103 protein-coding genes, 8 tRNA genes and 2 pseudogenes (2 of these 113 running past the window's edge) are annotated in these 115,343 nt (G+C 55.7%); 54 read left to right on the forward strand and 59 right to left on the reverse strand.

Going from position 1 to position 115,343, the window contains the following annotated elements; translation table 11 throughout:
- Positions 1-554, reverse strand: partial view of a DNA-3-methyladenine glycosylase gene (locus JQR90_RS12925; protein ID WP_230382093.1) — the 5' portion only. Its footprint begins 4 nt before the window's first position; 554 of the gene's 558 nt are visible here — the first part of the coding sequence; it begins with the start codon at positions 552-554; its stop codon lies off the left edge, out of view.
- 216 nt (positions 555-770) lie between these two features.
- Here JQR90_RS12925 and JQR90_RS12930 point away from each other — a divergent pair, with 216 nt between their 5' ends.
- From JQR90_RS12930 to sstT, 3 genes are all read left to right on the forward strand, one after another.
- Positions 771-2,555 carry a putative bifunctional diguanylate cyclase/phosphodiesterase gene (locus tag JQR90_RS12930; RefSeq protein ID WP_010795047.1) on the forward strand — a complete coding sequence of 595 codons (1,785 nt, stop codon included), beginning with the start codon at positions 771-773 and terminating at the stop codon, positions 2,553-2,555.
- A 132-nt stretch (positions 2,556-2,687) separates the two neighbouring features.
- Positions 2,688-5,750 (forward strand): PAS domain S-box protein, encoded by a 3,063-nt coding sequence (locus JQR90_RS12935; RefSeq protein ID WP_010795048.1) that lies wholly within the window; start codon positions 2,688-2,690, stop codon positions 5,748-5,750.
- Positions 5,751-6,107: 357 nt separating this feature from the next.
- On the forward strand, positions 6,108-7,322 hold the full coding sequence (gene sstT / locus JQR90_RS12940; RefSeq protein WP_010795049.1) for a serine/threonine transporter SstT: 1,215 nt from the start codon (positions 6,108-6,110) through the stop codon (positions 7,320-7,322).
- 51 nt (positions 7,323-7,373) lie between these two features.
- On the opposite strand, the gene JQR90_RS12945 is transcribed toward sstT, so the two are convergent.
- Together JQR90_RS12945 and JQR90_RS12950 are read right to left on the reverse strand one after the other, a co-directional pair.
- Entirely contained in the window at positions 7,374-7,700 is a 327-nt protein-coding gene (locus JQR90_RS12945) for a hypothetical protein (RefSeq protein ID WP_434140046.1), read from the reverse strand.
- A 222-nt stretch (positions 7,701-7,922) separates the two neighbouring features.
- Positions 7,923-8,156: a hypothetical protein gene (locus JQR90_RS12950; protein WP_010795051.1), complete on the reverse strand. Its 234-nt coding sequence runs from the start codon at positions 8,154-8,156 to the stop codon at positions 7,923-7,925.
- A gap of 158 nt (positions 8,157-8,314) precedes the next feature.
- On the opposite strand from JQR90_RS12950, the gene JQR90_RS12955 reads away from it, so the two are divergent.
- Together JQR90_RS12955 and JQR90_RS12960 are read left to right on the forward strand one after the other, a co-directional pair.
- A complete protein-coding gene (locus tag JQR90_RS12955; RefSeq protein WP_010795052.1) occupies positions 8,315-8,863 on the forward strand; it encodes a hypothetical protein in 549 nt (182 codons plus the stop codon).
- A 263-nt stretch (positions 8,864-9,126) separates the two neighbouring features.
- Entirely contained in the window at positions 9,127-12,366 is a 3,240-nt protein-coding gene (locus JQR90_RS12960) for an ATP-binding protein (protein WP_434140047.1), read from the forward strand.
- Between the two features lie 231 nt (positions 12,367-12,597).
- Here the strand turns inward: JQR90_RS12960 and JQR90_RS12965 are convergent, their stop codons facing one another.
- The 3 genes from JQR90_RS12965 to JQR90_RS12975 all read right to left on the reverse strand — a co-directional run bounded on the left by JQR90_RS12965 (position 12,598) and on the right by JQR90_RS12975 (position 16,385).
- Positions 12,598-12,804: a hypothetical protein gene (locus tag JQR90_RS12965; protein WP_010795055.1), complete on the reverse strand. Its 207-nt coding sequence runs from the start codon at positions 12,802-12,804 to the stop codon at positions 12,598-12,600.
- A 217-nt stretch (positions 12,805-13,021) separates the two neighbouring features.
- Complete coding sequence (locus JQR90_RS12970) at positions 13,022-15,433, reverse strand: glycoside hydrolase family 65 protein (protein ID WP_073449354.1); 2,412 nt, start codon at positions 15,431-15,433, stop codon at positions 13,022-13,024.
- Positions 15,426-16,385, reverse strand: a complete 960-nt coding sequence (locus JQR90_RS12975) for a PfkB family carbohydrate kinase (protein ID WP_010795057.1) — start codon at positions 16,383-16,385, stop codon at positions 15,426-15,428. The genes JQR90_RS12970 and JQR90_RS12975 overlap by 8 nt, the downstream gene beginning before the upstream one ends.
- Before the next feature lie 144 nt (positions 16,386-16,529).
- Here JQR90_RS12975 and JQR90_RS12980 point away from each other — a divergent pair, with 144 nt between their 5' ends.
- The 3 genes from JQR90_RS12980 to JQR90_RS12990 all read left to right on the forward strand — a co-directional run bounded on the left by JQR90_RS12980 (position 16,530) and on the right by JQR90_RS12990 (position 18,183).
- Positions 16,530-17,201, forward strand: coding sequence for a haloacid dehalogenase type II (locus JQR90_RS12980; RefSeq protein ID WP_010795058.1), 672 nt, complete (start codon positions 16,530-16,532; stop codon positions 17,199-17,201).
- 193 nt (positions 17,202-17,394) lie between these two features.
- The gene (locus tag JQR90_RS12985) at positions 17,395-17,673 is read left to right on the forward strand and encodes a DUF3509 domain-containing protein (protein WP_010795059.1); all 279 of its coding nucleotides are present in this window, start codon (positions 17,395-17,397) and stop codon (positions 17,671-17,673) included.
- A 15-nt stretch (positions 17,674-17,688) separates the two neighbouring features.
- Entirely contained in the window at positions 17,689-18,183 is a 495-nt protein-coding gene (locus JQR90_RS12990; protein ID WP_010795060.1) for a hypothetical protein, read from the forward strand.
- A 157-nt stretch (positions 18,184-18,340) separates the two neighbouring features.
- Here the strand turns inward: JQR90_RS12990 and JQR90_RS12995 are convergent, their stop codons facing one another.
- Positions 18,341-18,601 carry a DUF3509 domain-containing protein gene (locus JQR90_RS12995; RefSeq protein ID WP_169715110.1) on the reverse strand — a complete coding sequence of 87 codons (261 nt, stop codon included), beginning with the start codon at positions 18,599-18,601 and terminating at the stop codon, positions 18,341-18,343.
- Positions 18,602-18,852: 251 nt separating this feature from the next.
- The gene (locus tag JQR90_RS13000) at positions 18,853-19,095 is read right to left on the reverse strand and encodes a glutaredoxin family protein (RefSeq protein WP_010795062.1); all 243 of its coding nucleotides are present in this window, start codon (positions 19,093-19,095) and stop codon (positions 18,853-18,855) included.
- 193 nt (positions 19,096-19,288) lie between these two features.
- Here JQR90_RS13000 and JQR90_RS13005 point away from each other — a divergent pair, with 193 nt between their 5' ends.
- The 6 genes from JQR90_RS13005 to JQR90_RS13030 all read left to right on the forward strand — a co-directional run bounded on the left by JQR90_RS13005 (position 19,289) and on the right by JQR90_RS13030 (position 25,238).
- Positions 19,289-21,244: a monovalent cation:proton antiporter-2 (CPA2) family protein gene (locus JQR90_RS13005; RefSeq protein ID WP_434140048.1), complete on the forward strand. Its 1,956-nt coding sequence runs from the start codon at positions 19,289-19,291 to the stop codon at positions 21,242-21,244.
- A gap of 96 nt (positions 21,245-21,340) precedes the next feature.
- Positions 21,341-21,721, forward strand: coding sequence for a DUF883 family protein (locus tag JQR90_RS13010; protein ID WP_010795064.1), 381 nt, complete (start codon positions 21,341-21,343; stop codon positions 21,719-21,721).
- A gap of 16 nt (positions 21,722-21,737) precedes the next feature.
- On the forward strand, positions 21,738-22,133 hold the full coding sequence (locus tag JQR90_RS13015; protein WP_010795065.1) for a phage holin family protein: 396 nt from the start codon (positions 21,738-21,740) through the stop codon (positions 22,131-22,133).
- On the forward strand, positions 22,130-22,483 hold the full coding sequence (locus JQR90_RS13020; RefSeq protein WP_010795066.1) for a hypothetical protein: 354 nt from the start codon (positions 22,130-22,132) through the stop codon (positions 22,481-22,483). The genes JQR90_RS13015 and JQR90_RS13020 overlap by 4 nt, the downstream gene beginning before the upstream one ends.
- 134 nt (positions 22,484-22,617) lie before the next feature.
- Positions 22,618-23,796: an EAL domain-containing protein gene (locus tag JQR90_RS13025; RefSeq protein WP_010795067.1), complete on the forward strand. Its 1,179-nt coding sequence runs from the start codon at positions 22,618-22,620 to the stop codon at positions 23,794-23,796.
- Positions 23,797-23,906: 110 nt separating this feature from the next.
- Positions 23,907-25,238, forward strand: a complete 1,332-nt coding sequence (locus JQR90_RS13030; RefSeq protein ID WP_010795068.1) for a deoxyguanosinetriphosphate triphosphohydrolase — start codon at positions 23,907-23,909, stop codon at positions 25,236-25,238.
- 42 nt (positions 25,239-25,280) lie between these two features.
- Here the strand turns inward: JQR90_RS13030 and JQR90_RS13035 are convergent, their stop codons facing one another.
- From JQR90_RS13035 to JQR90_RS13060, 6 genes are read right to left on the reverse strand one after another with little or no spacing between them, the layout of a single operon-like run.
- Positions 25,281-26,309, reverse strand: coding sequence for a glycosyl hydrolase family 8 (locus tag JQR90_RS13035; protein ID WP_037029628.1), 1,029 nt, complete (start codon positions 26,307-26,309; stop codon positions 25,281-25,283).
- Positions 26,299-26,760: a cellulose biosynthesis protein BcsD gene (bcsD, locus tag JQR90_RS13040; RefSeq protein ID WP_010795070.1), complete on the reverse strand. Its 462-nt coding sequence runs from the start codon at positions 26,758-26,760 to the stop codon at positions 26,299-26,301. The genes JQR90_RS13035 and bcsD overlap by 11 nt, the downstream gene beginning before the upstream one ends.
- Complete coding sequence (locus JQR90_RS13045; RefSeq protein ID WP_010795071.1) at positions 26,760-30,731, reverse strand: cellulose biosynthesis protein BcsC; 3,972 nt, start codon at positions 30,729-30,731, stop codon at positions 26,760-26,762. Before JQR90_RS13045 ends, bcsD begins: the two co-directional genes overlap by 1 nt.
- Positions 30,732-30,733: 2 nt before the next feature.
- Positions 30,734-35,107 carry a UDP-forming cellulose synthase catalytic subunit gene (bcsA, locus tag JQR90_RS13050; RefSeq protein ID WP_010795072.1) on the reverse strand — a complete coding sequence of 1,458 codons (4,374 nt, stop codon included), beginning with the start codon at positions 35,105-35,107 and terminating at the stop codon, positions 30,734-30,736.
- 10 nt (positions 35,108-35,117) lie between these two features.
- Positions 35,118-35,909: a cellulose biosynthesis protein BcsQ gene (gene bcsQ / locus JQR90_RS13055; RefSeq protein WP_010795073.1), complete on the reverse strand. Its 792-nt coding sequence runs from the start codon at positions 35,907-35,909 to the stop codon at positions 35,118-35,120.
- Entirely contained in the window at positions 35,900-36,289 is a 390-nt protein-coding gene (locus tag JQR90_RS13060) for a hypothetical protein (protein WP_073449358.1), read from the reverse strand. The genes bcsQ and JQR90_RS13060 overlap by 10 nt, the downstream gene beginning before the upstream one ends.
- A 268-nt stretch (positions 36,290-36,557) precedes the next feature.
- On the opposite strand from JQR90_RS13060, the gene dacB reads away from it, so the two are divergent.
- Positions 36,558-38,018, forward strand: a complete 1,461-nt coding sequence (gene dacB, locus JQR90_RS13065) for a D-alanyl-D-alanine carboxypeptidase/D-alanyl-D-alanine endopeptidase (RefSeq protein ID WP_434140049.1) — start codon at positions 36,558-36,560, stop codon at positions 38,016-38,018.
- Between the two features lie 22 nt (positions 38,019-38,040).
- Here the strand turns inward: dacB and JQR90_RS13070 are convergent, their stop codons facing one another.
- From JQR90_RS13070 to JQR90_RS13125, 12 genes and pseudogenes are all read right to left on the reverse strand, one after another.
- A complete protein-coding gene (locus tag JQR90_RS13070; RefSeq protein WP_010795076.1) occupies positions 38,041-38,454 on the reverse strand; it encodes a hypothetical protein in 414 nt (137 codons plus the stop codon).
- A gap of 350 nt (positions 38,455-38,804) precedes the next feature.
- On the reverse strand, positions 38,805-38,963 hold the full coding sequence (locus tag JQR90_RS13075) for a DUF3309 family protein (RefSeq protein ID WP_010795077.1): 159 nt from the start codon (positions 38,961-38,963) through the stop codon (positions 38,805-38,807).
- A 174-nt stretch (positions 38,964-39,137) separates the two neighbouring features.
- The gene (locus JQR90_RS13080) at positions 39,138-39,761 is read right to left on the reverse strand and encodes a 3'-5' exonuclease (protein ID WP_434140050.1); all 624 of its coding nucleotides are present in this window, start codon (positions 39,759-39,761) and stop codon (positions 39,138-39,140) included.
- Complete coding sequence (locus tag JQR90_RS13085) at positions 39,761-41,560, reverse strand: DUF294 nucleotidyltransferase-like domain-containing protein (protein ID WP_434140051.1); 1,800 nt, start codon at positions 41,558-41,560, stop codon at positions 39,761-39,763. Before JQR90_RS13085 ends, JQR90_RS13080 begins: the two co-directional genes overlap by 1 nt.
- A gap of 61 nt (positions 41,561-41,621) precedes the next feature.
- A complete protein-coding gene (locus JQR90_RS13090; RefSeq protein ID WP_434140052.1) occupies positions 41,622-43,280 on the reverse strand; it encodes a cation acetate symporter in 1,659 nt (552 codons plus the stop codon).
- The gene (locus tag JQR90_RS13095; protein ID WP_019365825.1) at positions 43,277-43,588 is read right to left on the reverse strand and encodes a DUF485 domain-containing protein; all 312 of its coding nucleotides are present in this window, start codon (positions 43,586-43,588) and stop codon (positions 43,277-43,279) included. Before JQR90_RS13095 ends, JQR90_RS13090 begins: the two co-directional genes overlap by 4 nt.
- 295 nt (positions 43,589-43,883) lie before the next feature.
- Positions 43,884-44,786, reverse strand: coding sequence for an efflux RND transporter periplasmic adaptor subunit (locus tag JQR90_RS13100; RefSeq protein WP_010795082.1), 903 nt, complete (start codon positions 44,784-44,786; stop codon positions 43,884-43,886).
- Positions 44,787-44,828: 42 nt separating this feature from the next.
- Positions 44,829-45,032, reverse strand: a complete 204-nt coding sequence (locus JQR90_RS13105) for a DUF1656 domain-containing protein (protein ID WP_010795083.1) — start codon at positions 45,030-45,032, stop codon at positions 44,829-44,831.
- Positions 45,019-47,013: an FUSC family protein gene (locus JQR90_RS13110; RefSeq protein WP_434140053.1), complete on the reverse strand. Its 1,995-nt coding sequence runs from the start codon at positions 47,011-47,013 to the stop codon at positions 45,019-45,021. The genes JQR90_RS13105 and JQR90_RS13110 overlap by 14 nt, the downstream gene beginning before the upstream one ends.
- A gap of 92 nt (positions 47,014-47,105) precedes the next feature.
- Positions 47,106-48,248: pseudogene (locus tag JQR90_RS13115) on the reverse strand (MFS transporter).
- 118 nt (positions 48,249-48,366) lie between these two features.
- On the reverse strand, positions 48,367-48,693 hold the full coding sequence (gene grxD, locus JQR90_RS13120) for a Grx4 family monothiol glutaredoxin (protein WP_010795086.1): 327 nt from the start codon (positions 48,691-48,693) through the stop codon (positions 48,367-48,369).
- Between the two features lie 233 nt (positions 48,694-48,926).
- Complete coding sequence (locus tag JQR90_RS13125; protein ID WP_010795087.1) at positions 48,927-49,358, reverse strand: hypothetical protein; 432 nt, start codon at positions 49,356-49,358, stop codon at positions 48,927-48,929.
- Positions 49,359-49,689: 331 nt separating this feature from the next.
- Here JQR90_RS13125 and argF point away from each other — a divergent pair, with 331 nt between their 5' ends.
- On the forward strand, positions 49,690-50,607 hold the full coding sequence (gene argF / locus JQR90_RS13130) for an ornithine carbamoyltransferase (protein ID WP_125888248.1): 918 nt from the start codon (positions 49,690-49,692) through the stop codon (positions 50,605-50,607).
- Positions 50,604-51,638, forward strand: coding sequence for an ABC transporter ATP-binding protein (locus JQR90_RS13135; protein WP_010795089.1), 1,035 nt, complete (start codon positions 50,604-50,606; stop codon positions 51,636-51,638). The genes argF and JQR90_RS13135 overlap by 4 nt, the downstream gene beginning before the upstream one ends.
- Before the next feature lie 2 nt (positions 51,639-51,640).
- Here the strand turns inward: JQR90_RS13135 and JQR90_RS13140 are convergent, their stop codons facing one another.
- Both JQR90_RS13140 and ybaK read right to left on the reverse strand, forming a co-directional pair.
- Positions 51,641-52,426: a PhzF family phenazine biosynthesis protein gene (locus JQR90_RS13140; protein ID WP_010795090.1), complete on the reverse strand. Its 786-nt coding sequence runs from the start codon at positions 52,424-52,426 to the stop codon at positions 51,641-51,643.
- A gap of 318 nt (positions 52,427-52,744) precedes the next feature.
- Positions 52,745-53,215, reverse strand: coding sequence for a Cys-tRNA(Pro) deacylase (gene ybaK / locus JQR90_RS13145; protein WP_010795091.1), 471 nt, complete (start codon positions 53,213-53,215; stop codon positions 52,745-52,747).
- A 303-nt stretch (positions 53,216-53,518) separates the two neighbouring features.
- Here ybaK and JQR90_RS13150 point away from each other — a divergent pair, with 303 nt between their 5' ends.
- From JQR90_RS13150 to metR, 5 genes are all read left to right on the forward strand, one after another.
- The gene (locus tag JQR90_RS13150) at positions 53,519-54,412 is read left to right on the forward strand and encodes an MIP/aquaporin family protein (protein WP_434140054.1); all 894 of its coding nucleotides are present in this window, start codon (positions 53,519-53,521) and stop codon (positions 54,410-54,412) included.
- 14 nt (positions 54,413-54,426) lie between these two features.
- Positions 54,427-55,932 carry a glycerol kinase GlpK gene (gene glpK, locus JQR90_RS13155; RefSeq protein WP_010795093.1) on the forward strand — a complete coding sequence of 502 codons (1,506 nt, stop codon included), beginning with the start codon at positions 54,427-54,429 and terminating at the stop codon, positions 55,930-55,932.
- A gap of 128 nt (positions 55,933-56,060) precedes the next feature.
- The gene (locus JQR90_RS13160) at positions 56,061-56,816 is read left to right on the forward strand and encodes a DeoR/GlpR family transcriptional regulator (RefSeq protein WP_010795094.1); all 756 of its coding nucleotides are present in this window, start codon (positions 56,061-56,063) and stop codon (positions 56,814-56,816) included.
- Positions 56,817-56,969: 153 nt separating this feature from the next.
- Positions 56,970-58,511 (forward strand): glycerol-3-phosphate dehydrogenase, encoded by a 1,542-nt coding sequence (gene glpD / locus JQR90_RS13165; protein WP_010795095.1) that lies wholly within the window; start codon positions 56,970-56,972, stop codon positions 58,509-58,511.
- 109 nt (positions 58,512-58,620) lie between these two features.
- A complete protein-coding gene (gene metR, locus JQR90_RS13170) occupies positions 58,621-59,538 on the forward strand; it encodes a transcriptional regulator MetR (RefSeq protein WP_010795096.1) in 918 nt (305 codons plus the stop codon).
- Between the two features lie 3 nt (positions 59,539-59,541).
- Here metR and JQR90_RS13175 read toward each other — a convergent pair whose 3' ends face one another.
- Complete coding sequence (locus tag JQR90_RS13175) at positions 59,542-60,519, reverse strand: SDR family oxidoreductase (RefSeq protein WP_312510091.1); 978 nt, start codon at positions 60,517-60,519, stop codon at positions 59,542-59,544.
- Positions 60,520-60,639: 120 nt separating this feature from the next.
- A complete protein-coding gene (locus JQR90_RS13180; protein ID WP_010795098.1) occupies positions 60,640-60,906 on the reverse strand; it encodes a type B 50S ribosomal protein L31 in 267 nt (88 codons plus the stop codon).
- A gap of 268 nt (positions 60,907-61,174) precedes the next feature.
- On the opposite strand from JQR90_RS13180, the gene JQR90_RS13185 reads away from it, so the two are divergent.
- The 4 genes from JQR90_RS13185 (at position 61,175) to JQR90_RS13200 (ending at position 66,238) form a co-directional block, all read left to right on the forward strand.
- Complete coding sequence (locus JQR90_RS13185) at positions 61,175-62,947, forward strand: N-acetylglutaminylglutamine amidotransferase (RefSeq protein WP_434140055.1); 1,773 nt, start codon at positions 61,175-61,177, stop codon at positions 62,945-62,947.
- Positions 62,948-62,965: 18 nt separating this feature from the next.
- Entirely contained in the window at positions 62,966-64,708 is a 1,743-nt protein-coding gene (ngg, locus tag JQR90_RS13190; RefSeq protein ID WP_122042081.1) for an N-acetylglutaminylglutamine synthetase, read from the forward strand.
- Positions 64,705-65,895 (forward strand): osmoprotectant NAGGN system M42 family peptidase, encoded by a 1,191-nt coding sequence (locus JQR90_RS13195; protein WP_010795101.1) that lies wholly within the window; start codon positions 64,705-64,707, stop codon positions 65,893-65,895. The genes ngg and JQR90_RS13195 overlap by 4 nt, the downstream gene beginning before the upstream one ends.
- Positions 65,896-65,986: 91 nt before the next feature.
- The gene (locus JQR90_RS13200) at positions 65,987-66,238 is read left to right on the forward strand and encodes a YheU family protein (RefSeq protein WP_010795102.1); all 252 of its coding nucleotides are present in this window, start codon (positions 65,987-65,989) and stop codon (positions 66,236-66,238) included.
- Positions 66,239-66,251: 13 nt separating this feature from the next.
- On the opposite strand, the gene JQR90_RS13205 is transcribed toward JQR90_RS13200, so the two are convergent.
- From JQR90_RS13205 to JQR90_RS13235, 7 genes are all read right to left on the reverse strand, one after another.
- A complete protein-coding gene (locus JQR90_RS13205) occupies positions 66,252-66,584 on the reverse strand; it encodes a YnfA family protein (protein ID WP_010795103.1) in 333 nt (110 codons plus the stop codon).
- 11 nt (positions 66,585-66,595) lie between these two features.
- Positions 66,596-67,723 (reverse strand): GNAT family N-acetyltransferase, encoded by a 1,128-nt coding sequence (locus JQR90_RS13210; protein WP_010795104.1) that lies wholly within the window; start codon positions 67,721-67,723, stop codon positions 66,596-66,598.
- Positions 67,724-67,900: 177 nt separating this feature from the next.
- A tRNA-Glu gene (locus JQR90_RS13215) sits at positions 67,901-67,976 on the reverse strand.
- A gap of 42 nt (positions 67,977-68,018) precedes the next feature.
- A tRNA-Ala gene (locus JQR90_RS13220) sits at positions 68,019-68,094 on the reverse strand.
- A 35-nt stretch (positions 68,095-68,129) separates the two neighbouring features.
- Positions 68,130-68,205: transfer RNA gene (locus JQR90_RS13225), tRNA-Glu, on the reverse strand.
- A gap of 43 nt (positions 68,206-68,248) precedes the next feature.
- Positions 68,249-68,324: transfer RNA gene (locus JQR90_RS13230), tRNA-Ala, on the reverse strand.
- A 315-nt stretch (positions 68,325-68,639) separates the two neighbouring features.
- Positions 68,640-69,761: a beta-ketoacyl-ACP synthase III gene (locus tag JQR90_RS13235; protein WP_010795105.1), complete on the reverse strand. Its 1,122-nt coding sequence runs from the start codon at positions 69,759-69,761 to the stop codon at positions 68,640-68,642.
- A gap of 354 nt (positions 69,762-70,115) precedes the next feature.
- On the opposite strand from JQR90_RS13235, the gene JQR90_RS13240 reads away from it, so the two are divergent.
- The gene (locus JQR90_RS13240; protein ID WP_010795106.1) at positions 70,116-71,390 is read left to right on the forward strand and encodes a putative porin; all 1,275 of its coding nucleotides are present in this window, start codon (positions 70,116-70,118) and stop codon (positions 71,388-71,390) included.
- Between the two features lie 72 nt (positions 71,391-71,462).
- Here JQR90_RS13240 and JQR90_RS13245 read toward each other — a convergent pair whose 3' ends face one another.
- The 3 genes from JQR90_RS13245 to JQR90_RS13255 all read right to left on the reverse strand — a co-directional run bounded on the left by JQR90_RS13245 (position 71,463) and on the right by JQR90_RS13255 (position 73,414).
- A complete protein-coding gene (locus JQR90_RS13245) occupies positions 71,463-71,789 on the reverse strand; it encodes a hypothetical protein (RefSeq protein ID WP_010795107.1) in 327 nt (108 codons plus the stop codon).
- A 120-nt stretch (positions 71,790-71,909) separates the two neighbouring features.
- Positions 71,910-72,902, reverse strand: a complete 993-nt coding sequence (locus JQR90_RS13250) for a TRAP transporter substrate-binding protein (protein ID WP_010795108.1) — start codon at positions 72,900-72,902, stop codon at positions 71,910-71,912.
- A 335-nt stretch (positions 72,903-73,237) separates the two neighbouring features.
- Complete coding sequence (locus JQR90_RS13255) at positions 73,238-73,414, reverse strand: hypothetical protein (RefSeq protein ID WP_010795109.1); 177 nt, start codon at positions 73,412-73,414, stop codon at positions 73,238-73,240.
- Between the two features lie 140 nt (positions 73,415-73,554).
- Between JQR90_RS13255 and JQR90_RS13260 the strand changes: the two genes are divergently transcribed.
- Complete coding sequence (locus JQR90_RS13260) at positions 73,555-74,334, forward strand: transporter substrate-binding domain-containing protein (RefSeq protein WP_010795110.1); 780 nt, start codon at positions 73,555-73,557, stop codon at positions 74,332-74,334.
- Between the two features lie 54 nt (positions 74,335-74,388).
- Here the strand turns inward: JQR90_RS13260 and JQR90_RS13265 are convergent, their stop codons facing one another.
- A complete protein-coding gene (locus JQR90_RS13265) occupies positions 74,389-74,718 on the reverse strand; it encodes a DnaJ family domain-containing protein (protein ID WP_010795111.1) in 330 nt (109 codons plus the stop codon).
- Between the two features lie 173 nt (positions 74,719-74,891).
- Here JQR90_RS13265 and JQR90_RS13270 point away from each other — a divergent pair, with 173 nt between their 5' ends.
- Entirely contained in the window at positions 74,892-75,722 is an 831-nt protein-coding gene (locus tag JQR90_RS13270; protein WP_010795112.1) for an AraC family transcriptional regulator, read from the forward strand.
- Positions 75,723-75,737: 15 nt separating this feature from the next.
- On the opposite strand, the gene JQR90_RS13275 is transcribed toward JQR90_RS13270, so the two are convergent.
- Together JQR90_RS13275 and JQR90_RS13280 are read right to left on the reverse strand one after the other, a co-directional pair.
- Positions 75,738-76,325 (reverse strand): LysE family translocator, encoded by a 588-nt coding sequence (locus JQR90_RS13275; protein ID WP_010795113.1) that lies wholly within the window; start codon positions 76,323-76,325, stop codon positions 75,738-75,740.
- 87 nt (positions 76,326-76,412) lie between these two features.
- Positions 76,413-77,732 (reverse strand): FAD-dependent oxidoreductase, encoded by a 1,320-nt coding sequence (locus JQR90_RS13280; protein WP_010795114.1) that lies wholly within the window; start codon positions 77,730-77,732, stop codon positions 76,413-76,415.
- Between the two features lie 218 nt (positions 77,733-77,950).
- Between JQR90_RS13280 and JQR90_RS13285 the strand changes: the two genes are divergently transcribed.
- Positions 77,951-78,352 (forward strand): DUF4878 domain-containing protein, encoded by a 402-nt coding sequence (locus tag JQR90_RS13285; protein ID WP_010795115.1) that lies wholly within the window; start codon positions 77,951-77,953, stop codon positions 78,350-78,352.
- A gap of 59 nt (positions 78,353-78,411) precedes the next feature.
- Positions 78,412-79,020, forward strand: coding sequence for a YiiX/YebB-like N1pC/P60 family cysteine hydrolase (locus tag JQR90_RS13290; RefSeq protein WP_244965925.1), 609 nt, complete (start codon positions 78,412-78,414; stop codon positions 79,018-79,020).
- Positions 79,021-79,067: 47 nt separating this feature from the next.
- Here the strand turns inward: JQR90_RS13290 and hrpA are convergent, their stop codons facing one another.
- Together hrpA and fadD1 are read right to left on the reverse strand one after the other, a co-directional pair.
- Positions 79,068-83,096, reverse strand: coding sequence for an ATP-dependent RNA helicase HrpA (hrpA, locus tag JQR90_RS13295; protein WP_010795117.1), 4,029 nt, complete (start codon positions 83,094-83,096; stop codon positions 79,068-79,070).
- Between the two features lie 159 nt (positions 83,097-83,255).
- Complete coding sequence (gene fadD1 / locus JQR90_RS13300; RefSeq protein ID WP_010795118.1) at positions 83,256-84,941, reverse strand: long-chain-fatty-acid--CoA ligase FadD1; 1,686 nt, start codon at positions 84,939-84,941, stop codon at positions 83,256-83,258.
- Positions 84,942-85,266: 325 nt separating this feature from the next.
- Here fadD1 and JQR90_RS13305 point away from each other — a divergent pair, with 325 nt between their 5' ends.
- Positions 85,267-85,731 carry a MaoC family dehydratase gene (locus JQR90_RS13305; protein WP_010795119.1) on the forward strand — a complete coding sequence of 155 codons (465 nt, stop codon included), beginning with the start codon at positions 85,267-85,269 and terminating at the stop codon, positions 85,729-85,731.
- A gap of 39 nt (positions 85,732-85,770) precedes the next feature.
- Here the strand turns inward: JQR90_RS13305 and JQR90_RS13310 are convergent, their stop codons facing one another.
- Positions 85,771-86,619 (reverse strand): glycine betaine ABC transporter substrate-binding protein, encoded by an 849-nt coding sequence (locus JQR90_RS13310; protein ID WP_026004140.1) that lies wholly within the window; start codon positions 86,617-86,619, stop codon positions 85,771-85,773.
- Positions 86,620-86,804: 185 nt separating this feature from the next.
- On the opposite strand from JQR90_RS13310, the gene JQR90_RS13315 reads away from it, so the two are divergent.
- The 4 genes from JQR90_RS13315 to JQR90_RS13330 all read left to right on the forward strand — a co-directional run bounded on the left by JQR90_RS13315 (position 86,805) and on the right by JQR90_RS13330 (position 90,481).
- Positions 86,805-87,293 carry a GNAT family N-acetyltransferase gene (locus tag JQR90_RS13315; protein ID WP_010795121.1) on the forward strand — a complete coding sequence of 163 codons (489 nt, stop codon included), beginning with the start codon at positions 86,805-86,807 and terminating at the stop codon, positions 87,291-87,293.
- Between the two features lie 88 nt (positions 87,294-87,381).
- Positions 87,382-88,689 (forward strand): hypothetical protein, encoded by a 1,308-nt coding sequence (locus JQR90_RS13320; protein ID WP_010795122.1) that lies wholly within the window; start codon positions 87,382-87,384, stop codon positions 88,687-88,689.
- Complete coding sequence (locus JQR90_RS13325; protein WP_010795123.1) at positions 88,682-89,470, forward strand: MlaA family lipoprotein; 789 nt, start codon at positions 88,682-88,684, stop codon at positions 89,468-89,470. Before JQR90_RS13320 ends, JQR90_RS13325 begins: the two co-directional genes overlap by 8 nt.
- A 159-nt stretch (positions 89,471-89,629) precedes the next feature.
- Entirely contained in the window at positions 89,630-90,481 is an 852-nt protein-coding gene (locus JQR90_RS13330) for a pirin family protein (RefSeq protein ID WP_010795124.1), read from the forward strand.
- On the opposite strand, the gene JQR90_RS13335 is transcribed toward JQR90_RS13330, so the two are convergent.
- Both JQR90_RS13335 and JQR90_RS13340 read right to left on the reverse strand, forming a co-directional pair.
- Positions 90,475-91,704 (reverse strand): patatin-like phospholipase family protein, encoded by a 1,230-nt coding sequence (locus JQR90_RS13335; protein ID WP_010795125.1) that lies wholly within the window; start codon positions 91,702-91,704, stop codon positions 90,475-90,477. The genes JQR90_RS13330 and JQR90_RS13335 overlap by 7 nt on opposite strands.
- 16 nt (positions 91,705-91,720) lie before the next feature.
- A complete protein-coding gene (locus tag JQR90_RS13340; RefSeq protein ID WP_010795126.1) occupies positions 91,721-92,653 on the reverse strand; it encodes a lipid A biosynthesis lauroyl acyltransferase in 933 nt (310 codons plus the stop codon).
- 123 nt (positions 92,654-92,776) lie between these two features.
- On the opposite strand from JQR90_RS13340, the gene minC reads away from it, so the two are divergent.
- From minC to JQR90_RS13360, 4 genes are all read left to right on the forward strand, one after another.
- Positions 92,777-93,538, forward strand: a complete 762-nt coding sequence (gene minC / locus JQR90_RS13345; protein ID WP_010795127.1) for a septum site-determining protein MinC — start codon at positions 92,777-92,779, stop codon at positions 93,536-93,538.
- Positions 93,539-93,705: 167 nt separating this feature from the next.
- A complete protein-coding gene (gene minD, locus JQR90_RS13350; RefSeq protein WP_010795128.1) occupies positions 93,706-94,521 on the forward strand; it encodes a septum site-determining protein MinD in 816 nt (271 codons plus the stop codon).
- A complete protein-coding gene (minE, locus tag JQR90_RS13355) occupies positions 94,518-94,778 on the forward strand; it encodes a cell division topological specificity factor MinE (protein ID WP_010795129.1) in 261 nt (86 codons plus the stop codon). Before minD ends, minE begins: the two co-directional genes overlap by 4 nt.
- A 60-nt stretch (positions 94,779-94,838) precedes the next feature.
- Entirely contained in the window at positions 94,839-95,474 is a 636-nt protein-coding gene (locus JQR90_RS13360) for an RluA family pseudouridine synthase (protein WP_010795130.1), read from the forward strand.
- A gap of 59 nt (positions 95,475-95,533) precedes the next feature.
- Here the strand turns inward: JQR90_RS13360 and JQR90_RS13365 are convergent, their stop codons facing one another.
- Entirely contained in the window at positions 95,534-95,707 is a 174-nt protein-coding gene (locus tag JQR90_RS13365) for a hypothetical protein (RefSeq protein ID WP_230382098.1), read from the reverse strand.
- Here JQR90_RS13365 and JQR90_RS13370 point away from each other — a divergent pair.
- The 3 genes from JQR90_RS13370 to lpcA all read left to right on the forward strand — a co-directional run bounded on the left by JQR90_RS13370 (position 95,621) and on the right by lpcA (position 98,021).
- Positions 95,621-95,905, forward strand: coding sequence for a hypothetical protein (locus JQR90_RS13370; protein WP_230382114.1), 285 nt, complete (start codon positions 95,621-95,623; stop codon positions 95,903-95,905). The two genes, JQR90_RS13365 and JQR90_RS13370, sit on opposite strands and share 87 nt — an antisense overlap.
- 223 nt (positions 95,906-96,128) lie before the next feature.
- The gene (locus JQR90_RS13375) at positions 96,129-97,415 is read left to right on the forward strand and encodes a M18 family aminopeptidase (RefSeq protein WP_010795131.1); all 1,287 of its coding nucleotides are present in this window, start codon (positions 96,129-96,131) and stop codon (positions 97,413-97,415) included.
- Positions 97,416-97,433: 18 nt separating this feature from the next.
- Positions 97,434-98,021, forward strand: coding sequence for a D-sedoheptulose 7-phosphate isomerase (gene lpcA / locus JQR90_RS13380; protein WP_010795132.1), 588 nt, complete (start codon positions 97,434-97,436; stop codon positions 98,019-98,021).
- A 44-nt stretch (positions 98,022-98,065) separates the two neighbouring features.
- Here the strand turns inward: lpcA and JQR90_RS13385 are convergent, their stop codons facing one another.
- Positions 98,066-98,794, reverse strand: a complete 729-nt coding sequence (locus tag JQR90_RS13385) for a UTRA domain-containing protein (RefSeq protein ID WP_037029642.1) — start codon at positions 98,792-98,794, stop codon at positions 98,066-98,068.
- 239 nt (positions 98,795-99,033) lie between these two features.
- Between JQR90_RS13385 and JQR90_RS13390 the strand changes: the two genes are divergently transcribed.
- Genes JQR90_RS13390 through JQR90_RS13415 form a run of 6 tightly spaced genes read left to right on the forward strand, consistent with a single transcriptional unit; the run spans position 99,034 to position 104,135 of the window.
- Positions 99,034-100,092 carry an ABC transporter substrate-binding protein gene (locus tag JQR90_RS13390; RefSeq protein ID WP_010795134.1) on the forward strand — a complete coding sequence of 353 codons (1,059 nt, stop codon included), beginning with the start codon at positions 99,034-99,036 and terminating at the stop codon, positions 100,090-100,092.
- Positions 100,093-100,096: 4 nt separating this feature from the next.
- Positions 100,097-100,894 (forward strand): alkaline phosphatase family protein, encoded by a 798-nt coding sequence (locus JQR90_RS13395; protein ID WP_010795135.1) that lies wholly within the window; start codon positions 100,097-100,099, stop codon positions 100,892-100,894.
- Positions 100,891-101,721, forward strand: coding sequence for an ABC transporter permease (locus JQR90_RS13400; RefSeq protein WP_010795136.1), 831 nt, complete (start codon positions 100,891-100,893; stop codon positions 101,719-101,721). Before JQR90_RS13395 ends, JQR90_RS13400 begins: the two co-directional genes overlap by 4 nt.
- On the forward strand, positions 101,708-102,502 hold the full coding sequence (locus JQR90_RS13405; RefSeq protein ID WP_010795137.1) for an ABC transporter permease: 795 nt from the start codon (positions 101,708-101,710) through the stop codon (positions 102,500-102,502). Before JQR90_RS13400 ends, JQR90_RS13405 begins: the two co-directional genes overlap by 14 nt.
- Positions 102,499-103,488, forward strand: a complete 990-nt coding sequence (locus JQR90_RS13410; RefSeq protein WP_010795138.1) for an ABC transporter ATP-binding protein — start codon at positions 102,499-102,501, stop codon at positions 103,486-103,488. The genes JQR90_RS13405 and JQR90_RS13410 overlap by 4 nt, the downstream gene beginning before the upstream one ends.
- Positions 103,485-104,135, forward strand: a complete 651-nt coding sequence (locus JQR90_RS13415; RefSeq protein ID WP_010795139.1) for an HAD family hydrolase — start codon at positions 103,485-103,487, stop codon at positions 104,133-104,135. The genes JQR90_RS13410 and JQR90_RS13415 overlap by 4 nt, the downstream gene beginning before the upstream one ends.
- Positions 104,136-104,176: 41 nt before the next feature.
- On the opposite strand, the gene JQR90_RS13420 is transcribed toward JQR90_RS13415, so the two are convergent.
- Positions 104,177-105,139, reverse strand: a complete 963-nt coding sequence (locus JQR90_RS13420; protein WP_010795140.1) for an NAD(P)H-quinone oxidoreductase — start codon at positions 105,137-105,139, stop codon at positions 104,177-104,179.
- Between the two features lie 117 nt (positions 105,140-105,256).
- Here JQR90_RS13420 and JQR90_RS13425 point away from each other — a divergent pair, with 117 nt between their 5' ends.
- Both JQR90_RS13425 and JQR90_RS13430 read left to right on the forward strand, forming a co-directional pair.
- Positions 105,257-107,347 carry a carboxy terminal-processing peptidase gene (locus JQR90_RS13425; RefSeq protein WP_037029645.1) on the forward strand — a complete coding sequence of 697 codons (2,091 nt, stop codon included), beginning with the start codon at positions 105,257-105,259 and terminating at the stop codon, positions 107,345-107,347.
- Between the two features lie 85 nt (positions 107,348-107,432).
- Positions 107,433-109,184 carry a bifunctional diguanylate cyclase/phosphodiesterase gene (locus tag JQR90_RS13430; RefSeq protein ID WP_010795142.1) on the forward strand — a complete coding sequence of 584 codons (1,752 nt, stop codon included), beginning with the start codon at positions 107,433-107,435 and terminating at the stop codon, positions 109,182-109,184.
- A 1-nt stretch (position 109,185) separates the two neighbouring features.
- On the opposite strand, the gene JQR90_RS13435 is transcribed toward JQR90_RS13430, so the two are convergent.
- From JQR90_RS13435 to JQR90_RS13465, 7 genes are all read right to left on the reverse strand, one after another.
- Positions 109,186-109,551, reverse strand: a complete 366-nt coding sequence (locus JQR90_RS13435) for a hypothetical protein (RefSeq protein ID WP_010795143.1) — start codon at positions 109,549-109,551, stop codon at positions 109,186-109,188.
- Positions 109,552-109,636: 85 nt separating this feature from the next.
- A complete protein-coding gene (locus tag JQR90_RS13440) occupies positions 109,637-110,098 on the reverse strand; it encodes a YkvA family protein (RefSeq protein ID WP_010795144.1) in 462 nt (153 codons plus the stop codon).
- Positions 110,099-110,244: 146 nt separating this feature from the next.
- Positions 110,245-111,024: an FKBP-type peptidyl-prolyl cis-trans isomerase gene (locus tag JQR90_RS13445; protein WP_010795145.1), complete on the reverse strand. Its 780-nt coding sequence runs from the start codon at positions 111,022-111,024 to the stop codon at positions 110,245-110,247.
- 351 nt (positions 111,025-111,375) lie between these two features.
- A tRNA-Asp gene (locus JQR90_RS13450) sits at positions 111,376-111,452 on the reverse strand.
- A gap of 13 nt (positions 111,453-111,465) precedes the next feature.
- Positions 111,466-111,541, reverse strand: a tRNA-Val gene (locus JQR90_RS13455).
- A gap of 80 nt (positions 111,542-111,621) precedes the next feature.
- Positions 111,622-111,698: transfer RNA gene (locus JQR90_RS13460), tRNA-Asp, on the reverse strand.
- A gap of 15 nt (positions 111,699-111,713) precedes the next feature.
- Positions 111,714-111,789: transfer RNA gene (locus JQR90_RS13465), tRNA-Val, on the reverse strand.
- A gap of 307 nt (positions 111,790-112,096) precedes the next feature.
- Here JQR90_RS13465 and rdgC point away from each other — a divergent pair.
- The 3 genes from rdgC (at position 112,097) to sugE (ending at position 114,457) form a co-directional block, all read left to right on the forward strand.
- Positions 112,097-113,017, forward strand: coding sequence for a recombination-associated protein RdgC (rdgC, locus tag JQR90_RS13470; RefSeq protein ID WP_434140056.1), 921 nt, complete (start codon positions 112,097-112,099; stop codon positions 113,015-113,017).
- 62 nt (positions 113,018-113,079) lie between these two features.
- A complete protein-coding gene (locus JQR90_RS13475; RefSeq protein WP_010795147.1) occupies positions 113,080-114,024 on the forward strand; it encodes a bile acid:sodium symporter family protein in 945 nt (314 codons plus the stop codon).
- 118 nt (positions 114,025-114,142) lie between these two features.
- The gene (gene sugE, locus JQR90_RS13480) at positions 114,143-114,457 is read left to right on the forward strand and encodes a quaternary ammonium compound efflux SMR transporter SugE (protein ID WP_010795148.1); all 315 of its coding nucleotides are present in this window, start codon (positions 114,143-114,145) and stop codon (positions 114,455-114,457) included.
- Positions 114,458-114,508: 51 nt separating this feature from the next.
- On the opposite strand, the pseudogene JQR90_RS13485 reads toward sugE, so the two are convergent.
- Positions 114,509-115,343: pseudogene (locus tag JQR90_RS13485) on the reverse strand (MFS transporter) (its annotated part continues 452 nt past the right edge of the window); the annotation flags it as partial.

The raw sequence follows: 115,343 nt of genomic DNA on the forward strand, positions 1-115,343 counted from the left end.
CGAAAGCTGCGGCTTAGAAAAGGGGACCCTTTCAAACCAAACCGCCAGGGCACATCGCGCGCCTTGGTAATACCGATCCGTGGCCCTGAAATCGTCTCAAAAGGCACTGTCGGTGCGGCCAATTCGAGGCCTGGCGACTCCAGTACAAGCCCGTCGTGCTCTCCGGTAATTCCCAGAGCCTGACACACACGCCCCGGGCCTGCACATAGCAGGCGTAGCGTATCAAGTCCGCGGCGCTCACGCATGATGTCAATTCCTTCCAGGGGCTCCAATGCGCGGATCAGCACACCCGCACCATGCCCCGTGTCGCAGCAGACGATGTTCAGGCACCAGTGGATGCCATAGGAGCGATAGACATAGAGATGGCCTGGCGGACCAAACATGGTGGCGTTACGCCGCGTAAGCCCGGAAAAGCTATGGGAGGCTGGGTCTTCGCGATCATAGGCCTCGGTCTCAACGATCCGCCCGCCTACACCATTAACGGTAAAAACCCAGCCAATTAGTTGATGCGCCACTTCATGGGCAGGAGATGCAAAATCAATCGGTAAAGTCATGGTCATATTGCCTATACAGTCATAGAGACACATGACACTCCTGAGGACATCAGGTGCCGTTGAATGATCATTCCAGATTGAACGTGTGCAACCTTATCGGCCGATCTTGATGTTGCTTTAACAGATATTTTCTAAAGATCTGGTAGGAATTTTTAATATCTGACATGCCTCACAAAAACCATATGATCCAAAAATAGCCCACGTCTGATAATAATCATGAACAACTTAGTGCCCACTCCCGCGAATGAGTCCGAGCGGATTGCAGAAATTCGGCAGCTATGCCTGATCAATCCGGAGCCGGATCGCGCTTTCGACAAGATCGTTGCGCTGGCTGCTGAGTTGTTTCAGGTCCCGATTGCCCTGATCTCGATTATCGATACTCACCGGCAATGGTTCAGTGCAAGCGTTGGGCTTACCATCAGCGAAACGCCGCGTGAGCACTCCTTTTGCAGTCATGCCATCTTGAGTGATGAGCTTTTCATGGTCAGCGATGCTACCCAGGATCATCGCTTTAGGGACAATCCGCTGGTTACCGGGGAACCTCACATCCGCTTTTACGCAGGCGCTCCCCTGCTGACTCAACAGGGCCTTGGGCTGGGCAGTTTGTGCATCATTGACACGAAGCCACGGCCTTCCCTGGATAAGCATCAGGTAAAGCTGCTGAGTCAGCTTGCCGAGCTGGTCATGACGCGTGTGGAAACGCTGCGCAACCTCAACTTCATTGATCTACCGACCGGCCTGTTCAATCGCCCTCGCCTGGAGAGAGATGTCTCGACCTTTTTCTCGGACCAGGATCTTCCGATCACGCTGGTGGCAGTCGATGTGATTGCGCCTCGCATCCTCAACGACATCGTCAAAGCGTTGGGCTATACGTTTTCAGAACGGCTCATGCTTCTGATCAGGGACCGCCTACAGGCTGTTGTACCCAGGGATCTTGCACTTTACAGGATCAGTCCTACACGCATTGCCTTTATGTTGGCGAACATCGAAACGGAGGCAACTGAAACGCTTTACAGGCATATCCTCGAGTCCTTTGAGGCACCGCTGGTTTGCGACACCATTCCCATCCAGACGCAGATAGGTCTGGGCATTCTGGTCCTTAACAAGGAAAAGGCACGCTCAACGGACTGGATACGTTCGCTCGTCAGCGCAGCAGACGATGCACGGGAAAACAATGCTGGCTGGGAGATGTACAGCCCGCGCCGCGACCATGCGCAGCAGCGCGCCTTTCGCCTGCTGAGCGCACTGACGATAGCACTTCAGGCGGACGATCAGCTCAGGCTCTACTTCCAGCCTAAAATCCAGCTGGCTACCAGTGAGTGTACGTCTGTGGAAGCCTTGCTCCGCTGGCGTCATCCTACACTGGGCGATATCAGCCCAGGCGAATTCATACCGCTGGCTGAAAAGACCTTCCTGATTCGCTCAGTCAGCCTGTGGGTACTCAAGGCTGCAGTCAAACAGGCGAAGGCGTGGCAACAACAGGGGCTGAACCTGACGGTGGCCATCAATGTATCCGCGGCCGATCTGGACGATGAGGTATTTACCGATACGCTGACTGCCCTCCTCAGAGAATATGATCTGCCGGCGCAGCGGCTGGAGGTGGAGTTTACCGAGGGCGCCCTGATCCGGCAGACCGAGGTCGTGCAGCGCCAACTAGAGCGCATCCATGATCTCGGGATCGTCATCGCTATCGATGACTTTGGTACGGGCTACAGCAACTGGTCGTATCTGCGGGATATTCCGGCGTCTGTGGTCAAGCTTGACCAGTCCTTCATCCGCAATACGCTTCGGCAGGAAAAGGATAAACGCATCGTCAGGGCCATGATCAAACTGGCCAAGGAGATGGACTACCGGGTAGTGGCTGAAGGCATCGAGACCGAGGAGATCTACAAGCTGATGCGAAACTGGGGATGCGATGAAGGTCAGGGCTACCTCATGGCTCGTCCCATGCCGGCCCTTGCCCTGCTTGAATGGCTCGAGAGCAGACCGCTTCGCTATTAAAGTTCCTCCTGAGTCCTATCGAACAACAAAGCCGTCTAGCAATTCTCAGCCTCTTAAGGCGGTTTTCTTATCAATGGGATAAACCCTTACTTTTTCTGTCACATCATGAACCGATAGAAAAAAGTATTACTTATGGAATCCGGTAGATCCTCCCTCAGCGCCTTGAGCCCTGGTGAACTGGCCCAACTGGTATTGGCCAATACCTCTGACTATGCCGTGGTCGTGTCCGACCTGTCAGGGACCATCGTGGACTGGAACCCCAGCGCGGAAAAGGTCCTGGGCTGGACGGCAGCCGAAGCCATTGGCCAGCCGATATCTATTTTCTTTACACCAGAAGATTGTGCACAGGATCGGCCTAACGTTGAGATGACGGAAGCCGCCCAATGCGGTTGCGCTAAGGATGAGCGGTGGCATATCAAGCAGGATGGCACACGCTTCTGGGCCAGCGGCGAGATGAGTGCGCTGCGCAGGGATGGCGTGCTGATGGGCTATTCCAAGATCCTGCGTGATCGCACACCCGAGCGTCTTGCTGCAGAGCGCCTTCGACTGGCTCAACAGGTAGGAGAGATCGGAACGTTCGAATTGCACCCGGCTCAAGGACGCATAACCGTGTCTCGGGAGATGTGCCAGCTTTGGGGGCTGCCTGAGCAGGAGAGCTTTCAGATCGAGGAGCTGATTGCACTCATCCATCCTGAAGATCGCGCACGTGTTATCACTAACAGTCATGAGTTTTTAGAGGGTGCGTTGGATTACGTCGAGTATCGTATCCGCAGGCCTGACAACGGAGAGGAACGCTGGATGGCTCGTCGAGGCGAGCCTATCTTGGTCAATACTCGTGAAGGCATGCGTTATTTTGGCGTGTGCTACGACATCACCGATCGCAAACGGGCTGAACAGGCACGGTTGGAAAGCGATGCTCGCTTGCGCAACCTTACCCAAGAGATGCAGGAAGGCTTTTTCGTCGCAGAGCCCATCCTGAACGCAACAGGCCATATGGTTGACTTCCGTTTTATCGAGGTCAACCCAGCCTTTAGCCAGCTGACAGGACTTCCGCCCGAGCAGGTGCAAGGCCGAACCCTCCATGAAGCGCTACCTCATATCGATGACACGCTGATAGAGAGTTATGCACGCTTCATACGTCATAACGATCCCGTACATTTTGAACTGCAGCTGCAGGCGTTGGAAGGTCGTTGGTTCGAGTCCTGGTTAAGGCGTCTGGACCCTACCCGCTTTGTTGTGCTCTTTCTGGATGTCACCGCACGCAAGCAAGCTGAAGCCGCCTTGTCGGAAAGCGAAGCACGCTTCAAGGCCATCACGAACTCCATTGACCAGATGGTCTGGGCCAGTCGCCCGGATGGTCATCATTACTACTTCAACGAGCGCTGGTACGAATTCACCGGATCGGTGCCAGAACATACCGATGGTGACAAGTGGATTGAGATAGTTCACCCCGATGATCGGGAGATTACTTGGGCGTCTTGGCAGCAATGCCTCACAAGTGGTGAGCCCTACCGCACAGAGTTTCGGCTTCGCCATCGCTCCGGCCAATACCGCTGGGTGCTCGGGCGGGCTCAGCCGGTACGTAATGAGCGTGGTACAGTCGAGGGCTGGTTTGGGACATCGACCGATATTCAGGACATCATCGATGCTCGCGAGGTCCTTTCCCGTTCACGGGAGGAGCTTGAAAAGCAAATTGAGCTACGCACGCGCGAGCGTGATCGAATCTGGCGTTTAAGTAACGATCTGATGAAGGTCTGCCAACTAGATGGCCGACTCATTTCGGTGAACGAGGCCTGGTACGAGACGCTAGGCTGGTCGGAAAACGATCTGCTTGGCAGAAACTATCTTGAATTCATTCATCCTGATGATGTTGACCGCGTCACGCATGGGCTCAGCATCATCGATCAGGAACGGCGGGCCCGTTCCTACGAGGTACGCCTGCTCCACCAGAATGGCAACTATAGGTTGACCTCCTGGACAGCCGTACCCGAGGAAGGATTGATCTATTCGGTTGGTCGGGATATTACCGAGCAGCGTCAGCTTGAGGATCAACTTCGTCAATCCCAGAAAATGGAAGCTGTCGGTCAGCTCACCGGCGGTATCGCCCATGACTTCAACAATCTGCTGACGGGCATTATCGGCTCGCTGGACCTGATGCAGCGCCGTTATGAATCGGGGCGCGCCCAGGATCTGGAACGCTATATGAGCGCTGCCGTCACGTCGGCGCAGCGTGCAGCCGCCCTCACCCAACGCCTTCTGGCTTTTTCGCGGCGCCAGGCCTTGGATCTCAAACCGGTCAACCTGAACACCCTGGTTGCGTCGATGGAGGAGCTGCTCAGACGCACCATTGGTGAAAAGATAGTCCTCGATACGACGCTTGCAGCAGGATTATGGCCAGCGCTTACCGATACGAATCAGCTGGAAAGCGCGCTGCTTAACCTTGTGATCAATGCCCGTGATGCCATGCCGGAGGGCGGAACGATCACTATTGCCACCTCCTCGGCGCACTTTGATGAGCACACTGACGATCCACACCTGACATTGGCGCCAGGTGACTATGTCGTACTGTGTGTAAACGATACCGGGACGGGCATGAGTCCAGAGGTTATCGAGCGCGCCTTTGATCCGTTTTTCACCACCAAACCCATCGGTCAGGGTACCGGCCTTGGCTTGTCCATGATTTATGGCTACGCCAAACAATCCAAGGGACAGGTCCGTATCTTCTCCACACAGGGCAAAGGTACAAGCGTCAGGCTATATCTACCTCGATACCGTGGCGCGCTGGATGAGCACGCGATCAATACCGAAAGACAATTGCTTAAAGGCTCCGGAGAGACTGTATTGGTGGTGGAGGACGAAACCATTGTCCGCTCGCTGATCGTCGAAGTGCTCGATGAGCTGGGCTATAGCTCGCTTGAAGCGGTCGATGCGCAGCAGGCGATTCCTCTGCTACAAAATGGTCAACAGATCGATCTGATGATCTCGGATGTGGGGCTGCCGGGAATGAACGGCCGTCAGCTGGCCGATGTAGCCAGAACCCTGCGACCGGAGCTGAAGATCCTGTTTGCGACAGGCTATGCCGAAGGTGCCCAGGTCGAAGGCTACCTGGGCGAAAACATGGAGATCATTACCAAGCCGTTCAATGTGGATGCCCTGGCCAGCAAGATTCAAGAGATGATCAAGGCTCAAGATTGATGCGCGTCAGGAGACTGAAAATCATGCCCCTCTCCCGAAGGGCATGACTCATATCACGAGGCGCCTGCATAAGCCCGTATAAGGCAAGATTGTCAGGGTTGCGCTCCACAAACGCAGTCAACAACCCTGTGTCAATAGGCCACTACGCCTTGCTGGCGATCGGCTTTTGCGCTTTTAGTGTCCAAAAGCAGGCAAATACCTTTAAAATCCGTCGCTTCGCTCAATGGCCGTACGTGAAAAACGAACCTTTAGCGGGACAGACTGATCATGTACGGCGTGTATTCAACTCGCGTGAAGGGAACGCACGAACCCCGTCTTTGCCAACATCGCCCCGCTTCCTTATAAGTTGATCTTGCCATGACCCAAGCTACAAACCCCTTTCTGAACTGGCTGATGCGCTCCAGTCTGGTGATGCAGATTCTCATCGGACTGATCGCCGGCATCGTGCTTGCGCTCGTTGCGCCCTCTGCGGCCCAGGCCACAGGTTTCATCGGCTCCGTGTTCGTCACAGCCCTGAAAGCGGTTGCGCCGATCCTGGTATTTGTTCTGGTAGCGTCCTCCATTGCCAATCACAAGCAGGGACAACCTACCCATATCAAACCCATCCTGTGGTTATATGTAATCGGGACGCTGTCTGCATCGGTAATTGCTGTACTAGCCAGCTTTCTCTTCCCATCGACCTTGACGCTGGTCGCCCATACCAGCGATATCAGCCCGCCGGAAGGGATCAGCAGCGTATTGCAAACATTGCTGCTGAGCATCGTCGATAACCCGGTCAACGCGCTCATCAATGCCAATTTCATGGGTATTCTGGCCTGGGCCATTGGCCTGGGTATTGCCTTCCGTCATGCCAGCGAGACGACCCGTACCGTGTTCACTGATCTGGCGGATGGCGTTTCGAGTATTGTCCGCTTCGTGATTCGCTTTGCGCCGCTCGGTATTTTCGGTCTTGTATCCTCGACCCTGGCAACGTCCGGGTTTGATGCCTTGGCGGGTTACCTGCATCTTTTGGTCGTATTGATTGGTTGCATGCTGCTGGTGGCCTTTGTGGTTAACCCGCTAATCGTGTACTGGAAAACACGACGCAACCCCTACCCCCTTGTCCTGACCTGCCTGCGTGAGAGTGGCATCACAGCGTTCTTCACCCGTAGCTCGGCTGCAAACGTACCGGTCAACCTGGGCTTGTGCGAACGGTTGGGCCTGCATGAGGACACCTATTCGGTTTCGATTCCGCTAGGCGCCACGATTAATATGGCTGGCGCAGCCATTACCATTACTGTGCTAACACTGGCTGCAGTCGAAACACTGGGTATTTCCGTTGATATTCCGACGGCTCTTCTGCTCAGCATAGTGGCCGCGGTTTGTGCCTGCGGTGCGTCAGGCGTCGCGGGCGGTTCGCTGCTGCTGATCCCACTGGCCTGCAGCCTGTTCGGGATTCCCAGTGAAATCGCCATGCAAGTGGTAGCGGTAGGCTTCATTATCGGGGTGGTTCAGGACTCGGCAGAAACCGCCCTGAACTCTTCCACCGATGTGATCTTTACGGCAGCGGCCTGTCAGGCCAAGGAAGCCTGACAGTTAGGCAGCGGAAAGAAACCTCCCTTTCCGCTGCCCTACTCCCTACAGTCAGGCAGGCTCCACTGTAATCTTTGGCGTGCCGTTCTGGGTCTGCACCTTGACCCTTCCAGGGGTGTATTCGACGAGGTGGCCCCCGTCAAAGATAAAGGAATAATCCGAGCGATCGGCTGACATGCTGAGCAACCGGTCCCTGTAAACAAGGACGGTCAGCGACCCTTCCTTCTGTACATGATCCGGTTTACCCATCGAGCCTACGAGTTGCTGCTCGGTCATGTACCGCTCAACCTGCACATCCTGAGCGGTCTGGTCATTCTTGTTCCCATGGGTGCACGCTGCCAGGAGCGCCAGGGAAAGCATCACGATTGTCTTGCGCATGAATCTTCATCCTTTTCCGGCCCGGCAGCACTCACGGCTGCACGCCATGCCGAACCCTGATTGACATCGCTACGCTCAAGGCCCGGTCATCCTTAAAGGACTTCAACCCAGTCGTAACGATTCCTTCCGACTCGCTTTCTGTGATTTCGTTCGCAGCGATTGGAAGCTCAGACAGGATGGAGCCAAGAAACAGATGAGATGGCTATATGACCTCAAGGGAAATCAGCGCTTTCCTGGCTGCTTACGTCCACGGAAACGGTTGCGATTGAGCAGTACATAACCGATGAACTGGACAACTGCTGACAGGACCAGGGGCGTCAGGTGACCCGCGTCACGAGGCGCTCTTTCAGGACCGATCAGCGGCACCAGAGCCGTTACCAGCCCCACTACTCCGCCTACGAACAGCACCAGGCCGATCCAGGTTAATGGGCGTACTTTGGATTTGGAGTCGTTCATTCGATTACTCAGCGAGTTTCTAGGCTCGGCTATTCTATAGGATCGCCCGCCTGACTGCCCCCGGTCGGTTGTGCTGAACCGAAACGGTTTCTTACCTTCAAACCTGTATGTTGCCTTCGCAACCCAATCCCATCCGATTCCAACCGCGAGTATTCAGCATGCGTATTGCTTGTCTTGCCTGGGGCTCCCTGATCTGGAAGCCCGGCCCGCTTCCATTGGCTTCTGCCTGGATGAACGATGGTCCAAGGTTGCCGGTAGAGCTCTGCCGCACCTGTGACGGTGGAGAATTAGCGGTTGCCTTGTCTTCAAGCGCACCGGATAGCCCTACGTTCTGGGCACTGTTGAATGTTCAGGACATTGATATCGCCCGTGAATTGCTACGTGATCGCGAGCAGATCAACCGTGAACGCCCTGAATACGTAGGCAGTATTCCAGGCGAATACGAAGGTCCCTATGGTGAACGCATTCGAGCCTGGGCTGACCACAGGGAGCTGGATGCCGTGGTCTGGACGGCTTTGCCTCCCAAGTCGAGGGACGAAGAGGACCGTATGCCTTCTGTTGATGAAGCCATTGCTTATCTCGATGGGCTTGAAGGGGATATTCGAGATCATGCCTGCAACTATGTCAGGCAGCTTCCGCTTGAAATCAGAACGCCTTATCGCACCGCGGTCGAGCAGCGCCTGGGCTGGATGCCTGTTGATCAATGACTGATTCCTAACAGCGGACAGTTGAGTTCATCGGCGAAGCATGGATTTAATACACTTTGTGTCCCGGATAATCCGGGAGCCGCCTGTTATCCTGTCACATGACCTCACATAACGCTTCTGCTCTAACTCTGTTTCGTGGCCCTGGTGAGATACGTGCCCTGGCAAGGGACCTTGATTGGTCGAAAACACCACTAGGCGCCGTATCCACCTGGCCACAGAGCCTTCGCTCAACGGTCCGTACCCTTCTTTCGTCTCAGTACCCCATGATCCTTACCTGGGGTAGTGCATTTACGCAGATCTACAATGATGCCTACGCCAAGCTGATCGGCGATAAACATCCCCGAGCGCTGGGCGAGGATATCCGCATTACCATGGCGGAAAACTGGGATACCCTTGGTCCTATGATCGAACGGGTCATGGAAAGTGGACAGGCGAACTGGACCGCAGCCCTTCCTCTGCTGATGGACCGCGCAGGCTACCGCGAAGAAGCCTATTTCAGCGTCTCCCATGCACCAGCCGAAAATGACGAAGGAAGCATTGTCGGCATGCTGGCTGTGTGTAGCGAAGTCACTCTGCAGGTTGTAGGCGAGCGCCGATTGAAGCTGCTGAGCGATCTCTCCACACAGGCCGGTGAAATTCGAAGTGTCGAAACCACCGGCAGGGACATTGGAGCCGCACTGGCCAGTGATCCGCTGGATCTGCCTTTTGCACTGCTTTATCTAAAAGGCCCTGAAGAGACGCTGAATCTGGTTGCCGCGACGCCCATAGACCCGGGGGCTCATGTGCCCTCTACCGTGTCTGTGGGCAGCACCGCGACTGAGCCGCTGTGGCCCTTCAAACAGGTCTTGGCTGGGCAAGCCCAAACCATTACCGGGCTTTCAGATGCGCTGGGGCTTCATGGTGGCCTCTGGCAGGACCCTGTCGATTCGGCGCATATCATGCCGATCGCTGGCGAAAGTGATGCCGAGCCGCTAGGGGTCCTGATCGTGGGGATCAGTCCAAGCCGTGCGCTGGATGATGCCTATGCCACATTCATCACACTGGTCGCAGGGCAGGTTTCGACGGCCCTGCGCAATGCCCGTGCGTATGAACAGGCACAGCAGAGAGCCGAGATGCTGGCTGAGCTGGACCGTGCCAAGACTCAGTTCTTCTCCAACGTATCCCATGAGTTCAGAACCCCCCTGACACTCATGCTGGGTCCGCTTGAAGATCTACTTGGAACACAAACCCTGACGCCCGAGGTTCGGGGTGAGTTGACCATAGCGCACCGCAATGCCCTCCGCCTACTGCGGCTGGTCAACACATTGCTGGACTTCTCCCGTGTCGAAGCAGGCCGCTCGCAAGCCCGGTTCGTGCCTACGGATCTGGCATCTTTTACAGCAGATCTAGCAAGCAGTTTTCGCTCGGCTATCGAGCGGGCGGGTCTTCGTTTCGATGTCTTCTGCCCCACCCTCCCCGAGCCCGTCTTTGTCGACCGGGAGATGTGGGAAAAGGTGGTCCTCAATCTATTATCCAATGCGTTCAAGTTTACGTTCAGCGGCCAGATCCGCCTGGAACTGAGCTCGACCGATACCCATGTTCAGCTGACCGTAGCTGACACCGGGGTCGGCATTGCTGCAGAGCACCTTCCCCGTCTTTTTGAGCGCTTCCACCGAATCGAAGACACCAAGAGCCGTTCCTATGAAGGTTCAGGTATTGGCCTGGCCCTGGTGAATGAGCTGGTTTCACTGCATGGTGGCTCGGTATCCGTGAACAGCGAGCTGAACCACGGCACCACGTTCACCTTGAGAATTCCCTTTGGCAGCCGTCATCTCCCGGACGAATCGCTTCAGGATGGTGCATCCGGTGCGAGCGAAAGCCCTGGAGCGGCACCGTTTGTAGAGGAGGCCTTGCGCTGGCTGGTTGATGACCCCGTGACTCCGCGGCTGGAAACCCAGGCGGCTGGAGCGGTGATGGTCGCAGCAAGGGATCCCATGAAGCGGCGTGCCCGTATTGTGCTAGCCGATGACAACGCGGATATGCGCGCCTACATCCAGCGCCTGCTTGAGCCTGATCATGACGTTGTTGCGGTCGCAGACGGAGCCGCCGCGCTTGAGGTTCTGCAGCAGTACGGAGCAGACCTGTTATTGACCGACGTGATGATGCCCCAACTGGATGGATTCGGCCTGGTACGCAAGCTACGGGAAGATCCGCTGCTTAACACCCTGCCCATCATTATGCTCTCGGCACGTGCCGGTGAAGAGGCCAGTGTGGATGGGTTGGCAGCCGGTGCAGATGACTACCTTGTCAAACCCTTTTCCGCCCGGGAGCTCAAGGCCAGGGTTCAATCTACCCTTGAGCTGGCGCACCTGCGCCAGGAAGCCGAGGAGCAGCTGGCCCAGTCGCGAAAGATGGATGCGATCGGTCAGCTGACAGCGGGCGTGGCTCACGACTTCAACAACCTGCTTGCCGTCGTAATCGCCTCGCTGGATTTGCTGGAGCGGCGTACTCACGACGAGCGTACGAGTCGCTTGCTGAAAAATGCACAGCAGGCCGCCAATCGAGGCGCTAGGCTGACCGCGCAGCTGCTTGCTTTCTCGCGTAAGCAGCGACTCAATGCCCGCCCCGTTGACCTCAACTCGACCCTACAAGGTATGCAGGCCCTGTTGCACGCCACCCTTGGCGGCACCGTAGAACTGGTGATGAACCTTCAAGCAGGCCTCTGGCCCGCGCAAAGCGATTCTGACCAGTTTGAATTGGCTATCGTAAACCTGGCGGTGAATGCGCGGGACGCCATGCCCAGCGGCGGAAGCCTGACCATTCAGACACAGAACATAAGCGCCTCGGATAGTCGCCCGGCCTCCCTGGGACGAGGCGAGTTCATACGTATCAGCCTTACCGACACCGGTGAAGGTATGTCTCAGGAGGTGCTCAGCCACGTGTTCGAGCCCTTTTTCACCACCAAAGCACAGGGCAAAGGGACAGGATTGGGCTTGGCCCAGGTCTATGGCACGGTTCGTCAGTTTGGGGGAGACGTTGAAATACAAAGCCAGCCAGGTCACGGCACGTGTATCTCTCTTTACCTGCCCCGTACTTCAGAGCCGGTACAGGCAATGAGCGAGCCGGTCAACGTAGACCTTTCCTCTCCAATCCCGCTAAGGATTCTGCTGGTGGATGACGACGCGCAGGTACGTCACTCAACGTCTGCCATGCTATCGGAGCTAGGCTATGAACACATCGAGGCGGCAAATGGGCAGGAAGCGATACAGCAGTTACATGATGGAGACGGGATAGATCTGCTTCTGACCGACTATGCCATGCCCGGCATGACAGGCATGGAGCTGTGCAAGCAGGGTCTGGCCATCAAACCGGAACTCAGGATTGTGCTGATGACGGGATATGCGGACTCAGCTGCGCTCTCTGCGGGCAATCTTACAGTATTGAGCAAGCCGTTTACTTTGAGCCAACTTGCCAGCGTCATTATTAATGTTGCAAGCCGCGAGCAAACTATCAAACTTAATTGACATAAGTACATTGGTATAAATAAAACCCTCAAGACAGGCTCTATCTTGAGGGTTTCAGAAATACTTTATTGTTGAGCAAACCGCATGGAAACATTGAATCCATTTAAAATAACGGTTCAATACTCTTTTCAAAGGCAAATAAATACCCCTGATCCGCTAAGCAGGATCCTATGAAGTAGTTTTGCTTTTATTCTTATGCGGTAAAAGCTACAGGGCTTGAAAGAAGCGTGATCAGGTCAGCAGCGGCGTTTCTTGGGCAGCACGGCTGATGTCTTCGATGATCTGTTCTTTTTGCACTTCGGTCAGTGAATTCCACTGCTTCTGTGCGAAAACGGTGAGACTGAATACGATATAAACCGAGAGGACGCCAATAACCAGCCATTCCATAATCGATACGCCCTCTCGACGACGTTTCGATGCACCTTCTTTAGTTCTCACGTTACCTCCATACAAGATATTAAAAAATCGATTCAGCTGCCTGAAGACGCAAGCTTAATATCCAGCGGTCACATCAAAAGGCAGCAAGCTAACTAATAGGGGCCAAATACCTGACGAGCGGTTATCAACCAGTCAAATGACTGCAACCGTTAATTCTTGTCGTTAGGTATCGGTTTAAAAGACTACTTCTTGATAGTCGTAGCGACTTATTCTTGACCTAGCGGCATGTCAAATGGATGACTTGGCCGGGTTTCAGGGAGAACCGGTTGTCCCAGTACTCGATACAAGCGTCGTGGCTGTTTCGAGGGTCAGAAGATAAGGACAATATCCGGTCTTTCAACGCGACACTCAGCCGCACCCCTTTGTACTCGATATCCAACGAAACATTGTCCAGCGCAGCAGGAGGCGCAGGCATCACCTGTAAACAGGCCACACTGGGCACTATCCCCAGGTAATGCCGCTGCAGGACATCCAGCGACCCGGCCATGGCGCCCAGATGAATCCCTTCCTGAATGCCGCTATCAGAAGGTGCATCCAGGTCGGTACGCAAGCTCTGCCTGAAGTAGTCCCAAGAGCGCTCCGCATCCAGACGAGCCAACGCACCCGCACAAACCACTTTTGACAGACTGGATTCATGCGTGATACGTGCCAGGTAGTAGTCAGCCGTTCGCCGAATCTCAGCCAAATGCTCGATATAGCCCAAGCGCGCAAGAAGCCGCTCCAATTCCCGGGGCGGAAACAGGTAAAGTAGCATCAGCACATCGGCTTGCTTGGTCAGCTGATAATTGTCGGTCTTGTCACCTTGAGCCTCCAGCATCCAGTCCAGGCGCGGCCGCCCATCTTGACGAAATTTTGGGGGCGGTGACTCCAGCCGGTCAAAGCCTTCAAACTGGCTGATTACGCCATCTCCCTGCACAGGGACATACAGCGTACGGCTGATCCGATCCCAATCCACTCGCTCCAGTGGCGTAACACCAAGCCGCTGTTGAAGTGCATCGGCTTCCTCGTCAGGTAGTAGATCAAGTAATTCCAGAGCCAGGGCCAACACCCAGGACGCCATGACATTGGTATAGGCATTGTTATCGAGCCCCGGCACATCGGTATTGGGATACGCGTTGTGATACTCGTCGGGACCAATAACGCCTTCAATTACATAGCGCCCCCGCTCTGGATTAAAACGCACCATGCTGGCCCAGAAGCGAGCAATTTCCAGAATCAGCTCGCCGCCGTTGTGGCTCAACAGGGAGCGATCTCCTGTAGCGAGATACAGCTGCCAGACATCATAGGCAATGGCTGAACCCACGTGCCGTTGCAGACAGGTATGGTCGGGCACCCAGTGATGGGACAGTGGATTACACTGATAAGGAGGGGTTTCCTCCCCTCCGGTTCGCCCGCTTCTCCAGGGGAACATCGCTCCGCGATACCCGCTCCTGCGCGCCAACGCCCGTGCCATGTCGAGGCGGGCATAGCGGTAGTTCACTACCGTATGAGCAAGCTCTGGAAAGTGAGTGGCTAGAAAGGGCATGGCAAAAATCTCATCCCAGAAGATCTGCCCAAAATATCCTTCCTGCCAACCTCTGGCAGGCCACCCCATGTCCTGACCAAGACTGTTGGGCGAAAGCGCCTGAAGCACATGGAAACGATGCAGGCGCAGGGGCAAGGCGAGATGATGCTCGGTCATCTGCATGGCCATGCGGCCCCATAACCTGTGCCAATGGGCGGCGTGCCGCTGCAGGACGCTATCAAAATCGGAGCGCCGACGGAGTTGGTCGAGCATAATCGAAAGCGTTACCCCACTGTCCTCATGACGCGGGATTTCACCCTCGACCCTGACCGTTACATATTTCTCGATGATCAGCGTTCTGCCTTCAGGCAGATCACAGGTAGCCTCAAGGCACAGGCAGTCGCCCATCACGGCCTGTTGCCAGGGACCAGCCGGCATACTTAGCCGGGTATGTGCCGCAACTGCTACCTCGCGGGACCGGTCATGCAGGGATGCCAACACAGCGGCGCCACCGTCAGCTTCGCTATGGAATCCAATGGTTTGCAGGCGTCGCCCCTCATAGGCTGCATCACGCTTGACCCCGGCATTTCTGACCCCGGCGTTGAGCGTCGAGCGCACCCGGATGCAGCCTCCATCGGGTACGTACACCTCCCAGCGCAGTACGCACAGATCAGGGTCGGCCATGCTGACCAGACGCGTCTCGCTCAGCCGCACTTCACGCGTCGGCCCCATCATGAAAGTCATGTCGCGCCGCAGCGTGCCACGGTCCAGTGAAAGTACCTGGCGATAACGCTGAAGCTTGACAGAGGCTAGGTTGAACCACAGGTCATCATCCAGCGCGAACGTGAGTCCGAACGGATCAGGCAGGTTGACCAAGGCCGTCATGGCGATGCGCGTCCCATTCACCCTGCGTGGCGCATCGTCATACCAACCCGCACGATAAAAACCGGGGTAGTGCTGGTCGTCCCCCTGGCTCAGACGGCTTGCGCTAAGTTCCGGTGCACTGGCCCGCATACTGAGCACACCATTGCCCAGTGCCAGAAGTGCTTCACGGCGACGTTCGTCCGAGGGCTTGTACTCATTGAATATGATCTCGGTGCGAGTTGTGTTGAACGCATCATTCATGGAGATTGCGTACCCCTGCTCTCAGCCGGTCCGCCTGCTGCTCCACCTCCTCGCGCGAAGGATAGGCAGGTTGCGAGCCGTATCCTCTTACTGCCAGGTTGGCAGCAGCAACGCCTCGCAAAGCGGCTTCCAGCGGTGCGAGGCCTTCCAGCAGGGCAATCGACAGAACGCCTGTGAACGCATCACCGGCCCCCGTGCTGTCCACTATATCAGCCTCTCCTGCCGGGATAAGCGCTGCGCCCTCCTCGGTTACCAGCACACAACCGCCATCCTCCAGCTTGATGCACACAATCGAGACGCCCCACTTATGAAGCGTTCGAGCCGCTTCCAAGGCCGATTCGGGAGAGTCGATCGTGATGCCGGTGACTCCCTCGGCTTCGGAGGCATTGGGCGATACCGCCAGAACCTTGCTCAGCAATGCCTTTTCAACGCGGTCGGGAAAGGACAAGTCCATTACGACAGGAACGGTACGCTGGTCTGCCGCCTCGACAGCCTTACGCACTACCCAGGCAGGTATCTCATAGTCCACTGTCAGCAACGCCGGCGGAGCGGTCTGCCTGATCGCCTCAACCATGGCCTGGGCAGATGCCTCATCCCATTGATCGTTGGCGTTGGTTGCCAAAACGATCTGTTTCTTGCCTTTGGGCGGGACCATAATGATGGAAACCCCGGTAGTCGCTCCGCGCGCCGTGCAAACCGAACCTATATCGACCCCTGCAGCCTGCAGAGGCGACAGGGCTTGTCTTGCCAGATCATCGTCTCCCACGCAGCCCAGCAGCCGAGACGTACATCCGAATACCGCACCCAAATAGGCTACGTTGGCCGCTTTGCCTCCCGAAAGGCGCACGTGGTCATGGGCGAGCAAGGTTTCGGCACTACCTGGCTCCTCATCGAGCCGCATTTGAAAGTCTGCATTGATGCTGCCCAGGGATAGCAATGTAGAGCGGGTCAAGGCGTTTCTCCCATGAGAATAAGAGCACTAAGGAGGACTCGCCCCGATTGTTCAGGTTCGCTGAAAGCTCGTTTTTACCGATCGATTGCGCAACCAGGTGTAACAACAGGCTGTCCACCTTAGACTCATACGTAAGGAACGCCCATGACCTGTTGCCTGTTCGATATCAATGAAACACTGCTGGATCTGGCAGGGTTGGATTCGGTCTTTTTCCAGACCTTTGGTTCATCCACAGCGCGTAGTGCCTGGTTTGCCCAGACGCTGCAGAACGCCATGACCGCTACGATTACTGGCCCTAGCATTTCATTCGAGGAAGCTGGGCAGGCTGCGCTGACCATGCTGGCGCAACGTGAACAGGTTCAGCTTTCAGAAGCCGATCGCCACCACGTTAAAACCGCCATGCGTATGCTGCCAGCGCACCCCGATGTCGAGCCAGCGCTTGAGCAGTTGCGCAAGTCAGGGGCTCGAATAGTCGCCCTGTCCAATAATGCACGCGAGCTGGTTGATGCCCAATTATCCGCCGCTGGACTGCGTGGCTATTTTGATGAAGTGCTTTCGGCAGAAGATGCTCAGACTCTAAAGCCGGATGCGCCTGCGTATCTCCAGGCTGCCAAAACCCTGAATACAGACCCAAAACGGCTGTGGCTGATTGCCGTGCATGCCTGGGACATCGCCGGCGCCCAACGCGCAGGCTTCAAGACCGCACTGGTTTCACGCACTGCTCAACAGGTACCCAGCCCATTGGCGCCACCTACAGTTCAGGGTTCTGACCTGACGGCAGTCGTCGAACAGATACTGACCCTGGAGTCAGCCTGAATAGATGTTTCTGTATGTTACTGATTCCTGAGCCCATCAGTGACTAATGCCGCGGCCTCCACGGCAGGCAGAGATCACAGCCAAACTGTATACCCATGCGCATCTGTCGCAGACAGAAAAAAAACGTAGAACTTTGCGGACCTGACCTATGTCAATGAAACCGTAACGTTGGTGTGGCTATCAGGTGAGGCATATGGATAATCCTTTTCAAGTTATCGCTGCGGCTTTCGAAGCTGATTACCGCGTCAATTTCCGTATTGAGCGCATGGATGGAAGCGTCACGCTGACCCTTTCGGACGATACCGGCACCAAGGCTCGTCGTCTGATTACCAAAGAGCAACTGCACACGCCGAAAAAGCTGGACCGCGTCATCGATGGCATTCGCCTGGGCATGGCGATCGACAGTGGCTGTGGTGTACCGGAGCTGTTGGCCTCCCTGTCGCCCTACAAGACGTATTCGATCTCCCGCTGAGCAAGTAGTAGCTGCATGTCTTCACCCAACGGCCTTGGTGGTGTCTCGATGACTTATGATCATGGTGAGTCGATCGGCGCGCCCTCCTCTTTTAATACGGTAATTCCGCTAGCTGACGCGACGAACCTGTCGTCCAAAGAAAATACGGTCGTTACCGACGCGATCATGGCGACACGCTATGCGTTGGCATGTGATGAGCTGGCAGACGCATTGGCCCCGCTCAAGGTGTGGCCAACACTGACTGACCTGCAGGGAACATTTTCCTTTAGCGTGCTTGATCTCTACGGACGCGTCGCCTACCGCTCAACACGCATTCGTCAGGTGCAATACAGCGAACCCGGCTCGCTGAAAGGTACTGTCTCGGCAGCCCGACGCGCGTTGGCTGCGCAGGGCCTGGGTTTTCCAGTCTGGGATACAGGTCTTGAAAAACCGGACACCTGTCCGGAGGAAACGACAGCCCCTGCAGATCTGCCTTGCAAGGGCTGTCGCTTGATGGGGTGTAAGTACTAGCGTCAATGGCCAGCCCTACTTTTTAGCGCAACAGCAACACCCGCTAGTGGCGGGTTTTTTGTTCTAAATCAACACGCATGACATCCAACAGGCAAAGCCTGCTGGATGTCGATTGAGCAAGCGCAATAACACGCTGTCATAGACAGACGCCTATGCCTCAATCAGCATAACGCATTACGGTAGCGCCCGTGGCTCGCAAGGTAGCCAACGATTGCGGTGCCAACGCCCCCGCGCGAAGCGAGACGTCTTTGCGCATATCGTCGATCACGATTTGCAGCGCGCGGTCATCGCTTAGCTGGCGAGCGGAAATCACACGCGTAACTCGCGCATCGCTGCCCAAATCCTGTACGCAGAACACAACGCTTCCGTCAGGACGAGGCTCAGTTACCGAGCATTCGTAAGTTGGAAAGGCAGTCATCAGTTTTTCAGTTGCGCTATTCATCATTCCCCCATTCATTAAATAGTTTTACGTTTTATGAATGCGATGAGAAAGACAGTGACTTGGAAGCCAGAGTTCACAACAAAAACTTGAAATTCACGAAAAAATGCAATAGAAGTCGCGATCCTGCTGCTATCAATGCGCCATCTACCGGCAAAATGGGCGGTTTAAAGACGAAGCAGTGTCATACAACTCCCTTCCTTGCCTCCATCAACAGTAATAACTCTGGCCTAATCCTGCATTAAAAAGGTGGCGATCTGTTCGCAACTGAACGGCCAATCCAGCTCCCGTCCACTTTCCAAGTGACGCAGTACCGGAATTCGCATGCCGTACCGCTCCACGCCTCCGTCCAATTCCACAATATCAACGGTTTCGACCAGCAGACCATGCTCAACGAAGGGCATCAGGACCGTTTCAGCGTCATGACAGAGGTGGCAGGCTGCGGTAACCAACAACTGACAATGTGGGCTCATGGCCACCTCCTAAACGTGCAACATCTTTCAGTATGGTACGGCTTGAGCAAGCCAAGCATTGATATACCTCAATGGAGTTTACGCTGGCTCATTTAGACTTTTGCTCATCATCACGGGGCTTGGCGTATTCGAAGGGGAGATAACCCCTCATTACGTGGTCGACTTAGTGACGTAACCTGACTGTGAGGCCTACGTGTTCATTGATCTTCTCTTGCTGTTGGCGGCGTCCCTGGTGGTCATCTCGCTAATACGCCGAGTCGGACTGCCGCCCTTGCTGGGCTATCTGTTCGTAGGTCTGGTCCTGGGCCCCAATGCCTTGGGCTGGGTTCAGCCGGATCAGTCTCTTCCCCTGATTGCCGAGATGGGCGTCGTGTTTTTGCTTTTCATGCTAGGCCTGGAATTTTCCCTGCCTCGCATGCTGGCGTTGCGTCGGGTCGTCTTCGGGTTGGGCAGTTTCCAGATTCTGCTATGCAGCATTCCGCTGGCACTGCTCCTGAATCTGCTGGGCGCCTCGCCCGGAACTGCCGCGTTGTTAGGGGTTGGACTGTCACTGTCCTCAACCGCCATCGTGACGCGAGAGCTTTCCACCTTGGGCGAAGTGCTGACGCCCCATGGTCAGAACACCATAGGCGTCCTGCTTTTTCAGGATGTGGTCGCGGTACTGCTTTTGACCCTGATTCCGGTCTTCAGCGGGCATGCCGATACCGTGTGGTATTGGGCCCTTCCCCTTACTTTGGGCAAGACGGCCGTCCTGTTCATCACCCTATTGGCGGCCAGCCGCTGGCTCTTGCCTCCCCTGTTTCGTGAAATCGGCAGCTCCCGCTCCGCCGAGCTGTTTCTGCTGCTGGCATTGCTGATCGTCCTGCTCACCGCCTGGCTCACGCACCTGATGGGCCTTTCCATGGGCTTTGGCGCATTTCTGGCAGGGATGCTGCTGGGCGAGAGCCATTATCGGCATCAGGTCGAAGCGGATTTGCGTCCTTTCCGAGATGTGCTTCTAGGCCTGTTCTTTATCAGTGTCGGCATGCTGATCGATATACAGGTCGTCATACGCCAACCTGGTTTCGTACTGCTCCTGGTCCTAGCACTGGTCGTCCTGAAGGCACTCATCGTGGCACTGGTCGTTCGAAACCGCTTTGGCGATAACGCCACCGGCTGGCGCACGGGCGTGGCGCTGGCCCAGGGCAGCGAGTTCTGCTTTGCACTGGTGGCGCAGGCCAGGCAGGAAGGACTGGTGGAAGAAATGTTCTCCGGTGCGCTGTTGACGGCTGTTTTCATTTCCATGGCCATTGCGCCTGTACTGCTGCGCAATGCTTCGCGGCTGGCCCGATCATTGGGGCTGGTCAGCCCAACACCCGTCTCGGACATTGCCAGTGCCAGCGAGGGTCTCGCCGGGCATGTGATCATCTGCGGCTTCGGCCGGGTCGGGCAGTCGATCGCCCGCCTGCTGAGCCTGGAGAAAATACCGTTCACAGCGCTGGATAACGATCCTGTTCGGGTCCAGGAAGCCGTGGCTATCGAGGCAAGCGTTCATTATGGAGACTCCAGTCGTACCGAGCTCCTGGAGGCCGTAGGCATTGCCCATGCCCGCCTATTGGTTGTTGCGGTAGACGACCCGTCCCGGGCGCTGGCCATTGTTCGCCTGGCACGTCAGCAACGGGCGGATCTACCTATCCTGGTGCGCACACGAGACAGCAGCCTCAACGCCGACCTGCGCGCTGCAGGTGCCAGTGCCGTTGTTCCCGAACTGCTTGAGTCAAGCCTGATGCTGGGATCTCAGGCGCTACTTCTCCTAGGGTTATCGGAGCGCCACGTCCAGGAGCGTATCGACACTATCCGCCGGGAGCGCTACAGCCTGCTGCAAGGTTATTACCAAGGCGCACAAGCCGATGTGCTGGATGCTCACCGCAACAGCCGCATCATGCTGCATGCCATCTATCTTCCCGATAATGCCCATGCGGTCGGGCGGTCCCTGGACTCTCTGGAGCTGGAGGCGCTGGGACTTAGTCTGGAAACCATCCGCCGTGATGGCGCGGAGCTGATCATCACGCCGGAGCTACTCCTTAAAGCCCATGACACCTTGCTGCTCAAAGGGCCGGTCGCGGCGTTGGAGCAGGCCGAGGCCCGCTTGTTGGCCGGTATGTCGTGAAAGAGCGACAAACGGAACCTTTGCGACCCAGACAGGTTCGAACCCGCTGAAGCAAATGAAATTCAATCTTTCACGATCTTTGCAAGGAGTATCGATATGACGATGGAAAGCGTTCTTCCACCCTCGCAGGAAGACCAGACCGATTCCAGCACTCAAAAGCAGACTCACCGTGAAAACCTGCGTAATGTTCAGAATGCAATTACTGCCGAGTTTTCTGCACTGATTGCAGATGCCGAGCGCCTGCTCAAAGGTTCGACATCGTCTTCGGGCGAGCAGATGGATGAAGCCCGCAACCGCCTGACTGATACCTTGGCCCGCGCTCGCGAAACCCTGAAAGCCCAGCAGGCCTCCGTGTACGATCAAAGCCGTGCGGCTGTTCAAACCACTGAAGAATACGTTATCGAGCACCCGCTGAAGTCCGTAGGCATCGCAGCCGGTATCGGCTTTGTAGTAGGCCTGTTATTCACCCGTCGCTGATAAAGGAGTGGGATGAATGGACATGACACCGCCGAATCCCCATGAAATACCAGACGAAGTACCCAAGCCGTCCCTGAAGCGGATGGCAGGTGCGGCAGTCGGTCTGGTCCAGAGTCACCTCGAGCTGCTGGGTATCGAGGTTCAGGAAGAGAAGGTTCGCACCTTCAAGCTGTTCCTGCTGACCGGCCTGAGCCTGATTTTCGGTTTGCTAGTCCTGGTGGGGCTATCGGCGGCCGTCATCATTGCGTTCTGGGATACTCACCGTTTGCTGGCAACCCTTCTGCTTTCCGCCGCTTACGCCGTCGCGATGGCGCTGTGTGTCTGGAAGGCCATGAGCCTGATAAAGGGGAATCCTCCGTTCCATGCCACGCTTGAAGAGCTGGCCCGTAATCGGGAGCGCCTACTGCCATGAACCAACCTCTAACGGCGGCTGTTGGCCGTCAGAAGCGTAAGGAAATGGTACGGCTGCGCATGGAGCTGTACCGTCAGCAGATCGTTTACAACGCCGAGCCCTTGCACAATCCGCTCGGGACCTTGAAGGAGATGGTTCGTCCCAAGGACGTGGTCACTCAGTCCAAGGGGCCGTTGGTGATTGGTGCGACGCTGCTTCTATCGTTGTTTGGTAAGCGCCTGGGGCCCATTGGACGCCTGGCGCGGATAGGTCTTGCCGTGTATCCCTTCGTCAAGCGTTACCAGACCGTGCGTCATAATCAGCACGCGCAGCACGCGGCGCAACAGGGTACTCATCACCCTTACCCTTAGGAATACTGGCGCACGGATGCGCCATATGCCTGCTCTATCCTAGCGAATATTGGCCGCATTCTTGCGAGAGAAAAGAGACCCTCTTTTCAACCTCAGGTCAGCTCACGGCAGACCTAATCCGCAGGAAGGACCCCGTGCTCACAGGATACCCTCTCGCCTTTTTTCAACCCTTCATCGATACCGCAACCGGACAGATCGCCGGCGTAGAAGCCTTGGGCCGCCTGCGTCAGGCAGACGGTAGCTGTCAGTCGGTAGGCCCACTGTTCGCGTCCCGTACGGTTTCACCCATAGACCTGCGCCAGCTGGATCGAGACATCCGTGATAATGCCCTGAGCCGCTTCCGCGACGCGCCACCAGACTGGTTTCTGAGCTTGAATATTTCCCCCCGCTGGATCAGCCACGCCCGTGCGGATCACCCATTGCCGAGCCTGAAGCAGGTCGAACGCCAGGGGATTGACCCTCGGCGTATCGTGTTTGAGATCACCGAGTTGGCAGGTAATCAACAACGCTTACTGGACGTGGTTCATCGCTACCGTACCGCCGGTGCCAGAATCGCCATTGATGACTTTGGTGCAGGCTATTCACAGCTGGATCGCGTCATGGACCTGGCACCGGATATCCTCAAGCTCGACATGCGCCTGTTCCAAGCCGCGGCCAGGGGTGGACCCAGTGGTGAAGTCGTCAGAGCCATGGCCCTGATGGCTGAGAAGATTGGCTGCTGGATCATTGCCGAAGGGGTTGAGACGGAAGAAGAGCTTGATTTCGCACTGGAATGTGGCGCTCGCTACATACAAGGCTTTCTTTTTGCGCAAGCGGCTGAGCAGTTTCAACCAACCGGGACCCATGTCGAGCGCTTTGCAGCCCTGCGAACACGTTATGTGCAGCGCAAGCTACGAGAGCGTACAAGGCTCATGATGTTGCGCCAGCAACTGGCCCGTTTTATCCAGGAGGTGCGTCCCTGGGCAGAAAACAGGTCAATGATCAGCGCACTTCCCCTTCCCCATGACCTGCCCTGGCTGCTGCGCCTGTATCAGTGCGATCGACATGGCACCCAGATAAGCCCGAATCTGGAATGGAACGGCATGTTCTGGCAGGAAAATCGTCGCTACCTGAACCACAACTGGTCATGGCGCCCATACTTTTACAGCCTGCTTGCCGAGGGCGTGGATGAGCGCCGCCTGAATCTCTCCACTACCTACCGGGACGCCACTACCAACCAGTACTGCATGACGGCAGGCCAGTTCATTGCCCAGGGGCAGCGGCTTCTGCTGATCGACATTGACGCCTCGCTTTTGACGGAGCCCCAGATCTGAAAACCTGCCTGATCGAGAACGGTCTATCGTGTAAGCATTGCCCCAGTATCGCCTACAGGCACAAGCCTGCTAGGGTACGCCACACGAAAACCGTTGTTGCGAGGTAGGCCTTGGACTGGCAAACACTTCTAACCCGCGAGCGCCTCGGCAAGGCTGTGCACAGCACCGCCGAACTGGGCCGCAGCCCGTTTCACAAAGATCACGACCGTATCATTTTCTCAGGCGCCTTTCGCCGCCTGGGACGTAAGACGCAGGTGCATCCGGTCAGCAGCAACGACCATATCCATACCCGACTGACCCACAGTCTTGAAGTCGCCTGTGTAGGCCGCTCGCTCGGTATGCGCGTAGGCGAAAGCCTGCGTCATCAGTTGCCGGACTGGTGCGAACCCAGCGATCTGGGGGTAATCGTGCAGTCAGCGTGCCTGGCGCACGACATCGGCAATCCTCCCTTCGGACACTCGGGGGAAGATGCGATTCGCCACTGGTTCGCCCAAGCGGCCGGCCGTGGCTGGCTGGATGACATGAGCGACATCGAGCGCGACGATTTCCTGCACTTCGAAGGCAATGCCCAAGGCTTTCGTGTCCTGACACAGCTGGAGTACCACCAGTTCGATGGAGGCACACGCCTCACGTATGCCACATTGGGGACTTACTTGAAGTACCCCTGGACGTCCCGCTATGCCGAGGCACCCGGCTACAAGAAACACAAGTTTGGCTGCTACCAGAGCGAGCTGCCGCTGCTTGAACAGATTGCCAGCAAATTGGGTATTCCTCTGCTTGGCGAGGAGCGTTGGGCGCGGCATCCGCTGGTCTATCTGATGGAAGCGGCCGATGACATTTGCTATGCGCTGATCGACCTGGAAGATGGGTTGGAAATGGATCTGCTTACCTATGCCGAAGTGGAAGCCCTGCTGCTGGGCCTCGTAGGCGATGATCTGCCCGAAACCTATCGCCAGCTCGGCCCACAGGACTCGCGTCGGCGCAAGCTGGCCATCTTGCGTGGCAAGGCCATCGAACACCTGACCAATGCCACGGCACGCGCCTTTGTCGAACAACAGGACGCCCTGCTGGCCGGTACCCTGAAGGACGATCTGGTCGAACACATGGATGGTCCCGCCAAGCTGTGCGTGCAGCGCGCCAAAGCCATGGCCCGGGAAAAGATCTTCCAGGACAAGCGCAAGACACTGCATGAAATCGGTGCCTATACCACGCTTGAAATTCTGCTCAATGCGTTTTGTGGCGCAGCGCTTGAACAGCATCGCGGCCGTGAGCCATCCTTCAAGCACCGGCGCATTCTGGACCTGTTAGGCAACAGCGCGCCGGACCCGAACTGGCCGCTGCACCGCTCGTTCATGCGGGTAATCGACTTTATCGCCGGCATGACGGACAGCTACGCCACCGAAATGGCTCGCGAGATGACAGGACGCTCAAGCCCTGTTTGACCATGCTCTTCAGCCGCTCATGAAAACGAGCGGCTGAAGAGTTCAGCGAGCCTTGCCGCAGTTACCCTGCGCTATCTGGCTGAGCATCAGCAGGGACGAGGAATAATAATCCTCCTGCTTCAACACTTCCGCCTGCAAGGATTGCGGCTGACCATCGAGCAGCGCGCGAATACCCAGCACTCCCCAGGAGGCCGCATAGGGTGCAACCTCACCAGAGGCCAGATCGACCCAGGCAGGCGGTGAAGCCGGATCCTTGCTGTGCCAGAACGTACTGACTGCGCGCCACTCACCGCGCTTGCCAAGTTCTGCCCAGGCGCCATACAGCGGCACGCGGACGGCATCGAATCCAAAGCGTGACGGCCAGCCTTCGGCAGGCTTCAGGGTGCCGTCAGCTCCCAGGGCGATCCAGTCAGATGGTAATTTGGCCTCACCAAACTGCGCGGCTTGAAGCAATTGCGTGCCGCTCTGGAAAAGCGCCGTCCAGGGACCTTCCGGTTCGATCCGCGCAAAGGCTTGCAAGGCAGGAAAGATCCAGTACGACAGGTTGATAACGGTTCCGTCTGGACGCTTGAACCCTTCCAGACCTGGCAGCAGCAGCGTATAGCCCTGGTCGCGCTGGATCAGATGCGCTGCAATGGCGTCACGAATCTGTTTCGAAGCCTTTGCATAGGCAGGGTTCTGCCAACGCTCACCTGCTTGCTGCAAGGCCCAGGCGATAAGGAGGTCCCCATCGGATGCGTTATTGCGATCGGTGACGGCAGGATTTGCCTTTGGGTCGTACCTCCACGAGAACAATCGGTCCTCACGCTGCAGGGTCTGCTTCGTCCAGCTCCAAAGACGGTCAAACGCCCTGCGATCACCATTGGCCTCCGCAATCAGCATCGCGTAGCCCTGGCCTTCGGAATGGCTGATGCCCTGGTTACCCGTATCGGTAACACGTCCTTGCACCGTCACGAACCGCTGCTGATAGATGTCCCAACCCTGCTGGCAGCTCAAGGGCTCACCTGAGGCAAGGGCTGAGGCCAGACAAAGCACAGCCAGGAGGACACATCGCCATGTTCTAACCTGCACAGCGAAACACCAGCGCGCCTTCGGGCGATTCCAGCAGACGAACCTGCAGCCGATGCTCCTCTCCCTGCGCCTGGAATATGTACTCATATAGACCCTCCAATACGGCAGCCAGGCTCCGGGTCCAGCGCTCGGAAGACTCAAGTATTGGATAGCCACCGTGCACGATCTCGATGGCCTTGCCCTGCACGCCAAAGCGTACCCAGCCCCAATCCATGGCCTTCCAGCGCTCGTTGACAACCCTCTCCAATGCCTCAAGTGTAGGCTGCTCGCTTAACGCCATGGATTCGCCCAGGCGAGCCCCTACCAGTCGCAGAAAACCCAGCGCATCGGTACTGCCAGCCGACTCATACATCTGGTTGATCAGCGTCAGAATAAGGCTGCCCCACCGCCCCCGCTCTTCTCGCGTGGACAAATAGGCAAGCGTCGCCTGTTCAATATCCTTGGACTGCATTACGGCAGGTTCTCCAGGTTGTGTTTCAAGTAGAGTTGTCCTGTGGTTTCGGAGTAATCACCAAAGGTATCGTAACTCAGCGCGCCGCCTACCTTGGTCTGCTTGCCCAGGCTGTATTCGAGTTTAGCGCCCGCATTCAGCGCAAGCCCGCTGTCACTGCTGCCCTTGTATCGGGCGCTGCTGACATAGCCCTGCCCTGCAAGGAACTCCATGCTCGACTGCAAGGCCTTGTCGGTCGGGAAGTAGTCCTCACTCTTCTGATTGAACGCCTGAAATCCGGGCGCCACGTTGAATTTCATGTCCCATTTGTCGTTGTACTTGGCGGTGTATTCGATCGGGAACGAGACGCCTACGTAATTTTGTGGGCTGAAATACCCGCCATGCCCGACGGTATAGCCGCTCAGATTCTTGTCAAAGCTATTCCAGCCGAGGTGAATCCCTGTCTTGAGTTCACGGTCAGTCTCATGGATGGGGCGAACGTAGGCACCGGCGTGGACTCCCAGGGCCTGGTTATCGGCAACGCCCTCTCCCCGATAGATAAAGTAGTCGCCACCATAGTAAGCCCCCACATCGCCATCGTCGTAACTGTACTCAGCCGCTATACCGGTCTTGGTGACGCCACCCCAGCGCTTACCCGTCAGCGGGTCCTTGGCACCTGCATAGGACAAGACACTGTCTGTTACTGCGCGCCGTTCGACGGCCAGGGACAACTTGCCGTTATCCCCGACCTTGGGCGTCCATTTGAACCCTCCTACCAGGTTTTGCTTCTCAAACCCGAGCGGGGTCGTGCCGACATCTGCCTGGAATTGTTCATGCCTGATTGCGGCGCTAAGCGCTACCCCGGAGTCGGACTGCGAACCCGGCTCGTAGGGCGCCATCACGGCGCTGGCGCGGTTATTGACAAGGCTTTCGAGCAAAGCGCGACCTTTTCCACCCAGCGCATTGCCGGTATCCGCGTTCAACAGCTCATTACGCACACTTTGCGCAGCGGTTTGCCGGTCAGCCGCCGTCATGTTGGTTCGGCTGTAATTGACGCTTTCGAGAAAATGCGTCGTAACCTTCTGCTCGAAGTTAAACGCCATCTGCCGATAGAGACTACCGGAGCCAAACCGGTTGGCGCTGTCGCCCTCCACCGACCCTGCGCTGACAGAAACAGGCATGGCGGTAAGCTCCAGCCGGGTATTACCGAACGGCACCAGCGAGACCGTCAACGGCGCATTGACTTCAGTCAGCCTGCTCAGGCCGGTATCGCCATCCCGTGCACGAATGTTCATGCCTCCTTGGATGAAGGGCATCCGCGCCTGTTGAAGATCCGCCAAGGTTCGCTGAATATCGGTCATCAATGGATCAGCTGGTAGACCTGAAGAGGCTCGCTGCGTGTGCAGATAGCCTGGAACAGCAAAATCAGCGCCTGCATCGGCCAGTATCAAAGGCGAGCCAGCCACCGCATACTCCTTGCGGAATGGATTGCCTTGCCCCAAGGCGGCCAACTCGGCAGACGAACCAGACGCCTGGGGGACCACGCCCTGTTGCTTGCGCTGAGCCGCTTTCAGAAGCTCGATGGCGGTGTCTGTCTTACCCTGAGCCTGGGCGATACGGGCTGAGAGGTAAAGCGAGGTGGCATCGTCAGTACGCCCGGCTTTCTTGAGAATGGCCGATGCGCGTGCCGGATCGTTCAATGCCAGGGCGGCATTCACACTACCCTTTATGGCGTCCTCGTTGGCAGGGGTCTGCGCCAGTACGTATTCGTACACACCCAGCGCCTCCTTGGGCATGTGTCCGCCATCATAGAGGCGTCCCATCGCTAACAGCAGGTCCGGGTCGCGCGGCGACTGTGCCAATGCAGCCATCAGCAGGTCATACGCTCCGGCGTTGTCGCCGCGCTTGCGCATCCAGTCTGCCTGATTGACAGCAATCCCCCGGCGCAAGCCGACCAGGCTGGCCTCATCCACTGCCGACAATCGCCCGCGACGCTCCAGCTGGTGCAGCAGCAGATCGGCTTCAGTCGTTTGACCGGCCTGACTCAACACTGAAACGACAGGCACATAATGGGTGACTGGCTGCTGGCCATCGTCACGCTCGAATGCTCTGACCAGCGACAATGCCCAGGCCGTTTGCCCCATATCTGCCAGCGCCTGAGCTACAGCGCCGCGTCCACCAAGGTCCGAAGGCGCATTATCGTAGAGTTCGCGCAGGGCCTGGCGCGCCTGGATCGGATTACCACCGGCGACGATCCTGCGTACGCGGGCGATACGGCTGTTTATTTCGGTACGCGCGATCAACTGAAGCATGTCCGGGGTACGAGCCGGCAAAGGAACACGCTCGATATAGCGCTGGGCATCCTCCCAGCGCGCCTGCTCAATGGCGAATACGGCGGCGGCGTGCAAGGCTTCCGGATCGTTGCGGCGCGTATCCGGCTCCATAAGCGCCTGGGCCTGTACCGGGTCGGAACCGTGCAACAGCCGTGCATAGGCCAAGCGGATCCAGGGACTGTTTGGCGCAATGGCCAGGGCCTGCGCATAGAGTTTCAGCGCCTGTTCATTATTACCGGCCACGGATGCCTTGCGGGCACGCTCGCTCAAGGCCTGCGCTTCTACCTGCTCAAGGCTGCCTGCTGCCTGTTTGGCCACGGCAGGGTGCGCCTTGAGCAACGCCAACGCCTCGGCACTGCGTTGTTGCATGAGATAGCTGTTGTACAGCCCCAACCCCGCGGCAGTGTCATCCGGGCGCGCGCTCAATAGAGGTTTATAAACGGCTTCCGCCTCGACTGCCTTGCTATTACGCAGCAGAATGTCGCCATAAAGCAGCTTGCCCGAGCGCCCCTGCTCACCTGTTGCCTGCGCCAGCGCCCGGGCCTGCTGCTCGGCCTCCATCAGGCGGCCCCGGTCACGTAAAGCGCGCACGGCGGTGAGTTGGCCGTAAAAATCGGCGTTACCTATGGCCTCCGCCCAACGAGCACGTTGCGTCGGATCAAGACGACTGGCCCGCTCAAGGCTGCGCTTGGCCGCTTCGTAATCCTGGGCGCGCAATTGGATGATCCCCAGGCCGCCCCAGGCCTCGGCATCCTGTGGATCTTCCTGAAGCGCCTGTTGGAATTTACGGGCAGCCACATCGAGCCGACCTGCGTTCAAATCCTTGAAGGCTGCTGCCCTTGCCTGCCCTTGGGCGCTCTCGGCCTGAGCGTTGACCACCGTCATGAAGTGCTGAACGACCTCGGCATCATTCGGATTGACCTGGGCGTAGCGCTCATACAGCGCCTGATCGGAAGATTCCGCACCCAACCACAGCAGCGCCTGTCGCCAGGATTGCCGCGCCTCAGGCACCGAGCCTGACAGTTCGGCCAGCTGATGGATTCCCTCCCGCCGCGTCTCGTCCCGGTAGGTCAGCGCCTCGGCAAGCGCCAGACGCGCCTTGAGGTCGGCTGGATTGCGGCGAACCTGCTGCTCCAACCCCTCGCGCCCCTGCACCCAACCGTTTTTTGTGCCTGCAAGCGTCTGGTAGTACTCAAGCGCCAAGTCATCTGGCGGAGGATTGCCGTTGAAGAGCGTTCTGTAGCGCAGGGCAGCCTCGTCAGCTTTACCTTGGCTTGCCAGCTGACGTATTTGCGGCAACTCGCTGCGATCAATCGTCTTGGCCTGCGCCTGGTTTTGCAGGGTCTCGATGCGGGCGCTGTCCGGGTGCAGTTGTTTGAGTTTCTGCAACCAGCCTTCGTAGGCCGCCCTGTCAGTACCCAGGGCAAGCTGAGCCTGGCGGTACAGGACCTTCTCGGATGCCGGATCAACCTGTAAAGCACGGTCGAGCGCCTGACGAGCCATGTCCGGCCGGTTGCGGCTCTGCCAAAAGCTGGCTTGCTGCAGCAAAACGTCTATACCCTGATTTGCAATCGCCGTATCAGGCAGATTGGCATAGGTCATTCCGCTGAGCGCGCACAGCATCGCGACCGATAAGGTTTTCAGCGCATACTTCGGCATGATCAATTCCTTTTGCCCAGTCGCTTGTGGGCCTGGAGCCTGAGCAATGTGTGAAGCCCAAATGCCGCCAGCACTGCTGCAAGCAACAACAACCCCATCAGGACCAGGGGCCGCTCACTGAACAGCCAGCGCACATACATGAACCAAGGCAACTCGCCATAGGTAAAGCGCAGCCCGGTACGAAAGCTCTCCACCTGACCATCACGGCCAAACAAGGCGATATCGCCTCTGATCTCGGCGCTGTGTTCCGGGCTGTTCAAATAGGTAATGACATTAGGCAGGCGTTCTGGCTGGCTAGCCAATGCCATCACTACGACGCGCTTGTTGTTGAGGGGTGACTGGCGGCTGACAAACCCCTGAAAATCCCGATAGCCCGCCAGCGTGCGGTCGGCTGCATCTATCTGGCGATCCCAGTCGCCCAGCAATACTGTTTCAAGCATGCCGGTTGGCGTGAGCGGCTGGATACGAAGCCGGTTCTGGGTGAGTGTGAAGGACGAGCCCTGGAACAGCGTCTTGAAATCCAGCCGATCACTGATCTGGCCAACCACCAGCCAGTCGCGGTCCGCGACTTCAGGCAGATGTGTGGTTCCCAAGAGCACGGTTGCGTTAAGGGCAGGATAGCCCGTGGCATCACCGAAACGCCCCATCAGCGTCAATAAGGCCTCAATCTCACTGGCGCGGGGTGAATGAGGCAGAATGAGCGCCGTCTGGGAAAGATCGGCCATACGTGTAAAGGGAAAGCCGGCGCCAACGAAGAAAGACAGGTTGGGCAGCTGTGAAAAGTGCTTGGCTCCACTCAGGTCAATCACTGAGTCGCCGTCGATGTAGCTATGCGCTGACTCCGGCAGCACAAGGTTGCAGTCTTCGGTGCTGGTGACCTGCTGGTTGTAGTAAAACCCTAGCTGGTTATCGCCATAGATCAGATACGGCGGCACCTCGATCACTGCATCTTCCTGGCGGCTGGGGTAGCCCAGCAGTGACTTTACCTTTTCATACAGGCCCGGCTTGAGTACCGATACTGAACTCAGGTATTGCCCGTTAAGTGAGACATCCAGTCGGGAGCGTGCGGCGTCGTACCAATCCCCTTCGGGGAAGCGAAACCGTATGCGCATCGGCACATTGTCGCCTTCCCAGAGAAAGTTATCGGGTGCAGCGCGAAAACCTATCTTGATGACACCTGGAAAGAGATTGTCGCTGGTCAGCGCCTCAGGCTTTGCCAGATCAGCGAAGCGGGTAACCTGATTGGAGATCCAGCGCGGCGCATCGTAAGGCCGGCGGGCCGGGATCGAAAACGGCGCTAAATTAGCAGCTTCCCCTTTCAGACGATCCGACCTTAGTACCAGATTCTGAGCGGCGACGCGGACTTCCGATGCATCACGCCCCAGCACCAGCAGGAGCTTGCCCAGGGAATCACGGGGGTTATCGACCACGGCCAGCATGGGACCCTCAATCGCTGGCAGGGTTAAACCTGTAAAGGATTCGCGTGCCGTGCCAATGAGAACGGCATTCCCCATCGGCAGCTCATTGAAGCTGACCGGAAATTCAGCGCCACGAAAGCGGGACTGCATACCAAACCAAGAGGCGACCATCGCAGCGCTTTCTATCTCACCCGCTTCAGGTTGATCGGGCAGTACCACAGGCAGGCGCAGGCGGCTCATGTCCGCCTCATCGAAAAAGGGTGCCGGCAGCAGCGCCAGATCGCGCGTAATAGGCAGCCGCTCCAGAGCCAGCTCCAACGTGGAGGCAGGGTCTATTCTGGCCCACAGCGCAGGATGTAACGGGTTCTCACATTGTTGTGAATAATGCGCATCAAGGCGCAGGTTCAGCCGATTATAAGGCAGGAGAAGTAGCGGATTGATGGGCAGGTCGACGTCCAGTCCCGAGGCGGTAGCAGGTACCAATGGAATGTTCTGAATCAGCTCATCGTTGACCGATACCTGCAGGACGCTGCTCTCGGCTAAAAGCTTGTCGGAATAGCTGAGGCGCAGGTGCAGCGTCGCGCCTGTAACCACCTGCTGGCGGTTGATGGAAAAAGCTACGCCCGCCTCCCCTCGCCGCCCCTTCAAGATCAGTGCATCGGACACGCCCAACCGGCTAAGGCTGATCGATTCAACCCTGCCGGGCATAGCAGGCATGCCAGCAGAGGTTATTGTACTGACGGGTGGCGGCAAGGCCGGGAGCGGCGGAAGGGGCTGTTCATCAGCCTTGGACGGCAAGGAAATAATACACAGCACGGCAACAACCACCAGGGCGGCGGCAGGCATCAGCGCCCTGGCAAATCCCCGTGGCTTGCGAGCCTTGGTTGCGTTGCCGGGCAAGCGTCTGGTCGGCCGCCTGACCAGTAGCGCGCCCGATCGGATCACATTCCACAATGAGCGCAGCGGGTTATCTTCCTGTGTTGGGTGCGTCTTGAGCCAGGCATCTGGCCGCCCCATGACGATAGCCACCAAATCGCGGCGTTGGGCAATTGAGAGGGGTTTGTAACGCAACTGCACATAGCCATCGCGGGCATTGACCATGTCTGTGCCCAGGATCAGAGGCGACTCGCCATACTGGATCTCGATCTCCTCGACTGGCGCGGACAACTCACCGCCCTTATAACGAAGCCGCGCACCACCCATGGAAATATCCACCGACTCGCTGCGCACCACACGGCCATCGGCCAGGTACATGAGAATCGGCAGATTGACAGCGAGCCGCACGGTCTGGCGCACCTGCCGGGTCTCGAGTGCCGCTGCAATGGCCGCCAACAGGATCAACATGTTGAAGACTGTCCAGCCAATGTTGAGCATCAGCGTGAACAGATCCGGCCGAATTGCTTCGATCCAGAAATACTTGGCAATACCAAACAGGATGCCAGCACACAAAAAGCCCACCGTAATCAGGTGCGGCTTCACCACAGGAAAATCGAAGAAGCCCCGGTCCAGCAGATCGCCCTTGTCCGTCACGTTGAACTTGCCCTTCCTGGGGTTGAACAGCGTATAGAGCGTGGGCTTGATCAGGTGAAAGGCCAGCACCGTCTCGTAGATTTCCCCCCAGAAGGAATGACGGTGTTTACCCTGGATACGGGCGTTTGTCAGGATCGACAGCACCAGATGCGGCAACGCATAGGCAAAAATGGTCTGCGCCGAGGCAGCGATGATGTTCTGCCCCAGCAGCAGGAAGGCCAGCGGCGATGTCAGGAAGACAAAGCGCGGCAGGGCAAACTGGAAATGCAGCATGGCGTTCAGATAGCAGAGCCGCTGAGGCAATGCTAGGCCCCGCCCGAGCAGCGGGTTATCCAGCCGGAAGATCTGCGTCATGCCTCGCGCCCAGCGCATACGCTGACCGACATGCAAGGCCAGGCGCTCTGTTGAAAGGCCTGCCGCCATGGGGACGCTGATAAAGGCTGTGTTCCATCCCTTGCGCTGCAGCTTGAGCGCCGTATGCGCATCTTCGGTTACGGTCTCGACGGCAAATCCGTTCGTATCCTCCAGGGCCTTGCGGCGGATGATAGCGCAAGAACCGCAAAAGAACGTGGCATTCCACAGGTCGTTGCCCTTCTGAATCGGGCCATAGAACAGCTCATCCTCACTGGGAACCTTACCCTGGGTACTGAGGTTGCGGGCAAACGGGTCTGGCGAATAGAAGTGATGTGGCGTCTGCACCAAGGCGAGTTTGGGGTCATCGAGGAATTGCCCGACCGTGGCCTGCAGGAAAACCCGGGTCGTGACATGATCGCAGTCGAAGATGCAGATCAGGTCGCCGTGGGTCTTGGTCATCGCATGGTTGAGATTACCGGCCTTCGCATGATTGTTGTCCGGCCGAACGATATACCCCACGCCTGCGGCAGCGGCATATGCACCAAATTCGGGTCGACGACCATCATCGAGTACATAGATCCTGAGCTTGTCGGCCGGGTAATTCAGATTCTGGGCAGCCAGGATCGTATCCTGTACTACGCTCAGGCTCTCGTTATAGGTCGGAATGTAGACATCCACGCTTGGCCACACCGAGGTATCGGCTGGCAGACGGCTGGGCCTGCGCTCAAGCGGCCAGGCACTCTGGAAGTAGCCCAACAGCAGGATGATCCAGGCATAGACCTCGGCCAGGTACAGACCGATGCCCAGAACCCACTCCACGCCATTGCTGAAATGCAGCGTCTCGGTGGTACGCCAGTAGAGATAGCGTGTCGAAAGCGTGATCGAAATGACCACCAGCGTCAAAGTGATTCGGGAAGAAGGGTTGCGCTTGAGCACCATCGTAAACAGGATGGCAGCCACGCTCAGCAGCAGCTGCATCTCGATACTCATCGGCACCATGATGATCAGTGCAAGGACAGGCAACGCCAGAACAACAAGCCCGCTGGCTGCGAGCTTTCCGACTCCAGAATTCATCCTTGATTCCTCAGGAATACTGCCGTTGACGCGTATCAGATACAGGTGTGGTCTGCTGCTCAAGCGCGGCCAGCAATCGCTGCGCAAGCATATCGAGGTCATGGGCGGCGGCCGATGCCGAATCGAATGCGAAAACCGATTGCTGACTTGCCAGCGCCTCAGGCAGTGACTCGTCACGATGAATCATGCCCAGCAATGCACCACCGCAGCGCGCCTGCAGAAACACCGAGACGTCTCGATTGAGGCGCCGCCGCCGATCCACCTGATTGACTACATAGCGCACGGTTTCCGTTCCAGCACTGCCAAAGAACTCACCGGACTCGATGTCCGGCAGCAATGCAACCGAGCCTGCATCGGCCAACAGTACCGCTATGCAGAGATCCGCCTGATGGATAAGTGCGCTCAGAGAAGCGCTTGGGCCAGGCGGCGTATCTGCCAATACAATCACATTGGGAATCGTGAGCAGATCTGCCAGCCCTTCCTTCAGAAAAGAAGGATCATTGAGCAGGCGGTGCTCGAACGCCAGACGCGTCGTTGCGCTAACCCGTCCGTATGGCAGCACCTGAATATTGCTTGGAGAGGTTACCTTTAGCTGCCGCCAGTCTGCGCCCGCCAGAGCGCTTTCAACAAATCCCTGACTCAGCCCGAGCGGCAACCCAAAATGCAGGCGCAAAGCGTTCTGCACGTCGAAGTCAACCAACACTACTGGACGTCCTAGACGCTGAAGTGCATACCCCAGGCTGGCCGTCACGGTCGTCTTGCCTACACCGCCCTTGGGAGAGGCAACACAGATTAACGGCATGTGGCAATACTCTTGAGTAGCGCTTTCAGAGAGCCCTGAGGTTGAAGGTCTACCTCGTCCACTGCCGGTTTAATTTTGAAGATATTGCCAAACGGGTGAGCGCCTGAGGCAGGCTTGGCCTGGACATCCACCGGAGGAGCGATGCCTGACGAGGGCTCACGCGCCTCTTGTAAGGGATTGCTCGTCACCACTGGAATGGCCTCGGTAGAGACCGCAGAAGAAGAATGGATAACAGGTAATGGCTGATCAACAGGCGAGGCAATGGCCTCGAGAAGTGCCCACCCTAGCGTATCCCCTGCTTGAGCCGATGCCCCAGACTGCCGGCTCAGGTTTTCTTCATTAAGGCTGTTAATGTAGTCCCGGATGTCCCGCTCGCTCATGATAGCAATCGTCTGTATGGCAATTTGCTATCATTTTAATACCTAATGCACAATCGATCATTATCTTTTGCGATATTTGTCACATTATGGAGATCCGCCAGATAAATGGCTGTTTAATCCCTACAGGCGGAAAGCTGACAACGCGTGCTAGTCATTTCACAGGCTGTATTGGCTATAAACCGGTTTGCTGCATAATGTCTGTTTCTTGTAACAGATCGCTCGGCTATCACCTTTTCATCTCGGCCCAGCCTTCTTTTGGGGTTTGTTAATGCTGAAATTCTTCCGCTCCGTTTCACTTGCGCTAGGCCTTCTGCCTCTGGGCTTACCCGCTCTGACCTATGCTGACACTGCCGTGCTGCCACCTAAAGTGCAGCAGCTCATGCAAAAGAACAAACTGGCCAATGACGAGCTGTCCCTGGTCATGATTCCGCTGGATGCTGCCGGAAGCGCTGACTTTTACAATGCCGATGTTTCCGTAAACCCTGCTTCTACCATGAAGCTCATTACGACATTTGCGGCGTTGGAACTGCTAGGTCCTACCTATCAGTGGAAGACGGAGTTCTATACCGATGGCCAGCTCCACAACGGAGTGCTCAACGGCAACCTCTATCTCAAGGGCGGTGGCGATCCAAAGCTGAACATGGAAAAGCTGTGGCTGATGATGCGTGATCTGCGCGCCAATGGCGTCACCCAGGTCAACGGGGATCTGGTTCTGGATCGCGGCCGCTTCATCAAACCCGAACTTCCTGTTTTCAACGATGACGGCAACGATGAGAACAAGCCGTTCCTGGTTGGCCCGGATGCCTTGATGGTCAATCTGAAGTCGGTCCGCATGGTCATTCGTGCCGATGATGGCAAGGCCAGCGTCTCGATGGACCCGCCGTTGACCAATGTGCGGGTTGAGAATCAGGTCAAGGCCGTAGGCAAGGGCAAATGCCCGGCTTGGCCTGAAATACGGTTCAACCCAGTCACGGAAACGGACGGTACAGCCCTCATCGTGACGGGCAACCTGCCTAGCGGTTGTAGCGCTCAGAGCTACCTGTCACTGCTGGATCACCCAAGCTATACCGCAGGTGCCGTACGCGCCATCTGGAAGGAACTGGGCGGCACCATCATGGGCAAGGACCGGGAGGGTACAGTACCCAAGAGCGCAGAGCTGCTGGCTCGCTCCTTTTCGCCTGATCTGGTCGAGATCATTCGTGATATTAACAAATACAGTAACAACACCATGGCGCGACAGCTGTTCCTGTCCATTGGTGCCCAATACCGCACCAGCGCGGACGCGAATGATGGCGTAGCGGCGCAGCGTGTGATTCGTCAGTGGCTGGCCCGCAAAGGTATCACCGCCACGCACCTAGTCATGGAAAACGGCTCGGGACTGTCCCGCGATGAGCGCATCAGCGCGCGGGAAATGGGCCTGATTCTTCAGGCAGCCTGGCGAAGCCCCTATGCCTACGAATACATCTCTTCCCTGCCCATTGCAGGCATGGACGGCACGCTGCGCAAGCGCCTGAAGAATACACCCCTGCTCGGACAGGCCCACATGAAGACGGGAACGCTCAATAACGTACGTGCCCTGGCCGGCTTCAGCCGGGATGCCAATGGCAGGACGTGGGCGGTGGTTGCGATTCTGAACAGCAGCCGTCCCTGGGGTGCGTCCAGCGTACTGGATCAGGTTATGGTGGATCTGTACAACCGTACCAAGCAGGACAGCACTGCTGCTCGCTGAGAACAGCGGCTACGGGAGGGCTTCAGCCCTCCCGCTCCCAGGCACACCGTGCCCGCAAGTCATCTTCCTGTGGGCTATGGAAGCCTTTCTCAGATTCCCAACGGAACGTATGAGTACCGCTCAAGGCAGTTTCCAGATGCACCACGGCGCTGGCCCAGTAGAGGCGTTTGAGCAGGGCCTCGAACTCTTCGACCCATAATTTCCACTCATACTCGACGCCTTCGTAACTTGCGCCAAAGTGAATGACTTGGGTTTTATAAAGACCTGCGCCGGCCTGCTCGCACTGGCTGAACATCTCCCGCCCCAGAAATGCCCAGGAATCATGAGGGAGATTGGCCAGGACACGACGATTCAAAGCCCGGCGCATCCGGCGCTCCATGGAGTCGCTCGTCGGCCAATCCTTGATGCAGCCATACACTATGGATTCCGAATCCACGGAACACTCCCTCTTTGCTACTCCTTGGGCTTTTATCACAGCCGCCTGGCCGATTAAACGCCGCGCAACACCTGAATGATCGCTCCGTGATGCAAGGCACTGAGACGAGTGAAATAAGAAGAGGTAGCGCAGAAAAGACAAAACCAGAGCAAGCAACGCTTGGCTCTGGTTTTGTCTCACAACTGACATCGGCAAGGCAGGCCGGTGAAGAGAACCCTACTCTCTTGCACCTCTTTGGGCAAGAATTTTCTCCTACGCACCAAGCAGGGGCAAAAAGCGGGGAGCAGTCGGTCTCTATCGATTCGTAAACACTTGATTAGGAAAGACTTTTCATCTTTAAGCCGTCGACGCTAGATCATTCCCAGCAACACCAGCACGAGCAGTACGACCAGCAACACGCCCACGATTCCAGACGGGCCATATCCCCAGCTGCGCGAATGCGGAAACACGGGCAATCCACCAATCAACAGAACAAGCAGGACCAGAACCAATATGGTAGTCAGCGACATGATGCATCTCCTTATAACCGCTACGGGAATCCACAGCACAGGTCACTTCCCATCACCGAGACCGGAAAAGCTCGGGGAGTAAGAAGAAAGCGTACCTGTACTATCGGACTGCTACCCCTGCGGAAAAGTCCTGTAACCGTTTCGCTTGTTGAAGAGAAGCACACTATTTTCTGTTTAGTACGGCTTGGGCACAGGCCCCTTCAATAATTTAAGAAACATCAGCGAAACCGTTTGTGCGTCCCCAAGCGCGGTATGCCGCCCCGTCACCGGTATGTCCAATGCCCGCGATAAGGTGTCAAAACGCAAATCCAGGTGCACATCGGGAAACAAGCGGCTGACCTTGCGATGATAGAGGGCCGACACTTCGATCCGGGGATTCGTCAGCCTAGGCATCCCGTAACGGCGGAAATGACGACTGAGCACTGCGATATCAAAGGACACGTAATAGCCCAGCAGCGGGCGATTTCCGATGAAGTCTTGCAGTTGTCTCAGGGCATCCTGGATTTTGAGCTGCCCCTCCAGATCCATCCGACGTAGCTTGTGAATGCGGATCGATTCGGCGTCCAGACTGGGTGGCGGCTCGACATACAGCTCAAGACGTTCCCCTACCTGCATCTTCCCCTGTCGAATGAGTATGGCACCTACACTGAGAATATCAGCCCGACGTGGATCAAGGCTGGTCGTTTCCAAATCCAGCGAAACGATCTCATCGGCGTCCATCGGGTCATGCCACCACCAGTGTAGGCGTTGCCGCCAAAGGGGCCAATGCAAATCAGGTCTTGAGATGTAGGCAGCCATCAACGCGTATCCAGATGAAACAGACGTCCCAGGGTTTGCTTGAATTTTTTAACTACATGAAGGCTGAAGCGCAGCAGGTCTCGCTCGGCCCGGCTCAGGATCGACACATCAATACCTTGCGTTAATCCACTCCTGTCGCCTGCCAATTGCTGGGACAGCCGTAGCTGCATGAACAGCTCGAAAGCCTCAGCGAGGTTATCAGCCATGTTTCGATCCAGAACGCCCCGCTCACCCAGCATCTGCAGTCTGCCCAAGGTGCCACGCACCATCAACCCGTCTCGCAGGGCCAGTATTCGGGTCCCATGAACGATCGGGAAAAGACCTCCACGCTTGATGTCCAGGCGTTCACCGGATGTTTTAAGTCCGCCAAACAAGGTCAACGGCGTATCGAACTGCAAAGCAGCCAGCGCCATATCGCTCAGCCATCGCTCCCCCGGGCCAGACCACACGCTCAGCTGAGCCTGCACAGCCATAAACCAATGCTCATTTCCGGCTACAGGGTGGGCATCCATCAGAATGGACAGACGCAGCAGCTGCTCAGGATGCCCCTCACGGGCGGCCGTCAGCAGCTCATGCCGCCACTCACTGACAGGCTTGCACCACACCGCATTCGAGGCCATTACCCCTCCTGGGCATTGAGGGTAACCAAACCCCGTGAGCGCCTCATTGAAGCGGGCCATCCAGGCCAATGCCTCCTCGTTTGCAATGTCGTCTGCATGGATCAGCGCATTATCCTGATCGGTCTTGAGCAGTTGCTCTCCTCGCCCTTCGCTTCCCATGACCACCAGGCAACAACGGGAGCGATACGCTACAGGAACACACTGCTCGAAGACGCGCGCCAGCAACTGCTCATTCAACGCGCTGACCAACTGCATGATAAAGCGCAGCCGGATGCCATTACCCTCCAGGGTAGCAATCAACGTATCCAGGGTTTCGGCGGCTCGCTGCAACTCATCGAGCGTTTCGGCGCGGGCGATCCGCAGCGCCAGAACATGAGAATGGGTGGAAAAGAGACTCAATACCTGAGTCAAGTGCAGTAGGCCGACTGCCTGATTACCTTGCCTGACCACGACCCGCTCGATGCGTTGGCGGGTCATGAGAATCATGGCATCAAACAGAAAGTCGCCCAGCTCTATAGAGGCCAGCGGCTGATGCGCCAGCGTCCCGATAGGTGTCTCGTCGCCCAGCCCCTGCTGGAAATGAGCAACCATCAGGTCCGTTCTGGTCACAATACCCAGCCCTTCAAAGCCGTCTTCCAGCCGGACCAGCAACGCATCGGCGCCGACCTTTAACTGCGTACGGGCGGCCTCGCCCAATGACAGATCGGCACCGACTTCCACGGCAGGCAGCAAATGCTCACGGGCAATGCGGGTCAGAATGAATTCCGCCAGATTCTGCCCGTCCCGACGTGCCAGTTGCCGCTTGGTGGCAAGGCTTGCCTGGAAATAAGAAGCAAACGATGTATTTCGCTCGCACAGTTCATGAAACATCTTGGCGTTGAGTTCGTAGACAATGCTCTCTTCAACAGCTCGATAGGCATGCCGGGTCTGCCCATCAAAAAGCCCCCGCACATCAAAGAGATCGTCCGGCCCATAGTGTGCAAATAGCTGGTCGTCCTTGCCACGCTCCTCAATGACACCCTTCAGCACGATATAGAGTGCAAGCGTGACGCTACCCGGCTCGATCAGTATCTCGCCAGGCACGTAGTATCCGACCGATAGCGCCGAGCGAAGCAGGTTGCGTTCATACTCACTGAGCGTATCGAACGGGGCTGCCTCGAAATTGAAATTATCCGGCATGACGCGAATTCGCCTGAAATGAAAACGGCAGGCCCTGACGAGCCTGCCGATTCAGTACGACTTAGTGAGCCACTGCGCCGGAAGCGCCAAGACCCGTCTGAGAGCGAACGAACTGAGGGAAGAATCGAGCACGCTCTTCATCGGCTGCGGTAGATTTGTCCGTAATCGAGAAGAACCAGATCCCGATGAACGCTACGAGCATGGAGAACAGTGCTGGATACTCATAAGGGTAGATCGCCTTTTCATGACCCAGGATGGTAACCCAAATGGTCGGGCCCAGAATCATCAGAGCTACCGCTGTGATCAGCCCCAACCAGCCACCAATCATGGCACCTCGCGTGGTCAGTTTCTTCCAGTACATGGAGAGCAGCAGTACCGGGAAGTTACAGCTGGCCGCGATCGAGAAAGCCAGACCCACCATGAAGGCAATGTTCTGCTTCTCGAACAGAATACCCAAGCCGATCGCAACCACGCCCAGCGTCACAGTGGTGATCTTAGAGACACGCAGCTCATCCTTTTCGTTGGCATTGCCTTTCTTGATCACGCTGGCATAGAGGTCATGGGACACCGCCGAGGCACCCGCCAGGGTCAGACCTGCTACCACCGCCAGGATGGTTGCAAACGCTACCGCCGAGATGAACCCCAGGAAGATGCTGCCGCCCACCGCGTTGGCCAGGTGCACCGCCGCCATGTTGTTGCCACCAATCAGGCCACCGGCAGCATCCTTGAACGCAGGATTGGTGCTGACGAGCAGGATCGCGCCGAAACCGATGATAAAGGTCAGGATGTAGAAATAACCGATGAAACCGGTAGCGTAGAACACGCTCTTGCGGGCTTCCTTGGCATCACTCACCGTGAAGAAGCGCATAAGAATGTGCGGCAGACCTGCTGTACCAAACATCAACGCCAGACCTAGAGAAAAGGCTGAGATCGGGTCTTTTACCAGACCACCAGGACTCATAATGGCCTCACCCTTAGGGTGAACGGCAATTGCCTGGGAGAATAAGGCACTGAAGTCGAAGTTGACGGACTTCATCACCATGACTGCCATGAAGCTTGCGCCTGAAAGCAGCAGCACCGCCTTGATGATCTGTACCCAGGTGGTTGCCAGCATGCCGCCAAACAATACGTACATGACCATCAGAAGACCGACCAGGATCACCGCCACGTGGTAATCAAGGCCGAATAGCAGCTGAATCAGCTTGCCCGCACCCACCATCTGAGCGATCAGGTACAACGCCACCACCACCAACGAACCACAGGCAGACAGGGTACGGATTTCCTTCTGCTTGAGACGGTAGGAGGCAACGTCGGCAAAGGTGTATTTGCCCAGGTTACGCAAGCGCTCGGCAATCAGGAACAGAATGATCGGCCATCCGACCAGAAAGCCGATGGAGTAGATCAGGCCGTCATAACCCGACGTAAATACCAGCGCGGAAATACCCAGAAAGGAGGCGGCAGACATATAGTCGCCTGCGATTGCCAAACCATTCTGAAAGCCCGTGATGCGACCGCCAGCAGCGTAGTAATCTGCCGCTGAACGGTTGCGTTTGGAAGCCCAATAAGTGATCCCCAATGTCCCCGCCACGAAAGCAACGAACATTACGATAGCGGCCACGTTCAAAGGTTGCCGTTGAACGGCACCGGTCAACGCATCGGCAGCCCAGGCAGCCGGAGCGAACAGAGCCAGTCCCATTACTGCAGAGAGAGGCGCTTTCATTGTTGAACCTCCTTCAAAATGGCACGGTTAAGCTGGTCAAATTCACCGTTGGCACGGCGAACATAGACACCTGTCAGGATAAAAGCGGAAAGAATCAGACCGACACCGATCGGAATTCCCCAGGTAATCGGACTATCCGGATTGATCCGAGCACCTAACACATGTGGCGCAAAGGCGATAAGCAGGATGAAGGCGACGTAGAGTCCTAACATGATCAGGGAAAGCAGCCAGGCAAAACGCTCACGCTTGGCAACCAGTTCTTTGAATTGCGGATTTTGTTCTATCCGCCGGTAGATGCTGTCGTTCATTATTGTTGTCCTCACAGCGTGACGGGGATCGTCGATTTGTACTCTAGGCTACCGGAACCTGACAGCCAGACGACTTTAGTCGTAACCGGGATAAAGGGGCTGTTTCGCGGGATAAAGGGTAAAGGCTTAAAAGTGCGACCCTACAGCCCCGCTGACGCGGCGGGACTGGAGCGGTCGGCATATGGCTCGGATGCCGAATACGCTTACGGCGGCAACAGCAACGTGGGCTATCCGGCCTGATCAACCATAGCTATTTGTGTGACGGCATGTGTCTCGAGAGTTGTCGGCGGGCCCGCTAGTAATCCCACAGACTGCGCCACCCTTCCAGCGGATGATGCCCTTCGGCATCGAGCACCGAGACGCTAGCGGTCATTCCGGCACTCAATTGCACCTCCGGCGGCACATCCAAGAGCTCTACGCGGACCGGAATACGTTGCGCCAGTCGTACCCAATTGAACGTGGGCTGAACTTCCGCCAATAGCTGCTCGTCCGGGCTTGCGTTGCGGTCGGTGATTCCGCTACTGATGCTGGCCACACGCCCCTTGAGAATCCCCTTGTGGCTCATCAGGCGGATATTGACGGCATCCCCTACTGCAATATGCGGGATCTTGGTTTCCTCGAAATAGGCCATGACGTAGAAAGAGCGCGTATCAACCAGCGCCATGACAGCTTCACCGGTACGCACGTAATTACCTTCGGCAAATCGCAGGTTCGTGATGCGCCCTTCACGAGGCGCCAGCACTTGGCTACGCGCCAGGTTAAGCTCCGCCAGCCGGATATCCGTCAGCGCTTCCTGATACTGACTCCGTGCCACAGCAGCGTTGATCTGCGCATTTTCCCTGTCTTCGGCACTGATGGCGCTGACACCCAGACGATTACGGCGCTCAGCCTCGCTCTCACGCAAACGCAGCTGCTGTTTGCGTGTATCGGCAACGGCGCGGGCGTGGTTGAGGGTAGCCTGATAGCGCTCCCGGTCGATCTGCATGATCAGATCACCTTTCTTGACCAGCTGATTATCCTTCACAGGCAAGCGAGTCACCCAACCGGCCACATCGGGCGAGACGACCACGACATCGGCTCGAACACGCGCATCACGCGTCCAGGGCGAGAGCATGTAAAACCGCCACAGCCATAGGCCAGCCAGCACCGCCACCATCACCACGACCACTGTAATCGCTACACGGGCCACCTTGCGCATCATGCCCTCCTCATCCAAGCGTTCATATTCACCGTGACCACGTCACGTCGCGGCAACCCAGGTAATGGCTGCGAGCAGCAGCAGAAACAGTGCGCACCCAAATAGCGCCTCATGCCAGATCCAGCGACTCGCATGAAATTTATGCATGACCAGCCGAATCACACCTGTCAGTAATAAAGCCGCTACCGCATAAAGAAACAGCGGGCTCAGGTAAACGCCGCCGATAGCCCATTCATGCAGGTCCATGGTGATCCTCAAGCGATTGGCACCACATCGTCCAGGTTCGCTGCAACTGGCGAACCGCTCCATGAGCCAGGCGCTTGGGCTCATCCGGCTCTGGTACGGCTTCTAATACAGAGCGTAATCGGTTCGCGGGTTCATCCAGCTGCTCCGGCCGTACATGCTCCAGACCATTTGCCAGGGCTGCCGAAAACGCCTGTAGGAAACGATCGCGCTCCGCCGCCAGTGAGCCGGTCGCCCCGTCAAGGCAGGCGCGCAGGTGCAACAGCTCGTTACCCAGATCCAATGCCAGCAGGCCATCGTGCCAGCGACGACGTTCATGAAGCGGCATCAGGTTGATATTGCGTGCCAGTTGCAGCAATCGATCGGCCATCCGCCCTCCAAACCAGGTTTCAGCAATACCAAGAGGGCGCTCTGTCAGACGCTGCAGGTCATAGGTCGTGGCTGAAAGAATTCTTCGGACCAGCCGCCGCGGGTGACGCAGCGTAATCAAACGAAAAATCACGACGGCAAAGCCAACTCCAATGACCAGCGCCTGGGCTTGATTGAGCAGGTTAGCCATGTCCATGCGGGTATGGTTGTTTGGCGAAACCAGCACAATGAAGTGCAACGCAAACGCAGTAGCCGTACCTACCACCGCTGGCGGCCCCGCCATTCCAAGCGCGGCAAAAAACAGCGGAACCCCCATACCCAGGCACAATAACGGGAAGCCGGACCATGACGGCAATACGGCCTGGCTGACAACAATGGCCACCACGATGGCGTAGGCAATACCACGAAGAAAACTTAGGCCGATATGAACGGCGTTATCGCGGTTGGCGAACAGGCTGCATAAAACAGCACCCAACAGCATGGCACCGGTTGCGGCAGGCCAGGCGGTGTTCAACCAGAAAATCGCAAGTCCGAGCAATGCCAACGCGCTGCGCATTCCATACAACAGCGCCGTCTGGATGTCGCGGTGCCAGGACAGTGCCGAAGGAGCACTGTCATCAGCCACGCCACGGGCAACCGCCCGTTCGGCCTGTTCAGCCGTTAGCGCCTTGCCGAGCAGAATGCCCAGGCGAGCTAGAAAGTAGCGCTGGTCATTGTTGTAACGTGGGTCATTGAGCTCGTCACGGAGCCGGTTGAGCAATGCCTCAATGGCCGCTGGCTCGAACGGGTCCAGATGTTGGATAACCTCCTCACGCCAGGGCGCGACCGCCTCTCGTTCACCTGCTTCAAGGTTACGCCACTGGCGAACCACGCCCCGCGAGGTACGCAACAGGCTCAGCAGATCTCGACAGAACAGTCGCAACGCACGGGCACGCTGACGTCCTCGATGGCCCTCAAACCATGTGTGGTCGCGCTGCGCATCGACAGCCACGATCTGGCCAAACACCCCAAGCAGTCCGGTCGCAGCGGTTTCATCTTCAGCCACCTCAGCGCGTGCTGCCTGCAGACCCGCCTGCCACACCTTGCTGGCCTGTTGACTCAGGTTCTGCTCTACCCGTTGCGGCCAGATCACCGAGCTGACGATAGACGCCACAATGATGCCCATACAGATTTCCGTACAGCGAGCGACTGCCTGATCAAAGACGCCGAGCGGCTGAGCAATGGCTGGCAGGCCGATGATCGCTACGGTGTAGCCGGCCAGAACGAAGGCATAGGACACATGATTGCGCAGCAAGGTCGACGCAGCGGTGCACAACCCGAGCCAGAGCGCCATGGCCAGAAGAAAAGCCCAGGGCGTCTGTGCAAACAGGCCAATCAACACCACAGACATGATCGTCCCGGCTACGGTCCCGATCAGACGAAACAGACCCTTGGCTACCACCATGCCGGACAACGGCTGCGAGACGATAAAGACCGTCATCATCGACCATGTGGGCTGTTCAAGATCGAATCGAAACGCAAGCCATAGGGCCAGACACGCTGCAAAAAGCGTCTTGACCGCAAACTTGAGCGCCAACGGGCTAGGCGCAAGGAAAACCTGCCAGGGAATACGCACGTGCTTATTATCGTCGAGTGATGACCGATAGGCTCACGAACGCGTCAGGAAGTTCCTTGCATCAGCCTGGACAATACCAGGCTGGTGGCTCGCTAGCCTCTTCGAACGATGCCGGCGCGCAGACACAGCGCGGCACATAACATCACAATGGACAGCAAGGCCAGCTTGAGTCCTACTGCCTGGGCCAACAGACCGATCAGCGGAGGCCCCATGAGCAGCCCGCCATAGCCCAGGGTAGCAACAGCAGCAACGCCAACCCCCGGGTCAATGCCCGGGCGATTGCCTGCAGCACTGAAAAGGATCGGCACAATGATCGACAGTCCCAGACCGGCCAGAGCAAACCCAATGATCGAAATGATCGCATCAGGCGCCAGCAGCGCTACAACCATCCCCAGTGTTGCCAACCCTCCAAGCGCACGAACCAGTGAGTGATCCTGAAAGCGAACACGCAGGCGATCACCAAAGAGTCGGCCAAATACCATCGTGGCGGAAAAGGCGGCGTATCCCAAAGCGGATAACCCTTCGCTGGCACTTTTCACATCATGCAGAAGCAAGGCGCTCCAGTCAGCGATAGCGCCTTCGGACACAAACGAACACAACGCCATGAGACCCAGCCCTACGACTGCCATGGGCGGCAAACGCAGCCCCGAACCTTTATGGGTGCGCGCAGGCATGTGCTCATCAGGCAAAAGCCGTTTACCGCCAGGCAGCAGAAAGATAAGGGCAATCACTGCCAGTAAGAGGAAATGCCAGACGGGTGACAATGCCACCAGCGCAGCCGCCCCTAGCGCACCGACCAGGCCGCCAAGACTGTACATCCCGTGAAGAAGCGAAAGCGTCGGACGCCGAAGGGCTCGTTCGACTTCTACAGACTGCGTGTTGACCGCAACATCCATTGCGCCACTGGCCAAACCAATAAGACACATCGCCAAGGCGAAGCTGAGCTATTGATGGGCCAGCCCGACCAAGGGAAAGGCAAGCAGGAGCAGTAGCCCTCCACCAATTACAATCCGGCGGCTACCCAGCCAGCGCTGGAGAATTCCTGTCAGGGGGAACGCTGTCAAGGCACCCAGCCCCAGGCACAGCAACGCCTGTCCAAGCGTACCTTCGTCAAGTCCGGCCTGCATTTTCAAGGCCGGTATCCGCGCCATCAGACTGCCGTGCACCAGTCCATTGATAGCAAAGAAATAAGCGCAAGCCCAACGCGCAGAGCCTGCTAATGTCTTCTCAGCCATAACCACTCCAACAAAACAAAGCCCCGCCGAAGCGGGGCTTTGTTGAATCCGGTTGACTACTAGACAACCCAGGCAGTCAGAGCCGAAGCGGTTACCAGAAGTTCATCTGGCCATCCGATCAGGCCTCGGTTTTACCCGCAGCGCCTTTGACCAGCTGCTGAAGCTCACCTTTTTCGTGCAGCTCCAGCAGGATATCGCTACCGCCTACCAGCTCACCGTTTACCCACAACTGGGGGAACGTTGGCCAATTGGCATACTTAGGCAGATTGGCCCGGATCTCAGGATTTTGCAGGATGTCCACATAGGCGAACTTCTCACCACACGCCATCAACGCTTGCGAGGCACGGGCAGAGAAACCGCACTGCGGAGCATTGGGGGAGCCTTTCATGTAAAGAAGAACAGGGTTATTGGCGATCTGTTCTTTGATCGTTTCGATGATATCCACGGTGCACCTCGCTGAATTTCAGTGCTGACCAGTGTAACGGAAAACCCAGTGAAACGCTCGGTTTTGCCTCTGGCCACCCGTCCATACAGATAAGGACAACAGGAACAATTTACAAGCCTGATAACGGCGTGACTTGACGCAGGAGGAGAAATTGGCGGGAGGAAGAAAGATGAACGCGGCAGTCGTTTCTCTTCGAACCGGCGAACTCCATGTCCGCCGGTTCGAGCTCATCCTTAGTGGATAGAGCTGATGGTGCCTTTCTGGCCAGTCACTTTGACGTTGACGGCCTTGTACACCAGGTAGTCCTGAACATCGACTTCATAACGCGGAGCAACGATTACGTCAGCACCCGAAGCCTTGACAGCCTTGTAAGCTGCAGCAGCTTTGGCCGAGGAGACTGGATCCAGTCCCAGAGCAAAACCACCTTCACCACCACCATAGGTTACGCCGTCTGCAAACTTGCTATCACCACCCAGCTTCAGCATACCGAAAAGAACGTTTACGGAAGACTGACCTGTGATGGTTTCACCTACTTTGACGTCCGCTTTCAGACCGGTATCAACGGCGCCACCCAGAGGCAGAGCTGGCTGACTTACGTTCTGGCTGGCACAACCAGTGAGCAGGGCCAAGGTAGAGAAGGCAGCGGCATACACTACGCGTTTCATGCAATACTCCTTTGCATACAATTTTCCAATAACCCCGTTGCGGGGTAATAACGTCGCCTCGAAAGGCGGGCGGCATAGTAGTCATTTAACAAAAATGTAACAACCGTAGCGGAACAATTTTCCAATCTTTGTGAAGTTTTACCTTTTGCGTAATAACCGGTTGCAATCTCATCTTTTCTGCAGCCTCGCCAGGGATTTGCGCAAATATATAAATTACTTATAAGATCCGGCCCTTCCCTTTCCTCCGCATAGGTGCGGCAGTAGCTTTGGGTGTAGCCTGTTTTTCCTGAAGCCGGCCGGCACCCCTGGCCTGTATTCATAGGTATTGATGATGAGCGCTCGGCATTTTCTTTCGTTCATGGATTGCACACCCGATGAGCTGTTGCAGCTGATCCGCCGTGGCATCGAGCTGAAAGAACTGCGTAGTCGAGGCGTCAGCCACGAACCGTTGAAAAATCGTGTTCTTGGCATGATTTTCGAAAAGGCCTCGACCCGTACGCGTCTGTCCTTCGAGGCAGGCATGATCCAGCTAGGTGGCCAAGCCATTTTCCTGTCCCCGCGCGACACTCAGTTAGGCCGCGGTGAGCCGGTAGATGACTGTGCCCGCGTCATGTCCCGTATGCTCGATGGTGTCATGATCCGTACCTATGCCCACAGCACCCTGACGACCTTTGCGGCAAACTCCAACGTTCCGGTTATCAATGGACTGTCTGATGACCTTCATCCCTGTCAGCTGCTGGCTGATATGCAGACATTCTTCGAGCATCGCGGCAGCATTCAGGGCAAGGTCGTGGCCTGGATCGGTGACGGGAACAACATGTGCAACAGCTATATAGAAGCTGCCGAACAACTGGACTTCACCTTGCGTGTGGCCTGCCCTGAAGGCTTTGAGCCAAACGCCCGCTTCGTTGAGCGCGCCGGTGACCGCATTCAGATTGTTCGTGATCCAACGGAGGCCGTAGAAGGCGCTCATCTGGTCAGTACTGACGTTTGGACGTCGATGGGCCAGGAAGAGGAATCGAAAATTCGTCTGGAAACGTTCAAGGCGTATCAGGTCTCACGTGAGCTCTTGGACAAAGCCAGCCGGGACGTCGTTTTCATGCACTGCCTTCCAGCCCACCGCGGAGAAGAGATCAGTCACGACCTGCTGGAAGATCCACGCTCGGTCGTATGGGATGAAGCAGAAAACCGCCTGCATGCGCAAAAGGCATTGATGGAGTTTCTGATCCCACATACACGCAACGCATGAGCATTCTCACGCTCAGCCATCTGGCCTGCGGCTACGGTGGCAGCACGATCGTAAGCGACCTGAGCCTGTCTCTTGAGTCAGGAGAGATTGGCTGTCTGCTTGGTCCATCGGGATGCGGGAAAACCACGACGCTGCGCGCCATCGCCGGATTCGAGCCTGTCATGCAGGGCGAAATCCGTCTCGCCGATCAGGTCATTTCCCGAGCGGGGTTTACCCTGGCGCCAGAGCGGCGCGAGATCGGCATGGTCTTTCAGGACTATGCTCTTTTTCCTCACCTGAACGTAGGTGACAACATCGCCTTTGGTATTCGCAAGCATCCCGAGCGCGAGCGCATCGTGGGTGAGCTGATGGCCCTGGTCAAACTGGAGCAGCTGGCTAAACGCTATCCTCATGAGCTGTCAGGTGGTCAACAGCAGCGTGTTGCCTTGGCTCGCGCCTTGGCACCGTCGCCTCGCCTGTTATTGATGGATGAACCTTTTTCCAACCTGGACGTAGAGCTTCGTCGATCGCTCAGCAGCGAAGTCCGGGATATTCTAAAAGCTCGAGGCACCAGCGCCATCCTGGTGACTCATGACCAGGAAGAAGCGTTTGCGGTAAGTGACAAGGTGGGGGTTTTTCAGCATGGCCATCTTGAGCAATGGGATACACCTGGGCACCTCTATCAGACCCCTGCCACGCCCTTTGTGGCAACGTTTGTAGGCCAGGGATTTTTCATTCCAGGTCGTGCCGCCGACTCAGAATCGATACAAACGGAGCTTGGGGTTGTCAAGGCCAGGAACAAAGCGTTCAAGGAAGGCGATGAGCTTCGCGTTCTCCTTCGGCCTGACGACATCCTCTATAGCCCCGCGAGCACGTTGACCGCGCAGGTGGTCAGCCAGGTATTTCTAGGTGCAAGCACCCGCTATCAACTGGCGCTTGCGTCAGGAGCACGCCTCGAAGCGTCCTTCCCAGGTTTTATTGAGCACAGCATCGGTGAACGGATCGGAATTGCGCTCAAGAAAACGGCGCTGACAACCTTCAGCGCCACATAACGTCAATCCAACAATAGACGCCCACTGGCGACGCGGCGAGCGTGACCCGCAATGCTCACGCGCTCGCCATCCAGACGGCACCAGAGTTCCCCGCCCCGCTCCGAGCACTGGTAGGCTCGCAGCATCCGCTTCGCCAGGCGACGAGACCAATAGGGAATGAGGCTACAGTGAGCCGAGCCAGTCACAGGGTCCTCATTGATGCCAATACCAGGCGCAAAGAAACGGGACACGAAATCATACCGCTCACCTCGAGCGGTAATGATAACACCCGGCCAACGCAGGCGCGCCAGAGCCGCAAAGTCAGGCTTGCAGTTGCGCACCGACTCTTCCGACTCCAGGAGAACCAGTAGCTTATCTGCGCCCAGTACATCGACCGGACTAACGCCTAATGCACGCTCCAGCTCTGGTGTGGAACCGATCTCACTTGGAATCTGTGCGGGAAAATCCAGCGCCAGAAGCCCATCGTCTTCCTTATAGGCACGCAGGGTGCCGGAGCGGGAAATAAACTCGATCTTTTCTCCCGCTTCCTCATAAACAGTAAACAGTACATGAGCCGCTGCCAGCGTCGCATGGCCACACAACGGTATTTCAACCTTTGGGGTAAACCACCGAATGCGCCAGACATCACCCTCCCGACGGATAAAGGCCGTTTCCGCCAGATTATGCTCAGCGGCAATCTTCTGCATCAGATCGTCCGGCAACCATGCATCGAGACGGTAGACCATCGCTGGATTACCCGCGAACGGACGATCAGCGAAGGCATCGATTTGGTGAAAGTCGAGTTGCATGGTTTGCTCCATCTTTTCTTTTGAGTTCTTCGTACAGCATGAGCGAAACGTGCCTACGTCACAATGTACAGTTCACCAGCTATGACAGTTAAACTGGTCCGGCAACTCGCTCTGTGTAGGATCTCTCGGATCATCGGCACTCTTGTCACCAACCGCTACGGGCACACTCAAAGCCCGCTGTAATTGCGAGCAGCCAGATAGCGATCAAGGGAAAACACCAGAGCGGCAATAATTGACCATAGCGCAGTGAATCGATTGGTCAACTCAGTTGAAAGGACTTCATTTGCCCGCTACCCGTACGAGCAGAGAACCTGCACATTACTCCCGTGCAATCTCGGCAAACTGCCCTGCGGTCAGGCTAGCCAGCGCCTGGGCAGACAGCTCCACTTCAAGGCCACGTCTGCCTGCACTGACATAAATGGTAGGAAACCGCTCGGCACTGCTGTCAATGAACGTTCTCAAGCGTTTCTTCTGCCCCAACGGGCTGATTCCGCCTACCAGGTAGCCGGTAGCACGTTGGGCTACCTGAGGATTCGCCATGTCTGCCTTTTTGACAGACGCCGCATGGGCCAAGGCTTTCAGGTCAAGACTGCCACCTACCGGAACGATAGCCACCAGCAACTCTTCCTTCTCGGTAGCTGCCAACAATGTTTTGAACACCCGGACGGGTTCAAGTCCAAGCTTGTCTGCCGCCTCAAGTCCATACGAAGCGGCTTTGGGATCGTGTACATAACTGAGCACGCGATGCTCTATCTTGTACTTTTTAAGCAGGTTTATCGCTGGTGTCATGCCATTATCCTTGTGGCTTTATGATCCAGTTTGTCTCTGCCTTTGCAGCGTGTAAAGCCTTGTAACGCCTTACTTGGGGCGTCCCGCAAGCGTGACCTGAAACACGCCTTATAAAGTTCCCTTTCAAACAAGTGTTTTGCCTGTCATAAAATATCCTGCTTCGCTCATCACAATTTTCTATGGGGATGAAAGAAGAACCTTTGACAACGTTCGATTTTGAAACTAACTTTTCGTTTCCGAAAGGATGTAGTTTCACTTTTTTTCTACTACCGCAATAAATACAACAATCAAGAGGCTCCTCGTATGAGTACTCCACTAATGCCCACCCTACGTGGGCAATGCATTGCCGAGTTTTTGGGAACAGGATTATTCATTTTCTTCGGAACCGGTTGCGTCGCTGCCATGAAGGTTGGCGGAGCCACTCTAGGGCTCTGGGAAATCAGCATCATATGGGGCATTGCGGTCAGCATGGGGGTTTACTTGAGCGCTGGCGTGTCGGGTGCACATCTGAGCCCTGCCGTTACCATTGCGCTTTGGCTGTTTGGCGGCTTCGAACGTAGAAAAGTCCCGCTCTACATCATTTCGCAGATCGCAGGCGCTTTTTGTGGCGCCGCGCTGGTATACGGCCTGTATAACAGCCTCTTTTTCGAATACGAACAGGCTCACAATATGGTACGCGGTAGCGTAGCCAGCCTTGAGCTTGCGGGTGTGTTCTCCACCTATCCGAACGCAGCCCTGTCTGTTGGTCAGGCGTTCCTGGTCGAGATGGTCATTACCGCCATCCTGCTAGCCGTGATCATGGCCTTGACCGACGATGGCAATGGTCTTCCGCGCGGCCCGCTGGCCCCGCTTCTAATTGGTTTGCTTGTCGCTGTGATCGGTGGATCCATGGGCCCGCTGACAGGCTTCGCCATGAACCCGGCTCGTGACCTGGGTCCTAAACTTATGGCCTTCCTGGCTGGCTGGGGTGATGTAGCCCTGACCGGTGGCCGCGATATACCCTACTTCCTGGTACCGATCTTCGCGCCCATCCTGGGTGCCTGCCTGGGTGCCGCTGCTTACAAGGCACTCATCTGCCGTCACCTGCCCAGTCTTGGCTCAGCAGCGTGCGACATTCCAGTCAAAGAAACCTCAGTTGAAACGAATAAGAAAGACGCCGCCGCTCAGCCCAAGATCAGCGCGTCACAGGCTCAATAATAAGGATTTCCATCATGTCTAATAACAAGCATTACATCGTGGCCCTGGACCAGGGCACCACCAGCTCCCGCGCCATCGTGCTGGATCGTAACGCCAATGTGGTGAGCATTGCTCAGCGTGAATTCGCACAGATCTATCCGCAAGCCGGCTGGGTCGAGCATGACCCGATGGAAATCTGGGCCACCCAGAGTGCTACCTTCGTGGAGGCCCTGGCTCATGCAGGCATTAGCCATGACGATGTAGCCGCCATCGGTATTACCAACCAGCGCGAAACCGCCATCGTCTGGGACAAGACCACAGGCCGCCCGATTTACAATGCCATCGTATGGCAGAGCCGCCAAAGCACAGAGATCTGCAATCAGCTCAAGCGTGACGGCATGGAAGAGCATATCCGCCGCACGACCGGACTGGTCATCGACCCCTACTTTTCCGGTACCAAGATCAAGTGGATCCTGGACCACGTAGAGGGCAGCCGTGAGCGCGCCCGCCGTGGCGAGCTGCTGTTCGGCACTGTCGATACGTGGCTGATCTGGAAGATGACCCAGGGCAAGGTCCATGTCACCGACTACACCAATGCCTCGCGCACCCTGATTTTTGATATCCATAAGCGTGACTGGGATCCCGTGATGCTTGAAGCACTGGATATCCCCCGCGAAATGCTGCCGGAGGTTCGCTCCTCCTCCGAAGTCTACGGCTATGCCACTCTGGGCAGCAGCCAGGAAACCGGCATTCCGATCGCAGGGATTGCAGGTGACCAGCAAGCCGCCCTGTTTGGCCAAATGTGTGTAGAGCCGGGCCAAGCCAAGAATACCTATGGCACCGGCTGCTTCCTGCTGATGAACACTGGTGAGAAAGCAGTGCAGTCCCAGCATGGTTTGCTAACCACTATTGCCTGCGGACCGCGTGGTGAAGTGAATTACGCACTGGAAGGCGCCATCTTTAATGGTGGCTCTACCGTTCAGTGGCTGCGCGATGAGCTCAAGGTCATTAACGAATCCCTGGATTCCGAGTACTTCGCCACCAAGGTGAAGGACAGCAATGGTATCTATCTGGTACCGGCCTTTACCGGCTTGGGCGCTCCCTACTGGGATCCCTATGCCCGCGGAGCCATGTTTGGCCTGACCCGCGGCGTCAAGGTTGAGCATCTGATTCGTGCAGCCCTGGAGTCGATTGCCTATCAGACTCGCGACGTACTGGATGCCATGCAGCAGGATGCCGGCGAGCGTCTACGCTCGCTACGTGTGGATGGCGGTGCCGTCGCAAACAACTTCCTCATGCAGTTCCAGGCCGACCTTCTGGGCACCTGCGTAGAGCGCCCCGAAATGAAGGAAACCACTGCCCTTGGTGCAGCGTATCTGGCTGGCTTGGCCACCGGCTTCTGGAGCAGCCTGGACGAACTACGCAACAAGAGCACCATCGAGCGCGTGTTCGAGCCCACCTGTGATGGCGACCATCGCGAGGAGCTTTACAAGGGCTGGAAGAAAGCTGTCGAGCGTACTCGCGGCTGGGCGCAGGACTGATGTCATTGGACGGGGCGACTGGGAAGTCGCCCTTTTCACATCAGAATGATGAAGTTGATGCACTGAACTGGCGCCCGGCGCCTCGCTACGGCATTCTTCCTGTCAAACCACCGTTGAAGGAAGATTGCATGAGCCTGGCGCCCCGTCAGCAGAACATCCTGGACCTTGTCCGCGAGCGTGGCTATGTCAGCATCGAGGAGCTTGCCCAGCATTTCACCGTAACCCCCCAGACGATTCGTCGAGACATCAACCAGCTGGCCGAAAGCGGTTTGCTGCGTCGTTATCACGGTGGTGCCGCCCATGACTCCAGCGTGGAAAACACGGCTTACACCATGCGTGCTGGACAAATGCGTGATGAGAAGCGTCGTATCGCGGAGGCCGTTGCAGCACAGGTCCCGGATCATGCCTCATTGTTCATTAACATCGGTACGACGACCGAAGCGATCGCTCACGCGCTGCTCAATCACCGTAGCCTGAAGATCATTACGAACAACCTCCATGTTGCGAACATCCTTAGCGCGAAAGAGGACTTCGAAGTCCTGATTGCAGGTGGCAGCGTGCGCAGTGACGGCGGCGTGGTAGGCCAGGCGACGGCTGACTTCATCAAGCAATTCAAAGTGGACTACGCGCTGGTTGGCATCAGCGGCATCGATGAAGACGGCACTCTGCTGGATTTCAATTATCAGGAGGTTCGCGTTTCACAGGCCATTTTCGAAAACGCACGCAAGGTCTTTCTGGCAGCCGACTCCAGTAAATTCGGACGCAGCGCCATGATTCGCCTGGGCTCGCTTGAGCAGATCGATGTGCTCTTTACCGAGTCTCAACCAGACGAAGCCTTTACCCGGCTGCTCTCTCAATTCAAAGTCCGTCTTGAAATCGCCTGACCAGAGTGTCAGGCCTTTCACATTTAATTCATTTAAGTTCGTTTATTTTCCTTTTAGAGTTTTTTTATCGGTTTGCGACTGGCGCAAGACAACTATTTTGTCTACGATTGTTCGAATACGAACATTGATGTTCGTTTATAACAGGAGACGCCCATGCCTCAGTCCACTTTGCTCGGGACGCCGCCCCTTTCCGAGATCTACGACATCGCCGTGATCGGCGGTGGTATCAATGGTGTTGGTATTGCAGCCGATGCCGCAGGCCGTAACTTGTCCGTCTTTCTCTGCGAACGTGACGACCTGGCGAGACATACCTCCTCGGCCAGCAGCAAGCTGATTCATGGTGGCCTGCGTTATCTCGAACATTACGAATTTCGACTGGTACGCGAAGCGTTGGCCGAACGCGAGGTACTGCTGGCCAAGGCTCCGCATATCGTCAAGCCCATGCGCTTCGTCCTGCCGCACCGGCCACATCTGCGTCCGGCCTGGATGATTCGCGCAGGTCTCTTCCTTTATGACCACCTGGGCAAGCGTGAAAAGCTCCCCGCCTCCCGTGGTCTTCGGTTCGGTTCCGATAGCCCTCTGGTCAGTGATATCAACCAGGGTTTCGAGTATTCGGACTGCTGGGTAGACGATGCACGCCTCGTTGTACTCAACGCCATGGCTGCCCGCGAGCGTGGCGCCCATATTCATACCCGCACCACCTGCACAAGCGCCCATCGCGCTAACAAACTGTGGCACCTGACCCTTCAGCGTGAAGACGGCAGCACCTTCTCGATTAAGGCAAAAGCCCTGGTCAATGCGGCAGGTCCATGGGTTGCCCAGATCGTTCGCGAAAACATCAAAGAGCGCTCGCCCTATGGTATTCGACTGATTCAAGGCAGCCACATCGTCGTGCCCAAGCTATATGAAGGCGATCATGCCTACATCATGCAGAACGAAGATCGTCGGATTGTCTTTGCGATTCCGTACCTGGGTCGTTACACCATGATTGGTACCACGGATCGTGAGTACAAAGGTGATCCAGCCAACGTACAAATTACAGAGCAGGAAACTGACTACATCCTGGGTGTGGCAAACGCACACTTCCGCCACAAGCTGACCCGCAGTGACGTCCTGCATACGTTCTCGGGCGTACGCCCCCTGTGTGATGACGAGTCAGACAATCCTTCAGCCATTACTCGTGACTACACCCTGTCACTGTCGGCTCCTGAAAACGATGCGCCTTTGCTGTCGGTCTTTGGTGGAAAACTGACCACGTACCGCAAGCTGGCCGAGTCGGCCATGCAGCAGTTGCAGCCGTTCTTCAAGACGATGGGACAGCCTTGGACAGCCAAGGCTACGCTACCGGGCGGAGAAGACATGACGACGCCTGAAGCACTGGCCAAACAGTTACAGGCACAGGTCAAGGATTTGCCAGCAGCACTTGCCCAGCGCTGGTCAACCACCTATGGCAACCGCACACGCAAGCTATTGGAAGGCGTTACGCAAATGGCCGACCTAGGCGAATGCCTGGGGGCGGACCTGTATGCGCGTGAAGTGGATTATCTCCATGCTTACGAATGGGCCAACGCGGCAGACGACATACTCTGGCGCCGGACCAAGCTGGGCCTTGAGTTTACCCCTGGTGACAAGACCAAGCTGGAAACCTATCTAGGCAGTCTGGATATCCGCAAGGCCAGTCACGCAGCAGCATAATGGATACGTGAATGAAACTGGCCGAATCATGAGCCAGTTTCATTCATGCCCTCCTTGGCTTGGAAATCATTCATAATGGATACCTGCTGCACTCATCAGGATCCAGGCCATGCTCGAACTTCGTCACTTGAAAACGCTACACGCACTGCGTGAGGCTGACAGCCTTGTCGAAGCTGCCGAACGTCTTCATCTGACCCAATCTGCACTGTCTCATCAGTTCAAGGAGCTTGAAGAGCGCCTTGGTCTGAGCCTGTTCGTCCGCAAGACCAAGCCAGTGCGCTTTACCAGTGCCGGCCTGCGCCTCCTGCAATTGGCCGATGCGGTATTGCCTCAGCTTCGCAGTGCGGAACGTGACCTGTCACGCTTTGCTGGCGGCACTGCCGGGCGCCTCAACATTGCCATTGAATGCCATAGCTGCTTTCAGTGGCTGATGCCTACCATTGATCAGTTTCGTGATTCCTGGGCTGAAGTGGAGATGGATCTCGCCTCGGGCTTTTCATTCGCCCCGCTACCAGCCCTGGCACGTGGCGATCTTGACCTTGTCGTCACGTCAGACCCGATTGATCTCACCGGCATCACTTACATTCCGCTTTTTACTTATGAAGCGCAGCTAGCTATGGCCAACCAGCATCCCTTAGCTGGCAAGCCTTACATCGTGCCTGAGGATCTGGCTGAAGAAACGCAGATCACCTATCCGGTCGACCGTGAGCGTCTGGATATCTTCAGGCAATTTCTCGACCCGGCCGGCGTCGAGCCTGCCGGCATACGTACGGCAGAGCTGACGGTCATGATGCTGCAGTTGGTAGCATCCGGCCGGGGCGTATGTTGTCTTCCTAACTGGGCGCTCCATGAGTACAGCTCGCGCGGCTACGTGACCGCGAAGCGTCTGGGTGAGAAAGGCTTGTATGCCACACTGTATGCCGGTATTCGAGAGGACATGCTGGAAGCTCCCTTCATGCAGGACTTTTTACTAACAGCCAAGGACACATCCTTCGCTACGCTTGAAGGCGTCAGTGCGGCACGTTAGGGATCAATCTGACCGCTCCGTCAGTCGCCGGTACAGGTACGCCCCAAACACTAGCGCCGCAGCACTGGTTGCTGCCACGACCATGCGCTCATCAGGACGACGCCATCCTCCATCGACACTGCGATTGCCACTGGGAGGGCTGAACAGATTGCCCGAGGAGTGCTCTACCGGCTCCATTCGACTCAAGGCGCGATCCATAAAGATCCGGGACAGCCGAGCATAACCAGGCACCAGCGCATGGGCTGCACGAAGTACCGTGGCGGCTTGCCCTACTGTCGTAGACTTGCGTGGATAACGCGCCATGGAGAGGATGGCTCTGGCGACCTTTCGAGCATCATAAACAGGTGGCGTCGGCTTTATTGTCCTTCCACTGTAATTACCGCCGTCTCGCAGCCCTGGCGTATCGATGAACGCAGGGTAAACATCGCAGACATGAATATCGGACCAGCGCGTAAGCTCGCCTCTCAAGGCTTCGGTAAACCCTCTCAGGCCTGACTTGGCAGCCGAATAGGCCACTGCATAGGGAAGCGGTACCCAGCTGCCTACCGATAAGGTATTGATCAAAACCCCTGACCCTTGCCGTTTGAAAACCGGCACAACGGCGTAGGCGCCACGCAGATAGCCTAGAAGGTCGGTCTGCACGACGCGTTCATGCGCCTCAAAAGGCGTCTCATCAAACTTGCCTACCGCACCGATACCCGCATTGTTGACCCAGATATCAATCCGTCCGTGTCCAAATTCCAGCGCACGCTCGGCCAATTGCGAGACTGACTCCATCAACGTGACATCCGTAGGCACACCAATCGCCCGACCTCCCAGGAGAAGACACTCGGCAACCGTGTCGTTTAATGCTGCCTCATCCCGAGCTGCCAATATCAGGCAAGCCCCCTGTTGTGCAAACGCCTGAGCGGTGGCCCGACCAATCCCGCTGGAAGCGCCAGTAATGACCACAATGGCGTTATCTAGATTGCGTGCTTTCATCAGGTATCCCCTTTTGCTTTCAAGCTGATTAAAAGAGGACCCCGCTTACCGCCAGCCATTCCTTCATTCAGACATAAAAAAGCCCTCGAAATCATGAGGGCTTTTTTCAGTGAGGCCGGATTACTGGGAAGACTTGCTTCCGCCCGGAAACCCTGCAAAACGCTTGTTGAAGCTAGAGACGCGACCCTCGCTTTTCAACTGGCGCTGCTCACCGGTATAGATTGGATGCGAAGCACTGGACACATCCAGTGCCACATAGGGATAGGTCTTGCCTTCAAATTCCTGGGTACGATCAGTCTGTGCCGTAGAGCCGATCAGGAAGTAATGATCTGCCGTGGTGTCATGGAAAAGCACTGGCCGATAGTTAGGATGAATATTCGGTTTCATGGTACCTCCTGGATATTCGGTTGGACTCTACATCGAGCCGCTTCGTTACATTATAACGATACACTACCAATATAAGGTCTTGGCGGTGGCTTTCAACCCTTACCAGCAGATTAATTTCACTAAGGTCTGAAAACGGTACCCAGTCCCCGTAATAGCCTGTTGCCTTGAGTCATTCGGACGGAAAAATGCAACTTACCCCCACAAATGCTTGTCGTTTCCCTGTGGAGCAATACCTCCCCACCCCCAACGGAGCAACCGGTAAGGAACTATGTGCGGTATAGCTGGAGAATTACGTTTCGATAATCGTCCCGTCACCCTGGCCACGCTGGAACGGGTCACCCATCGCCTCGCTCAACGCGGCCCCGATGCCTGGGGCTTTCATAGCCAAGGCCCTGTTGCGCTAGGCCACCGACGCCTGAAAATTATGGATCTGGCAGAAGCCTCTGGTCAGCCCATGATCGACTCGGACACGGGCCTGTCGATGGTTTTCAACGGCGCCATCTACAACTACCCAGAGCTACGCAGCGAGCTGGAGGCCAAGGGTTATCGCTTCCACTCTGGTGGCGATACCGAAATTCTGCTCAAGGCCTATCACGCCTGGGGCAAGGAGATGCTGCCCAAACTCAACGGCATGTTCGTCTTCGCTATTTGGGATCGCGATAAGCAGCAAATGTTCATTGCACGCGATCGCCTGGGCATCAAGCCCTTGTACCTGAGTCAGACCAATGAACGCCTGCGCTTTGCTTCAAGCCTGCCCGCCCTGCTTGAAGCAGATGATATCGATACCTCTCTCGATCCCGTCGCGCTGAACTACTACCTCAACTTCCATGCTGTTGTACCAGCGCCCCGCACCATCCTGAACGGCGTAAAAAAGATGCCGCCAGCCACATGGATGGTCATTGACGCCAATGGCAAAACCGAACAGCAAACCTGGTGGACGCTGAATTACGGCCCAACTGCCGATGAAGCTAACTACACCATGGAAGACTGGAGCGGCGAAGTCCTGAACAGCTTGCGCGATGCTGTCTCGATTCGACAGCGGGCAGCCCGCGATGTAGGTGTGCTGCTGTCTGGCGGTGTGGACTCAAGCCTGCTGGTCGGCTTGCTGCACGAGTCCGGCGTACGCGATCTGCTGACCTTCTCCATCGGGTTTGAAGATGCAGGTGGAGAGCGTGGGGATGAGTTTCAGTATTCAGACCTGATCGCTCAGCGCTACGGTACACGGCATCACAGGCTGCGCATCAACGAATCTGAAATCATTGAGCAATTGCCCGCCGCGTTCAGAGCCATGAGCGAGCCGATGGTAAGCCATGACTGTATCGCCTTCTACCTCCTGTCGCGTGAAGTGTCCAAGCATTGCAAGGTTGTACAGAGCGGCCAGGGTGCGGACGAGCTTTTTGCAGGCTACCACTGGTATCCACAGGTTGATGGTGCGGCAGATCCGTTTACAGCTTACCGAGCCGCCTTCTTCGATCGTGACTATGCCGAATACGCAGCTACTGTTCAGGACAGCCGCCGTCTGGATCATGACGCTGCAGGTGATTTTGTTCGTCAGCACTTTACACAACCCGGCGCAGTAGCTGGCGTTGATAAGGCGCTACGCCTGGACAGCACCGTGATGCTGGTAGACGACCCGGTCAAACGAGTCGACAACATGACCATGGCATGGGGCCTGGAAGCGCGTGTTCCTTTCCTTGACTATAAGCTGGCGGAACTGTCTGCCCGTATTCCGGCGCAGTTCAAGCTGGGAGACGGCGGCAAACACGTCCTCAAGGAAGCAGCTCGCAAGGTGATTCCGGCAGAAGTCATTGACCGCCCCAAAGGCTATTTCCCGGTACCGGGCCTGAAGCATCTGCAAGGTAATACCCTGACCTGGGTACGTGAGTTGCTGCTTGATCCCAGCCAGGATCGCCAGCTATTCAATACTGCAGAAATCGATCGACTCCTGAAGAACCCTGACGACCAGATTACACCGCTACGGGGCTCCAAGCTCTGGCAGCTCGCCGCCCTTAATTTGTGGCTGAGTGAACATGGCCTATAAGTGTTGGAGTATTGCACGATGAAAGCCGCCTACTATAACAATCAGCGTCTTCAAAGGGCTCAGACGCCCAATTATGAGCGTCTACAGGCCCAGATGACTGGGGCTGAACGGGCTACGTGCCAATCCGTTTGCCTGCATTGCGGATGGGGTCGAATTCTAATCGGCCATACGTTCTCCGACGCATCGGTATTGGCTAAGGAACTTCTCAAGGAAGAGGCCGGCGAGCGAGACATCGCCCTATACGTGGCTGCGCCTCAGCAGGTACTGGCCTATGCACCGCAACAGCTTTTCCTGGATCCATCCGACACGTTGCGGCTGTGGTTCACCGACTATCGCCCCGCACATGCGCCCTTCCGCGGCTTTCGTATTCGCCGGGCCTTTAGCGAAAGTGACTGGAGCGAGATCAATCGTCTCTACCAGACGCGCCATATGCTGCCCGTGGATATCAAAAAACTCACGCCCCGACACAAGGGTGGGCCGGTCTACTGGCTGGCAGAAGATCAGGACACGGGCGCCATTATCGGCTCGGTCATGGGGCTGAACCACGCTAAGGCATTCAACGATCCCGAAGGCGGCTCAAGTCTCTGGTGTCTGGCTGTCGCGCCTGACTGCCCTCGCCCAGGTGTGGGAGAGGCTCTGGTTCGTCACCTGATTGAGCACTACGCCAGCCGCGGCCTGGCGTTCCTGGACCTATCGGTCATGCATGACAACAGTCAAGCCAAGCGTCTTTACGACAAGCTGGGCTTTCGGGAACTCCAGACCTTTACCGTCAAGCGCAAGAACGCAATCAACCAGACCCTTTTCCTCGGCCCTGGCCCTGAGGCAGGGCTTAATCCCTATGCCAAGATCATCGTAGATGAGGCTCAACGTCGCGGGATCGATGTACAAGTAGATAATGCCCAGGCTGGTCTTTTTACCCTCATACAGGGGGGCCGCCGAATCCGCTGCCGCGAATCACTGTCGGACCTGACCAGCGCTGTCACCATGACACTTTGTCAGGACAAGACCCTCACAATCCGGACACTCAAGGAAGCAGGATTACGGGTTCCTGATCAGTGTCTAGCCAGTGAAGATGAAGAAAACGAAACGTTTCTTGCCAAGCACGGCGCCCTGGTTGTAAAGCCGGTCAACGGTGAGCAGGGTAAAGGCGTCGCCGTGGATGTACGTGATCCTGAGCACCTGAAAGCCGCGATTGCCCAAGCTCGTCGCTACGACGATAACGTGCTGCTCGAAAGCTACCATGCAGGTCTTGACCTGCGCATTGTTGTCATTGGTCATGAAGTCGTGGCGGCCGCTATACGGCGTCCTGCCGAGGTCATTGGTGACGGTCGTCGAAACATTCATGAGTTGATCGAACACCAGAGCCGCCGCCGCCAGGCAGCAACCGGAGGCGAAAGTCGGATACCTCTGGATGAAGAAACCGAGCGCGCGATCAAGTCTGCCGGCTACAGTTATGACACGGTCCTACCAGAAGGCACCCGCCTGTTTGTCCGCAAGACAGCAAATCTTCATACCGGGGGCACGCTGGAAGATGTTACCGATATTCTTCACCCTGAACTGGCGCAAGCCGCAGTAGCTGCTGCCAAGGCCTTGGATATTCCAGTGACAGGCATGGATCTATTGGTACCGGCTGCTGATCAAAGTGAATACGTAATCATTGAAGCCAATGAGCGGCCGGGCTTGGCCAACCATGAACCCCGCCCTACGGCGGAGCGCTTCATTGATCTGTTGTTTCCCCTGTCTCGAGAGGTGCCCGCTTGAATAAGCTGCCGACACCGGATCTGGATTATCTGCGCCGTGTCCTGCTGGAAATGCTCGCCATTCCAAGCCCGACAGGCTTTACAGACACAATCGTCATGTACGTGGCCGAGCGCTTGAGTGAAATCGGCATTCCCTACGAGCTGACACGACGAGGAACGATTCGTGCCACACTAAAAGGACGTAAGGAAAGCCCCGACCGAGCGGTTTCCGCTCACTTGGATACGATCGGTGCCATCGTCAGGGAAATCAAGGATAACGGCCGTCTGAGCCTGGCGGCGGTAGGCCATTGGTCCAGCCGTTTTGCCGAAGGAAGCCGGGTCAGCATCTTTACCGACAACGGAACCCTACGTGGCAGCGTACTACCTCTGCTCGCCTCTGGGCATGCCTTCAATACCGAAGTCGACAAGATGCCCGTCAGCTGGGATCACATCGAACTACGCCTAGACGCTACCACCAAAAGCCGTTCAGAGACGGAATACCTGGGTGTACGCGTAGGAGACTTCGTAGCTTTTGATCCGTTACCGGAGTTCACGGAGAGCGGCTACATCAGTGCTCGTCACCTGGATGACAAGGCAGGTGTAGCCGCTCTGCTAACGGCGCTCAAGATGATTCAGGAAGCCGGGATCGTACCCCCCATAGACTGCCATCCTCTCTTTACCATCACGGAAGAAGTAGGGTCTGGCGCGGCGGGTGCATTGCCTTGGGATGTCAGTGAGTTTGTCGGTATCGATATCGCTCCGGTTGCTCCCGGGCAACAGTCCGATGAGCATCGGGTCAGTGTCGCCCTGCAGGACTCAAGCGGCCCTTACGATTATCACTTGTCACGCCATCTGCTGCGTATCGCAGAGCGAAACAGCATTCCGGTCAGGCGTGACCTGTTCCGCTACTACTACAGCGATGCCCACTCCGCTATCAACGCAGGGCATGACATCCGGATTGCGCTTCTGGCATTTGGCTGTGATGCCACCCACGGCTATGAGCGGACGCACATTGTCAGTCTGGCAGCACTAAGCCAGCTCTTGGTGGGTTATATGACCAGCCCGCCCGTGTTCGATAGCGACGCAGCGCCAGCAGATAATTCCGTTGACCGCTTTACGCATCAGCTCGATTTGGAAGAGACGCATCAGGACAACCAGACGCATCTGCCTCACATCGAGGAATTAATCAAAGAGGGCGGGAAAACATAGGGACCGATAACGCCGCCCCGCTGGGCGGCGTCCTCTCGCCAACTGGCCAAGCTGTACGTTAGCATCGCTGCCCGCTTCAGGAACTGCCGCCATGCTCATACCCTACGACATGCTCAACCCCGATACGCTAGGCAACCTTCTCGAAGACTTTGTTACGCGAGAAGGAACGGATAACGGTGATGAAACACCTCTGGAGACGCGTGTAGCACGTGCACGTCGGGCGCTGGAAAATGGGGAAGCCGTTATCGTATTCGAGCCGGACAGCGGCCAGTGCCAGCTGATGCTCAGACGGGACGTTCCCAAGGAGTGGCTAAACACTCCAGATGAAGAGACACTTTCCTGACAGGCCTGAATATTCAGTGCACTGACAATTTCGGCCCTATTACCAATACCGTCACGCCCAGCAGACACAGTGCAGCCCCTGCCAGATCGGTCCAGGCGGGTCTGGTTTTTTCAACCAGGCCCAACCAGGCCAGCGATGCCACGATATAGATCCCACCGTAAGCAGCATAGGCTCTGCCAGCGTAAGCCGCCTCCACACGTGTCAACACAAGCGCAAACAGGGTAAGCGATAAAAGTCCTGGGAGCAGCCACAGCGGACTCTTGCCCAGTCTGAGCCATAACCAGAATGTGTAGCAGCCGGCGATCTCAAAACAGGCAGCCAAGGCGAACCAGAAATAATTAAGCATGATATTTACACTTAGCCATCCTGGCGGAACGGCAATGCGTCTGTAGCAGCCTGCGCATAACGCTTGATGCCTTCGCGCTCCTGATCCAGGAACCCGCTCACGGCCTCACGAAGCCCAGGGTGTACCAGATAGTGCCATGAATGGGTAAAGACCGGCTCAAACCCTCGAACCAGCTTGTGCTCTCCCTGCGCGCCCGCATCAAAGCGGGTCAGCCCTTCACTAATGGCATGATCAATCCCTTGATAGAAACATGTCTCAAAATGCAGCCGGTCAAACTCGGCCAGACAGCCCCAGTAACGTCCGTAAAGGGTCTTTTCATCGCACAGGTAAAATGCCATAGCCACAGGTCGGTTCTCCTGACGAGCCAGGACAACGCGAATGGCCTCAGGCATGCGCTCAGCCAATTCGCTGAAGAACTCACGGGTCAGGTAGGGATCCTGCCCTCTTACGGCGTACGTATTGGCATAACAGGCATAGACAAAATCCCACTCCTGTTCAGTAAGCGACCCGCCCTCTCGCCATTCAAAATCGATACCCTGCCCTGCAACTTGCTCACGCTCCTTGCGAAGCTGCTTGCGCTTACGTGACGCCAGCGCATCCAGGAAGTCCTGAAAATCCCGATACCCTCTGTTGTGCCAATGAAACTGACACCCAAGCCGTTCGAGCCAGCCTTCTCGATCAGTCAACAAGTGATCTGTCGCTTCGTTGGTAAAATTGACATGCAGACTCGAAAGTCCGCGGCCCTCCAGCTTGCTGGTCACTACATGCAGTAGCTCCTCACAAGCTGTACGCTCCCCTAGCAGACGAGCGCCTCCTACCGGGGAAAAGGGAACAGCGGCAAGAAGCTTCGGGTAATAATCAATACCCGCACGGTGGCAGGCATCAGCCCAGGCCCAATCAAATACGTACTCTCCATAGGAGTGGTACTTTATGTAGGCAGGCATGGCCGCTCTCAACGTACCCTCTAGATCACGCACAATATAGTGCGCAGGCTTCCAGCCTGTACGACGCCCTACGCTTCCACTGATCTCCAGAGCATGTAGAAATTCATGCCGCATAAACGGCTGGTTATCCGGTAACAGCGCATTCCACGCCTGCGCAGGCAGCTCGGACAGGTTATCTAGCCGCTCGATAATCACTGATATCCCCTGTTGATTCACTGGCCTATCGGGCAAGACCTGATTCGAATAGTGACCTATTGTTTAGTCTGCTTAAACAGGTTTATTCGTCAGTCAGCCTCGTACGGCTGATATGACCGCTAAAAGGACAAAATTGCAGGCGAAAAAAAACCGCCTATAAAGGCGGTTTTATAAAGATGGCGTCCCCTAGGGGACTCGAACCCCTGTTACCGCCGTGAAAGGGCGGTGTCCTAGGCCACTAGACGAAGGGGACAAAACCTTCGATTGAAACCAGCACTTGCTGGCCCTAGAAATTTGGTGGAGCTAGACGGGATCGAACCGTCGACCTCTTGCATGCCATGCAAGCGCTCTCCCAGCTGAGCTATAGCCCCGTAACACAGTGCCACTTTAAACAAGTAGCTATATATGGCGTCCCCTAGGGGACTCGAACCCCTGTTACCGCCGTGAAAGGGCGGTGTCCTAGGCCACTAGACGAAGGGGACGAAACCTTCGATTAAAACCAGCCACTGGCTGATTCTGGGAATTTGGTGGAGCTAGACGGGATCGAACCGTCGACCTCTTGCATGCCATGCAAGCGCTCTCCCAGCTGAGCTATAGCCCCGTCGCTAAGACGGTGCGAATCTTAAGAGGCCTCGGTGTTTGTGTCAACGATATTTATGCATTCTTTTAAAATATTTTGCTGAATACACAAATACTTATGATTGAACCGGCTCTTTACAAAGCTCGCCCTGTCTATGCGTATATCCATATAGATCGGACAGAAACGGCATTTCTTTAGCTCATAAAAAAGCCCCGACAAGCGGGGCAAAAAGAACTAATGAACTTGCGCTAGCCCGTCAGCAGCGCGCTGACAGTCAGGTGAGCTATTTACCTCAGCTGCATGACAGGCTGATGACGCCGCCTGCCGCGCTGATGCTCAGCGCTTGCGTAGCACCACGGAGCCAATGGAGTAACCAGCGCCAAAGGAACTGAGTACCCCAAGGTCACCTGCCGTCAGGTCATCCTGATTCAGGTGAAGCGCAATCACCGAGCCCGCAGAGCTGGTATTGGCATAGGTATCCAGAATGACAGGCGCTTCATCTGGCTTAGCGTCACGCCCAAGCAGCTTTCGGACGATCAACTGATTCATATTCAGATTGGCCTGGTGTAACCAAAACCGCCGCACCTGCTCGACCGGAATGTTCAGTTCGGCCAGATGCTCGGCGACCAAATCGGCCACCATGGGGCATACTTCCTTGAATACCTTGCGCCCTTCCTGAACAAACAACTTATCTGGATTACTCATCCCCTCTTCCGCAGCGCGGTTGAGAAAACCAAAATTGTTACGGATATTGTTGGAGAACTGAGTCAGCAGCTTGGTCCCCAGAATATCGAACTGATGAGGAGACGCTGCCAGATCAGCCCGCTCGATGATCATGGCGGTAGCCGCATCGCCAAAAATGAAGTGACTATCTCGGTCTCTGAAATTCAAATGACCGGTACAGATTTCGGGATCCACCAGCAAAATCGCGCGAGCCTGCCCGAGTTGTACGCTATTGGCAGCTGCCTGCAGTCCAAACGTAGCCGATGAGCATGCCACGTTCATATCAAAACCAAATCCATTGATGCCAAGCGCCGCCTGCACTTCAATGGCGACCGCAGGATAAGGTCGTTGCAGGTTGGAGCAGGCTACGATAACCCCATCAATGTCTGCTGGCGTCTTCCCTGCTCGCTCCAAGGCTTCCCGCGCCGCGCTCACGCTCATCTCACACAGTACAGACCATTGATCATTACTGCGCTCAGGAATACGAGGCACCATGCGGACAGGATCTAGAATCCCATCCTTGTCAATGACATAACGGCTCTTGATTCCTGACGCCTTTTCAATAAAGGCCGAGCTGGATTCCTGCTTGGCCTCTTGCTCGCCTCGTGCTATCGCGTCGGCATGTTCCGTATTGTACTGATGAACATAGGCATTGAAGGAAGCGACCAACTCGTCATTGGAGATGCTGTTCGGCGGGGTATACAGGCCGGTACCGCTAATGACTGCCTGATGCACGATCATTCCTCTGATTTTTTATAAAATAAGCCGCTATTGTGCCGTAAATCTAGGCCAAACCCTATTGGCTTATCAGGCTGCCTAAATAGATGTTTTTTGCTGACTTTCCGCCTCAGCACCTATCTCCCTCACAAGTCGGCTTCCTCACCAGAGAGAACATGAAGAGCGCTAAAGATATTTAGTTTTTCATTTTTTCTTCATCGCTCTAAAACCAATCTGTAACCGATCCGTCATGAGCGACGGTAATACTGGCGCCGCTTTCGAATCGACCTGAGTCGATCACTGGAGCGGCCGTAAAAGCCGACTCGTTCAGCGGTGACGCACGTCGCCCTTATAAAATATGGAGATTGAGATATGCGTCTTTTTTCAGTAGGAACAGCCTCAGGTCTTTGTGGTGGCCTTCTATTGGCTATGAGCATTCCTGCCCATGCGGCGGTTGACGCCAAGCTACTGGATATGTTGAGAGCCAACGGCTCGATTACTCCGGCTCAGTACACTGAATTGAAAGCCGATCTGGATAACGAGACGCGCGCAGAACAGGCGAAGGTTGCTCAGCAGCAGAAACTATCCTCGTTTGAAGAAAAACTGGCCTGGGCAGCGAAAACCCAGATCAAAGGCGACGTACGCGTACGTCACGAGAATATCGATATCGATGGCGAACCGGACAATGGTCGTGATCGGGATCGTCAGCGAATCCGCGCTCGACTTGGTGTCTACAGCCAGATCAATCCTCAGGTCGATGCTGGTATTCGCGTAGCATCAGGCGGTGGCGATGATGCACGCTCCACAAACCAGGACATGACTAACTACTTCAACAAGAAGCAGATATGGATGGACCTGGCGTATATCGACTTTCATCCCACAGCTGTCCCCAATCTGCACGTCATTGGTGGCAAGATGCTCCAGCCCTGGGTAAGCATGGGTGATGTCATCTGGGATGGTGACATCAACCCTGAAGGCTTGGCCGCAACCTACAAGTATCCCCTGGGTGGATCAACCGAGCTGTTTGGCAGCGCCGGCTACTACGTCCTGAAAGATAACGTTGATGGCGAAGGGTACGAGTTCAAGCATGATTTGCGCCTGTATGCCGGTCAGCTGGGTGCCCGCTTTGCACCTACTGACAACCTGAAGGTAACTGTCGGTGGGAGTATCTACGGTTACGACAAGGACAAGGACAGCACGTGCGGCAACAGCACAACGACGCCCTGTGCCCTTCAAGCGAACGGCAACACGACCAACGAATTCAACCTGTATGAAGGCTTTGGTCAAGTCGATATTGGTGGCTTGGCCATTCCATTGTCGCTATACGGCCAGTATGTTGTTAACAGCGAGGCCGACGATAACGACACCGCTTGGTTGGCAGGCCTGAAAACCAAGGCTTACGGTATTGGCTTCGATTACAACTATCGCGACGTTCAGCGTAACGCCGTAGTGGGTGCGTTTACCGACTCCGACTTTGCTAATGGCTATGTCGGCTCTCGTGGGCACAAGTTCAAGGTCAGCTACGATATCGACAAGAACTTTGGCCTTGGCGCGACCTATTTTATGGCCGAATCTGACTTTGCTAGCCGCACCAAGCGTGATGCTGACGTTGATACCTTGCAGTTGGATCTTGAAGCCAAGTTCTAAGCCATCAGCTTCTGGCTTTTCGTAGCAAACAAGCGCCTGAAAATGGCGCTTGTTTTTTATAATGAGAAAAAATTACTGCTTGCGACATACCAGCTTGGCCTTGGTCGGCGTCTCGGCAGACTTGCCCGGCATACGCAGTGTTGCCGACTTGCCCGGCACAATTACAGGCTCTTCCTGTTCGCTGTCCTTAGGCCCATGTGCCTGTAACCAGCATTTGACTGGTGTCTTTTCGTTATTGGTTAACGTGATGGTCTGAGGCGCATCATTAGGTAATTCCTGACTGGAAGATTCAGCCAGAATATTGAGATCCCCTACATCCTGGTCAAGCTCAAGGCCTTGAGCCAGGCACACTGCTGGCATTATCGAGGCAGCGAAAACGAACGAAATAATTTTACGCATAGTGTTTCCCCATAAGGACCTATACGTTTGGGCACCGAAGTGAGCGCACTGTTCATTTTTGAAGCCTCCCAACCCTGCCTGCTGCAAGGTTGGGAGATACAGCTAACTATGTGTCGGGTATCACCGATTGACGAGCTGTGCCGCTCGAATGACATCGGCTCCAATCTCAGGCTCGTATTTCTTCACCAATGGCTGCATCGCCTCCCTCCATGCCTGCCGCTCGGATGGCGTCAACGTAACCAGCTTGCTGGTACCTGAGCCCAAAATGTTGTCACGATCCTTGTTATTAATCGCCTCAGCTTCCTTATTAACAAACTGCGTCACTTCGTCAGAAATCTGCTCAAGCTGAGTGCGGACGCCAAAGGGCAGCGAGTTCCAGAACTTCGAGTTAGTGATCAGCATATACACCAGCACGCCATGATTGCTTTCAGTAATGTATGGCTGAACGGTGTTGAGCTTTTGGCTGTAAAGGTTAGACCAAGTGTTTTCCGTACCCTGTACCTGCCCACTCTGCAGAGCCTTAAAGGACTGGCTGAATGGCAGTTTCAGTGCCGATGCTCCGATCTGTTTGAACTGATCCTCCAGCAGAGTGGAAGCCTGAATTCGGAACGCCAGTCCGTGCGCGTCTGCTGGCTTGCGCAGCTCGCGATTGGCAGAAAACTGCTTCATGCCGTTATTCCAGAACGCCAGCCCATAAATGCCCTGGCCGGCCATGGAGCCTAGAAGCTCACGACTTTTGTCCCGCTTCTCGAAGCGCTTGACGGCCTCAAGGTCATCGAACAGGAACGGCATATCAAAAATTTCGAGCTGCTTGGTGTACTGGTCGAATTTGGAGACCGAAGGCGCCAGCATCTGAACTTCGTTACGCTGCAGGGCGTCGAGCTCATCGGCATCGCCGTACAATGTCGAGTTCGGATAGACCTCGATTTTCACTTTGCCTGCCAGACGCTCCTGAACAAGCTTCTGGAATAGACGAGCACCCTTCCCTTTAGGCGTATCGTCCGTTACGACATGCGAAAATTTGATAACAATGGGCTCTTCGGCTACTGCCGGAGTGACATAAGCAACAGCGAGTGATGCCGCAAACAGTGTCGTAGCGACAAACTTGAACATAGTCTTCCCTTCTAACTCCGTGAAAGGGGCATGTTTCTTATTACGCAAGGATGGGTAATCGGCATAAAAGATCCAAAATCTGTTCACTGACATTTATTTTTCTTTTGTGACCGTTTTGGTCTTGTTTACCCGTGGCCTGTCGCGACAAAAAGCTCCCCAATGATTAAGCAGACCGTTCCGATCCCTAGTCGATAACCGTCTGCCAATCACGATGCAAAAAGCTGGCCTTATCGTAATGACTCATGCATCTGATAGTGGCCCCTATAAGAAAAGAAACTGAAGACTGTGCGAAACGTCCTCAACAGCTCGACTCGAAATGTTGAGGACGATGGGCTTTAGCGCTCTTCCTCACTCTCGTCCATTTGACTTTCATCGCCCACTGACTCGATGAAATCTTCATCCACGTCATAACTGCCACCAGGCACATTTTCTATCGAGGTGCCGTCTTCCTTTCCGGCGAAGTGAAAAGGCATGGCGCGTGTTGCGAATACATTTGACTCAATAAGATGCATGGTCATGTCCTCATAAGTATGCCTACCAACGGTGGACCTGCCTCATACCGGCCAGTTCGACACAGGAAACCCTTGTGAATCGGTTTGTCGCTCGGGTAGCGTGAGCGGTATCAAAAACGACAATAAAAAGGATCGTGACCATGAAGGCATTTGCGGTAGCAGGACTGCTTATGGCGGCCACCAGCGTCTACGCAGCAGACAGCACCTCGCACCTTGATACGGTTATACAAAAAAAGACACTTCGCGTTTGCACCACAGGCGACTACAAGCCGTACACCTTTCTCCGTGACGATGGCGTGTACGAAGGAATTGAGATCACGATGGCCGAGGCACTGGCCAAAAGCCTTGGCGCTGACGTTGAGTGGGTAAAAACCAGTTGGAAGACGTTAATGCCAGACTTTCTGGAGGGCCGCTGCGATATATCGGTAGGAGGCGTATCGATTTCCCTCGAGCGTCAGAAAAAAGCCTTTTTCAGTGACGCCATTACGGTGGATGGAAAGATCCCTCTGGTTCGCTGTGATGATGCCAAACGCTTTGAAACCATTGAGCAGATCAACCAGCCCTCGGTCCGCTTGATAGAGCCGCCAGGTGGTACCAACGAAGCGTTTGCTCACCGCGAGTTACCGCAAGCCCAATTGAGCCTCTTCAAGGATAACGTCACGATTTTTGAAAAACTTGTCAGCAAGGAAGCCGACGTCATGATTACTGACGCCTCGGAGGCATTGTTTCAACAGAAACGCTACCCCTCCCTGTGCGCAGTTAATCCAGATAAGCCCATGCAGTACAGTGAAAAGGCTTTTCTGCTGCCCAGGGATGATGTCGCCTGGAAAGCCTATATCGATCAGTGGCTTCACCTCTACAAAGCAACTGGTGAATATCAGAAAACCGTAGATCATTGGCTGGCCAAGCCTGACGCCTAAAATATTGTGGAGCAGTACGCTATCGGCCGGCCTGCTCCACAGCCTCTGGAGACTTCAACCTCTTCCCATTTGCCTGAGCTTTTCCAGGCGAAAGGCAAGCACCTGCTCCAATGCACTGAGCTTTTTTAATAGTTGCGTTCGCAGGGCTGTATCCTGGGTATTGCTGATTTCCTCCTTCAAACGGGCACGCTGATTAAAGAGCTCAATCTCTTGAGGGGGAATGCCCGCATTCTTCAGGACACGAAACGGCATTCGAAGCCCTTCAGGTGTTTGTAGCCATCCTTCATCGATTTTGGTTGGCTCGCCCTTGCCCTTCACCTGTTTCTGCCAGGCTGCCACCTCTCGCGCAATCCTGCGTTCGATTTCTTGCTCCAGTGTGCTCATAACGACTCCTGGATTAAACTGCCATACCTCTATAGAGCGATTAGGCGCCTCCGATGCTTAATGCTCGGCAGTACAGCCGACAGAATGAAGTTCTTTAGTTGCTCTAACAGAACCTCATAGCATTACCAGAAGCGCTATAGTCATAAGCTGCCGACTACCGCCTGAGGTCCCGCGTGAATTTTGCAGCCGCACAATGCCTAAACTCCCGATTCTGGCGCGACGACGCACTGCCGTTCATCGAGATTCGTACAGTCAATGATGGTCGTCAGGTAAGTCATGCCAAGCATACGCATGACACCTTCTCCATCGGGGCCATTACGGCGGGTCGAAGTCACTACCTCAATGCCCGAAGCCAAACCCAGATAAGCCAGGGCTCCGTTGTGATAGTGAATCCTGAGACGGTACATGCCTGTAATCCCGTCAAGGGCGAACACTGGGCCTATCAGATGTTTTATATCGATACGCAGTGGCTGGGCAGGCTACAGACGGAGTCGGGATATAGCACGCAGGACTCATTCGTGCCGTTTGATGTCATCCATACGCGCGTACCTGCCCTACACACAGGACTCGTCAGGCTGCATGAAACACTGACATCACCATGTAACGACAGGCTTTACAAGCACAGCGCAACCCTCGACTTTTTTCTCCAGCTGCAACGATCGCTTTCGACGCGCCCCGCTAAAGCTCCAGAAATACCCCATGTACACCTTAAGCGAGCCGCCGACTTTATCCGTGAGCACTGCGCTGAACCGCTGACCCTGGATGACATCGCCACCGCGGCGGAATTATCGGCGTCCTATCTCATCAGGGCGTTCAAGGATCACTATGGCTTGACGCCCCATGCCTACTTGATCAACCGACGTATCCAGCTCAGCCGCCAATGGCTTCGGCAAGGACACAGTCTTGCTGACGTGGCGATGGCAACCGGTTTCGCTGACCAGGCTCACTTCCAGCGCACTTTCAAACGGCACCTGGCTGCTACGCCTGGGCACTATCGCGGCTGACATTTGCCTTCCTCATTAACCTTGTAAAAGGTAAAAGGCACTGGCGACCAGCAACCCTGCCATCATCCGATTCAGGAACCGAACACGACTTGGTTTTTGCACATAACGGCGCAGAAAACTACCGGTAAATGCCCAGCAGGCAACCGAGCCATAGCAAACCACGAAGTAGAGGATGGCAAACGTCCAGACCATGACCGTATTGCCATCGGCAACGAAAAGCCCCATACCTGCCAACGAGGCCAGCCAGGCTTTAGGGTTCAGCCATTGCATCAGCGCGCCGCGCATCATTGAGGGGCCAGAACCTTCCTCTTTTATATCCAGCACCCCATCATCCATTGCAAGCTGGTAGGCCATATAAAAAAGAAAGGCAACGCCACTCCATTGAATGAGCTTGATCAGTTCCGGGATGCGGGCCAGCACTTCGTACAATCCCAGACCAATAAGCAAAAGAAGTGCTGTAAAGCCGGTCGTTGCTCCTGTGACGTGCCTAAGGCTCTTACGAAAGCCATAACAGGCTCCCGAACTTAGGGCTACAAGATTGACGGGACCAGGTGAAATAGAAGAAGCCAGAGCGAAGCCGGCCATGGAAAACAACACGTCCATTGATGTCTGCTCATGTGTTCAAGGAACAGACACCATATTTCTCCAGCCTCATGTGGTATTGAATAAAATTACCCTTCTACTGAAGACCTAGTGAATCAATTCAGAGCCGGATATTTCATTATTACTCCAGCCCCAAGTCTTATCTTGCTGGCCGTCCCAGTGATAAAGCGTCTCTTCTCGTCTAGTCGACAGTAGCCATCCTGTTCGAGCGCCTACCAAGGTAGTAACCGCATGCCTGCGTCCAAATACATTGTGACGGGCTAAAAACAAGGCACTGTCACGCAACCAACCAAGGGCCTTGCTATGCGACTGAAACAGTGGAGTCAGAAAACGGCTGGCTTGCCGGTAATAACGTAAATGCTCACGGCGGGCGACACTATAGGCCTCAAAGACAGTTGGCCAGTGGTCTCGGGAGGGCATCGACATATCTACGGCATCGGCCAGCGCAGCGGCATCGACCAACGCCATGTTTGCACCCTGACCCAATTGAGGACTCATTGCATGTGCGCAATCACCGATAGCCAGTACTCGCCCATCACTCCAGCGTTGCATCCAGACATCTGCGTAAGCGGCAAATGCTAGTTGCTCTGATTGATTAATGTGTTGCAAGAAAGGCCTTGCGGTTTCGCCAGCCAATTTCACAACCTGCCTTTTCCAGCTATCCAGACCCGCTGTCTGCCATTGGGGATAATCGATGACGGGCAGACTCCAGAACAGGCTGCTCAGCTGGGCATCGCGTTTTTGATGCGTACAGCCTGTAGGCATGATTCCGAACATCTCAGAACAGTGTCTGTACCATTGGCGTAACTCTGTAGAGTCCGCGTGTGCTGGCGTCGAGACCATGCTCCACAACGCACCCCATGGGTAGGGTTTGACATGTTGTTTAACAGCCATCTGCCCACGTAATGCCGAACGTGTTCCGTCTGCCAGAATCAACGCAGCAAAATCACCTAACAAGCTCTCGTTGCCCTGTGCGTCTCGATGAAAAAGCTGGACGTGACTTGATGTTTGATGAAAACGGGTGATGTCACTGCTGGTTTCTATACTGACGCCTGCATATCGCGCAGCGTTCAGTAAGGAAGTCATCAGGACGCCGCGGTGAATACCCAATCCAAAACTACCTGGCCTCCAAGCATCATAACGGGTATCCAGAACGACGCGTTTGCCCTGCATGGATGTTCCGTAGAGGCGGCTGACTGGCGCACCTAGAGCAGTACATTCGGTCAGCACGCCCAACGTGTGTAACACTGCCAACCCCGAAGGTTGCAATAGAATGCCTGCACCAACCGTCCGCAACTCAGGTACACGTTCGAACAGCCTGACCTGATAACCCCTGCGGGCCAGGAAAGTAGCCGTAGCCAAACCTGCGGTACCTGCCCCAACGATCCCTATTGCCACCTTCTCCATAGCCATACTCCTGTTATTGGCTGAGGTACATTCTACGTCTCTCGAATAGCGACGAGTGAGCAGGCTGGCAGCCTTGATTGTCCGCAAATCGCTTTTTATGTATCCACACATTGGTGGAGCACGGCTAAATCACGATTAGCTCTCACCTAATACAGATGTGATTAAGTAAAATCCGCCGCCCTGGATTTCCCGCTACTGATTTACGAAAAGGATTTCATATGTTTCTTATCAAGAAATGGTTCGCCCTGATTTTTGTTGCCTCCTTCCTGGTCGCCTGCTCTGGTGCCAACACCCCGGAAAGCGTTGCGGAGCGCTTCATAAAAGCGGCTTACACCCAAGACCTCGACACCATGATGGATCTGATCGATGTACCCAAGGATGCGGATGCGAACGCAAAGGACTTTGTACGTGGCAAGTTTCAGATGCTGCTTACGGAAAGGGCTAAACAGGCCGAATCACTGGGTGGCGTCAAGAGTATAAAAGCCGAAAAAACAACCTATAACGATGACAAGACACGCGCCGATGTCAGCGTAACGGTTACTTTCAAAAAAGACGGCGAAACCCGTACTGAACACACTCATCTAATTCAGAGCGACGGCGACTGGAAGATCAAGATCTGATTGGACGAGGGCTTTGTCCACATCGGATAAAGCCTTTTGCTATTCGACAGATGAACAGTTTGTGTCGTTGGGCTCTAACAGCCCTGCTGTGCATGGGCCTGGCAATAACGGCCTACGAAGGCCGCCAGCCTCAGGCATTACCTACCCTACCTGGGCAGCGCCTGAGCCCGTCGTCACTGGCAGTTGGCGACTGGCTGTTTCGACTGGGAACATCAACAGACAGTCGAATCGTAGAACAGGTAAGTGGTAGCAGGTTTTCCCACGTAGGCATGGTTGTCGCCACAACACCTACGGTCCTGATCGTTCATGCCACAACAGACGATGATCCTGCACATCCAAACCAAGTCCTGCTTACGCCTTTAGATGAGTTTCTAAAGCCAGACATGGCAAGGCATTTCGCAGTAGCACGGCCGACTTTTTTGAATCCTGAACAAAAGGAACGCATTGCGCAGTATCTGAAAAGTACTTTGGGACGAACCTTTGTGCTCGAACCGCGCGACAAGCCCCATCTTTATTGCACAACACTATTGGCTGAAGCGATTGCTACTCAACTACCCTCTTTCGCGCCCCGCTGGACAAGTCTGGATGTCCCAGTTTTCCGAGGTGACTATCTTTTTCCTCAGGCATTCGCGGATTATCCCGGACTTGAATGGATTTACCGCCAATAACAGGCAAGCAGGGTTGAGCAACTCAACCCTACTCTTACCGTAAGCCCTTATGCCTCTACGGACTGCCATTGCTTGCTGAGGCGCTTGTCGGAGACAGGCATCTGCGTACCCAGCTGCTGAGCAAACAGCGACACTCGATACTCCTCCAGCATCCATCGATACAAGACCAGATTCTCATCATGCTTGCCCTCTTGAGCATGCTTGGTTGCCCTAGCCTTGTATTGCTCCCAGTAACCCGTTAATTCGCTCGTCCAGACCCGATCCCGCTGAACCTGAGACCCCACCTTGTCCAGACGCTGATCGACAGCCTTGAGATAGCGCGGATACTCCTTAAGCCATTGCAGAGGCGTTTCACGAACAAATCCAGGGTAAACCAGAGCACTGAGCTGTTGCTTGATATCGTTGAGCGCCATGGCCTGAGCCAGATCGATCTTGCCTTTGAATCGCTTTTGCAGGGCATGCCACTGCTTGAGAATCTCCAACACCAATCGTGCCGTACGCTCGGCATGCTCGGCCAGCCCGCCTCGCTTTTTCTCGGCCAGCGACGCCAAAGCAGCCCCCTCTCGAGGCAACGGCTGTTCACCGTCCAGAATGCAGCTATCAAGGCTGGCCAGAAGGATATCCTCAACCAGTGAGTCGATACGTCCCAAGTCTCGATAAAGCAATCCTAGCTCGGTCAGCCCAGGCAGCTTATTGCGCAGGAACTTGACCTGATCGCTCAACTGCTGCAACAAAAGCCGCTGTAGTGCCCGGCGATGCTGGAACTCCGCTTCCGACTGGGTAGAGAACCGGCCCTCCTTGACTACACCGTTCTCCTCCACCAGCGCCGGATACACTGTCATGGAGAGACCTGCAATCTTTTGCTGGGCCTGCTGTGGGACGATTGCAAAAGCTTTAGCCTCAACAGGCTTTTGCTGTTCGGCCTTTTGCTGAGGAACGGCCAGAGCGGCCTGGCTGGCTTCGGCAAAACGGGCTGTCAGCTCTGTGAGGTCACGGCCTTCACCCAAGTACTTGCCGCTGGCATCGACAACCTCGATGTTCATTCGAAGATGTCTATCAAGCAGATTGGCAGCCTCCGGCCAGGCATCTTCAGGTATCCGCGCCCCGGTCATGCGTAACAGCTCACGTCCCAGGCTTTCGTATAGTGATCCTTGTCCAAAGGTGATCTTGCTCAATGCTGCCTTGACGAAATCCGGAACCGGAACAAAATTCTTGCGAATTGCCTTGGGCAGGTTGCGCACCAACGCAACGGCCTTGTCGTATAACAACCCTGGCACGAGCCATTCCAGTCGCTCCGGTGGCAATTGTGACAACAGGGGCGCCGGTACACGCAGGGTAACACCATCGCGTGGCTGGGCGGGGTCAAACTCGTAAGTCAGCGGTAGCTGCAGATCGCCGATACGTAACGTATCTGGATACTGCGCTGCGGTAACCTCGCTGGCCTCACGGGCAAGCACATCCTCCTCGCGCATGATCAGCAGCTGCGGGTTCTTAGCGCTTTCCCGCTTGTACCAGCTGTCAAAGGTTGCTGTCTGGTAAATATCGGCAGGCAAACGAGCCGAGTAATACTCGAACAGTGTCTCTTCATCGGCAAGAATGTCACGCCGACGCGCTTTGGCCTCCAACTCATCAAGTCGCTCCAGCAGTTGGCGATTGGCGCTCAGGCACTTCGCGCGCGACTGGATCTCGCCTCTCACCAAGCCTTCACGAATAAACAACTCACGAGAAACGGCAGGGTCGATAGGCCCATAATGCACGGGCCGTTTGGCTACAATGATCAGCCCATACAGCGTAATCTGCTCGTAAGCAATTACCTGTCCTCGACGCTTCTCCCAATGTGGTTCGAAGTAATTAGCCTTGGTGAGATGGCGCGCCAGCGGCTCGATCCAATCCGCGTCGATCTTGGCTACCATGCGTGCAAACAGTTTGGTCGTTTCAACCAGCTCGGCCGCCATTACCCAGTTTGGCTTCTTGCGGCCAATAACGCTGGATGGATGAATCCAGAAGCGTCGCTGGCGGGCCCCCTGAAAGTCGCCCTCTTCAGTCTTGTTACCAATTTGGCTTAAGAGACCTGACAGAATGGCCTTGTGCACCGAGGCATAACTTTTCGCCCGCTGTGCAGCCTCGGCCGCTTCGGCCTGCAGGGCAGCTTTGGTGTTGACTTTCTTGTCAGTCGAAGGCGTGCTTTCTTCGATTACAGGCGCCTGAACAACAGGCTGTGCGTCGGCAGGCTTACTCTTGAGCTTGAGCTCCCGGCAGATCAAGGTCAGCTGACGGTGCGCATCTCGCCATTCACGCAGGCGCAAGTAATTGAGAAAATTTCTGCGACACCAGCTACGAAGCGCATTCGAGCCAAGCGCCTGGCGCTGCTCCTCGAAGCCATGCCACAGCTTGATTAGCGCACCGAAGTCCGAGTCTGGATCTTTCCACTGGGCATGAGCCTGATCGGCAGCCTGCTGACGCTCCGCCGGGCGATCACGGGGATCCTGCACAGACAATGCACTGGCTACAATCAGAACGTCGGAAAGACTGCCCTGCTCTGCCGCCTCCAGCAGCATGCGGCCTAGGCGAGGATCGATTGGCAGGCGTGCCAGTTGCCGTCCTAATGCTGTCAGTTGTCCCTGATTCGTTACCGCCGACAGCTCTTGAAGCAGCGTAAAACCATCCTTGATCGCCTTGCCATCCGGTGGCTCGATGAAGGGAAAGTCCTCAATCCGACCGAGCCGCAGGTGCAGCATCTGAAGAATGACCGCGGCCAGATTGGTCCGCAGAATCTCAGGGTCCGTAAAAGCTGGACGTGAAAGAAAATCTTCTTCGCTATACAAACGAATGCAGATACCGGGCTCCACCCGTCCACAGCGCCCCTTACGCTGATTGGCACTGGCTTGGGAAACCGCCTCGATAGGCAGCCGCTGAACCTTCGCTCTATAGCTGTAGCGGCTGATACGAGCCGTGCCGCTGTCGATCACGTAACGAATGCCCGGGACGGTCAATGATGTTTCTGCCACGTTGGTAGCCAGCACGACACGCCGTCCGGGGTGAGATTGAAAGATTTTCTGCTGCTCGGCGGGTGTCAGTCGAGCATACAGTGGCAAGATTTCCGTATGCTTGAGGTTGGCTTTACGCAGCACCTCGGCCGCATCACGGATTTCACGCTCTCCTGGCAAAAAGACCAGTACGTCACCAGGACGCTTATGCTCACTGCGCTCATAGGCCTCTAACTCATCCAGCGCCGCCAGGATGCCCTGATCAACGCTCAGATCGTCTTCCAGGCGTTCGCCATCTTCATCCGTTTCTGCGGCCAAAGGACGATACCAAGTCTCGACCGGATAGGTCCGTCCCGACACTTCGACGATGGGGGCATCGCCGAAATGTTTGGAGAAGCGCTCCAGATCAATGGTCGCTGACGTGATGATCAGCTTGAGATCCGGGCGCCGCGGCAGCAGGGTCTTCAGAAAGCCCAGCAGAAAATCGATGTTCAGACTGCGCTCATGCGCCTCATCGACAATGATCGTGTCATAGCGCTCAAGGTAACGGTCATGCTGGGTTTCAGCCAGGAGAATGCCGTCAGTCATCAGCTTTATCAGGCTGCGCTCATTGGACTGATCCTCAAAGCGCACCTGATAACCTACCAGCTCCCCCAAGGGAGTACCGATTTCTTCAGCAACACGGCTGGCTACACTACGCGCCGCCAGGCGACGCGGCTGAGTATGACCGATCAGGCCGTGTATACCTCGGCCGATCTCCAGACAGATCTTGGGCAACTGCGTGGTCTTGCCTGAGCCGGTTTCACCGGCGATCACGACTACTTGATGCTTTTCAAGCGCCGCCTTGATCTCTTCGCGCTTGGCGGCGATGGGCAGGTTGTCGTCATAGCGCATGATCGGCACACTGGCACGACGCGCCTCCACTTTGGCGCAGGAGGCCTGAAAGCGCTCTGTCCACTGTGCAAGCCGGGCATCATCAGGCTTCTTGCGCAGGTCACCCAATTGGCGACGCAAGCGGTGCCGATCGGCAGTAAGGGCTTGGTCCAGACGCTTGGAAAGTTGTTCGAAAGACGATGTTTGCTCAGTCATTGAATGCTATATGGCAACCATTTCAAGTAGGAACCTGAAAGGCTGGCTCGGTTCGCCAGTTCAGGCACCTTATAAAGAGAGAGATGGGCATTGTCGCAGGCTTGCCCAAACGAAAACGACAAAGCCCCGAAAGTCGGGGCTCTGTGCAGGAAAAGCCGATCAGGCCTTGAGCTTTTTCAGCTCGGCATCACGCAATTCGCGGCGCAGAATCTTGCCGACATTTGTCGTAGGCAGACTGTCTCGGAACTCGACCTGCCTGGGTCGTTTATAGCCTGTCAAATTATCGTGCATGTGCTTGAGCACCTGCTCGGTCGTCAGGGAGGCACCAGGCTTAGGTACAACGAATACCTTGATCTGCTCGCCCGCCTTTTCATCCGGCACGCCAATCGCGGCACACTGCAGGACGCCTGGTAGCTGAGCCAGTACATCCTCCAGTTCATTCGGATACACGTTGAATCCGGAAACCAGAATCATATCCTTTTTACGATCCACGATTCGGATATATCCGTCTGGATCGATTACTGCGATATCACCGGTACGCAGCCAACCCTCCGGACTCAACACCTCGGCAGTCGCCTCGGGGCGGTTCCAGTACCCCTTCATGACCTGAGGGCCCTGGACACAGAGCTCACCAGGCTGCCCGAACGGCTGGGCAACGCCATCCTCATCCACTACCTTACAGTCCGTAGAGGGTACCGGGATACCGATGGTGCCAATGCGTCGATGCTGGATAGGGTTTACACTGACGACAGGACTGGTCTCGGTCATGCCGTACCCTTCACAGACGCCACATCCGGTTACCTGCTCCCAGCGCTCGGCAACCGCGTGCTGCAAGGCCATACCGCCAGAAAGAGTTACCTTCAGAGCAGAAAAATCCAAGGCTCGGAAGGCCTCATTATTACACAACGCCACAAATAGCGTATTGAGCCCGACGAACCCCGTGAACTTCCACTTGGACAGGTCCTTGATCATTGTAGGCAAGTCACGTGGATTAGTGATCAGCACGTTGTGGTTGCCCAGAAGCATCATCGCCATGCAATGAAAAGTGAACGCATAGATGTGATACAGCGGCAGCGGCGCGATTACAATCTCGCGGCCTTCTTTCATATTCGAGGCCATCAGAACCTGACACTGCAGCATATTGGCCAGCAGGTTCCGGTGCGTCAGCATGGCGCCTTTGGCAATACCTGTAGTACCTCCGGTGTATTGCAGCACAGCGACATCATCTCCGTGCGGCTGGCTTTCCTTGAGAGCACCCTGGCGCCCCTTGGCAAGTGCAGTCGTGAACTTCACAGCCTGAGGCAACCGGTAGGCCGGGACCATTTTCTTTACGTATTTGACTACGCTATTGACCACCAGGCGCTTGAGCGGAGGCAGCATGTCACCTACTTCCGTAATGATGACATGGCGAATCTGCGTATTGGACAAGACCTGCTCGGCAAGGTGAGCCATGTTGGCCAGACACACCAGCGCCAGCGCACCGGCGTCCTTGAATTGGTGCTGCATCTCACGCGCGGTATACAGCGGGTTCGTATTGACGACGATCAGCCCCGCACGCATGGCACCAAAGACGGCAATCGGGTATTGCAGAACATTGGGAAGCTGTATGGCGATCCTGTCGCCCGGCTTGAGATCGGTATGATTCTGAAGATAAGCCGCAAACTGCCCAGACAGGCTATACAGCTCACGATACGTGAGGGTCTGCCCTAAATTGCTGAAGGCAATCTTGTCGGCGAAACGCTCGCAGGACTCCCTGAGGACCGTCTGGACATTAGGATAACGATCAGGGTCGATCTCGGAAGCGATACCGTCCGGATATTTGTCCTTCCAGAAATTCGGGGTCATGGAAGCCCACTCCTAAGCGACAACGTGATCTTGTTGTGATTGTATCGCCTACTCATACGATGAAGGCGAGCCGAGATTATCAGCTTTGACAGGTCTCCACCAGCACCGAAAAGCGGACTCTTGGTAACGAAAATGACTAAAAAAAGATTTATGGTCACGAGTGGTATTTAGACAAACTTATAATACTCCGTCATAACCTGCTGAAATAGCAGAGAACGTGCCGTATCGCCGTAACCTGGCGTCCTTGGATTTAACGTTGAGTGCCGACTACGTCAGCATCGTCTTCCCTTTACCGTAACAACAGAGTACGAGATTTCTTTCAAGCATGACCGACAATATCCCATACGAAGCCCTGCAAGTAGGCCAAAAGGCCTCTGTCATCCGTACCATCAAAGAACGTGATCTGCTCTTATTTGCCGAGGTTTCCGGTGACCGAAATCCAATACACCTGGACGCCGAGTATGCCGCCAAGAGTGTCTTTCGTGAGCAGATTGCCCATGGCATGTTGAGCGGTGCGCTGATCAGTGCTGCCATTGCCTGTGAGCTGCCTGGGCCAGGTTCCATCTATCTGGGACAAACTTTGAGCTTTAACAAGCCGGTCAAGTTAGGCGACACGCTAAAGGTCGAGATCGAGGTGTTGGAAAAGCTGCCGAAAAATCGAGTGCGCCTGGCTACACGGGTCTTCAATCAGAACGATGAGCAAGTGGTTGATGGGGAAGCTGAGGTGCTCGCCCCCAAAAAAGCATTGAGCATCGAATTGAGCACGCTTCCGCCAGTAACCATTGGCTAAAGTAAAAGCCCCGCAAACGCGGGGCTTTTACTTTATCGTCTAGAGCCAGCTCTTGACCCGGTCAGGATGGGCTTTCAACCAGTCTTTTGCAGCCTGCTCAGGCTTTTTTCCCTCCTCAATGGCCAGCATGACTTCATTGACCTCTCCCGGCTGCCAGGAGAATTTTTTCAGGAAATCCCATACCGGCTTGGCCTTTTTTTCCAGTCCTGGATTAGCCATGGTACGTACCTGCTCGGAGCCGCCATAGACGCCCTTGGGGTCATCCAGAAACTTGAGCTTCCACTTGGCAAACATCCAATGAGGAATCCAGCCCGTGACTGCAACCGGCTTCTGGTCTCGCTCCGCACGTATCAGCTCGGCAATCATTCCACTGCCGGAGCTTGCAACCAGCTTGTAATCCAGATCATAGGCCTTGATCGCCTCCTCGGTCTTGATCATGACGCCCGCCCCGGCATCAATGCCTACGATGCGCCCACCAAAATCGCTTTTCTGGGCGGCCAGATCGGCAATACTGGAGGCTTTTACGTACTCAGGAACGATCAGGCCGATCTTGGCGTCCGGTGTGTTCACGTTCAGGTCGGCAACATCATTCTTCATCTTTTCATAATAGGAACCATGGGTCCCAGGCAACCATGCCGAGAGCATGGCGTCCAGCTTGCCCCGTGCAACGCCTTGCCACATGATCCCTGCTGCAACCGGCATCAGCTTGACTTCGTACCCCAGCTGCTGACGAATGACTTCGGCCGCCGTGAAGGTGGTCGCAACGCTGTCGGCCCATCCATCTACATAGCCAATGGTTACCGTTGGCTTGGCCGCCATAGCCAGATTGGCCATTGCTGACAGGAAGAGCACCATACCCAGGCCTACTACCTTTCGAAACATTCGCATCCTCTGTCCCCTTTTTGAAAACGGCATCACTGCGCCATCCTTATCTTCAAGGGCGACGAAAACGGGACTGCCCTGAGAGCGACCTGAGCAACCGCCATATGCGACACCCGCAATGAAATGGCACCTCTATTGCCTCTAGGAAATAGCCTCGGCATGCTTAGCGCTTTCGATGTCGAGGTTTTTACATGTCCCGCCTGAATATACGCCCAGCTACTGACGCTGACGTTTCGCACATCCTGACTTTCATCAAAGAGCTGGCCGACTACGAGAAAATGCCTGAGCAGGTCATGGCGACTGAAGACAGCTTGCGCGCGACACTTTTTGGTGAGCGCCGTTACGCCGAGGTGCTCATTGGGGAAATAGACGGGACGCCTGCTGGCTTTGCCCTGTTCTTTCACAATTACTCAACATGGCTCGCCAAGCCAGGTATCTATCTGGAAGATCTCTATGTCAGCCCTGCCGCGCGTGGTGAAGGCCTCGGAAAGGCACTGCTTATCAGCCTGGCACGGCTGGCAGTAGAGCGTAATTGCGGGCGTCTGGAATGGTCCGTGCTGGACTGGAACGAGCCTGCGATCCAGTTCTATCGCAGCCTGGGCGCCATCTCAATGGATGAATGGACAGTCAATCGAGTAACAGGCGAAACCCTGACCAATCTGGCCGAACGCACAATTTGATAGAGAGCCAACAAGCACAGCGCACCTTATTATCAGGCTGTGGTCATAGGCTTATTCCAATAAGCAACCCTGCGAAAGGACTCTCCTTATGCTTAGCCCGTTGCGCATCACAGCTCTCCTGGGTGCGCTCTTGCTTGGTCTTTCCGGTCGTGGTGTCGCAGCTGATATTGACGCTGCCACCTATGGCTACCCATTGACCAACCCCTTCGAAGCCACTATCACCTCCACGCCGCTGGAATTGCAGCCACTGCTGCCTACTGATCTGGAAATCGACCAGAAAGACTACAGCATCAACTTGCGGCCTGAACGGGAGTACGAACTTCCGGATAACTTCTGGCCGGTCAAGAAGCTGCACTATCGTCTGGCGATGCAGGATCATCCGGCGCCGCTGATCTTCATCATTGCCGGAACCGGCGCCAACTACTCATCCAGCACACCGGAGTACCTCAAGCGCCTGTATTACAGCGCGGGTTACCATGTCGTTCAGCTTTCCTCACCCACCAGCTACGACTTTATGGCAGCGGCTTCCCGGCAGGCTACGCCCGGCTACACCCCTGGCGATGCAGAAGACCTCTATCGCGTCATGCAGGCCGTTCGCGCGCAGCACCCCAAACTGCCTGTAACCAAGTACTTTCTTACCGGTTACAGCCTGGGCGCACTGGATGCAGCGTTCGTCAGCAAGCTCGACGAGAGCCAGCGCAGCTTCAACTTCTCTCGTGTCTTGCTGCTCAACCCGCCGGTCAATCTGTTGACCTCAGTGCGCAACCTCGATCGACTGGTTCAGACCCAAGTCAATGGGATAACCAACAACCGGACGTTTTACGAGCTAGTCCTGGCAAAGCTGACCCGTTACTTCCAGCAGAAAGGCCATGTTGATCTCAATGAAGCCCTGCTTTTCGATTTTCAGCAGTCGCCCCAACGCTTGAGCAATGAAGAAATGGCGATGCTGATTGGTACATCGTTCCGCTTTTCAGCGGCAGACATTGCCTTTACATCCGATTTGATCAACCGTCGTGGCTTGATCACACCGCCCGACTACCCGATCGATCAGGGAACCAGCCTGTCGCGCTTCTTTGCTCGCGCCCTGCAATGCGATTTTGACTGCTACATGTATGACCAGCTCTTACCCTTCTGGGAACGGACGACCAAGGGCACCAGCCTGGCTGAACTGGCTAGGCAATCCAGCCTGACGGCATTGGAAGGTTACCTCAAGGAGAGCGACAAGATCGGCGTGATGCACAACGCAGATGACTTGATTCTTGGTCCTGGTGATATCGGCTTCCTACGTCGTACGTTCGGTAAACGCCTGACCCTTTACCCGCTGGGCGGGCATTGCGGCAATCTTAATTATCGCGTCAACGCCGACGCCATGCTGGAGTTCTTCGCCCGTGGCTAAATTCCTCTGCCTGCTTCCCTTACTGGCTAGCGCTTACGCTTTCGCCGATACGGATTCGTCAACTTTATCACCTTCACCCGTAGGCGCAGATGGGTTTACCAACCCCTTGTCCACGCTGAAATTCAACCCTGGCCTGGATCAGCGCGAGTTCGAGCGGGCGTCGCTCAATGCGCTGGATGTCTATGACCCACTGGAGTCCTGGAACCGCCGCGTCTACCACTTCAACTACCGCCTGGATGAATGGGTACTATTACCTGTCGTCAATGGCTATCGTCGGGTCACGCCGGGCTTCGTGCGAAGTGGCGTTAGCAATTTCTTCAGCAACCTGGGTGACATCAGCAATCTGCTGAACAGCACGCTGCAACTCAAGGGTAAAAGGGCTCTGAATACCACGGGGCGTCTGCTGCTAAATACTACTATCGGCGTCTTTGGCCTATGGGACCCCGCTACGCGCATGGGACTAGCCAAGCAATCTGAAGATTTTGGCCAGACGCTGGGTTTTTATGGTGTTCCCAGCGGCCCTTATCTGGTATTGCCGTTACTGGGTCCGTCCAATCTGCGTGATGCCAGCGGTTTTGCGGTAGATACCTTGGCCGAGAATCAGATCAACTATCTGAATGTAAATGAGGAAAGCGGCCGTCACCCGGAGATTCTACTGTTACGCGGTATCAACCTACGTTACATCACCAACTTCCGGTATGGGCAGCTCAACTCGCCGTTTGAGTACGAGAAGGTCCGTTACGTCTATACCGAAGCACGTAAGCTTCAAATAAAGGAATAAGAAAGAAGCCGGCCTCATGCCGGCTTCTTTCCAACCAAAAGCATCATATTATTAGATATGAAATACATATAATATGGATAAATAGATTAAAATAAATGAAGTATTATGATCTCATCTAGAGATCAGACACCTTGTCTGGCCGCTTGGAGAGCACGAATCATGTACCGCAACGTTCTTGAATTGCATACAGGCCAGCCCGCCTCTGATGGCGCGGGCGTACGCATGACGCGAGTATTTGCCGGCCAGGGCGTTGAGCGCTTCGATCCTTTTCTCATGCTGGACCAGTTTGATACAGCCAATGCAGATGACTATATCGGTGGTTTTCCAGCCCACCCTCACCGCGGCTTCGAGACCGTCACCTACATGCTCGAAGGTCGTATGCGCCACGAGGATCACCTGGGCAACCAAGGTCTTCTGAAGCCTGGTGGCCTGCAGTGGATGACGGCTGCTCGCGGTATCATTCACAGCGAAATGCCCGAGCAACAGGAAGGCCTGATGCGAGGCTTCCAGTTGTGGCTGAACCTGCCCGGCAAAACCAAAATGGGACCCGCCAGCTACCGTGACTATGAGCCTGCAGAAGTACCTCGCCTGACTACCTCACAGGGTGTTGAAGTTGTCGTGCTTGCCGGCCATTTTGATGACGGGGAACACCAGCAGCTGGGCGCCGTGCAGCGGCCGGATACGGACCCTTATTATTTCGACTTCATCATGCCGGCACAAAGCGCTATCAGTCCGCGCCTTCCCGAAGGGCATCGCGCCCTACTCTATGTGTATGAAGGACAGATTGAAGTCGAAGGCGATACCGTGGCGCCTGTAACGACCAATCGGCTGGTTCGCCTGAGCGATGAAGGGCAGCTGCGGATTCGATCCGCCCAAGGTGCTCGCGTGTTGTTGATTGCAGGCGCGCCGCTGAATGAGCCCATTGTTCAATATGGCCCCTTCGTGATGAATACACGTGAGCAGATTGAACAAGCCTTGCGTGACTATCAGCGCGGCGAGTTCGGTCAGTGAGCAGCGGCCAGTTCCAGCCCTAGGAACTGAATGAGTTGATCACGCTGGGCCAAGGCATCCCGCCGCCCAAGTGCGATCAACTCAGAACAGTAACCTGCCTCGAACAGCAGGTAGCTCAATACGGCAGACCCGCTTTTCTTTGTTGCACCAGGCCCACGAAGAAACAAACGCAGGGACGCTGGCATCTCATGTCGAAAGCGGGCCGCAATCTCAGCCAAGGGCTCGCTCGGTGCGATCACCAGCGTTTCAACCGGTTTTACACCAAGACGCTTCTGCTGCTCCGAGGGCGGAATCATTCGGCTCATCAAGTTGATACGCTCAAGCACCTCGGTGTCGCTTTCCAGACTATCGATAAACGTACTGTTCAGCAGATGCCCGCCTATCTGCGCCAGTGTAGGCGCCTTACCGGTTGCGGCAGAGGCGTCCTCCGAACGGGAGGCATCGGCGTGAGGGTTGTTGCTGACGCCCACGATCAATACCCGGTTAGCCCCCAGGTGCAATGCCGGACTGATAGGTGCCGCCTGACGCACCGAGCCATCGCCCAGGTATTCACGCCCCAGTTTGACTGCCGGGAAGATAAGCGGAATGGCCGAACTGGCCATTAGATGCTCGACATTCAGACGAGTGGGAAACCCAACCCGGCGATGACGCAGCCAGGGATCAATCGCACCGTGCCCCTGGTAAAAGGTCATCGAGTGGCCGGAGTCATACCCAAATGCAGTAATAGCTATGGCCCGCAGATGCCGGGCCTTAACTGCGGCTGTAATACCTGAAAAGTCCAGCTCCCGAGTTAGCAGTGCGCGTAACGGTGCATTATCCAGCAATGCCGCCGGCGTCTTGCCACGTATACCAAAGACATTCTGTCCAATGAAGTGACTGGCCTGCCGGATCACGCCGGGCCAGTCACTGCGGTAGACCTGATCAATATGAAAATTCTGCCAGACCTGGGTCAGGCGCTGACAGGCCAGTTGGAACTGCAGCGCACCACAGGCTAATACCGTTGCATTGATGGCACCCGCCGATGTTCCCACGATGACAGGAAAAGGATTGCGCGCACCCGCAGGCAGCAGCTCAGCAATGGCAGAAAGCACCCCTACCTGATACGCCGCCCGAGCGCCACCGCCAGACAGGATCAGCCCTGTAACAGGAACAGCCGAAGTAACGTCCAACACCCTTTCCTTGAGTCCGAGGTTAAACACATCGCCTTGAGCATAGCGTGTCATAGGTGCGCGACGGAACTCAGTCGCTTTTGGCGTACAGTTTGGGTTCGCCAGCTGGCCGCGTCTTGAAGCGACGGTGTGCCCATAAGTACTGCTCGGGCAGCTTACTGACTTCTTTTTCCACCCACTGGTTGATTCTTAGGCAGTCAGTCTCCTCCGTCTCACCCGGGAAGTCCTCCAGCGGCGGATGGATAACCAGGCGGTACCCTGACCCATCGGCCAGCCGCTCTTGAGTAAAGGGCATGACAAGTGCCCGGCCCAGGCGTGCAAATTTGGTGGTAGCAGTAACCGTAGCGGCCTGAATTCCGAATAACGGCACGAAGATACTTTGCTTAGCGCCATAGTCCTGATCAGGTGCGTACCAGATGGCGCGGCCGCCTCTGAGCACCTTCAACATGGCTCGTACATCTTCGCGCTCGATGGCAGTGGCATCCAGATTATGTCGCTCACGCCCCTTGCGCTGCACGTAATCGAACACTGCGTTTTTGTGTTCGCGGTACATTCCGTCGATGGTATGCCGCTGCCCAAGCAGCGCAGCGCCGATTTCGAGCGTCGTAAAATGCAACGCCATCAGGATGACCCCCTTGCCCTCTTGTTGGGCTCGCTGGAGGTGCTCGATTCCCTCGATATGAGCGAGCCGACTCAGGCGTGATCTGGGCCACCACCAGCTCATGGCCATCTCGATCAAGGCGATACCGTTCGATGCGAAATTTTCCCTGAGCACACGCTTACGTTCGGCCTCGCTCCATTGAGGAAAGCACAGGTCGAGATTGCGCATCGCAATATGGCGTCGACTGGCAGAAACGTGCAGTATGACCCAGCCTATTGCGCGACCCAGGCGAAGCAGTACGCAATAGGGTAGCTGGACGATCAGCCAGAGTACGCCCAATCCCAGCCAGAGCAGCCAATAACGGGGATGAAGAAAAGCAAGTCGAAAACGAGGGCGTTCCATCAAACATCCTGGTAAACATTAAACGGTGCATTCTACATTCCTGACCGTTAGCAAGCAGCCATGCTTGCGACATGCTTGTCATCTCGTTATAAGTCCTCGGCATCTGACGCACGCGGTCCCAACATGAGCCAGGTTGATCTTCTCGATAACGATTCCGTATTCCAGCTAAAGGGCAACATGCTTGCCGTTACCGTGCTGGAACTCTCCCGCAACGATCTTTCACGCCTCGACCGTCAATTGGCACAGAAGGTGGCACAGGCGCCCAATTTCTTTCACGACACCCCGCTCATTCTATCGCTCGACAAGCTCGAGGAAGACGATGAAGCGCTTGACCTGGGTGCCCTGCTCGATCTCTGTCGCCGCCACGGCCTGCGAACCCTGGCGCTTCGAGCCAGGCGGCCTCTGGACATCCGGGCTGCCAACGATTTCGATCTGCCGGTGCTTCCTCCGGCAAGCGGTGCAGGGCGCGAGCGTGCCCTTGAGCTGCGCGAGCGGGAACCGGCAAAAGCGGCAGACCCTGCACCTGAACCGGAGAAGCCTGCCGAACCTGCCGTGAACCCCACCAAAGTCATTACGGCACCCGTACGCGGCGGCATGCAGCTTTATGCACCCGGTGGTGACCTGGTGGTGTTATCCTCGGTCAGTCCGGGAGCTGAATTGCTCGCCGACGGCAATATTCATGTGTATGGGCCAATGCGAGGTCGTGCCCTTGCAGGTGTGAAGGGCGACACAAAAGCAAGAATTTTTTGCCAGCAACTCACCGCCGAACTGGTCTCGATTGCTGGACAATACAAAGTAGCGGAAGACTTGCGCAGACATCCCCAGTGGGGAAATCCTGTTCAGATCAGTCTGTCTGGAGATGTGTTGAACATCACACGTCTTTAACGGATACTGCCGCGAATTTTTTACGAAGCGGTAGCGTCATCGATACCGCTTTCAGACCCGAATGGCGTCTGGAGTCCAGCCGAGTATTGTGTAGTGTTCCGGCGGCCATTTTTTGGTACTCCAGCCGTTCATTCCGTGAGCTTATTTCGAATTTAGGGTGAATCAGCTTGGCCAAAGTACTCGTAGTCACCTCCGGTAAAGGCGGTGTCGGCAAAACAACCACAAGCGCGGCCATCGGCACTGGTCTGGCCCTGCGCGGGCATAAGACCGTTATCGTCGACTTCGACGTGGGTTTACGTAACCTTGATCTGATCATGGGGTGCGAGCGTCGTGTTGTGTATGACTTTGTAAACGTCATCAACAACGAAGCCACGCTCACCCAGGCGCTTATCAAAGACAAGCGTCTCGAGAATCTGTATGTGCTGGCAGCCAGCCAGACGCGTGACAAGGATGCCCTTACGCTGGAAGGTGTCGGCAAGGTAATCGAAGAACTTAAGGGTAACTTCGAATATATTGTCTGCGACTCCCCTGCCGGGATCGAGAAAGGCGCCCATCTGGCCATGTACTACGCCGATGAAGCCATTGTCGTGACCAACCCGGAAGTCTCTTCCGTACGTGACTCGGATCGTATGCTTGGCCTGCTCGCCAGCAAATCCAAGCGCGCCGAGAACGGCGAGGATGCGATCAAGGAGCACCTGCTTCTGACCCGCTACAACCCAGAGCGCGTCAACAAGGGTGAAATGTTGGGCGTAGAGGATGTGGAAGAGATTCTGGCTATCCGTCTACTCGGCGTCATTCCTGAGTCTCAGGCTGTCCTGAAGGCATCGAACCAGGGTATTCCGGTCATTCTCGACGAACAGAGCGACGCCGGCCAGGCTTACAGCGACGCGGTAGAGCGGCTGCTGGGCAAGGAAATGCCTCATCGCTTCCTCGATGTGAAGAAGAAAGGCTTCCTACAACGACTATTTGGGGGGAGTGAATGAGCCTCTTTGCTTTCTTTCGCGATCGGAGGAAGCAAAACAGCGCTTCCATCGCCAAAGAGCGGCTGCAGATCATCGTCGCTCACGAACGCGGACGTCACTCCCAGCCTGACTACCTGCCTCAGCTGCAGAAAGATCTGCTGGAAGTCATCCGCAAATATGTACCGATCGAGCAGGACCAGATCCAGGTGGAATTGGAAAACCAGGGTAGCTGCTCGATTCTGGAACTGAACATCACTCTGCCAGACCGGGATCGTTGATCCCTGGCTGGTCATTCATCGGCGGCTCATACCGCCGATGGGCTCTTTTCTGAACGTGACATGCCTCTCTCAAATATCCGTTTCATCCACCAGGACGATGCGTTACTGGTAGTAGACAAGCCGACCCTGCTGCTCTCGGTTCCCGGTCGAGCCGAAGATAACAGGGATTGCCTGGTAACCCGCCTCCAGGAGAACGGCTACCCCGAGGCACGTATCGTGCACCGTCTGGACTGGGAAACCTCCGGGATCATGGTGCTTGCGCGCGACGCAGACAGCCACCGTGAACTCTCTCGCCAGTTCCATGACCGCGAGACTGAAAAGGCCTATACCGCTCTTTGCTGGGGTGAGCCTGAGGCCGACAGTGGCCGCATCGAATTACCGCTGCGGTATGACCCACCGACCAAGCCACGGCATGTCGTCGATCACGAGTTGGGGCGCCACGCGCTGACTTTCTGGCGCGTCATAGAACGTTGCGGTCATTACAGCCGAGTCGAGTTGACGCCTATTACGGGACGCTCCCACCAGCTCCGTGTGCACATGCTGTCCATTGGTCATCCGCTATTAGGTGATCGGCTTTATGCTCATGAAGACGCCTTGAATGCGCATCCCCGGTTGTGCCTGCATGCCAGCCTTCTGGCACTGACCCATCCCAAAACAGGTGAGCGCATGCGCTTTGAAAGCGCAGCACCATTTTAAAAAGGCCCAAATGGACCGGCTATTACGACGCCATAGGTGACGAGCCGACCCGCTCTACACTACTGCGTGCGCTGGATCATTGGAACGGTCCCACTGGAGCAGCGCTTGATCTTGGCTGTGGTACAGCTCGTGACACGCTCGAACTCCTGGCGCGCGGCTGGGATGTCATTGCCGTTGATGCACAGGCAGAGGCGCTTGAGCGCCTGAGCATTCGTGTCTCGGAAGGCCAGCATCAGCGCTTTACTACACTGCCGCAAATGCGCTTCGAGACACTGGAGCTGCCCAAATGTCAGTTGATCAATGCGAGTTTCTCGCTTTCCTTTCGCGAGCCCTCGTCCTTCAAAACCTTATGGCACCCAATTTCCACGGCGTTACGGCCAAACGGGCTGTTCGCCGGTCAATTGTTCGGACAAAGAGAAAGAGACAGTTAGGCTGCCTCAGGCATCACAGTGCTGGACAGGGCCTCTGTTCTGGCGCTGCCCTCGGATTGGACGTTGATTCATTTTGACGAAACTGAGGGGGGCCGGGAAAACGGCAAAGGGAGCCAACAAGCATTGGCACCTTTTCGACCTTGTGGCGCGTTAATCGACTAACTGAGTTAGCCCCCTAACAGCATAAATGGATAGACTAGGGGCATATTGTAAGGAGTACCGCATGCGCGACACACTCAATCAAGGTTTGATCGACTTTCTCGCTTCGTCCCCTACCCCTTTTCATGCTACCGCCACGATGAGTCGCCGTCTTGAGCAGGCCGGCTTCCAGCGGCTGGATGAGCGGGATACCTGGCATCTTCGTCCGGGTGGACGTTACTACGTTACACGTAATGACTCCTCATTGATCGCATTTCGCCTGGGTGATGATCCGCTACGCAACGGCCTGCGGATGGTTGGAGCTCATACCGATAGCCCCTGCCTGCGCGTAAAGCCCAACCCAGAGCTCTACAAGCAAGGGTTTTGGCAACTGGGTGTGGAAGTTTACGGCGGTATGCTGATGGCGCCCTGGTTCGATCGGGATCTGTCCCTGGCAGGTCGTGTCACCTTTCGCCAGACCGGCACTCAGCATAGCCGCCTGATCGACTTCAAACGTCCGATCGCTATCATTCCGAATCTGGCTATTCATTTGAATCGTGAGGCCAATCAAGGCTGGCCCATTAATGCCCAGAACGAGCTTCCCCCCATTGTGGCGCAGGTACCGGCCAGTGAGCGACGCGATTTCCGTGCGCTGCTGACCGAGCAACTGGAGCGGGAGCATGGCATCCTGGCCGAGTCGGTACTGGACTTCGAACTATCGTTCTATGACGTGCAGAAAGCCGCTGTGGTGGGTCTGGATGAAGACTTCATTGCCGGCGCCCGCCTGGATAACCTGCTGTCCTGTTATGCCGGTCTGGAAGCGCTGCTGTCGGCAGATGGCAATGAAAGCTGCGTGCTGGTATGCACAGACCACGAAGAGGTGGGCTCGAGCTCTCACTGTGGCGCGGACGGCCCGTTCCTTGAGCAAGTCATGCGCCGTGCCCTGCCGGAAGGTGAGGACTTTACCCGGATCATCGCCCGTTCACTGTTGATCTCGGCCGACAATGCTCATGGTGTACACCCGAACTATGCCGAGAAGCATGATGGCAATCATGGCCCTAAACTCAATGCCGGGCCGGTCATCAAGATCAATAACAATCAGCGCTACGCGACCAACAGCGAAACCGGTGGATTTTTCCGTCATCTCTGCCTGGAAAATGAAATACCGGTTCAAAGCTTTGTGACCCGCAGCGATATGGGTTGTGGCTCGACTATCGGCCCGATTACTGCCAGCCAACTGGGCGTTCGCACAGTCGATATCGGCCTGCCGACGTTTGCCATGCATTCGATCCGCGAACTCGCTGGCAGCCATGACCTGAATTATCTGGTGAAAGTCCTTAAAGCCTTCTATTCCAGCCATGTACTGCCATAAGGCAGAGGGAACCGCACGATGATCACGCATATCCGCAACAGTCTGCTTGAAGCCAAGACAGCACTGGACAACTTTTTGGCTGACGAACAGGCGCTACGGAATATCGAGCGTGCGGCAGAACTGCTGGTTGAAAGCTTCGAGCACAAGGGCAAGGCCTTCTCCTGTGGTAACGGCGGCTCCATGTGTGACGCCATGCATTTCGCTGAAGAGCTGACCGGCCGTTACCGCAAAAACCGCCCGGGCATTGCTGCCGTCTCCATAAGCGACGCCAGCCACATCAGCTGTGTGGCAAATGACTTTGGCTACGACTACATCTTTTCTCGCTATATCGAGTCCCATGGGCGCGAAGGAGATGTCTTGCTGGCCATCAGCACCAGCGGCAAGAGTCCCAATGTGCTCAAGGCCGCTGAGGCAGCAAAAGCGTTGGGTATCAAGGTCATTGCACTAACCGGCAAACCAGGCTCCCTGCTCGAAACCATGGCCGATGTCTGCATCTGTGCGCCTGGCGGCCACTATGCCGATCGTATCCAGGAGCTGCATATCAAGGTCATCCATATCCTTATGGAGCTGATCGAGCGTAAGTTGAACCCGGAAAACTACGCCTGACTTAACCATTCGGAGGCGGTGCCAACCATGGCGCCGCACTCACCTTACTCTGGCACGTCTACGCTGACATGAATGGCGTCGTGCCGCCAGTATTCCAGATCGCAATCGATCAGACGCCCCTGCTGATCGCGGTTGATACGTGTGATATGCAGCGCCGGGCTTCCCATGCTGACCTTAAGTGCCTGCGCAGCGTCCGCATGCAACGCTGTAGGCCGCATTTCGAAACGAACACGCCCATACCGGATACCGTATTCACTGGCATAGAGATCGGTTAGCGAATGGGTCAGGTCAAATTGCAGGATATTGGGAAAATAGATCGGGTTGAGATAGTGCTCCACATAGAGCACCAGACGGCCGTCGATACGCCTGGCTCGCCGTATCTGATAGACGCCTGTACGCTCGGGAAGCTCGAGAAGCCCACACACCGTTGCATTAGCAGACACCAACCGAGCCGAGAGGACTTCGGTAGCCGGAACACGGCCCTGCCCTGCCACCATGGCATGAAAATGCGAGCGTACTAGCGGGTTGTAGGCCACTCTGGGGGGCGAAACAAACCAGCCACGTCGCTCTTCCCGATAAATCAGCCCCTGCGACTCCAACTGCCCAAGCGCTTCACGCAATGTAATCCGGGTCGTTGAAAACGACTCGCTCAAACGTCGTTCTGCAGGCAGCTTGGTGGAGGGCGCAAGCGCACCACACATAATCTGCTCCTCCAATGAGCGGCAGATGGCTGTGACGGTTTTTGGTGCGTCATCGTGCGGGCTTGCTCTCATTTGGACTAGTCCAGCCGGTAAAGCTCAGGGATGCATGAGCCAGAAAGAAATAGTGGCAGCTTAGATTATCTAGATGACCGCCCCGTTAAGCTGCGAGTTAGCTCATGATTCGTCGTTAGGGCAACCCTCTGCATAGATGCCATCAGGGTGGAAATCAAATCGTCATCCTTCGGCGGTAGATTGGCTTGCGTCTTGCTGATCTAGACCAGCCAATCGACCACGCCTCGAAGGAGCGCTCAATGAAACGCTTGCTTGCTTCACTGTTGGGTAGCGCACTTGCGCTGAATGGCACCCTGGCCCTGGCCGCCACGGATATGAACACACTCGAGCAGGCTGCCCGCCAGGAAGGCCAGGTTGATAGCGTAGGCATGCCTGACACCTGGGCCAACTGGAAGGACACTTGGGCCGATCTGCAGAAAAAGTACGGCCTCAAGCACATGGATACAGACATGAGCTCAGCCCAGGAAATAGCCAAATTCGCAGCCGAGGGTGAAAACGCCACCGCCGATATGGGTGACGTGGGCGCCTCGTTTGGTCCCATTGCCGTGGAGAAAGGCGTAACTCAACCATACAAGCCCACCACCTGGGAGCAGATTCCCGACTGGGCCAAGGACAAGGACGGTCACTGGATGCTGGCGTATACCGGCACCATCGCGTTTATCGTCAACAAGCAGCTGGTAGCTGATGTACCCTATAGCTGGGCTGACCTGCTGCAGGGCAAATACAAGGTTGCCATTGGTGATGTAAGCGCTGCCTCACAGGCAGTGAGTGGGGTCCTGGCGGCTACCTACGCTAACGGCGGTGACGAAAAAAACATCAAGCCCGGCCTGGAATACTTTGGCAAGCTGGCGCAGCAGGGCCGTTTGTCCATGACCAACCCGGTCGTCTCGACCCTGGAGAAAGGCGAAGTCGAAGTGGGTATCGTTTGGGACTTCAACGGATTGAACTATCGCGATCAGATCGATACTTCACGCTTTGAAGTGCTCATCCCTTCAGACGGCTCGATTACGTCCGGCTACACCACGATTCTGAACAAGTATGCCAAGCATCCGAATGCAGCCAAGCTGGCACGTGAATACATTCTTTCCGATGCTGGCCAGATCAACCTGGCTCGCGGTTATGCCCGCCCCATCCGTGCTGACCATATCCAGCTACCCGAGGATGTAAAAGCCAAACTGTTACCAAGCGAGCAATATGCCAGTGCCAAGCCCATCGCGGATGCCAAGGCCTGGGAAGAAACAGCCAAGCGTCTGCCACGTCTCTGGCAGGAAAACGTGATCATGCAGATGAAGCAGTGATCCAATGAAGACGATCCTGGTTGTGCTGGACGGTCTGGCCTATGGAGTCGCCCGTGACTGCATGGGCTACCTCCAAGGTATCTGTCAGGCAGGGCGCGGACGGCTCTATACCATGCAGTGTGAATTGCCGTCGCTCTCCCGCCCGCTCTACGAGTGCATTCTCACAGGGGTACGCCCTGTCGACAGCGGCATTACGCACAATCAGATCGTCCGGCTTTCGAGCCAGCGCAGTGTGTTTCATTATGCGTGCGAGGCCTACCTCACGACGGCGGCTGCGGCCTATCACTGGATCAGCGAACTTTATAACCGTTCGCCCTTTGATGCCGCACGGGACCGTCATATCTGTGCCCCGGACCTGCCTATCCAGTACGGCCATTTCTATTACGCCGATCACTATCCAGACTCTCACCTCTTCGACGACGCAGAAAGCTTGAGACGACGTCATTCCCTTGATTTTCTGCTGGCTCACTCGATGAATATCGATGATGCTGGCCACAAATACGGACTTTCCAGCAGCCAATATCGAAACGCCGCACGTGTGGCAGATATATGCCTGTCCGGCCATTTACCGGTATGGCTGGAGGCGGGCTATCAGGTGATGGTGACAGCCGATCATGGCATGAATGATGACCGCAGCCATGGGGGGCTGCTGCCTGAAGAGCGTGAAGTCCCGTTATTCGTGTTCGGGACAGGCTTCAGCCTGCAAGAGGCAAGCCCTGTACAAACTGACCTATGCGGTACACTTTGTGAGCTTTTAGGTGTCGCCCATGACAAGCCGGTTTGTCGGGAACTCCTGGCATGAAAGGCAAATGGCTCGCCGCATTGTGCCTTCTGCCCTTTCTAGTTTTCTTTTGTGCATTTCAGATAGCCCCATTGATCTGGATCGCTATCAACAGCCTCAAGCACCTGGATGGCTGGGGCCTGGGTAACTTCACCGAAATCCTTGAATCACCCTTCTATCGCCAGGCTATACGCTTTTCACTGGAGATTTCGGTCTGGTCCAGCCTGTTAGGCCTGCTAATCGCCATTCTGGGCAGTTACTCGCTACGCCAGGTCGACTCGAAGCTAAGAGATTTCGTGACAGCCTTTGCCAACATGACGAGCAATTTTGCCGGTGTTCCCCTGGCGTTCGCCTTCATCATCCTGCTTGGCATCAATGGGTGCCTGACCCTGCTGCTCAAGCAGACCGGACTGATCGAGGACTTTAACCTGTATTCCAAAAGCGGATTGATCCTGATCTATACCTACTTCCAGATCCCGCTAGGCGTTCTGTTGCTCTACCCTGCCTTTGATGCCCTGCACGAAGACTGGCATGAAGCTGCCTCACTGCTTGGCGCCAATACCTGGCATTTCTGGCGTCATATCGGGCTGCCGGTGCTGACTCCGGCGCTGCTAGGTACATTCATCATTCTACTGGCCAATGCGCTGGGGGCCTACGCAACCGTATATGCCCTGACGACGGGCAATTTCAATGTGGTTCCGGTCCGTATAGCGGCATTGGTCTCTGGCGACATCTTTCTGGATCCGAACCTCGCAAGCGCCCTTGCCATGCTGCTGGTGATGCTCATGGCCGTGATTACCCTCGCTCACCAATGGCTGCTACGCCGGAGCTACCATGTCAAACGCTAACCGGTCGGTTTCACTCTACCATCGCCTGGTCGTCTGGCTGCTCTTTCTGATTCTTCTACTGCCGCTCGCTGCCACCCTGCTGTATTCATTGGCAACACAATGGTCCGCCACGCTTCTTCCCAGCGGGCTGACCTTGAAGTGGTACGTAGCGCTCTGGAGCGACTCACGCTTTCTCATCGCCTTCGGGCATTCATTGATCGTCTGCGTGGGCGCGCTGTTACTGGCCGTCTTCCTCGTACTTCCTCTCATGTTCGTCATCGCCTACCACTTCCCCAGGCTCGATGCACTCATGAACGTGTTCATCCTGCTGCCGTTCGCCGTGCCGCCTGTGGTGTCTTCCGTAGGATTGCTGCAACTCTATGCTGGCGGCCCCTTGCCGTTGATAGGCACACCATGGATTCTGATCGGCTGTTATTTCACCATCGCCCTGCCGTTCATGTACCGAGCCATCAGCAATAATCTGCAGGCACTGAATATTCATGACCTGATGGATGCGGCTCACCTGCTGGGCGCCAGCACCTTCCGGGCGGCCCTCCTGGTGGTACTGCCCAACCTGCGCAAGGGTCTTATGGTGGCGCTGTTTCTGTCATTTTCGTTTCTGATTGGCGAATTCGTTTTTGCCAACATTCTTGTTGGAGCGCGTTACGAAACCTTGCAGGTCTATCTGTACAACATGCGCAATGGCAGCGGCCATTTCACGAGCGCACTAGTCATCTCGTACTTTCTGGTCGTCCTGACCGTAACGTGGGCCGCCAGTGGTTTGAGCCGGGATAAATCATGAGCTTTCTAAGCGTTGAACATCTGCACAAGAGCTACGGCTCGAACATGATCTTTCAGGACATCGATTTCTCTGCAGAACAAGGTGAGCTGGTTACGCTTTTAGGACCTTCCGGCTGCGGCAAATCCACCTTGCTACGCTGCCTGGCAGGCTTAACCTCGGTAAACGGTGGACGCATCCTGCTCGACGGTCAGGATATTGCGACCCTGCCGCCGCAAAAGCGCGGCATTGCCATGGTGTTTCAGAGCTATGCGCTGTTTCCTAACATGACGGTCGCGCAAAATGTAGCGTTCGGCCTGAAGATGCAAAAAGTGGATCGCCAAACTTTACACCTGCGCACCGCCGAAGTGATCGAACTGGTAGAACTCAAGGGGTTCGAAGACCGCTACCCTCATCAGCTGTCGGGAGGGCAATGTCAGCGTGTCGCCCTGGCGCGATCACTGGTCACTCGTCCACGTCTGCTGCTACTCGACGAGCCGCTATCGGCACTGGATGCGCGCATCCGCAAGCATCTACGAGAACAGATACGCAGCCTTCAGCAAGCGCTCAACCTGACTACCCTGTTTGTCACGCATGATCAGGAAGAAGCCTTGACAATGTCCGACCGCATCGTGTTGATGCAAGCGGGCCGCATCGTACAAAGTGGCGATGCGGAAACCCTCTATACTGCGCCAGCCACGCTGTTTGCAGCAGGCTTCATGGGTAACTACAACATTCTGGATCCCGCTCAGGCCTTTACCCTGTTAGGGCGAAACTTCACTCAACAGGTAGCGATCCGCCCCGAATCGATCAGGATCAACGCATCGGAAGGCCCCAGTGCCGAGATTGTCGGACATACGCTGCTAGGCAATGTCATTCGCTACCGCGTGCAGTCATTGGGGATCGAATTACTGGTAGATGTCCTCAATCAGGATGCCTCTGCCTTGCACCCGTGCGGCTCACGCGTCACATTGGGGATCGATTCATCAGCCGCAAGAGAAGTCGCATGACCCTCGCTATTTTCGACCTTGACGAAACCCTGATCGACGGTGACTGCTCCAGTCTGTGGTGCCAGCGAATGGCCCAACTCGGCTGGGTTGACGAGTCCTTCATCCAGCGTGATGCCGCCCTGATGAAGGCATACGCCGAAGGCGCCCTGGCCATGGAAGAATACATGGCATTCGCCTTGGAGCCGCTCATAGGTCGAGCGCCTGAGGAGCTGGAGCCGGAGATCGACGCCTATGTCGAAGACGTGATCGAGCCTCTGATCTTCAGCGATGCCTGCCGCTGCATTGCGGAACATCGCGCCAGAGGCGACCGGATCGTATTGATTTCGGCGTCCGGCGCTCATCTGGTCGAACCGATTGCCGGTAGGCTGGGGATCAGCGAAATACTGGCCATCGACCTGGAACTGGCCCATGGGGTCTACACTGGCCGTACTCAAGGTGTTCTGACCTATCGAGAAGGCAAACTGACGCGCCTTCTCGAGCTGATAGATCATCAGGAGGTCGAGCTTGCAGATGCCAGTTTCTACTCTGACTCACGTAACGATCTACCCTTGCTAGAACGCGTTGGGCATCCGCACGCCGTGAATCCCGATCCCCGTCTGCGCGAGCAGGCCAGTCGGCGGGGTTGGCCAATCCTTGAGTGGAAATAGCCAAACAAAGGCTGGCCATGCCGGCATGGCCAGCCTCGACATCAGATCAGGCTGTCATCGAGGATCATCACGACCTTACCGTTCACCTTGTTGCTCGACAGTGCCGCAAACGCCGCCTCGGCATCCTTGGCAGCAAATTTTCGCTCCAGGTTCGGCTTGAGCTTGCCTTCTGTAAACAACGGCCAGACCCTTGCAGCCAGCTCTGCCATCAATCGGGCCTTGAACGCCGTATCGCGGTTACGCAGCGTAGAACCGATCAGGCTAATGCGCTTGCTCAACACCTTTGCCAGATCGAACTGCGCCTCTCGACCACTCATCAGGCCAATCAGTACCCACCGCCCGTCACGGCGCAGCACATCCAGATTAAGTTCGGCGTAGCTTGCGCCTACCGGATCAAGGATCACGTCGAATGGCCCGAAGTCACGCAGTCCTTCCAGCCCCTGGTGCCGATCAACGCCCCCTTCGGCACCCAGCGAAATGCAATAGTCCAGCCGCTCGGCCGAACCTACGCTGACCCAGCAAGGATTATCAAAAGCCTTACAGAGTTGAATGGCGGCAGAACCTACGCCGCTGGCCCCTGCATGCAAGAGTACTTTCTCGCCAGGTCGCAAGGCTGCCAATTCGAAAAGATTGCACCAGGCTGTTGCCCAGACCTCAGGTAGCGCTGCTGCCTCAGCCATCGACAGCCCTTCGGGAACCGGAATCGCATGCTGAGCATTCACCACGACTTCGCTGGCCATACCACCACCGGCCAGCAGAGCACAGACACGATCCCCGACGTTCCAATTGACTCCCTCACCAACTTCGACCACAACACCGGAACACTCCAGACCCAGGGTTTGCGGCGCTCCAGGCGGTGGCGGATAGTTACCGGCCAATTGAAGAAGATCGGCGCGATTAAGCCCGGCCGCGGCGACCTGGATGCGAATTTCACCTGCGGAAAGAGCAGGACTTGTCAGCTGTTGCCACTCAAGCTGACCTTCAATACCTTGCAATGCGTTCACGGTGCCTCCATAGTGAGCTAGCTTTTGACCTTTAACAGCGTACTTGACTGTTGCGGGGAACCGGAACGGTCAAGTACGGCCTATAGCGTTATTACCCGTACTCTAGTCGAATCAAGCATGAAGCAGCTTCTCCCCCGTACCGCCCTCCTGTTCATCCTCGGTGTCAGCGCTCTTCCGCTGGCAGCCAAAACAGCGAGCCCAAACGTCTGGGACGGTCTCAAACCAGACCGCGATCAAGTCGTGGCAAGTCTCAATGTGGTAGAGCTGCTCAAGCGCCATCACTACAGCAAGCCGCCGCTTAACGATGAACGCTCGATAAAGATCTATGACAGCTATCTCAAGATGCTTGATCCCAATCGACTGTATTTCAACGCAGCCGATATCGCCGAGTTTGACGCATGGCGGACTCGCTTCGACGATCTGCTCAAGCAGGGCGACCTGAATCCAGGCTTCACGATCTACAAGCGTTACCTGGACCGTGTGAAGGAACGCCTCGACTACACACTAGGCCTGCTGGACAAAGGCATTCCCCAGCTGAATTTTGCGGCAGACGAAACGTTTGACGTCAACCGCGAAAAGGCGCCCTGGCCGACCAATACTGCCGCACTGGATGATCTGTGGCACAAGAAGCTCAAAGATGAAGTGCTGCGTCTGAAACTGGGTGGCAAGGACGATGCTGCCATCAAGGAGCAGCTGCAGAAGCGCTATCGTAATCAGTTGGCGCGCCTGAAACAGACTCGCAGCGAAGACATCTTCCAGGCCTACATCAACGCCTTCGCCCAAACATACGATCCGCACACGCAGTACCTCTCGCCTGAAAGCGCAGAGAACTTCGACATCAACATGAGCCTTTCCCTTGAAGGCATCGGTGCGGTACTGCAAAGCGATAACGATTACGTACAGATCGTTCGTCTGGTACCGGCCGGTCCCGCCGACAAGAGCAAGCAGCTCGCACCCGCTGACAAGATCGTGGGGGTAGCGCAAGGCAAAGACGGCGAAATGGTCGACGTCGTCGGCTGGCGTCTGGACGAGGTCGTCAAGAAGATCCGCGGCGCCAAGGGCTCCGTTGTTCGCCTGGAAGTCATCCCCTCGAGCAATCCGCCGAATGACCAGACCACAAAGGTCGTCTCGATTACACGTGAAGCGGTAAAGCTTGAAGAACAGGCAGCCCAGAAACACATCATTGACGTGCCTCACAACGGCAAGACCTACAAGCTGGGTGTAGTCGATGTGCCCGCTTTCTACTTGGACTTCAAGGCGTATCGCGCCGGCGACCCAAATTACAAGAGCACTACCCGTGACGTGCGCAAGCTGATCGGTGAGCTGAAAAACGAGAAAGTCGACGGTATTGTCATCGACCTACGCAACAATGGTGGAGGCTCCCTGCAGGAAGCAACCGAACTGACTGGGCTCTTCATCGATCAAGGCCCAACGGTGTTGGTGCGTAACAGCGACGGCAAGGTAGACGTGTTGGCTGACGATGAAGGCGATGCTTTCTACACAGGTCCCATGACCGTGCTGGTCAACCGCCTCTCGGCCTCGGCTTCGGAAATCTTTGCAGGTGCCATGCAGGATTATCATCGTGCCTTGATCGTGGGCGGACAGACCTTCGGCAAAGGCACTGTTCAAACCATACAGCCTCTAAATCACGGTGAACTGAAGCTGACCCTGGCCAAGTTCTATCGCGTTTCAGGACAAAGTACCCAGCATCAGGGCGTTATCCCAGATATTAGCTATCCGGATATCGTAGATAACAAGGAGATCGGCGAAAGCGCGCTACCCAACTCCATGCCATGGGACACGATCCGTCCGGTTCTAGAGGTAGAGAACAATCCGTTCAAGCCGTATCTGCCTGAGCTGATCAACCGTCACGATACCCGCACCAAGACCAACCCGGACTTTGTCTTTGCTCGTGAACGCCTTCAGTTTGCACAGGATGTCATGAAGGATACGACGGTCAGCCTGAACGAGCAGAAGCGTCGTGCCGAGCAGGACGCCCTCGATAAGCGCCAGCTGGCAATTGAGAACGAGCGTCGGGTAGCTAAAGGTGAGGAACCCCTCAAGGAACTGAAAAAAGTTGATGACGACGCTATTGCTGCCGCCAACAACGACGAAAAGACCAAACCTCAAGACGATGCCTACCTGATGGAGAGTGGTCAGATCCTGCTCGACTATCTGGACTTGAGTCACGGCGGTCCGTCTCACTGATTGCCGTCATCAAATAGTCATCGAACTGTCGTGAAATGAACAAGGCCAGCTTATCGCTGGCTTTGTTTATTCAGGACCAAGATAGATGACCGTCAACGAACAGTTGAGCGCGCTTGAGCAGATACTGGCTCGAAGTGATATACACAGCCTTTTCCAACCTATCGTTTCCTTGAGCGAACGCCGCATCATTGGCTATGAAGCACTTAGCCGCGGGCCTTCCAACAGTCCTCTGCACTCCCCGCTTCCGCTGTTCGCCATTGCTCGTACGGCACAGCGTCTGTCCGAGCTGGAAATGGCGTGTCGCACCCAGGCATGTACCGGTTTCCGTGATCTGGGCCTTGAAGGTAAGCTCTTCCTTAACATTTCCCCCGAATCACTGCTTGAGAATAGTCACGAGCAGGGCCGCACCCTGAAACTGCTACAGCGTCTGGGTATCCCTGCTAACCGAATCGTCATCGAGCTGACCGAACAGGCCCCAACCGACGATCTGGGCCTGCTTGATACCGCCTTGCACTACTATCGCGCAATGGGATTTTCGATTGCTCTGGATGACCTGGGGGCCGGATATTCCAGCCTGCGCCTGTGGTCCGAGCTGCGCCCGGACTATGTGAAGATCGATCGTCATTTCATCGATGGTATCCATCGTGATAGCGTCAAACGGGAGTTTGTAGGCTCCATCCTTCAAATGGCCAGGGCGTCCAACGCCGTCGTGGTTGCTGAAGGCATTGAACTGCATGAGGAACTGGTCGTGCTGGCCGAAATGGGCATAGATCTGGTTCAGGGCTACCTTCTGAGTCGTCCTGAAGCGAATCCCCCGCGGGAAGCACGCGAGATCATGCCTCGCCTGGAGACACGCCCCAAAAGCCTTACAGAGGGCGGTACAGGCCTGATATCCATGTTACTTGAGCGGCCTGCCATTCAGGAGCAGACGCTGATACCTGCCGTCATGCAGCTTTTCCACGACAAACCCAGCTTTAACTCCCTGGCCGTGCTTGATGAACACGGTGCGCCTGTCGGCATAGTCCACCATTATGCCCTTGCAGAAGCCCTGCGTAAGCCCTTTGCGCCGGACCTGTTTGGTCGCAAGCCCATTACGCGACTTATGCATCTGGATTTTCTATGTGTGGAGAAGAGCCAATCTCCTCTTCACGTCAGCCGACTACTCACCCAGCGCGCCAAGCAACGGGTAGAAGAAGACTTCGTTATTGTTGATCAAGGCCAATATGTCGGCATGGGTCGTGTGGTTGATCTTCTCCAACTGATTACTGAGCAGAAGATTCAGGAAGCACGGCATGCCAATCCTCTGACAGGCCTGCCCGGCAGCGTGCCGATTCATCATTGTCTAAGCCAGTTACTGGAGCACAACCAAAACGCCACCCTGTGTCACCTTGATATCGACAGCTTTACGCCCTTCAATGAGATTTATGGATATGCCAAGGGAGACGAAGTACTGCTGTGCCTGGCACAGGCCTTGGCAGAAAGCATGGATCGCACCCAGGACTTCATCGGTCACTACGGCGATGACAACTTTATAATCGTCCTGCGCTCCATGGACTGGCGAGCACGGCTGACTCGACTCATGGAGACTTTCCAGAGTCGCTGCCGTCGCTTTTACGCACCGGAGCACCTGGATGCAGGCTGCCTGATAGCAGAAGATCATGAAGGCTACCGACGCGAGTATCCGCTGCTCTCTCTATCTCTTGGGGTTGTAAGGGTTACGGCAGAAAGTCGAACGTCACGCGATGCCCGCCAACTGCTTAAACTGGCGGAAAGCGCCAAGGCCCAGGCCAAAACCATTCCCGGCTATAGCTTGCACCTGATGGCCGAAACGGCCTGAGTTACCTATCTGAGGAAAAGTTGTACTCGAATACGCGCGTGACTTCAGATGCATGCCAGGCAGCCGCCTCTATACCATCCACCTCGCCGTTGAAGCGCCCGACTCGCTGGGCGCATTCAAAGAAACCAGGACGCGGCAGCCGGCTCGCACCCTGGCTGACCACCAATGCGCTGCGCAACGGCACACCCTGACGGGCATCCAGCGCTATCAGGTGTTCAAGGGCAGCAGTCAGTATCGCCATAGCGGGCGTCGGTAACTGTAGACGCTCAATCAGCGAGCGATAGGTTACCAAGTGCCGCTGGCAACGAGCTTCTTCCAACTCAGCCAGCAATGCCTGCCAATGGGTACGACTGATCTGTAACGCCACAATACAAACCTGAATTCACCGAAAGGTTACTATAACAGCACAGCTTATCCTGTTCCGATGTGCAAGCACCTCTCGCCACCCAGGCTCATGCCCGCTCAACCACTATAACGCCCTCAGCGGGTTTCTCATTGGGAAGCGGCGGAGCCGATAGCGACTTTTGCACCGCTACGGGTTGGGCATCTCTCCAGGCGCGAAAGGCATCAAGCTCGCTCTGCCAGGTTTTGCTCACCCACGCCAGCACTGCCAGATCATCAATGAAGCCAAAGGTAAGCATCCAGTCAGGGATCAGATCAACAGGCGAAAGGAAATAAGCAAGTGCTGCGACTACCGACAAGAGTGCCTGCCGACTGATACCCCGATATTCTCCACGCCACCAGGCCAGTAGCAGGGAATGGAAGAGCCCCAAGGTATCCTTGGCGGCACCCAACCGAAAATCTCGCTTGGCCAGCTTACGCCCGACGGCCAATAACAATGCCGGTAAGCGCCCCCGAACAAGAAAACGTTGGGCAAGCCTCAGATAACGATCAAATCCAACGGGTGGCTTCATGAGATCTCCCCGCCTCGCAAAGGCAGTCTGATAGAGCGTTTGGCGAATAGGTAAATAATTACCTAGATTAGAGCATCGTCCTCACAAACAGGTTTCCTAAAACAAAAAAGCCCCGTATGAACGGGGCTTTTTAATAGAGCGGCGTGTTACTTCTTGGAAGTATCCTGCTCTTGTGCAGCGTCCGACTCGTCGGATGGCTCTTGCGTCAGGCCATTGTCGCCCTGAGCGCTTGGATCCTTGATACCTAGCAGCTCTAGGTCAAAGACAAGCACGGAGTTGGCAGGAATGGCAGGGCTTGGGCTCTGCGCGCCGTAGGCCAGTTCGCTGGGAATGTACAGCTTGTACTTTTCACCTACATGCATGAGCTGAAGCGCTTCAACCCAACCCGGAATCACGCCACTCACCGGCAAATCAATCGGGCTGCCACGCTTGATGGAACTGTCGAATACAGTACCGTCAACAAGACGGCCTTCGTAGTGAACTGTCACTACATCATTCGGCTTGGGCTGCGGACCATCTGCCTTCTTGACCACTTCATACTGCAAACCGGAAGCCGTTGTGACAACACCCTCGCGCTTGCCATTTTTTTCCAGGAAATCCTTGCCTGCTTTGGCATTGTCTTCGCTGAGCTTGGTCATGCGCTCTTCTGCACGCTTCTGCAGATCGGCAAACGCATCTCTTAGCTGATCATCGGTAAGCTTCTGCTCTTTCTTGCCCACAGCATCTTCAATACCCAAAGCCACTGCTTTTGAATCCAGGTCATCGATGCCTTCCTGAGCAAGGCTTTTACCCATGTTCAAGCCGATGCCGTAGGACGCTTTCTGAGCTGGAGTTTCAAGATTAACCTTGGATTGTGATTGTGAGTCGCAGCCGCTGAGAACCAGGCCAACGAGGGCCACTGCTGCTGCCAACCGGTGCTGTTTCATGCTGTTTCCTTGTCCGTGCGCGAAGCGCGTTCGATAAAACCGCGAGCTTATCAGGGCCTAACTGCCACTGGCTACGGCATGATAAGAATAGTTAGTAGCTTATAAGTTCAGCGCTGAATAGTGACTGAATACAAAGCAGTCTGTGTCCGTGACGTATCAAACAACCCTGAACATACAGACTAGACATCTTTAAAAAGAAACTAACTGTACAAAGAACTTCCAGCAAAGAATGCTTAATAGAAACGGAAAACAGCCGCTAGAAAGGGAATAAACCTGTAGAAACGAAAAAAGCGGCGCAAGGCCGCTTTTCCGTAGTTTATCGGGAGTTCAGTAGGCCCGATAAACTTAATATGGCGCAGCGGACGGGACTCGAACCCGCGACCCCCGGCGTGACAGGCCGGTATTCTAACCGACTGAACTACCGCTGCGTATATCGCAAAATGGTGGGTGATGACGGGATCGAACCGCCGACCCTCTGCTTGTAAGGCAGATGCTCTCCCAGCTGAGCTAATCACCCACGTAGCTTTCGCTAGTGTTCTTCCTGGGTTCATCAAGAGGATTTAAAACCCAATCAAGCAACCCAAGATGAAGCAAAAATGGCGCAGCGGACGGGACTCGAACCCGCGACCCCCGGCGTGACAGGCCGGTATTCTAACCGACTGAACTACCGCTGCGCGTAACTTCAAGAGTGGTGGGTGATGACGGGATCGAACCGCCGACCCTCTGCTTGTAAGGCAGATGCTCTCCCAGCTGAGCTAATCACCCACTTAACTTTCGTAAGCGTTTGCTCTCGAAGTGGGGCGCATTCTACGGACGGTTTTAGAGGCTGGCAAGCCCCCAAGTGAAAAAAATTTCAAATGATCCAAAGGCTTAGGTTCTTTTCCTTTATTTCCAAGCCTTTGGATCATTTCCCGGGTCTGCCCTTGCAGGCAGGACCGTATCGTTACATCCCAAAAAGCGGCCTGTTTGTCATTAAAGCCCCTTAATCGTTGCCAATGATCAATTGGGGGTTGGCCTTGGAAGCATGGCAGCGGAATAATGCGCGCTTCGTTTTTTGGGGAATCGTCACGCCATGTGGTTTCGTAATCTTCTTATTTATCGTCTTACCCAGGATTTATCACTCGAAGCCGAGGCCCTGGAAACCGCGTTGGCCAGCAAACCTGCACGTCCCTGCGCCAGCCAGGAACTGACCACTTACGGTTTCGTAGCTCCTTTTGGCAAGGGAGAAGACGCTCCTCTGGTACATGTCAGCCAGGATTTCTTTCTGATCGCAGCTCGCAAGGAAGAGCGCATTCTGCCCGGCAGCGTAGTAAAAGACGCCGTGCAGGAAAAAGTTGATGAAATCGAAGCACAGCAGATGCGCAAGGTTTACAAAAAGGAGCGTGACCAGATAAAGGACGAAATTGTCATGAGTCTGCTGCCACGGGCCTTCATTCGCCGCCAGACTACCTTTGCAGCAATCGCGCCCAAGCAGGGTTGGATTCTGGTAGATGCCTCCAGTGCAAAGCGCGCAGAAGATTTGCTTTCCACCCTTCGTGAAGCGCTGGGCTCCCTTCCGGTTCGTCCGATGTCGGTCAAGCAGGCACCGACTGCAACCTTTACAGATTGGGTCAAGTCTCAGGCAGCCACAAATGATTTCCATCTGCTGGATGAGTGCGAGCTACGCGATAGTTACGAGGATGGCGGTGTTGTCCGCTGTAAAGGGCAAGACTTGACCAGTGAAGAAATCCAGAATCATCTGGGCGCAGGCAAGCTGGTGACCAAGCTGGCCCTGGCTTGGCAGGACAAGCTGTCGCTGTTAATCGATGACAAGGTCGCGCTCAAGCGGCTGCGCTTTGAGGACTTGCTTCAAGAGCAGGCCGAGCAGGATGGCGGCGATGATGCCATGGCGCAGCTGGATGCTACCTTTACTCTAATGATGATGACCTTTGCCGAATTTATTCCGTCGCTGGTCGAAGCGCTGGGTGGAGAAGAAATTCCGCAGGGGCTCTAATCAGGTGCGGCGCCCCGGGGCGCCGCCCAACTTCCAAGGCTCATATTTTTATAAGGATAATCATGGGCGCTCTCGCAGCTTTAAGCCGCTTTGCAGGCAATACCTTTGCCTTGTGGGTCCTGCTGGCGGCTGTTCTAGCCTTTATATGGCCTGAAGGGTTTCGCTCCTTAACGCCAGCTATCGTCCCCTTATTGGGCCTGATCATGTTCGGCATGGGGCTCACGCTCAAAGCTGAGGATTTCAAGGAGGTCTTTCGCAAACCTCTTAGGGTTCTTCTAGGTGTAATCGCTCAATTTATCATTATGCCCGGCATGGCGTGGCTGCTTTGTCTTGTCATGCAATTGCCGCCGGAAATTGCAGTAGGCGTTATTCTTGTGGGTTGTTGCCCTGGCGGTACGGCGTCCAATGTCATCACCTGGTTTTCACGCGGGGACGTCGCACTGTCTGTTGGCATCACTGCCGTTACTACCCTTCTGGCCCCGTTGGTGACCCCTACACTGATCTGGCTATTGGCTTCGGCCTGGCTACCAGTCAAGTTCTCAGCCCTTTTTCTATCCATCGTCCAGGTCGTTATCCTCCCGATTGTGCTGGGGCTAGTTGCCCAACGCTTCCTGGGGTCAAAGGTACGGGCAGCGGTTGAGGTGTTGCCTCTGGTCTCGGTTATCAGCATCGTGCTGATTGTGGCGGCCGTTGTGGCTGTCAGCCAGGCGAAAATTGCAGAGTCAGGATTTTTGATTATGGCTGTGGTCGTACTGCATAACACATTGGGACTGATGCTTGGCTATCTGGCCGGAAAAGTGTTTGGGCTACCTCTGGCGCAGCGCAAGACGTTGGCTATCGAGGTCGGTATGCAGAATTCGGGACTGGGCGCAGCACTGGCAACAGCACATTTCTCCCCTCTTGCGGCTGTGCCCAGTGCCTTGTTCAGCGTCTGGCATAATATTTCTGGAGCGCTGCTGGCCACATGGTTCCGTCGCTTGAATGACGAGTCCTCTGCAAAAGAGTGAGCATGTAACGAAACCGGCGCGCTCGGGCTTGGCAAGAGCGCATCGGTTCGCGAAGGGGACGACCTCATCGCCTGAAACTATCCGGGGACGGCCCCGCTTTACCAACCCTGGAATCTTTATGTCCTGGATTATTCTTTTTCTGGCTGGCTTGTTTGAAATAGGCTGGGCTATAGGCCTCAAATACACCGAAGGCTTTACCCGCCCTCTTCCTACTGTCCTGACGGCAGCCGCCATGCTGACCAGCATAAGCCTCTTGGGCATGGCCGTTAAGCAGCTTCCTCTTGGTACAGCCTATGCCATATGGACGGGTATTGGCGCAGTAGGAACGGTGATTGCTGGCATCATTCTATTTGGCGAAAGCGTCAGTCCGATCCGGCTGCTCAGTGTGCTGCTTATTTTATGTGGCTTGATCGGGCTTAAACTGAGCCATTAGGGCCTAGTCACGGATGCTGCGCGTAGGGTCTCCACCGCCTATCACGGCGCGAAAGCGCATCAGGAATTCTGGCACGCTTGCAAACAGGAAGGCATTGACGCCTATATTCATCAACGCAACCGCCAGAAACAGCTCCGGAACTGTCATCTCGAATACAGACAAAAGCAGCATAGTGATAAGGGCCGAGCAGACCATTAGGAGCGCATTGAGAATATTGGTGGCAGCGATAACCCGAGAGCGCTCCTCCTGTGGCGTGCGTGCCTGAATCAGCGCATAGAGCGGAACGATATAAAATCCGCCAGAGATCCCCAGTCCCAGAATGCACCCAAGCGCTGGCCACATGGAAAATTCTTTCAGCGCTGCCCATCCGCCATAAGACCCTGTGATAGCGGCCATGTCAGGCGTGACGGCATAGAGCAAGACGCTGAAGATAGATAACCCCAGCGCACCCAGCGGAACAATACCTGCCTCAACATGCCCCTTGGACAACCGGCCACATAGAAGAGAGCCCAGCGCAATGCCTACCGAGAACAAGGTAAGGATCAGCGAAACCATGCTTTCCTGACCGTGCAGGTAGTCCTTGGCATAGGCTGGTATCTGGGTAAGGTATACCGCACCCACAAACCAGAACCAGGAATTGCCCAGCAGAGAACGAGAGACCGAGGGCGCCTGCCCCAGCCCCATACGTAAGATCACCCATGTTTGCCGGAAAATGTTCCAGTCCAACCTCAGGTGCGAGATGACGGCCGGCGCGGATGGAATACCCAGGCTGGCCAGAAAACCAGCCAGAGCGATCAATACGACGCTTATGGCTACGGCCTGGGAATAATCCGGGAGAGAGAGCAAGGCCCCTGCCCCTATCGTCCCGCCCAAAATGGCCAGGAAT

Origin of the sequence: Pseudomonas sp. JZ114 (assembly GCF_051027705.1) — a bacterium.
In the GTDB taxonomy this organism is placed as follows: Bacteria; Pseudomonadota; Gammaproteobacteria; order Pseudomonadales; family Pseudomonadaceae; genus Chryseomonas; species Chryseomonas luteola.

Bases quoted from the DNA above. Each gene is read 5' to 3' on its own strand.
- JQR90_RS12930 (WP_010795047.1), top strand. From the start codon at position 771: ATGAACAACTTAGTGCCCACTCCCGCGAATGAGTCCGAGCGGATTGCA.
- JQR90_RS12935 (WP_010795048.1), top strand. From the start codon at position 2,688: ATGGAATCCGGTAGATCCTCCCTCAGCGCCTTGAGCCCTGGTGAACTG.
- sstT (WP_010795049.1), top strand. From the start codon at position 6,108: ATGACCCAAGCTACAAACCCCTTTCTGAACTGGCTGATGCGCTCCAGT.
- JQR90_RS12945 (WP_434140046.1), bottom strand. From the start codon at position 7,700: ATGCGCAAGACAATCGTGATGCTTTCCCTGGCGCTCCTGGCAGCGTGC.
- JQR90_RS12950 (WP_010795051.1), bottom strand. From the start codon at position 8,156: ATGAACGACTCCAAATCCAAAGTACGCCCATTAACCTGGATCGGCCTG.
- JQR90_RS12955 (WP_010795052.1), top strand. From the start codon at position 8,315: ATGCGTATTGCTTGTCTTGCCTGGGGCTCCCTGATCTGGAAGCCCGGC.
- JQR90_RS12960 (WP_434140047.1), top strand. From the start codon at position 9,127: ATGATCCTTACCTGGGGTAGTGCATTTACGCAGATCTACAATGATGCC.
- JQR90_RS12970 (WP_073449354.1), bottom strand. From the start codon at position 15,433: ATGAATGATGCGTTCAACACAACTCGCACCGAGATCATATTCAATGAG.
- JQR90_RS12980 (WP_010795058.1), top strand. From the start codon at position 16,530: ATGACCTGTTGCCTGTTCGATATCAATGAAACACTGCTGGATCTGGCA.
- JQR90_RS12985 (WP_010795059.1), top strand. From the start codon at position 17,395: ATGGATAATCCTTTTCAAGTTATCGCTGCGGCTTTCGAAGCTGATTAC.
- JQR90_RS12990 (WP_010795060.1), top strand. From the start codon at position 17,689: ATGTCTTCACCCAACGGCCTTGGTGGTGTCTCGATGACTTATGATCAT.
- JQR90_RS12995 (WP_169715110.1), bottom strand. From the start codon at position 18,601: ATGACTGCCTTTCCAACTTACGAATGCTCGGTAACTGAGCCTCGTCCT.
- JQR90_RS13000 (WP_010795062.1), bottom strand. From the start codon at position 19,095: ATGAGCCCACATTGTCAGTTGTTGGTTACCGCAGCCTGCCACCTCTGT.
- JQR90_RS13010 (WP_010795064.1), top strand. From the start codon at position 21,341: ATGACGATGGAAAGCGTTCTTCCACCCTCGCAGGAAGACCAGACCGAT.
- JQR90_RS13015 (WP_010795065.1), top strand. From the start codon at position 21,738: ATGGACATGACACCGCCGAATCCCCATGAAATACCAGACGAAGTACCC.
- JQR90_RS13020 (WP_010795066.1), top strand. From the start codon at position 22,130: ATGAACCAACCTCTAACGGCGGCTGTTGGCCGTCAGAAGCGTAAGGAA.
- bcsD (WP_010795070.1), bottom strand. From the start codon at position 26,760: ATGCAGTCCAAGGATATTGAACAGGCGACGCTTGCCTATTTGTCCACG.
- JQR90_RS13045 (WP_010795071.1), bottom strand. From the start codon at position 30,731: ATGCCGAAGTATGCGCTGAAAACCTTATCGGTCGCGATGCTGTGCGCG.
- bcsA (WP_010795072.1), bottom strand. From the start codon at position 35,107: ATGAATTCTGGAGTCGGAAAGCTCGCAGCCAGCGGGCTTGTTGTTCTG.
- bcsQ (WP_010795073.1), bottom strand. From the start codon at position 35,909: ATGCCGTTAATCTGTGTTGCCTCTCCCAAGGGCGGTGTAGGCAAGACG.
- JQR90_RS13060 (WP_073449358.1), bottom strand. From the start codon at position 36,289: ATGAGCGAGCGGGACATCCGGGACTACATTAACAGCCTTAATGAAGAA.
- dacB (WP_434140049.1), top strand. From the start codon at position 36,558: ATGCTGAAATTCTTCCGCTCCGTTTCACTTGCGCTAGGCCTTCTGCCT.
- JQR90_RS13075 (WP_010795077.1), bottom strand. From the start codon at position 38,963: ATGTCGCTGACTACCATATTGGTTCTGGTCCTGCTTGTTCTGTTGATT.
- JQR90_RS13080 (WP_434140050.1), bottom strand. From the start codon at position 39,761: ATGGCTGCCTACATCTCAAGACCTGATTTGCATTGGCCCCTTTGGCGG.
- JQR90_RS13085 (WP_434140051.1), bottom strand. From the start codon at position 41,560: ATGCCGGATAATTTCAATTTCGAGGCAGCCCCGTTCGATACGCTCAGT.
- JQR90_RS13090 (WP_434140052.1), bottom strand. From the start codon at position 43,280: ATGAAAGCGCCTCTCTCTGCAGTAATGGGACTGGCTCTGTTCGCTCCG.
- JQR90_RS13095 (WP_019365825.1), bottom strand. From the start codon at position 43,588: ATGAACGACAGCATCTACCGGCGGATAGAACAAAATCCGCAATTCAAA.
- JQR90_RS13100 (WP_010795082.1), bottom strand. From the start codon at position 44,786: ATGCGCAAGGTGGCCCGTGTAGCGATTACAGTGGTCGTGGTGATGGTG.
- JQR90_RS13105 (WP_010795083.1), bottom strand. From the start codon at position 45,032: ATGGACCTGCATGAATGGGCTATCGGCGGCGTTTACCTGAGCCCGCTG.
- JQR90_RS13125 (WP_010795087.1), bottom strand. From the start codon at position 49,358: ATGAAACGCGTAGTGTATGCCGCTGCCTTCTCTACCTTGGCCCTGCTC.
- argF (WP_125888248.1), top strand. From the start codon at position 49,690: ATGAGCGCTCGGCATTTTCTTTCGTTCATGGATTGCACACCCGATGAG.
- JQR90_RS13135 (WP_010795089.1), top strand. From the start codon at position 50,604: ATGAGCATTCTCACGCTCAGCCATCTGGCCTGCGGCTACGGTGGCAGC.
- JQR90_RS13140 (WP_010795090.1), bottom strand. From the start codon at position 52,426: ATGCAACTCGACTTTCACCAAATCGATGCCTTCGCTGATCGTCCGTTC.
- ybaK (WP_010795091.1), bottom strand. From the start codon at position 53,215: ATGACACCAGCGATAAACCTGCTTAAAAAGTACAAGATAGAGCATCGC.
- JQR90_RS13150 (WP_434140054.1), top strand. From the start codon at position 53,519: ATGAGTACTCCACTAATGCCCACCCTACGTGGGCAATGCATTGCCGAG.
- glpK (WP_010795093.1), top strand. From the start codon at position 54,427: ATGTCTAATAACAAGCATTACATCGTGGCCCTGGACCAGGGCACCACC.
- JQR90_RS13160 (WP_010795094.1), top strand. From the start codon at position 56,061: ATGAGCCTGGCGCCCCGTCAGCAGAACATCCTGGACCTTGTCCGCGAG.
- glpD (WP_010795095.1), top strand. From the start codon at position 56,970: ATGCCTCAGTCCACTTTGCTCGGGACGCCGCCCCTTTCCGAGATCTAC.
- metR (WP_010795096.1), top strand. From the start codon at position 58,621: ATGCTCGAACTTCGTCACTTGAAAACGCTACACGCACTGCGTGAGGCT.
- JQR90_RS13175 (WP_312510091.1), bottom strand. From the start codon at position 60,519: ATGAAAGCACGCAATCTAGATAACGCCATTGTGGTCATTACTGGCGCT.
- JQR90_RS13180 (WP_010795098.1), bottom strand. From the start codon at position 60,906: ATGAAACCGAATATTCATCCTAACTATCGGCCAGTGCTTTTCCATGAC.
- JQR90_RS13185 (WP_434140055.1), top strand. From the start codon at position 61,175: ATGTGCGGTATAGCTGGAGAATTACGTTTCGATAATCGTCCCGTCACC.
- ngg (WP_122042081.1), top strand. From the start codon at position 62,966: ATGAAAGCCGCCTACTATAACAATCAGCGTCTTCAAAGGGCTCAGACG.
- JQR90_RS13200 (WP_010795102.1), top strand. From the start codon at position 65,987: ATGCTCATACCCTACGACATGCTCAACCCCGATACGCTAGGCAACCTT.
- JQR90_RS13205 (WP_010795103.1), bottom strand. From the start codon at position 66,584: ATGCTTAATTATTTCTGGTTCGCCTTGGCTGCCTGTTTTGAGATCGCC.
- JQR90_RS13240 (WP_010795106.1), top strand. From the start codon at position 70,116: ATGCGTCTTTTTTCAGTAGGAACAGCCTCAGGTCTTTGTGGTGGCCTT.
- JQR90_RS13245 (WP_010795107.1), bottom strand. From the start codon at position 71,789: ATGCGTAAAATTATTTCGTTCGTTTTCGCTGCCTCGATAATGCCAGCA.
- JQR90_RS13250 (WP_010795108.1), bottom strand. From the start codon at position 72,902: ATGTTCAAGTTTGTCGCTACGACACTGTTTGCGGCATCACTCGCTGTT.
- JQR90_RS13255 (WP_010795109.1), bottom strand. From the start codon at position 73,414: ATGCATCTTATTGAGTCAAATGTATTCGCAACACGCGCCATGCCTTTT.
- JQR90_RS13260 (WP_010795110.1), top strand. From the start codon at position 73,555: ATGAAGGCATTTGCGGTAGCAGGACTGCTTATGGCGGCCACCAGCGTC.
- JQR90_RS13265 (WP_010795111.1), bottom strand. From the start codon at position 74,718: ATGAGCACACTGGAGCAAGAAATCGAACGCAGGATTGCGCGAGAGGTG.
- JQR90_RS13275 (WP_010795113.1), bottom strand. From the start codon at position 76,325: ATGGACGTGTTGTTTTCCATGGCCGGCTTCGCTCTGGCTTCTTCTATT.
- JQR90_RS13280 (WP_010795114.1), bottom strand. From the start codon at position 77,732: ATGGAGAAGGTGGCAATAGGGATCGTTGGGGCAGGTACCGCAGGTTTG.
- JQR90_RS13285 (WP_010795115.1), top strand. From the start codon at position 77,951: ATGTTTCTTATCAAGAAATGGTTCGCCCTGATTTTTGTTGCCTCCTTC.
- hrpA (WP_010795117.1), bottom strand. From the start codon at position 83,096: ATGACTGAGCAAACATCGTCTTTCGAACAACTTTCCAAGCGTCTGGAC.
- fadD1 (WP_010795118.1), bottom strand. From the start codon at position 84,941: ATGACCCCGAATTTCTGGAAGGACAAATATCCGGACGGTATCGCTTCC.
- JQR90_RS13305 (WP_010795119.1), top strand. From the start codon at position 85,267: ATGACCGACAATATCCCATACGAAGCCCTGCAAGTAGGCCAAAAGGCC.
- JQR90_RS13310 (WP_026004140.1), bottom strand. From the start codon at position 86,619: ATGCGAATGTTTCGAAAGGTAGTAGGCCTGGGTATGGTGCTCTTCCTG.
- JQR90_RS13315 (WP_010795121.1), top strand. From the start codon at position 86,805: ATGTCCCGCCTGAATATACGCCCAGCTACTGACGCTGACGTTTCGCAC.
- JQR90_RS13320 (WP_010795122.1), top strand. From the start codon at position 87,382: ATGCTTAGCCCGTTGCGCATCACAGCTCTCCTGGGTGCGCTCTTGCTT.
- JQR90_RS13330 (WP_010795124.1), top strand. From the start codon at position 89,630: ATGTACCGCAACGTTCTTGAATTGCATACAGGCCAGCCCGCCTCTGAT.
- JQR90_RS13335 (WP_010795125.1), bottom strand. From the start codon at position 91,704: ATGACACGCTATGCTCAAGGCGATGTGTTTAACCTCGGACTCAAGGAA.
- JQR90_RS13340 (WP_010795126.1), bottom strand. From the start codon at position 92,653: ATGGAACGCCCTCGTTTTCGACTTGCTTTTCTTCATCCCCGTTATTGG.
- minC (WP_010795127.1), top strand. From the start codon at position 92,777: ATGAGCCAGGTTGATCTTCTCGATAACGATTCCGTATTCCAGCTAAAG.
- minE (WP_010795129.1), top strand. From the start codon at position 94,518: ATGAGCCTCTTTGCTTTCTTTCGCGATCGGAGGAAGCAAAACAGCGCT.
- JQR90_RS13360 (WP_010795130.1), top strand. From the start codon at position 94,839: ATGCCTCTCTCAAATATCCGTTTCATCCACCAGGACGATGCGTTACTG.
- JQR90_RS13365 (WP_230382098.1), bottom strand. From the start codon at position 95,707: ATGCTGGCCTTCCGAGACACGAATGCTCAGGCGCTCAAGCGCCTCTGC.
- JQR90_RS13375 (WP_010795131.1), top strand. From the start codon at position 96,129: ATGCGCGACACACTCAATCAAGGTTTGATCGACTTTCTCGCTTCGTCC.
- lpcA (WP_010795132.1), top strand. From the start codon at position 97,434: ATGATCACGCATATCCGCAACAGTCTGCTTGAAGCCAAGACAGCACTG.
- JQR90_RS13385 (WP_037029642.1), bottom strand. From the start codon at position 98,794: ATGAGAGCAAGCCCGCACGATGACGCACCAAAAACCGTCACAGCCATC.
- JQR90_RS13390 (WP_010795134.1), top strand. From the start codon at position 99,034: ATGAAACGCTTGCTTGCTTCACTGTTGGGTAGCGCACTTGCGCTGAAT.
- JQR90_RS13395 (WP_010795135.1), top strand. From the start codon at position 100,097: ATGAAGACGATCCTGGTTGTGCTGGACGGTCTGGCCTATGGAGTCGCC.
- JQR90_RS13400 (WP_010795136.1), top strand. From the start codon at position 100,891: ATGAAAGGCAAATGGCTCGCCGCATTGTGCCTTCTGCCCTTTCTAGTT.
- JQR90_RS13405 (WP_010795137.1), top strand. From the start codon at position 101,708: ATGTCAAACGCTAACCGGTCGGTTTCACTCTACCATCGCCTGGTCGTC.
- JQR90_RS13410 (WP_010795138.1), top strand. From the start codon at position 102,499: ATGAGCTTTCTAAGCGTTGAACATCTGCACAAGAGCTACGGCTCGAAC.
- JQR90_RS13415 (WP_010795139.1), top strand. From the start codon at position 103,485: ATGACCCTCGCTATTTTCGACCTTGACGAAACCCTGATCGACGGTGAC.
- JQR90_RS13425 (WP_037029645.1), top strand. From the start codon at position 105,257: ATGAAGCAGCTTCTCCCCCGTACCGCCCTCCTGTTCATCCTCGGTGTC.
- JQR90_RS13430 (WP_010795142.1), top strand. From the start codon at position 107,433: ATGACCGTCAACGAACAGTTGAGCGCGCTTGAGCAGATACTGGCTCGA.
- JQR90_RS13440 (WP_010795144.1), bottom strand. From the start codon at position 110,098: ATGAAGCCACCCGTTGGATTTGATCGTTATCTGAGGCTTGCCCAACGT.
- JQR90_RS13445 (WP_010795145.1), bottom strand. From the start codon at position 111,024: ATGAAACAGCACCGGTTGGCAGCAGCAGTGGCCCTCGTTGGCCTGGTT.
- rdgC (WP_434140056.1), top strand. From the start codon at position 112,097: ATGTGGTTTCGTAATCTTCTTATTTATCGTCTTACCCAGGATTTATCA.
- JQR90_RS13475 (WP_010795147.1), top strand. From the start codon at position 113,080: ATGGGCGCTCTCGCAGCTTTAAGCCGCTTTGCAGGCAATACCTTTGCC.
- sugE (WP_010795148.1), top strand. From the start codon at position 114,143: ATGTCCTGGATTATTCTTTTTCTGGCTGGCTTGTTTGAAATAGGCTGG.